An 86,246-nucleotide genomic window follows, 5' to 3' on the forward strand; every position below is an offset into this window, starting at 1 on the left:
AGGCGATCGAAGGTCTTCTGCGCCGCTTCCTGCATCAGCTTGTACGGGTTGCTCTGGTCGGCAGCGGTCGCTGCCGTCAGCGGAGCGATGGCCAGTACGGCAATCATTAACAGTCGTTTGAACATGCGTCACTTCTCCTCATGGATTCGTCGGGGTGGCGGACGGTGCAACTTCAGTATCGGCAGCGCCCGGCGCTGGCGCATCGCCTGAACTCTTATTGTCGCTACCTTTGCTGTTGTAAAGGAATTGTCCGATCAGGTCCTCAAGTACCATCGCGGACTTGGTGTCCTGAATGGTGCTGCCGTCTTTAAGCATAGAACTTCCCAGCTCGGGATCGTCAAACCCGACGTTGAGCGCCAGGTACTGCTCGCCCAGCAGGCCAGAGGTACGAATGGCCAGCGAGCTGGTATCGGGGATCTGGTTATAGCGCTCTTCGATGTCCAGCGATACGCGCGGCAGATAGGTTTTTGGATCAAGCTCGATATCGGCCACGCGCCCAACGACAACGCCGCCAATACGTACCGGTGAGTGAACCTTTACGCCGCCGATGTTATCGAAGGTGGCGGTCACGCGGTAGGTAGGCTCCGTGCGCATAGAGGCAACGTCCGCCGCCTTCAGGCAGATAAAGAGCGCCGCCAGCAGGGCAATCAGAAGAAAAATACCCACCCAAATTTCTGTTTTTTTCGTTTGCATCTACTCAGTTCCCAAACATCAGAGCGGTGAGCACAAAATCGAGGCCGAGAATGGTCAACGATGAGTGCACAACGGTACGTGTGGTGGCCCGGCTAATCCCTGCCGAAGTGGGGATCGCGTCATAACCATTAAACAGCGCGATCCAGGTAACGGTAATAGCGAACACGACGCTTTTGATCAGGCAGTTCACCAGATCGAGGCGCAGATCGACGGCGTTTTGCATTGCCGTCCAGAAGAAGCCGGCATCGATGCCTTTCCAGTTTACGCCCACCAGCGAGCCGCCCCAAATGCCGACCGCGACAAACATCGTCGTCAGCAGCGGCAGCGAGATCACTCCCGCCCAGAAGCGTGGCGAAATCACCCGTCGCAGCGGATCCACCGCCATCATCTCCATGCTGGAGATCTGTTCGGTGGCGCGCATCAGACCGATTTCAGCGGTCAACGCCGAGCCTGCCCGTCCTGCGAACAGCAGGGCAGCAACCACCGGTCCCAGCTCGCGCAGCAGCGACAGTGCCACCAGCATCCCAAGGCTGGTTTCGGCGCTGTAGGTGGTGAGCACCAGGTAACCCTGTAGCCCCAGCACCATGCCGATGAACACCCCGGAGACGAGGATGATGAGCATCGAGAGCACGCCCACGTTATAGAGCTGGCGAACCAGCAGCGGGGCGTGCTTGCGAAACTCGGGCTTGCCGATCAGCGCATTGAATAACATCAACCCGGCGCGCCCGAACGTCGCGATCGTTTTGATCCCGCGATGCCCAAGCGATGCCAGTGCATTTAACAGCATGAGTGGCTTAGCTCCCTGTTCCTAATAAATCGTGAAGATAGTCGCCCGCCGGATAGCGGAACGGCACTGGGCCATCCGCAATGCCGTCAAGGAACTGGCGGACCCGGGGATCGGCATTCTCTTGCAAGCCCTGGGCGCTGCCGTGGGCGACGATCTTTTTGTCGGCCACGATATAGGCGTAGTCGGCAATACTCAATACCTCGGGCACGTCGTGGGAGACAACAATGCAGGTCACCCCCAGCGCGCTGTTCAGTTCAGAGATGAGCTTGACCAGCACCCCCATGGTGATGGGATCCTGGCCAACAAAAGGCTCATCAAACATGATCAGATCCGGCTCAAGGGCAATCGCTCGCGCTAGCGCCGCACGACGGGCCATACCGCCGGATAGCTCAGACGGCATCAGCTTTGCCGCACCGCGCAGGCCGACGGCCTCCAGCTTCATCATTACCGTGCTCTTTAGCAGCGCGGGCGGCAGATGCGTGTGCTCGCGCAGCGGATAGGCCACGTTATCAAACACGGTCATGTCAGTGAACAGCGCCCCGGACTGGAACAGCATGCTCATACGCTTGCGCACGGTGTAGAGGCGGGAGCGCGACATCGCCGGCACGTTCTCGCCATCAAAGAGGATCTCACCGGTATCCGGTGGGATCTGCCCGCCGATCAGGCGCAGCAGCGTCGTTTTACCGATCCCTGACGGTCCCATGATCGCGGTGATCTTTCCCCGCGGCACCGTCAGCGTAATATTGTCGAAGATACACCGATTGCCACGGGAGAAGCTGACGCCACGGACATCGACTAAATTCGCCATCGTCTGGCTCATTTACTTTTCCTTCTGCCTTGTTAGGTGTAACCAGGGCGCGTCATTACGCCTGGTCACGATATTTTTACAGAATATTGTGTGCATAGGTTAGCTAAAGCTGGCATTTGTTTTACTTTTAAGCCGCTTAAAGTCAAAATCAGGACTCGCTGTGTCTAACCGATCCTCTTTTCGCCTGGCGATCGCTGACTGCGGACCGGCGATTATACCTGAAGAAAGGACTTTAGATGCTTTTAGCGATGGCGCTGTTAATTATTGGTTTACTTTTGGTGGTCTACAGTGCCGATCGTCTGGTGTTTGCCGCATCTATTCTCTGCCGTAGCATAGGGATCCCACCGCTGATCATTGGCATGACGGTGGTCACCATCGGCACCTCTCTGCCTGAAATCATTGTCTCGATGGCCGCCTCCCTGCACGGACAGATGGATCTCGCTATCGGCACGGCGCTGGGATCCAACATCGTCAATATACTGTTAATCCTCGGCTTAGCCGCCCTGTTCCATCCATTTACCGTGCATTCTGATATTCTGCGCCGCGAAATACCGCTAATGTTGATCGTTAGCGCCCTCGCTGGCGTGGTGCTGTACGATGGTCAGCTCACGCGGGCGGACGGTCTCTTTTTACTGCTGTTAGCCGTGCTCTGGCTGGTATTCATTGTTAAGATTGGCCGCCAGGGCAACGATAGTCTGACCCGGGAGCAGCTGGCGGAGCTGCCCCGTGAGGGTAGCCTGTCGGTAGCGTTTCTCTGGCTGGGGGTTGCGCTGATCGTGATGCCGATGGCGACCCGGATGGTCATTGATAACGCCACGGTGCTGGCGAACGTGCTGGGGATGAGCGAGCTGACCATTGGCCTGACGGTGATCGCCATTGGTACCAGCCTGCCGGAGTTGGCTACCGCTATCGCCGGAGCACGTAAAGGCGAAGATGATATCGCCATCGGGAATATTATTGGCTCCGGCATTATTAATATCGCTATTGTGCTGGGCCTGCCCGCGCTGATTGTACCCGGTCCCTTTAACCCGCTGGCCTTTACGCGTGATTACGGCGTGATGCTGGCGGTTAGCGTTATCTTTGCCCTACTGTGCTGGCGCCGGCAGCGCCAGACGGGCAGAGGCGCAGGCGCGCTGTTACTTGGCGGTTTTATCATATGGATGGCGATGCTCTACTGGCTGTCGCCGTATATTACTGGATAATCGGAAACCTATTATGTCGCACATAGATTTGCCGCCAGGCTTTGACTTTCAACAGGCGGGCAAGGATGTACTGGCTATTGAACGTGAAGGTCTGGCCGAGCTTGACCGCTATATCAACCAGGACTTTACCGAAGCCTGCGAGAGGATGTTCTACTGCGCTGGCAAAGTAGTGGTGATGGGCATGGGCAAATCTGGCCATATCGGGCGTAAGATGGCGGCGACCTTTGCCAGCACCGGCACGCCGGCATTTTTCGTTCACCCAGGCGAGGCCGCTCACGGCGATCTCGGCATGGTCGCGCCACAGGATATCGTTATTGCCCTGTCGAACTCCGGAGAATCTAACGAGATCCTCGCGCTTATTCCGGTGCTGAAACGTCTGCAGGTGCCGTTGATCTGCGTCACCAGCCGTCCGGAGAGCAGCATGGCGCGGGCGGCGGATATCCATCTGTGCGTCAAGGTGCCCCGGGAAGCCTGCCCGCTGGGGCTGGCTCCCACCTCCAGCACCACAGCGGCGCTGGTGATGGGCGACGCACTGGCGGTAGCGCTTCTGAAGGCGCGCGGCTTTACCGCAGAGGACTTTGCCCTCTCCCACCCCGGCGGCGCGCTCGGACGTAAGCTGCTGCTGCGGGTGAACGATATTATGCACACCGGGGATGAGATCCCTCATGTCAGTAAAGAGGCCTCCCTGCGCGACGCGCTGCTGGAGATCACCCGCAAGAATCTGGGCATGACGGTAGTGTGTGATGACCTGATGAAAATTGAGGGCATCTTTACCGATGGCGACCTGCGCCGCGTATTTGATATGGGTGCCGACGTCAGAAACTTAGGTATTGCCGACGTCATGACCCCCGGCGGCATTCGCGTCCGCGCAGGCACGCTGGCGGTTGACGTCCTGAACCTGATGCAGTCCCGCCACATTACGGCGGTAATGGTTGCCGATGGCGACCAGTTGCTGGGTGTGGTACATATGCACGATCTGCTGCGCGCAGGCGTGGTGTAAAAAGGATACGAGAATGAGTAATGCTGCTGCATCACTGGCGACCTGTTACGGGCCGGTGAGTACGCAAGTGATGGCTAAAGCGGAGAAGATCCGCCTGTTGATCCTGGACGTTGATGGCGTAATGTCTGACGGCCTGATTTTTATGGGTAATAATGGTGAAGAGCTGAAAGCGTTCAACGTGCGCGACGGCTACGGCATCCGCTGCGCGTTGACCTCGGGTATTGAGGTGGCGATCATTACCGGCCGCAAGGCTAAACTGCTGGAAGACCGCTGCGCTACGCTGGGAATTACGCATCTCTACCAGGGGCAATCAGACAAGCTGATTGCCTACCGGGAGCTGCTTACCACCCTCGCCGTCAGCGCCGATGAGGTCGCCTATGTGGGTGATGACCTGATCGACTGGCCGGTGATGGCGGAAGTGGGCTTAAGCGTGGCCGTTGCCGATGCGCACCCGCTGCTGCTGCCGCGGGCGGACTACGTGACAAGGATTCAGGGTGGACGCGGCGCGGTACGTGAAGTCTGCGATCTGCTGCTGCTGGCGCAGGGCAAACTGGAAGAGGCCAAAGGGCAATCGATATGAGTAAAACCAGACGTTGGGTTATCATTCTGCTGTCGCTGGCGGTGCTGGTATTGATTGGCGTCAACCTGACCGATCGGGACGATGACAGCCAGGTCGCGATCAACAATAGCGATCCAACCTACCGCAGCGAGCATACCGATACTGTGGTTTATAGCCCGGAAGGGGCGCTGAACTATCGCCTGATTGCGCAGCACGTTGAGTACTTCTCCGATCAGGCCGTCTCGTGGTTTACGCAGCCGGTATTAACCACTTTTGACGAAAATAAAGTGCCCACCTGGTCGATTAGGTCAGATAAAGCCAAACTGACTGATGACCGTATGCTGTATCTTTATGGACACGTTGAGGTCAATGCCCTGACAGCAGAGTCCCAACTGCGGAAAATTACGACGGATAACGCTCAGATTAACCTGATTACTCAGGATGTTACCTCGAACGATCTGGTCACGTTATACGGTACAACATTTAATTCCAGCGGCCTGAAAATGCGCGGCAACTTACGCAGCCAAAACGCCGAGCTGATTGAAAAGGTTAGAACCTCCTATGAAATTCAAAATAAACAAACTCAGCCTTAATCTTGCGCTTGCCAGCGTACTTCTGGCCGCCTCTGTCCCGGCGCTGGCCGTGACCGGCGATACCGATCAGCCGATCCATATTGAATCCGACCAGCAGTCGCTGGATATGCAGGGCAACGTGGTAACTTTCACCGGCAACGTGGTGGTCACCCAGGGCACGATCAAGATCAACGCCGATAAGGTGGTCGTTACCCGTCCGGGCGGCGAGCAGGGCAAAGAGATCATTGATGGCTACGGCAACCCGGCCACCTTCTACCAGATGCAGGATAACGGCAAGCCGGTGCAGGGTCACGCTGGCCAGCTCCATTACGAGCTGCAGAATGACTTCGTCGTGCTGACCGGCAACGCTTTCCTTGAGCAGCAGGACAGCAATATCACCGGCGACAAAATTACCTATCTGGTCAAAGAGCAAAAAATGCAGGCGTTTAGCGAAAAAGGCAAGCGCGTGACCACCGTCCTGGTTCCGTCTCAGCTGCAGGACAAAGGCAATAAACCGGCACCGAAGAAGAGTAACTAATTCGTTATGGCAACGTTAACTGCAAAAAATCTTGCTAAAGCCTATAAAGGCCGCCGCGTGGTCGAGGATGTCAGCCTGACCGTCAACTCCGGCGAAATTGTGGGCCTGCTTGGCCCTAACGGGGCGGGTAAAACCACCACGTTCTACATGGTTGTAGGCATTGTCTCCCGCGACGCGGGCAATATCATCATTGATGACGAAGATATCAGCCTGCTACCGCTGCATGCCCGCGCACGCCGCGGTATTGGCTACCTGCCGCAGGAGGCCTCTATTTTCCGTCGCCTGAGCGTCTACGATAACTTAATGGCGGTGCTGCAAATTCGTGACGATCTCTCCTCTCAGCAGCGTGAAGACCGCGCTAATGAGCTGATGGAGGAGTTTCACATTGAGCACCTGCGCGACAGCCTTGGCCAGGCCCTCTCCGGCGGTGAGCGCCGCCGCGTTGAGATTGCCCGCGCGCTGGCGGCAAACCCTAAGTTTATCCTGCTGGATGAACCCTTTGCTGGCGTTGACCCTATCTCCGTTATCGACATTAAGCGCATCATTGAGCACCTGCGCGACAGCGGGCTAGGCGTACTGATCACCGACCACAACGTACGTGAGACGCTGGCCGTGTGCGAACGCGCCTATATCGTCAGCCAGGGGCATTTGATTGCCCACGGTACGCCGCAGCAAATCCTTGAAGACGAACAGGTTAAACGCGTATATCTTGGGGAAGACTTCAGACTCTGATAGGGTTAGTAACTGTAATGTTTTAGCGGGAGAGAAGTGCTCTGAACATGAAGCAAGGTTTGCAACTGCGGCTAAGCCAACAGCTCGCCATGACGCCCCAACTGCAGCAGGCTATTCGTCTGCTGCAGCTCTCTACGCTGGAACTTCAGCAAGAACTTCAGCAGGCGTTGGATAGCAACCCGCTGCTGGAGCAGACCGATATTCACGACGAGATAGACGCGCAGCAGACCCAGGATACCGAAGCGTTAGACACCGCCGACGCCCTTGAGCAGAAAGATATGCCCGAGGAGCTGCCGCTGGATGCCAGCTGGGATGAGATCTACACCGCCGGTACGCCGTCGGGCAACGGCGTGGACTACCAGGACGATGAGCTTCCCGTCTATCAGGGCGAAACCACCCAGTCGCTGCAGGACTACCTGATGTGGCAGGTGGAGCTGACCCCCTTCTCCGATACCGATCGCGCTATTGCTACCTCCATTGTTGACGCTGTCGATGAGACGGGTTATCTGACCGTCTCTCTTGAGGATATCCTCGACAGCATGGGCGACAGCAACGTTGGGCTGGATGAGGTCGAGGCGGTGCTGAAACGCGTCCAGCGTTTCGATCCGGTGGGCGTGGCGGCACGGGATCTGCGTGACTGCCTGCTGATTCAGCTCTCCCAGTTCGCCAGCGATACGCCGTGGCGGGCCGAAGCGAAACTGATCATCAGCGATCACCTCGATCTGCTGGCGAATCATGATTTCCGAACCCTGATGCGCGTCACCCGCCTGAAGGAAGAGGTGCTGAAAGAGGCGGTAAATCTGATTCAGTCCCTGGATCCGCGCCCGGGCCAGTCGATCCAGACTGGCGAGCCGGAGTATGTCATTCCCGATGTGCTGGTGCGTAAGCATAACGGTCGCTGGATGGTCGAGCTGAACGCTGACAGCATTCCACGCCTGCAGATCAACCAGCACTACGCCGGCATGTGCAGCGGTGCGCGCAACGACGCCGACAGCCAGTATATTCGCAGCAATCTTCAGGAGGCCAAGTGGCTGATTAAAAGCCTGGAGAGCCGCAATGATACTCTGCTACGGGTTAGCCGCTGCATCGTTGAACAGCAGCAGGCCTTCTTCGACAAGGGCGAAGAGTTTATGAAACCGATGGTGCTGGCAGACATCGCCCAGGCCGTCGAGATGCACGAATCCACGATTTCACGTGTGACAACCCAGAAGTATCTGCACAGCCCGAGGGGCATTTTTGAGCTTAAATACTTTTTCTCCAGCCATGTGAACACCGAAGGCGGCGGCGAAGCCTCGTCAACGGCGATCCGGGCGCTGGTGAAGAAGCTGATAGCCGCAGAAAACCCTGCGAAACCACTGAGCGACAGTAAACTGACCACCCTGCTGTCCGATCAGGGTATCATGGTGGCTCGCCGCACCGTTGCGAAGTATCGAGAGTCTTTATCCATCCCGCCGTCTAACCAGCGCAAGCAGCTGGTCTGACCCAACCGATAAGGAAGACACTATGCAGCTCAACATTACAGGGCACAATGTCGAAATTACTGAAGCACTGCGCGATTTTGTCAGTACAAAATTTGCTAAGCTGGAGCAGTACTTCGAGCGGATCAATCAGGTCTACATTGTGTTAAAAGTGGAGAAAGTGACGCACGTCGCGGACGCCACACTGCACGTAAACGGTGGCGAACTCCACGCCAGTGCGGATGGGCAAGACATGTATGCGGCCATTGACGGTTTAATTGATAAACTGGCGCGGCAGTTAACCAAACATAAAGATAAACTGAAACAATACTAATTGTCCGGGCGTTCGACGGCATTTAGCAACCTGCTGTGGCAACGCAGCAGGTTGTCTGCGCGAACAACGCTTAGGTGAATTTATGATGAACAACGATTCCGCTCTACAACTGAGCAATGTCCTTAACCAGGAATGTACCCGCAGCGGCGTGCACTGCCAGAGCAAAAAGCGTGCGCTGGAGATTATTAGCGAGCTGGCGGCAAAGCAGCTCAGCCTGCCGCCGCAGGTAGTCTTTGAAGCCATCCTCACCCGTGAGAAAATGGGCAGCACCGGTATTGGCAACGGTATCGCGATCCCTCACGGCAAGGTAGAGGAAGACACCCTGCGCGCCGTTGGCGTCTTTGTGCAGCTGGAGACCCCTATCGCCTTTGATGCTATCGATAACCAGCCGGTGGATCTGCTCTTCGCCCTGCTGGTTCCTGCCGATCAGACAAAGACGCATCTGCACACGCTCTCCCTTGTCGCCCGTCGCCTGGCAGACAAAACCATCTGCCGACGCCTGCGCGCCGCGCAGAGCGATGAGGAGCTGTACCAGATCATCACGGATACCGAAGGCAGCCACGATGACGCGTAACCGGGAAAACGCTTTTACATTTGCTCTCCTGAGGAGAAACGGTACATGGTACTGATGATCGTCAGCGGTCGCTCTGGCTCAGGGAAATCAGTTGCCCTGCGAGCGCTGGAAGACATGGGCTTCTACTGTGTGGATAACCTGCCGGTGGTGCTGCTGCCAGAGCTGGCGAAATCGCTGGCCGACCGCCAGATCTCGGCGGCCGTCAGCATTGACGTGCGCAACATGCCGGAGTCACCGGAGATTTTTGAACAGGCGATGAACAACCTGCCGACGGCCTTTTCGCCGCAGCTGCTGTTCCTTGATGCCGATCGCAATACGCTGATCCGTCGCTACAGCGACACCCGACGCCTGCACCCTCTCTCCAGCAAGAATCTGTCGCTGGAGAGCGCCATTGATGAAGAGAGCGATCTGCTGGAGCCGCTGCGCTCGCGGGCGGATCTGATCGTTGATACCTCAGAGATGTCGGTGCACGAGCTGGCGGAGATGCTGCGTACCCGCCTGCTGGGCAAGCGCGAGCGCGAACTGACTATGGTCTTTGAGTCTTTCGGCTTTAAGCATGGCATCCCTATCGACGCCGACTACGTCTTTGACGTCCGCTTCCTGCCGAACCCGCACTGGGATCCCAAGCTGCGCCCGATGACCGGCCTCGACAAGCCGGTGGCAGCGTTTCTTGACCGTCACACCGAAGTGCACAACTTTATCTACCAGACCCGCAGCTATCTGGAGCTGTGGCTGCCGATGCTGGAGACCAACAACCGCAGCTACCTCACCGTTGCCATTGGCTGTACCGGGGGTAAGCACCGCTCGGTCTATATCGCCGAGCAGCTGGCGGACTACTTCCGCTCGCGGGGTAAAAACGTGCAGTCCCGCCACCGCACCCTGGAAAAACGTAAAACATGACCGTCAAGCAGACCGTTGAGATCACTAACACGCTGGGCATGCACGCCCGCCCGGCGATGAAGCTGTTCGAGCTGGTTCAGGGGTTTGATGCGGAAGTGCTGCTGCGCAATGATGAAGGCACCGAGGCGGAAGCCAGCAGCGTCATCGCGCTGCTGATGCTCGACTCCGCTAAAGGCCGCCAGATAGAGATCGAAGCCAGCGGCCCGCAGGAGCATGAGGCACTTGCCGCCGTCATTGCCCTGTTCAACGCCGGTTTTGATGAAGATTAATTGCCTGTCGCCCCGGTAAGCGCAGCGCCACCGGGGAATTGCACAATTTGTGCGCTTACCCCCTGCCAACCCTTCCTTAAGAATACCTTAAGCTAGCCGTTTATTTTCCATTTAAGTTGCCTGGCCATACTTGGATTGTTTCCAAAACAATTTCCAGAAAAGCAGGACAACGTATGATTCGCTTATCCCATCTCACCCCATTGGGCACCGGTCGGCACCGTCAATGCTATGCGCATCCGGACAATGCCCAACGCTGCATCAAGATTATCTATAACTACGAGAGCGGCGGCGATAAAGAGATCAAGCGCGAGCTGAGCTACTACGCCCATCTGTCACGTCGTTTAACGGACTGGAGCGGGCTGCCGCGCTACTACGGCACTGTCGAGACCGATCTGGGAACCGGATACGTCTACGATATCATTACTGATTTTGACGGATCTCCGTCAAAAACGCTGACGGAGTATGCCGCTCAGTGCCGTAAAGCGGGCGACAGCAAGGCGCTCTATCCCTTGCTCAGGATGCTGAAAAGCTATCTGCGTAAAAACCGCATCGTCACCATGAACCTGAAGCCGCAGAACGTGCTTTGTCGCCGCATCAGCCCGGATGAAGTGATCCCGGTGGTGTGCGATAACATTGGCGAAGGGACGCTGATCCCGCTGGCAACCTGGTCTGGCTGGGCCTGCGCCCGTAAGCAGGCCCGCCTGTGGCAGCGCTTTATCGCTCAGCCTGCGCTTGCCAGCGGGCTTAGTGCAGCGAATGCCTGGTCATAAACGCTTCTCCGCCCAGCTGGCGCATCTGGCGCATGATCCACGCCTGGCGACTGCGCACGTAGCCCGAGGGGGCGTTGGCCTTAAAGCGGATAGGATTGGGCAGCACGGCCGCCAGCAGCGCGGCCTCTGACATCGTCAGGCGGCTGGCGGGCTTATTAAAATAGCGCTGTGCCGCCGCCTCGACGCCAAATACCCCCTCGCCAAACTCAGCAACGTTGAGATAAACCGTCAGGATCCGCCGCTTGCTCCACACCGTCTCCATTCCCAGCGTCAGCCCGGCCTCTAGCCCCTTGCGCAGCCAGCTGCGCCCGTCCCAGAGAAAGAGGTTTTTCGCCGTCTGTTGGGAGAGCGTAGACGCGCCGCGGATCCGGCTACCGTTACGCTCGTTATGGGAAACTGCTTTCTGGATGGCATCCACATCAAAACCCCAGTGCTCGGGGAAGGTCTGATCCTCAGCAGCAATCACAGCCAGCCCCATCCACGGAGAGATATCGTCCATGCCCATCCAGTCGGAGTGAGCAACATAGCCGAAATCGCCGCCCAGCCAGGCCGATAGCTGGCGCTCCGCCATCACCGCCGAAAAGGGTACCGGCATAAAGCTGAACAGCAGAATGCCACCGCCCCAGAGCAGCGCCAGCCCCAGCAGGATACGCAGCAGCAGGCGCCTTATTTTCGTCTTCAGCGATTTACTGCGTAACGCCATTACGCCAGCACCAGCACGCGCGTGACCAGTTTCTCAATACCGCTGGCGGCCTCAGCGATATTCTGCGCCACCATGTAGGCCGGGGTCGTGACCACTTTGTTCTCTTCATCTACCACAATGTCGTCTACCGGGCAGGTCACATGCTCCGCGCCCATCTCCTCCAGCACGTCTGCGGTGTCGATGTCTGTACCAATGGTCAGGCGCAGCGGGAAATCAAAAATTTTCGGCAGCATCGCCGGGGCGATACAGATGAACCCCAGCGGTTTACCGGCTGCGTGCATCGCCTGCGCCAGCTGCTTCAGCCCGCTATCAACGCTGCACTCCACGCCCTGGCTGGCAAAATTGCTGAGGTTTTTGGCCGCGCCAAAGCCACCCGGGACAATGAGCGCATCCAGCGCGTCGGCAGAGGCCAGGCTGAGCGGCTGAATAGCGCCGCGAGCAATACGCGCCGCTTCTATGAGAACGTTGCGGCTCTCTGCCATCGCATCGCCGGTTAAATGGTTGATTACGTCAGCCTGGGGTTTATCCGGGGCAAAACAGACCGCCTCCGCGCCGCAACGGGCGATCGCTAATAGCGTGATGACGGCCTCGTGGATTTCAGTTCCGTCGTTAACGCCGCAGCCGCTCAGTACCACTCCCACTTTTTTCATTTTGATGATCCTTTGTTGTAAGGTGCTGACGATTATTAAAAATTTTTATAAGGGCGCTATGCCTCACACATTTCATCGATTCATATAACAAATAATTTAAGATTTGCTATCTTATCTGCGGGCTTACCACTATTTTCGCCTGTGCCCAGCAGATAACCAACACAAAAAATTTCGGCACAGCCACAGTTTCCCTGGTGTTGGCGCAGTATTCGCGCACCCCGGTCTATCCGGGGTCATTTTTTCCCTGCCCCTGCTACCCACGCTTTAAGCACCGCGATATCGTCCTGCCAGACCAGTCTCATCTCTTCAATCCATTCGCCCACGTTATCCCACCACGCCGGCAGATCTGAAGACTGAATTTGCTTGCCCAGCTGCTGCAGACGGCGCAGACCAATCGAGCCTGCTGCGCCTTTGATCTTATGCCCCTCCTCCGCGATACCCTTCTGGTCGCGGGCGGTGAGGTTTGATTCGAGAATAGCGATATAGCCCGGCATCATCTTCTCAAACATCGTAATGCCATCAACGATCACCTTCGGACCGATAATTTCCAGGTACTGCTCCAGCATCGGAATATCTAACAGCGTCTGCGCTTTATCGTTATCGACAGGTTCCACCGCACTCTCCTCTTCGTCGTCGCAGGTATCCCAAAACTTCTTGATCATCGCGGTCAGCGCTGGGACGGCCAGCGGCTTGCTCAGGACGTCGTCCATCCCCGCGTCAAGGTACTCTTTTTTATCTTTCAGCACGTTGGCGGTCAAGGCTACCAGCGGGGGCAGATCTTCCCGAGGGTAGTTCTGCGTCAGCTGGCGAGAGATATCTAACCCGGTCATGTCCGGGAGCTGAATATCCAGCAGCAGCAGGTCGTACTCGCCCGGCGTAAACATCGCCAGCGCCTCGGTTCCGGTCATGGCAACATCGACGCTGCAGCCCAGCTTCTCCAGCACCGATCGCGCCACAATCACATTCAGCTCGATATCCTCTACCAGCAGCACGTTGAGAGCCGGGAGCGGCATATCGTCATCTTCGAAGCCGTCCTCAACCTCTTCCGCCACGGCAGGCGCATGCACCGTCAGTACAAAGCGCGAACCCTTGCCCGGCTGGCTGCTCACCGTGATGTCGCCGCCCATGCTTTTCGCCAGCCGCCGCGAAACTGCGAGGCCAATCCCCGTCCCGGTAGCCGGTTTGCCGCCGTGCTTATCCTTGACCTGATAATACATGGCGAAAATTTTATCCTGCTCCGCCGGCGGGATGCCGATACCGGAGTCCTCAACCTCGAAGCGCAGCATTTCGTTATCGTCATAGCGAATGCGTACCGTGACCTGGCCCTGCTGGGTAAACTTCACCGCGTTGCTGATCAGATTCCACAGGATCTGCCGCAGCCGGGTGCCGTCGGTGATCACCTTGTGTGGCAGGGGCAGCGTCGGCTCGACGACAAAGCTCAGCCCCTTCTGCTGGGCCTGTAGCCCGGAGAGAGTTTCAAGATCGGCGCGGAAGCTGGTGAAGTCCACCGGCTGGTTGTCCAGCTGCACCTTGTGGCGCTCCATTTTGTCCATGTCGATAATGTCATTGAAGATATTGCCCAGCGTCACCGCAGAGACGTGGATAGTCTTCAGGTACTTCTCCTGCTCCTCGCTCAGCTCGGTATCAAGCAGAATGCGGCTCAGGCCAACGATGCCGTTAAGCGGCGTGCGCAGCTCATGGCTGATGGTGGAGATGAAGGTGGTTTTGTCACGGCTGGCCCGTTCCAGCGCATCCTGGTAACGCTTGCGCTCGGTAATATCGCGGCCAAAGCCCATTAGTCCGTGGCGTTTACCCACCCGGTCGTAGTAGGGAACCTTGCGGATCTCAAAGCAGGCTTTGCGCCCGTCAGGGTACTCCAGCCACTGCTCGTAGGTCAGGGAGACATTGTGCCGAAACACCTTCTCATCGGTTTCGTTGACCTTCTCCGCCGCCTCCGGCGAGTAGACGTCGTTCGGCTTCAGGTTAACCAGCTGTTTCTCACTTTTGCCGGTCAGCAGCTCCATGGCCCGGTTGCAGCCGGAGAACTCCCTATCTTCGTTGCGGTAGAAGACCAGATCCGGCGAGGCGTCGAGGAACGAGCGCAGGAAGGAGGACTGCTGCTCCAGCTGGATCTGTGTCTGCTCGCGCTCCTGCATCTCAATTTTAAGCTGCTCAAAGGTCGCCTGGCGCTCAGCCTCAGCGATGGCGCGATCGTTGATCACCTGATTGAGCGTGGAGATGTTCTCTTTCAGCTGAACGTTGAGCTTGAGATCGCGCTCGCGCATCTCCTCAAGCTTCTCCACCAGCTTTGACAGCCGCTGGCGGGACTCTTCCAGTTGCTCAACCACCACCGATAAAAAGTAGACCGCCCAGGGGGTAATCAGCAGCCCGAAGAAGATTGAACGGATCACGTCAATGCTCTCGACCCGGCCATGCAGCACCATGGTAACGGCCATCTGGACAACAATTGCCAAGACCACCAGCGCGAGGGCCAGCAGCATGGAGAAGCGCACCAGGCCAAGCTTCATCATCAGATTGACATAGTACTGCGCGAGTAAGCGGATTTGCTTCATTAACGAGTTCCTTCACCACAACGTCGCACAATAATACTCAATTCTGAGCAAAGCGTTGAAGGTTGTGCAAAAAATGTAGCCCGTACCGTCTGGCATTACGCTACTGTCCAGGGCCGTCCTAACGCGGAGCCTTGCGCTCCGTGGGCGTTGAGGTACTTATCCAGCTCCACCATGCCGGTCCAGCGGTTTTCGCACCACAGCGGCGCGAGCAGGGTCGGGCGGCGGGCGCTGGCGGAGATGCGGTGGTAGATCACCTCCGGCGGCGTATGGCGGATTATCTCCCCGGCGGTCAGGGTGTAGGCATCCAGCTCGATACCGGTCAGCCGCCCGGCCTGCCAGGCCTTTGCCATCGTGCTGCCGGTAACGATATGCAGCGGATGCAGCTTGATGCCGTCAACGCCGGTCTCTACCACCCGCTGTAGTGTCGCAAGGCACTCTGCCTCCCCCTCCCCCGGCAGGCCAACGATCAGGTGGCTGCACACCTTCAGCCCACGCTGGCGGGCCAGCCGGGTGGTACGCTGATAGCAGGCGAAGTCGTGACCGCGGTTAATACGGTGCAGCGTTTTATCGTGGGCCGTCTGCAGGCCCAGCTCCAGCCAAACCTCATACCCCTGCTGCTGGTATTCGCTAAGCAGATCCAGCACCGCCTCCGGAACGCAGTCCGGGCGCGTGCCCACGCACAGCCCAACAATATTGGCCTGGCTCACCGCCTGCTGGTACATGGCGCGCAGCACCTGCACCTCGGCCCAGGTACTGGTATAGGCCTGGAAATAGGCAAGATAGCGCCGGGCGCGGTTAACCCGTGTCGCCTGGTAAGCGAGCTGCGCGGTAATGGAGTGGTTCTGCTGGGTCTCGTCGGCAAAGGAGGCAACGTTGCAGAAGGTACAGCCGCCGCGGCCAATTGTGCCGTCGCGATTCGGGCAGCTAAAGCCGCCGTGCAGGGTAAGCTTATGAACTTTTTCACCATAGCGGCGGGCAAGATCGCCACCAAACATGTTGACTAATTTTTGTAACTGCATAATCTGAAAGGCCGCCCTGAAGAAAGGGCCAAGCCTGCCATTTTTAGCCTCCGACGGCGATGACCTGGATCAATCGTCATAGCGGCGCTATTTCCATTGCATAATCAAGCACAATTACCGCTATTTCATTCACCACTGGGTTGATTACTTTTCCTTATATTGCTGCCCTGTTTTTCTACTATTTTTGCTCATGCGTAAAACAGTGTCTTTATGCGGGTTACTCTTCGCAACCAGCGAAAAATAGCGCCTAAAGGTGAAAAAACAGATAATACCAATAACAATAGCGCTTTCTTATAGTGAGAGAGATCACACTCTGCCACCGCCTGCCGTCGCTGTCACACGCCTGTAAAATAGCTAATTACAGTTAAAAATCAGAAAGTTAACTCTGTGTTAGCACATTTTTGCATAAATAAGATTGTGATTTGACCTGTGTGTCGATTCCCGATAAGTTGGATATCCGCTGGAAGCTTTCTGGGTGAGCAGTCTGCTCACCATATTTATGCAGTAATTTAGATTCCCTCTGAAGCAAGTCCTCAACACTTGTTTGACCTACGCGAAAAGGATGATAGAGGGCGACATGCGAGGCCTGTAGGCTCCGTCGCCACGCCCTTTCTGCGCCTGCGCGCCACGGTCATGAGAGAGTCACGTAGAGCCTGGGGAGGTTCACTGATATGTTGTACGATAAATCTCTTGAGAGAGATAACTGTGGTTTCGGCCTGATCGCCCACATAGAAGGCGAACCTAGCCACAAGGTAGTGCGTACCGCTATTCACGCACTGGCCCGAATGCAGCACCGTGGTGCGATCCTTGCCGATGGTAAAACCGGCGACGGTTGCGGCCTGCTGCTACAAAAACCTGACCGTTTCTTCCGCCTGGTTGCCGAAGAGCGCGGCTGGCGCTTAGCCAAAAATTATGCCGTGGGCATGCTGTTCCTGAACCAGGACGCTGAAAAGGCCGCCGTTGCGCGCCGCATCGTCGAAGAAGAACTTCAGCAAGAGACCCTCTCTATCGTGGGCTGGCGCGATGTGCCGACCAACGAAGGGGTGCTCGGTGAAATCGCCCTCTCCTCGCTGCCACGTATTGAGCAAATTTTTGTTAACGCCCCTGCGGGCTGGCGTCCGCGTGATATGGAGCGCCGTCTGTTTATTGCGCGCCGCCGTATCGAAAAACGCCTCCAGGAGGACAAAGAGTTCTACGTCTGTAGCCTCTCCAACCTGGTGAACATCTATAAAGGTCTCTGTATGCCGGCGGATCTGCCGCGCTTCTACCTGGACCTCGCGGACCTGCGCCTGGAGTCGGCCATCTGCCTGTTCCACCAGCGCTTCTCCACCAACACCGTACCGCGCTGGCCGCTGGCCCAGCCGTTCCGCTACCTGGCCCACAACGGTGAGATCAACACCATCACCGGTAACCGCCAGTGGGCGCGCGCGCGTACCTATAAATTCAAGACGCCACTGATCCCGGATCTGCACGACGCCGCGCCGTTCGTCAACGAAACCGGCTCCGACTCCAGCTCGCTGGATAACATGCTCGAGCTGCTGCTGGCGGGCGGGATGGACATCGTCCGTGCCATGCGTCTGCTGGTGCCGCCAGCCTGGCAGAACAATCCGGATATGGATCCGGAGCTGCGCGCCTTCTTTGACTTTAACTCCATGCACATGGAGCCGTGGGACGGCCCGGCGGGCATCGTCATGTCCGACGGCCGCTTTGCCGCCTGTAACCTGGACCGTAACGGCCTGCGTCCGGCGCGCTACGTCATCACCAAAGATAAGCTGATCACCTGCGCCTCGGAAGTCGGGATCTGGGATTACCAGCCGGACGAAGTGGTGGAAAAAGGCCGCGTCGGACCAGGCGAGCTGATGGTTATCGACACCCGCGGCGGCCGTATTCTGCACTCCCGCGAAACCGATGACGATCTGAAGAGCCGCCACCCCTATAAAGAGTGGATGGAGAAGAACGTGCGCCGTCTGGTGCCGTTTGAAGATCTGCCGGATGACGCAGTGGGCAGCCGTGAGATGGGCGATGACCTGCTGGCCAGCTTCCAGAAGCAGTTTAACTACAGCGCCGAAGAGCTGGATTCAGTGATCCGCGTGCTGGGTGAAAACGGCCAGGAGGCGGTCGGCTCAATGGGTGACGATACCCCGTTCGCCGTGCTCTCCAGCCAGCCGCGTATTATTTATGACTACTTCCGCCAGCAGTTTGCGCAGGTGACTAACCCGCCAATCGATCCGCTGCGTGAAGCGCACGTCATGTCGCTGGCCACCAGCATCGGCCGGGAGATGAACGTCTTCTGTGAAGCCGAGGGCCAGGCCCACCGCCTGACCTTCAAATCACCGATCCTGCTCTACTCCGACTTTAAGCAGCTGACTACCCTGTCGGAGCACCACTACCGCGCCGACACGCTGGATATCACTTTTGACGTCAACGAAGCTTCGCTGGAAGACACGGTGAGCGCGCTGTGTGATAAAGCAGAGCAGATGGTGCGCGACGGCACGGTGCTGCTGGTGCTCTCTGACCGTAACATCGCCAAGGATCGCCTGCCGGTTCCGGCCCCGATGGCGGTGGGGGCTATCCAGACCCGCCTCGTGGAGAAGAGCCTGCGCTGCGACGCCAACATCATTGTTGAGACCGCCAGCGCCCGCGATCCGCACCACTTCGCCGTACTCCTGGGCTTCGGCGCGACGGCTGTCTATCCGTACCTCGCCTATGAGACGCTGGCGAAGCTGGTAGATACGCACGCCATCGATAAGAACTACCGTACCGTGATGCTGAACTACCGTAACGGCATCAATAAAGGCCTGTACAAGATCATGTCCAAAATGGGCATCTCTACCATCGCCTCCTACCGCTGCTCGAAGCTATTCGAAGCGGTTGGCCTGCATGATGAGGTTGCCGATCTCTGCTTCCAGGGCGTGATCAGCCGCATCGGCGGCGCGGGCTTTGCCGACTTCCAGCAGGATCTGTTGAACCTGTCGAAACGTGCCTGGCTGGCGCGTAAACCGCTGGAACAGGGCGGCCTGCTGAAGTACGTCCACGGCGGTGAATACCATGCCTACAACCCGGACGTGGTGCGCACCCTGCAGCAGGCGGTACAGAGCGGCGAGTACAGTGACTATCAGCAGTACGCTAAGCTGGTCAACGAGCGCCCGGCGGCAACGCTGCGCGATCTGCTGCACATCAACCCGCCTGCGGACGCGGTGAACGTTGATGACGTGGAGCCAGCCAGCGAGCTGTTTAAACGCTTCGATACCGCAGCGATGTCTATCGGCGCGCTAAGCCCGGAGGCCCACGAGGCGCTGGCCGAAGCGATGAACAGCATCGGCGGCAACTCTAACTCCGGCGAAGGCGGAGAAGATCCGGCTCGCTACGGCACTAACAAAGTATCGCGTATCAAACAGGTTGCCTCTGGCCGCTTCGGCGTGACCCCGGCCTACCTGGTGAACGCGGACGTTATCCAGATTAAAGTGGCCCAGGGCGCGAAGCCTGGGGAAGGCGGCCAGCTGCCGGGGGATAAAGTGACCCCGTACATCGCTAAGCTGCGCTACTCGGTGCCGGGCGTGACGCTGATCTCCCCGCCGCCGCACCACGATATCTACTCCATCGAGGATCTGGCCCAGCTCATCTTTGACCTGAAGCAGGTCAATCCGAAAGCGATGATCTCCGTGAAGCTGGTCTCCGAGCCGGGCGTAGGCACCATCGCCACCGGCGTGGCAAAAGCCTATGCGGATCTGATCACCATCGCTGGCTACGACGGCGGCACTGGTGCAAGCCCGCTCTCCTCAGTGAAATACGCGGGCTGCCCGTGGGAGCTGGGGCTGGTTGAAACCCAGCAGGCGCTGGTGGCTAACGGCCTGCGCCACAAAATTCGTCTGCAGGTCGACGGCGGCCTGAAAACCGGCGTGGACATCATCAAAGCGGCGATTCTCGGTGCAGAGAGCTTCGGCTTCGGCACCGGCCCGATGGTAGCGCTGGGCTGTAAATACCTGCGTATTTGCCACCTGAACAACTGCGCAACCGGCGTTGCAACCCAGGATGACAAGCTGCGTAAGAACCACTATCACGGCCTGCCGTTCAAAGTGACCAACTACTTTGAATTTATCGCCCGTGAGACCCGGGAGCTGATGGCGCAGCTGGGCGTGACCCGCCTGGTGGACCTGATTGGTCGTACCGATCTGCTTACCGCGCTGGAGGGCTTCACCGCCAAACAGCAGAAGCTGGATCTCTCTAAGCTGCTGGAGACCGCCGAGCCGCATCCGGGCAAAGCGCTCCACTGCACCGAGCACAACCCGCCGTTTGATAACGGGGTGCTCAATGCCCAGCTGCTGAACCAGGCGAAGCCGTTTGTTGACGAGCGCCAGAGCAAAACCTTCTGGTTTGATATTCGCAACACCGACCGTTCGGTGGGCGCATCGCTCTCCGGCTACATTGCCCAGACGCATGGCGATCAGGGCCTGGCGTCGGATCCGATTAAAGCCCACTTCAGCGGCACCGCAGGCCAGAGCTTCGGCGTGTGGAACGCCGGCGGCGTTGAGCTGTACCTGACCGGGGATGCCAACGACTACGTCGGTAAAGGCATGGCGGGCGGTCTGCTGGCGGTGCGTCCGCCGGTCGGCTCGGCTTTCCGTAGCCACGAGGCGAGCATTATTGGTAACACCTGCCTGTACGGCGCGACCGGTGGTCGTCTGTACGCCGCAGGCCGCGCGGGCGAACGTTTCGGGGTCCGTAACTCCGGGGCGATCACCGTGGTGGAAGGTATTGGTGACAACGGCTGTGAGTACATGACCGGCGGCATCGTCTGTATTCTTGGCAAGACGGGCGTCAACTTTGGCGCAGGCATGACCGGCGGCTTCGCCTACGTGCTGGATGAAGATGGCGAGTTCCGCAACCGCGTGAACCCGGAGCTGGTGGAAGTGCTGAGCGTCGACGACCTCGCAATTCATGAAGAGCACCTGCGCGGCCTGATCACCGAGCATGTACAGCATACCGGCTCCTCGCGTGGGGAAGAGATCCTGGCCCACTGGCCTGCCTTCGCCGCGAAGTTTGCGCTGGTTAAGCCGAAGTCCAGCGATGTTAAAGCCCTGTTGGGTCACCGTAGTCGCAGCGCCGCAGAGTTGCGCGTGCAGGCGCAGTAAGAGGTAGCAATGAGCCAAAACGTGTACCAGTTTATCGACTTACAGCGCGTGGATCCGCCTAAGAAAGCGCTGAAGATCCGTAAAATCGAATTTGTTGAGATCTATGAGCCGTTCTCAGAGGGCCAGGCCAAGGCGCAGGCGGACCGCTGCCTCTCCTGCGGCAACCCGTACTGTGAATGGAAGTGCCCGGTGCATAACTACATCCCGAACTGGCTGAAGCTGGCCAACGAGGGGCGTATTTTTGAAGCCGCCGAGCTGTCGCACCAGACCAACACCCTGCCGGAAGTGTGCGGCCGTGTCTGTCCGCAGGATCGCCTTTGTGAAGGCTCCTGCACCCTGAACGACGAGTTCGGCGCGGTGACCATCGGCAATATCGAGCGCTATATTAACGATAAAGCGTTTGAGATGGGCTGGCGTCCGGACCTGACCGGCGTGAAGCAGACCGACAAGCGCGTCGCTATTATTGGCGCTGGCCCGGCTGGCCTGGCGTGCGCCGACGTGCTGACCCGCAACGGCGTGAAGGCGGTAGTATTCGACCGCCATCCGGAGATCGGCGGCCTGCTGACCTTCGGTATTCCGGCCTTCAAGCTGGAGAAAGAGGTAATGACCCGCCGCCGGGAGATCTTCACCGGCATGGGCATTGAGTTCAAACTCAATACTGAAGTGGGTCGCGATGTACAGCTCGACGATCTGCTGAAGGATTACGATGCGGTATTCCTCGGCGTCGGTACCTATCAGTCCATGCGCGGCGGCCTGGAGAACGAAGATGCTTCCGGCGTATTTGACGCCCTGCCGTTCCTGATTGCTAACACCAAGCAGATCATGGGCTTCGGTGAAACCGCTGACGAACCCTACGTCAACATGGAAGGCAAGCGCGTGGTGGTGCTGGGCGGCGGTGATACCGCGATGGACTGCGTACGCACCTCCATCCGCCAGGGCGCAACGCATGTGACCTGTGCCTATCGCCGTGACGAAGAGAACATGCCAGGCTCCCGCCGCGAAGTGAAAAACGCGCGGGAAGAGGGCGTGGAGTTCCAGTTCAACGTCCAGCCGCTGGGTATTGAAGTGAACGCTAACGGCAAGGTGAGCGGCGTGAAGATGGCGCGTACCGAGATGGGCGCACCGGATGCACACGGCCGCCGTCGGGCTGAGATCGTCGCTGGCTCCGAACACGTGGTTCCGGCTGATGCGGTGGTGATGGCGTTTGGTTTCCGTCCGCACAGCATGTCCTGGCTGGCACAGCACAGCGTGGAGCTGGATTCCCAGGGCCGGATCATCGCCCCGGAAGGCAACGAAAATGCCTTCCAGACCAGCAACCCGAAAATCTTCGCCGGTGGTGACATCGTGCGTGGTTCGGACCTGGTAGTAACGGCGATTGCCGAAGGGCGTAAAGCCGCCGACGGCATTATGAATTACCTCGAAGTGTAATCATCCGCCCCTTTATCTTGCCGGATAAAGGGGCATTTTTTTATTCCTGCGGCGTCTTGTATATCTCCCCCGTCAGATAATCCGGCCAGTTCTTCTCAAAGTAGAGCGCGGTAAGATCTCCACATGCCCGAAGCGGCCTCGCCTCGACGCTAAACGCCCCGTTTTGCCAGCGGACGTGCAGCTGCTCTGCCTTATGCTCTGGCTTTTCCGAAAGGAAACGGAAACGCGTCAGCGCCCCCTCCCGGGTTTGCGGTATCGCATCGCCCTGCGGGGAGCAGATCATCCGCGCACCCCGGCTTCCCCCGCCCTCGGCCACGTAGGTTTGCAGCGCGGTGAGGATCGCTTCTGAAGCCAGCGCCATCTGCCGCCACTGGAAGCTAAACGCCGTCCGGTTTGGGTGATTGATAGCGATCCCCGAGCTGGCAATGCGCTGATTGAGCTGGCGCGCGGCCTCCCGGGCCTCGTTGACGCTCTCCGCCTCACAGATAAACCCGGCGCGATCGCTCATTCGCTGCTGGATCTCCGCCCGGACCTGCTCGATCTCCAGCGCCGCTGGATTGGCACTGTCCCGCTGGATTTGGGCAATCACCCTCTTCAGCTCCGCCTCACCCTGCGGCTCGCCTGCTGTGCGCGCCGCTGCCGCAATGTGCTTGGCGCAGCGCAGGCCGAATACCTGCCCCGCGTTCAGCGCCGCGCCACCGGGACGCGTTACCCCGTGAGTACCCGCCGCCTCGCCCACCGTGTAGCACCCCTCCAGCGAGGTGTGGCCCCAGATGTCCACGGCGATGCCGCCGTTCATATGCTGATGGTTGACGTTGAAGGCCAGCGGCTGCTGGGTCAGGTCGTGCCCGTGGTGCTTGTAAAGCTCGATGGCCAGCGGGTTCATATGCCGCAGACGATCGATGGGCTGCTCCAGGCAGGCATCGCTGTTGCGCAGGTACTGGTAAACATCCTCATCCAGGTTGCGCACCGAAAAAGGCTCGTCCCCCGGCACCGGCAGCGGGTTGCGGTTGAAGTCCATATAGATGGCGCGCCCAGCCTGCGATTCGTTATAGATCGCCAGGTCCACCAGGCTGGAACCAAAATCGAGCGTCCGGGTGGCATGGATCGGCCACTGGTAGCCCTTGCGGAAAATATTGGAGGCCAGCTCACGGGTGGTGCGGTAGTAGCGAGCCAGAAAGTTGTGCTCCTGTCCATCAGCGTCTACCGAGTAGATATAGGGCATGCTCTGCACGTAGGTGCCGGAGAGGTTCCATGGGAACTCATCCCGCCGCGTGCCAATGCCAAACTGGTGCTCGGTAAGGTTGACCGTATCGATACCCGCCTCCAGCGCCAGCCCCAGCGCGCCAAAGCAGCGCTTAGGGTAGACGCTGTCGCGAAACAGCTCTCCCGGCCCGCCGGAGGCCAGCACCACCGCCGGACTGCGCAGCAGGCAGAGTCCCCAAGGATTCTCCGCACTCTTCGCCCCTTTAACGACCGCAATCGCGCCGCTAATTCGCCGCCCGGCTCCCTCGCCAGAGGTCAGGAGGCGGATCACCGTCGCGTGATCGAGGAAGGGAACGCCCACCAGCGCCGCCTCCTCCGCCAGCACCTTAACCATCAGGCGGGAGGTGCGCGGCCCGCAGCTAGTCGCCCTGCCGACCTCATCATGATCGGTCTGATAGCGCAGCACCGCGCCATAACGATCCTCTGGCAGCGGCAGCCCCATGCTTTTCAGCCCGATAAAAGCCTCAACAGAGCCGACCGCCTCAACGTAGGCGGTGTCGCCATCCATCGCGCCCCCGGCCCCCAGCGCCCCGGCCAGGCGGGTGAAGTCATCTCCGCGAAAGCTGGTGGAGGCCGTGTGCAGAGTCTGCTTATCGGAGCCGGAGCAGGCGGAGGTTCCCCAGAACAGCGTCTGGGTCGCTACCAGCACGTTAAGCCGCCTGCGCTTTAGCTCGACGGCTGCACGTAACCCCGCCGCTCCGCTGCCCACCACCAGCGCCTCGCTGTCATAGACAGGGATGCGATACTCACCGAGGGTCAACATCTGCTGCGGCTGCGCCTCGGCAACGTGATGGGGCATGGCAACGTTGGTCAGGCTCTCCAGAATGGCCTGCGGGATCGCTGTTGTCATTGTTAACCTCTACTGTTTGCTCGTTGAAATATCTGACGCCAGCCCGGCAACCCGCCGGTGCGTCACGGGCTGGGTGCTTTTGCGCACGCCCAGCAGCAGGACGCTGCTGACCAGCATGATGCAGGCGGCAAAGAACCATACCGTGCTCATGGAGTAGCGATCGGCAAAGTATCCTGCCAGCACCGGCGAAATGCCCCCGGCGGTCATGCCGATGTTCATCACCAGGCCAATGGCCGCACCGCGCAGTTGAGGCGGCACCAGCTCGGAGGTAAAGGAGAGCACCATCGGCGTAATGGGGTAGCCCAGCAGGCCGAGGAACAGCACGAGGATCACCACGGCAAACACCGGCAGATCCATCACCATCGCCGCCATCAGCAGGCTGCTGAGCAGCGTGACGGCAATCAGCACTTTGCGTTTACGGGTAAAGTCCCCGCCGTCGCAGTAGCGGCCCAGCAGGAATCCGCCCAGCGCGCCGGTCAGCCCCAGCAGGCTGGCGATGGTGCCCGCCATACCGATGGAGAGCTGCTTCATGTTCATCAGGAAGGTCGGTGCCCACAGCAGGACAATCCACCAGCCGCTTAGCAGCAGGAAGTAGTAGAAAGCGATCAGCATTACCGCCCTGTTACGAAACAGCTGGCCAAGCGGCACCTTCTCTTTTGCCGTGGTAGCAGTCACGGCCTTTTTCGGTTCGGATTTAACCAGCACCGCGTAGGCCAGCGCCACCAGCACGCCCAGCCCGCCCGCAACATAGAAGACCACCCGCCAACCGTATAGCGGCCCCAGCATCGCCCCCAGCCAGGTGCCAAAGAAGCCGCCGATGGGATAGCCCATCCAGTAGAGCGACATCACGGTAGTGCGCTGCTTCTCGGTGGTGACGTTGGCCACCTCCAGCGAGGCCGCGGGCCAGAAGACCCCCTCGCCGATACCGGTCATGACCCGGTAGAAGATCAGCGAGGTCATGCTCCCGGCAATGCCAGTCAGCATGGTCGCCACGGAGAACATCATCAGCCCCAGGATGAGGACCGGTTTGCCGCTGAGCTTGTCGGCGATGATGCCGGAGAGAAAGAGAAAGCCAATGAAGCCGTAAAAGAACGAGCTGAGCAGAATGCCGGACTGGCCTTTTTCAAGGCCGAAGTCGTTGGCGATCAGCCCGATTGCTGATGAGACGGTCATGCGATCCACGGAGTACATCATGTAACCCAGGCCGCAAAGCACCGATACCAGCACCATCTTTTTTGTATCTGTCTGCATAATTCCCTCGACTAACCTGATAAGTGTGACGAGAAACCAGATACCGCTAAAATCTGACTAACAGTGACTTTGATGACGAGCCTTGCACGTCTCCAGAACCGTATCCGGATCGCGTTGCCACCAGTTGTGCTCGGAGAAGATCTCTACCTCATGCGCCCCCTCATAGCCCAAAGCCTCCACGGCCTGGCGCGCGGCGCGAATATCGATCACCCCGTCGCCCATCATGCCGCGATCGAGGAGCAGATCCCGGGTGGGCACCAGCCAGTCACAGATATGAAAGCCTAAAATGCGCTTACGGCCCGCGCGTTCAATCTCTGCATAAAACTTTGGATCCCACCAGGTGTGGTAGAGATCGACGGCGATCCCCAGGCCATCGTCCCCCAGCTCGTCACAGAGATCGTTCGCCTGCTCCAGGGTGTTGACGCAGGCGCGATCCGCAGCGTACATCGGATGCAGCGGCTCGATTGCCAGCGGCATCCCCGCCTTACGCGAGTACTCCAGCAGGCGACCAAGACCGTCGCGCACCTGGCTACGCGCGCCAGCGATATCTTTTGACTCTCCCGGCAGGCCACCAACCACCAGCACCAGACAGGCCGCGTTAAGCGCCAGCGCCTCATCTACCGCCCGACGGTTGTCGTCATCGGCAGCCCGCCGGGCCGCGTCGTCGATGCCGGGGAACATGCCGCCGCGGCAGTAGCCGCTGACCGCCAGCTCATTGCTGCGGATCAGCTGGGCGGTCTTCTGCAAGCCGAGGGCCTGCACCTGGTCACGCCAGGGGGAGATGCCGTGGATCTGGTGGCGGGCGCAGCCCTCAATGATCTGATCCAGAGTCCACTGTTTACGCACCGTGGCGGTGTTGATCGATAAACGTTGTGCATCAGGCTTTTGCATTATGGCTCCTTAGCGTAACAGGGACGGAACATCGAGCCAGCGGCGCTCTTTCCAGCTTTGCAGGGCCAACTCCACCAGCTGCACCCCCTTTGCCCCCTCCAGCAGGTTCCAGCGAAATTCACCCTCGCCGTGCACGTGGCGTAAGAACAGCTCCCACTGCACCTTAAAGGCGTTGTCATAAGTCGTGGTGTCCGGCACCGGCACCCAGTCGTTAAAGAAGTTATGGGTCTGACGCACGTCCGGGTTCCATACCGGCTTCGGCGTATTGACCCGGGACTGGGTAAGGCAGTCGGTGAGGCCTGCTACCGCCGATCCGTTGACGCCATCCACCTGGAAGGTCACCAGATCTTCGCGGCGCACGCGCACGCACCAGGAGCTGTTGATCTGCACGATGGTGCCGTTATGCAGTTCGAAGGTAGCGTAAGCAGCGTCGTCGGCGGTGGCCTGGTAGGCGTTGCCCTGCTCGTCGAAGCGCTCAGGAATATGGGTAGCACCCAGGCAGCTGAGGCTTTTGATCTCGCCGAACAGGTTGTCGATCACGTAGCGCCAGTGGCAGATCATGTCGAGAATGATGCCGCCGCCGTCCTCGGCGCGGTAGTTCCACGACGGACGCTGGGTCGGCTGCAGATCGCCTTCAAAGACCCAGTAGCCAAACTCGCCGCGCACCGAGAGCACCTTGCCGAAGAAGCCGGACTGGTTAAGCATCTGTAACTTTTGCAGCCCCGGCAGCCAGAGCTTATCCTGCACGACACCATGGCAGACGCCGTGCTGCTCGGCAAAGTAGTAAAGCTCCATCGCCTCGTCGAGGCTGACCGCCACCGGTTTTTCACTGTAGATGTGCTTGCCTGCGGCAATGGCCTTTTTCAGCAGCGCCGGGCGCGCCTGGGTGGTCGCCGCATCGAAAAAAATGGTGTCGTTGGGGTTGGCCAGCGCCGCATCGAGATCGGTTCCCCAGCGGCTGATGCCGTAGCTTTTTGCCAGCGCCGCGATCTTCTCTTCGTTACGGCCAATGAGGATCGGATCCGGCATCAAACGATCGCCGTTTGCCAGCTCAACGCCGCCCTGCTCGCGGATCGCCACGATCGAGCGGATCAGATGCTGATTCTTGCCCATCCGTCCAGTTACGCCATGCATGATGATGCCAACAGATTGAGTCGCCATGTCTTTTCCTTAGAGGTTAAAAGTGGGATTTATTCAGGCCGCCGTCGATATCAATAATCTGGCCGACGGTAAAGGGAAGCTGCCCGCAGGCCAGCGCGTTGACGGTGGTGGCGATATCTTTCGGCTGCCCCCAGCGCTTCATCGGCACCAGCCCATCGCCAATCAGCTGGTCATATTTCGGCTTCACAGTGCTGGTCATATCGGTTTCGATAATGCCGGGACGGATCTCGTAGACGCCGATCCCCTCCTCGGCCAGACGCAGCGCGAAGAGCTGCGTGACCATGCTGGCTGCCGCTTTCGAGACGCAGTATTCACCCCGGGAGATAGAGAGGCTGTGGGCGCTACAGGAGGTGATATTAATAATCGAGCGGTGGTGAGCATCCCGCTCTCCCTGCTGGAGCATGATCCGGGCGGCACGCTGGCAGAAGAAGAACATCGCGCGGGTGTTAATGTCCTGGCAGTAGTCATAGTTTTCCGCCGTAACCTCCAGCAGATCGCCACGCTGCTTTGCCGCCGTTCCCGCGTTGTTGACCACGCAGTCCAGTCGCCCCCACTTCGCCATCACCTGGTCGAGCATCTGCTGCTGAACCGCAAGATCGGCAACGTCCCCTGGCACCGCAAGTGCTTCAATGTCAAACTGTTGCAGTTCAGCCACCATGCTCTGCTGGCGTGCTCGGCCCTCTTCGCTATCGCGCCCGTTAATGGCAACGTTAAACCCCTGCTGCGCCAGCGCCAGCGCGCAGGCTTTGCCTATGCCGCGCGTGGATCCTGTAACGAGGGCGACCGGGCGTTGTGAATGGCTCATAGACGACTCCCAAAGGCTGAATAGTAGATTTCAACTAGATGGTTGATAACCGTTAAGCAGTATAGGAAGCGAGCAAAAAGAAAATAATGATCGACTTCTCAAAATCAACTAATTAGTTAATAATTAAGTAGCAGCCGGTAACGCGATGATTTTAATGGATAAATAATGAATGATATCAAGGGGAAGCGGAGACACGATCCGGAATTGACCCGTGGGCTGATCCTGGCGGCGGCGAAGAGAGAGTTTGCTGAGAAGGGTTTTGACGGGGCCAGAGTTGACCAGATTGCCGCCGTGGCGCAGGTGAATAAGCAGATGCTTTATTACTATTTCGACAATAAAGACACCCTGTTTACCCATGTGCTGCAGGCGGCGTACCAGGATATTCGCGCCAAAGAGGCGGCGCTGAAGTTGGATCATCTGAGCGGCCGGGAAGCTATCCTGGCGCTGGTAGATTTTACCTGGCACTACTACCTGGCGAACCCGGAATTTATTCGTCTGCTGAATAGCGAGAACCAGCTTAAAGGCCGTCACCTGAAGGAGCTGGACAGCATCGTGCCGATCAACCGCAGCTGGATAACCATCACCCAGCAGATCCTCGATCGCGGCGAGCAGGATGGCTCGATTCGCCCGGGCATCGATGCGATGCAGCTCAATATCAGCATCTCCGCGCTGGGCTTTTTCTATCTGATTAACCAGTCGACGCTATCGATCCTCTACCAACAGGATCTGAAGCAGCCCGCCGCCCTCGACGCCCGGCTGGCGGTGATGCGGGAGACCATCGCCTGCTGGCTAATGCCCGTCGCGTAAGGGGTTGCAACAGGCAAAAAAAACAGGCCCCGGGGGGCCTGTGAGATTACTTCACGACGCGTAGCGCCGGACGACCACCGCGCGGCGGCGGATCGTTATCTGGATCGTTGTCATCGTCAACGTGGTCAGGCTTGTCGCCATCGATCACCGACATCACGGTTTCGCTTTCAGGCGTTGCCGTTTCGTCATCGTCGTTGACGGTAACCGCCTCGCCATCGTAGGCCGCTTCCGGCTCAAACATGGTGCCTGCGCCGTTTTCACGGGCGTAGATCGCCAGTACGGCAGCCAACGGCACGTAAACCTGGCGCGGAACGCCGCCAAAGCGCGCGTTGAAACGCACCTCGTCGTTCGCCAGCTCAAGGTTGCCTACCGCGCGCGGGGCGATGTTGAGAACGATCTGCCCGTCACGGGCGTACTCCATCGGCACACGCACGCCAGGCAAGGTCACGTCTACCACCAGGTGCGGCGTGAGCTGGTTATCCAGCAGCCATTCATAGAATGCGCGCAGCAGATACGGACGGCGTGGAGAGAGCTGTGACAAATCCATGCGTATTAACCCCGGCCGAGGCGCATTTCGCGTTCGGCTTCTGTCAGAGAAGCGAGGAAGGAGTCGCGTTCGAAAACGCGGGTCATGTAGCCCTTAAGCTCTTTTGAACCGGTACCGCTCAGCTCAATGCCCAGCTGCGGTAAACGCCACAGCAGCGGTGCCAGGTAGCAGTCTACCAGGCTGAACTCATCGCTCAGGAAGTAAGGTTTCTGGGTAAAGACCGGGGCGATACCCAGCAGCTCTTCACGCAGCTGCTTACGGGCGGCGTCAGCCTGGGCACCGGAGCTGGTGACGATGACGTTCATCAGCGTGTACCAGTCTTTTTCGATACGGTGCATATAGAGGCGGCTCTCACCACGCGCAACCGGATAGACCGGCATCAGCGGCGGGTGTGGGAAGCGCTCGTCCAGGTACTCCATAATGATGCGAGACTCCCACAGGGTCAGCTCGCGATCCACCAGCGTCGGTACGCTTTGATTCGGGTTGAGGTCAATCAGATCCTGAGGCGGATTATCCTTTTCCACGTGTTCGATTTCGAAACTCACACCTTTTTCGGCCAGCACGATGCGGACTTGGTGGCTATAGATGTCAGTAGGACCAGAAAACAGCGTCATTACCGAACGTTTGTTGGCAGCGACAGCCATGAAAACCTCCAGGTATATTCAGAATATTACTGCTGCGAGCCACAGAGTGACCAGCCAGATGTAAGGTGACCCATCCACCCGAAGAGACACATTTGTGCAAAAAGCAGCAAAAAATGAGCAATCCCCGGCATTTGGGCAGAAAATTGGATGATAGTTTACCAGATTTTGCGGGCTTTGTGGTGAGGGGATTCCGGAAATGCTGTAAATCAGGAAAAAATCAACGGTTACTGTGGATATCTTATTTTTTGTCCATAAAAAAACCCGGCATAAACCGGGTTTTTGCGCCATTCGTTCTGCGTAAGCAGAGACAAATTAACGTTTGGAGAACTGAGGACGACGACGTGCTTTACGCAGACCGACTTTCTTACGTTCAACCTGACGAGCGTCACGAGTAACGAAGCCTGCTTTACGCAGTTCGCCACGCAGGGACTCGTCGTACTCCATCAGAGCGCGGGTGATACCGTGACGGATCGCACCAGCCTGACCAGAGATACCACCACCTTTAACAGTGATGTACAGATCCAGTTTCTCAACCATGTCCACCAGTTCCAGCGGCTGACGAACTACCATGCGGGCAGTTTCACGACCAAAGTACTGTTCCAGAGAACGTTGGTTGATAACGATTTTACCGCTGCCCGGTTTGATGAAAACGCGAGCTGCAGAACTTTTGCGGCGACCAGTGCCGTAGTATTGATTTTCAGCCATTGCCATAATCCCGATTAGATGTCCAGAACTTGCGGTTGCTGTGCCGCGTGGTTGTGCTCGTTACCCGCGTAAACTTTCAGTTTACGGTACATAGCACGACCCAGCGGGCCTTTTGGCAGCATGCCTTTAACCGCGATTTCAATCACACGCTCAGGACGGCGGGCAATCATCTCTTCAAAGGTCGCTTGTTTGATACCACCGATGTGGCCAGTGTGGTGATAGTACACTTTGTCAGTACGCTTGTTACCGGTTACGGCAACTTTGTCAGCGTTCAGAACGATGATGTAATCACCGGTATCTACGTGCGGAGTGTATTCCGCTTTGTGCTTACCGCGCAGGCGACGAGCCAGTTCGGTAGCCAGACGGCCCAGAGTTTTACCGGTCGCGTCAACAACATACCAGTCGCGTTTTACGGTTTCTGGTTTAGCTGTAAAAGTTTTCATTAAAAGCTTACCCAAGTAATAAGTTACACGTTGGTGAACACCCAAACGTTTAGTCAGTTGAGGCTCACACGACAAAGTCCGGCAAACCTACCCCTTCGAATAGCAAATGCCAGCACATAGAAAGTTTTGGGAAAAAAACCTTCTCGTAACGTGGGGTCGCAAGATTATAGAGAAGTCGGGGTCAAAGATCGACCCCTTTTTATACTTCTCGACGAGGTTTTCGCCTTTACCCGGCCAGGTGCTCGCGGGCTAAATAGTCTTCGCTCTGCATCTCCTGCAAACGCGACAGGCAGCGCTGGAACTCAAACTTCAGCCGCTCGCCCCGGTAGATCTGATGCAGCACCGCCTCGGCACTGACCACCAGCTTGACGTGGCGCTCGTAAAACTCATCCACCAGCGCGATAAAGCGCCGGGCCTCGCTCTCCATCAGCGGGGTCATCACCGGGACGTCAAACAGCAGCACGGTATGGAACATCTGCGACAGGGCGATGTAGTCATGCTGGCTGCGGGCGTCCACGCACAGGGTGGTGAAGGAGACCGCCAGCGTCTGGTTCTCTACCCCCAGCGTCGGCAGCGGACGGTGGTTTATCTCAAGCGTCGGGGGGTTCTCCCGCTTCGCTCCCGCCAGCGCCTGCCACAGCGTCTCCATCTGCTGCGCCGTCTCATCATTCAGCGGCGACAGCCAGAGGTGCGCCTGAGTCAACGTACGCAGACGGTAATCAATCCCGGCATCAACGTTCATGATGTCACAGTGCTGCTTGATCGCCTCGATAGCCGGCAGGAAACGCGCGCGCTGCAGGCCGTTGCGGTAGAGATTCTCCGGCGGAATATTCGACGTCGCCACCAGCGTAATGCCGCGGGCAAACAGCGCCTGCATCAGGCCACCCAGCAGCATGGCGTCGGTGATATCCGAGACAAAAAACTCATCGAAGCAGAGCACGTCGGTCTCGGCTTTAAAGCGGTCGGCCACAATTTCCAGCGGATCGCTCTGCCCCTGTAGCTGGGTCAGCTCCTCATGTACCCGCAGCATAAAGCGGTGAAAATGCAGCCGCTGTTTACGTGTGCCTGGCAGGCTATGGTAGAAGAGATCCATCAGCCAGGTTTTTCCCCGTCCGACCCCGCCCCACATGTACAGACCTCGCACCGGCGCAGCGGGGCGTGCCTCCCGCTTGCCCAGCAGCTTGCCAAACGCTGCCCGTAGACCGCCGCCGGGAGCGGGCGTCTCTGTACGATTTGTTAGCGCCTGATAGATGTTTTCCAGCCGGTTAACGGCTTCGCGCTGAACGTCGTCAGGCTGATGGCTGCCCTCTTTCAGGGCCAGTTGGTAACGCGATGTGGGGGTAAGGCTCTGCATGATGCTATTGTTATTCCTTGATAATTAATTTGCCGCAGGTCCTGGCTGGTGAAAAAAAGGCCGTTCTACACTACGCGATGCGGTGCCAGGATTCCACTTATACGGATTTAGCGGTTATAGTGGCATAATGAGGTACAGGCAAGGAGCCTCGCCGCCTACACCCTACGGACCTACAACACAACGGGAGATGTTCATGACCTGGGAATATGCGCTAATTGGATTAGTCGTCGGCATTATCATTGGTGCTGTGGGCATGCGCTTTGGAAACCGCAAGCTTCGCCAGCAGCAGGCCTTACAGTATGAGCTAGAGAAGAACAAAGCCGAGCTGGAAGAGTATCGCGAAGAGCTTACCGGCCACTTTGCCCGCAGCGCAGAGCTGCTGGATAACATGGCCCACGACTATCGCCAGCTTTATCAGCACATGGCACAAAGCTCCAGCCAGCTGCTGCCGGAGATGTCTGCAGAGGACAATCCGTTCCGCAACCGCCTTGCTGAATCCGAAGCTGGCAACGATCAGGCACCGGTTCAGATGCCGCGCGACTACTCAGATAGCGCGTCAGGCCTGCTGCGCGGTGCACCGAAGCGCGGCTGATCGCCACAGCCACTTTTTTTACGGGCGTACAGGCTACGCCCGCCTCTTCTTTTGCCATCCCAGCTATTATTTAATCATTCACCTCATTGTTACCCGGTTGAAAATTCAATAACATCGATCCGTTTTGGGGCATTTTTTTCCTTACACTTCAGGTCACGAGAGCTTGCATCCATGAAGAAAAGAAACCCGCTGTTGAGTGCATTAGCGTTAAGTGTCGGATTATCTCTCTCGGCACCCTTCCCGGCGACGGCCTCGCTGCCCGCCCAGATCCCTGGCCAGCCGGCGCTGCCCAGCCTTGCGCCGATGCTGGAGAAGGTGCTGCCTGCGGTGGTGAGCGTGCAGGTAGAGGGAACAGCGGTTGCCCCCGAACAGAAAATACCTGAAGAGCTGAAGAAATATTTCGGCGACGAACTACCGGATGGCCAGGCGCAGCCGTTTGAGGGCTTGGGTTCCGGGGTGATCATCGACGCGGCCAAAGGCTACGTGCTGACCAATAACCACGTCATTAACCAGGCGCAGAAGATCAACGTTCAGCTTAACGACGGGCGTGAGTTCGAAGCGAAGCTGATCGGCGGCGATGACCAGAGCGATATCGCCCTGTTGCAATTGCAGAACGCTACCGGGCTGACGCAGATCGCCGTTGCCGACTCCGATAAGCTGCGGGTGGGTGATTTCGCCGTCGCGGTGGGCAACCCGTTTGGCCTCGGCCAGACTGCTACCTCGGGGATCATCTCGGCGCTTGGCCGTAGCGGCCTGAACCTAGAGGGGCTGGAAAACTTTATCCAGACCGACGCCTCTATTAACCGCGGCAACTCCGGCGGGGCGCTGCTCAACCTTAACGGCGAGCTGATCGGTATCAACACGGCGATTCTTGCGCCAACCGGCGGCAGCATTGGCATCGGCTTTGCCATCCCCAGCAATATGGCGCAAACCCTGGCCCAACAGCTGATCCAGTCCGGCGAGATCCAGCGCGGCCTGCTGGGTATTAAAGGCATGGAGATGAGCGCCGATATCGCCAAGGCGTTTAACCTCAACGTCCAGCGCGGCGCTTTTGTTAGCGAAGTGCTGCCTGGCTCCGGGTCAGCCAAAGCCGGAATCAAATCCGGCGACGTGATCGTTAGCCTTAACGGTAAGCCGCTGAACAGCTTTGCCGAACTGCGCTCGCGCATCGCCACCACCGCACCGGGCACGAAGGTGAAGCTTGGCCTGCTGCGCGAGGGCAAAGGCCAGGAGGTCGAAGTCACGCTGGATAAGAGCACCGCTTCCTCCGCCAGCGCTGAGAGCCTCTCCCCGGCATTACAGGGCGCAAGCCTGGCCGACGGCCAGCTGAAGGACGGCACCAAAGGCATCAAGATTGAAGAGGTGGCAAAAGAGAGTCCTGCTGCCCAGGCGGGTTTGCACAAAGACGATGTGATTATCGGCGTTAACCGCGAACGCGTGCAGTCCATTGCCGAGATGCGCAAGGTGCTGGAGACCAAGCCAAATATCATTGCGCTGCACGTGGTGCGCGGCAACGATACTCTCTATTTATTACTGCGTTAATGGCTGGCTCCCGGACATCACCACCCCTGTGTGATGTCCGGATAAGTCGTGCTATGCTGCCCGCACCCTCTTTAACGACGTCCGCATCATGTTAGTGAAGCTATTACGATCTGTCGGTATTGGCCTAATTGTAGGTAGCCTGCTGCTGGCTGCCCTGCCCTCGCTACGTCAGCTGAGCGCCTCCTCTCCCCCCCAGTTTGACAGCACCGATGAAACGCCGGTGAGTTATAACCAGGCTGTGCGCCGCGCCGCGCCTGCGGTGGTCAACGTCTATAACCGCAGCGCGGCCAGCTCGACGAATAACCAGCTGGAGATCCGTACCCTTGGCTCCGGGGTGATTATGGATCAGCGCGGATACATTATTACTAACAAACACGTGATTAACGATGCGGATCAGATCATCGTCGCCCTGCAGGACGGCCGTGTGTTTGAAGCCCTGCTGGTCGGCTCTGATACGCTAACGGATCTGGCGGTGCTGAAGGTCAACGCCACCGGCGGCCTGCCGGTGATCCCCATTAACCGTCAACGCACGCCGCACATCGGCGACGTGGTGATGGCGATCGGTAACCCCTATAACCTCGGCCAGACCATTACCCAGGGGATCATCAGCGCCACCGGCCGCATCGGCCTCAACCCGTCCGGGCGGCAGAACTTTTTGCAGACCGACGCCTCTATTAACCACGGTAACTCCGGCGGGGCGCTGGTTAACTCCCTCGGCGAGCTGATGGGCATCAATACCCTCTCGTTTGATAAGAGCAACGATGGCGAAACGCCGGAGGGCATCGGCTTCGCCATTCCCTTCCAGCTAGCAACCAAGATCATGGATAAGCTGATCCGTGACGGGCGAGTCATCCGTGGCTATATCGGCATCGGTGGCAGAGAGATCGCACCTCTACATTCGCAAGGCGGTGGGATCGATCAGATCCAGGGGATCGTGGTTAATGAAGTCGCACCGGACGGCCCGGCGGCACGCGCAGGTATTCAGGTCAACGATGTGATCGTGTCCGTAAACGGCAAGCCGGCTATCTCAGCGCTGGAGACCATGGATCAGGTGGCGGAGATCCGCCCGGGTTCAGAGATCCCAGTAGAGGTGATGCGTGAGGATAAGAAGCTGCTGCTGCACGTGACGATTCAGGAGTACCCGGCCACCAACTAATTCAGCACTACCGGGCATTGCGATAATGCCCGGTAGTGCTGTGCTTACCGGGCCTACGGACTGAGTTACTTATTCACAAACTCTTCGCCGAGCTGGATATCTTTTTTCAGCGTCTCCAGCATCCCTTCCATTGCCTGCTGCTCGAAAGCGCTCAGGGTGCCGATAGGCTGGCGCTCGGCAACGCCGTTTTTACCCAGCAGCAGCGGCTGGGAGAAGAAGCGAGCGTGCTCGCCATCGCCCTCAACATAGGCGCACTCAACGATGCCCTGTTCACCCTGGAGGGCACGCACCAGCGAGAGGCCAAAGCGCGCCGCCGCCTGGCCCATGGACAGGGTTGCGGACCCGCCACCGGCTTTCGCCTCGACCACTTCTGTGCCTGCGTTCTGGATACGTTTGGTGAGATCGGCTACCTCCTGCTCGGAGAAGCTAACGCCAGGGATCTGCGACAGCAGCGGCAGAATGGTGACGCCAGAGTGGCCGCCGATAACCGGGACTTCAACCTCGGAAGGCTGTTTGCCTTTCAGCTCTGCCACAAAGGTGTTGGAGCGGATGATGTCCAGCGTGGTGACGCCGAACAGCTTATTCTTGTCGTAGACGCCCGCTTTTTTCAGCACTTCAGCGGCGATAGCGACGGTGGTATTGACCGGGTTAGTGATGATACCGATGCACGCCTGAGGACAGGTTTTCGCAACCTGATTCACCAGATTTTTAACAATGCCGGCGTTGACGTTAAAGAGATCGGAGCGATCCATGCCAGGCTTACGCGCCACGCCTGCGGAGATCAGCACCACGTCTGCACCTTCCAGCGCAGGGGTTGCATCTTCACCGGCGAAGCCTTTAATTTTTACCGCAGTAGGGATATGGCTAAGATCGACCGCCACGCCAGGGGTGACCGGCGCGATATCGTACAGAGAGAGTTCTGAGCCTGAAGGCAGTTGGGTCTTGAGAAGAAGGGCTAGCGCCTGGCCAATACCGCCTGCCGCGCCGAGGACTGCAACTTTCATCCTAAACTCCTTATTATGGTTAGCGAAATATACCGTTACTCCGTTGCTAAGGACATGACAACATGGGGTAAATGATACCGTTCTTCCCGCAGAAAAAACGCGCTTCAACACGCGTTTAGCATCATCTACTTTCTGTTGTACTCTACGGCAGCATGAAAATTTTCTTCATAACGCCAGTAATGCCCCCGCAGGCGGTACAATACACCCTGTAAAGCTAGCAAAACAACAGCACTTTAATAACATTTATTTTACTTTTAATCTTATTTGTGACTCGTGACACAGGCATGTTGCTCAATAATTTATTTTGATAAAATCCGCGGCTTTCATAACATTATTTCAGCCTTAATAATGGCAGACTATTTGCATAAAAATTCATCTATATGCATAATAATGTTGTTTCAATCGCCATTCTACGGGTGACTTATGCGAAGCTCGGCAAAACAAGAAGAATTAGTTAAGGCGTTTAAAGCGCTACTTAAAGAAGAGAAGTTCAGCTCCCAGGGCGAAATCGTTCTGGCCCTTCAGGAACAAGGGTTTGATAACATTAATCAATCCAAAGTCTCCCGGATGCTGACCAAGTTCGGTGCGGTACGTACGCGCAACGCTAAAATGGAGATGGTCTACTGCCTGCCTGCAGAGCTTGGCGTGCCGACTACCTCCAGCCCGCTGAAGAACCTGGTGCTGGACATCGACTATAACGATGCGGTGGTGGTTATCCATACCAGCCCGGGTGCAGCGCAGCTGATCGCGCGTCTGCTGGACTCGTTAGGGAAATCGGAAGGCATTCTCGGCACTATCGCCGGGGATGACACCATATTTACCACCCCTGCCAGCGGCTTTACCGTGAAGGATCTCTACGACGCCATTCTGGTCCTGTTCGAACAGGAGCTGTGATCTTCTCTCCCCTCGCGCCTTGCCGAGGGGACTCTTTCTTTGTCATACCCCTGTCATCCAGGTGATCTAACCTGACAGATCGCACAAAATGTTAAAAATTCATATCCATATGATTTTCTTAGATATACCTACCATTCCCCCCTCTTAAAACCCCTTTTTTATTCTCATGAGTTATAAGAAGTTAAATTTATGTGACGTAATAACCCATGAAACCATTAGCATGGTATTAATTTTTACGGTGATTAGTGTATACTTGATTTTGTGATGAGGGTCACGAAATAGGACCCCAGTAAATAAGAATTTGACGAGGTAGATATCATGAAAATCAAAACAACTGTAGCCGCTCTTAGCATCCTTTCCGCACTCTCTTTCGGCGCTTTCGCTGCCGACTCTATCAGCGCTGACCAGGCTCAAGGCCGTCAGGCAATCGGTACGGTCTCCGTTGGCGCAGTCAGCTCCTCACCGATGGACATGCGTGATGCACTGAATGAAAAAGCCCAGGCAGAAGGTGCATCCTCTTACCGTATTATCGAAGCACGTACCGGTGACCACTGGCACGCCACTGCCGAACTCTACAAATAAATCCCTCGTCGTATGACCTACGACTTGCCCCCGCCTGTCGGGGGCTTTTTTATGCCTGCTCATTACCTCAGGCGCGCACGTTAAAGCGCAGCATACCTCCCAGCTCCTCTTCGGCTTCGTCAAAGAGCAGGATCAACGCTCCAAAACGGCGACGCTGTTTTTCATGAAGGTGCACAAACTCGATTTCAAGCGGCATCGGCAATATGTCATCCTCACCGGTTACCACTTCCCACAGCGAGTCCAGATTATTCACCTTTGCTTTTTCAATATTAAACGCACGGCAAAATTCGCGATAAAAGGCGTTCTGGTCGTCAATTTCATCGAAATCAAACGTGTAGATATTCATTATTCGCCACCCTGCCTAAGAGGGCGGCTTTCGCCGCCCAGCGTTTATAATCCTCCGAGATGAAGAGTTTTAACCTCCAGATACTCCTCTAATCCCAGCACCGATCCTTCGCGGCCCAGGCCCGACTCTTTCACCCCGCCAAACGGTCCCAGCTCGGTAGATACCGCGCACTCGTTAACACCAATCATCCCGGCCTCCAGCGCCTGCGAGACGCGGAAGACGCGCTGTAGGTTTTGGGTATAGAAGTAGGCCGCGAGGCCAAACGGCGTATCGTTGGCGCGATGAATGACTTCATCCTCGGTAGTAAAGCGGAAGCAGGCGGCTACTGGCCCGAAAGTCTCCTCTGACGCTAGCTTCATGCTATCGCTACAGTTAGTCAGCACCGTTGGCTGCCAGAAGTTGCCCCCCAGCGCGTGGGCTTTACCGCCCGCCAGCGCCGTTGCGCCTTTGGCAATCGCGTCCTCGACGTGCTCGCGCACCTTATCCACCGCTGTCGGTTCGATAAGCGGCCCGACGACGACGCCATCCTCCATGCCGTTACCTACCTTCAGGGCATTAACCCGCTCGGCAAGCTTGTTCACGAATGCGTCATAGACGGCTTCATGAATATAGAAACGGTTAACGCTGACGCATACCTGCCCGGCGTTGCGGAATTTATTGGCAATCGCCCCCTCGACGGCAGCATCAATGTCCGCATCGTCAAAAACAATATAGGGCGCGTTGCCTCCCAGCTCCATCGACACCTTTTTCATGGTTTCAGCAGCATTGCGCACCAGCGTTTTACCTACCGCCGTCGAACCGGTGAAGGAGATTTTACGCACCTGCGGGCTGGCCATGATCGCATCGCTGATCTCAGCGGTGGTGCCCGCCACGGCGTTGAGTACCCCGTCCGGAACGCCCGCTTTTTTCGCCAGCTGTACCAGAGCAAAAGCGCTAAGCGGCGTATTGTTAGCGGGCTTGATGACGCCGGTACAGCCTGCGGCCAGCGCGGGTCCCAGCTTACGAGTGAGCATCGCCATCGGGAAGTTCCACGGCGTAATGGCCGCAACGACGCCAATCGGCTCGCGGGTCGCCAGAATGCGCGAGCCGGGTTTGATTTGTGGGATAATCTCACCGTTGGCGCGTTTCGCCTCTTCGGCGAACCACTGAATAAAGCTGGCGGCGTACTCGACCTCGCCCTCCGCCTCTTTCAGCGGTTTGCCCTGCTCGCTGGTCATCAGCTGTCCCAGCCAGGTTTTATTCTCAATGATTAGCGAGTACCAGCGGTAGAGAATAGTGGAGCGCTCTTTCGCGGTTTTTGCTCGCCAGGCCGGGAACGCACGCGCGGCAGCGGCAATCGCCTCCTCGGTCTCTTTTTTACCTGCTTTAGCGACCTTCGCGATCGTTTCGCCCGTTGCCGGGTTAGTTACGTCAAAGGTGTTATCCAGCGTTTTCCATACGCCGTCTACAAAATAGCCTGTCTGAAAAAGCGCATTGTCCTGAAGTGCCTGGGTTGCCATGCGTCCTCCCGATCCCCATGAATGAATGACTTTGCTAAGTATAGCTATAAAAAAACCGACGCTTCTGGCGTCGTTAGCTGGGGGAAAAGGGAAGTATATGGCTCCAGTGAATCTGTTCCGTTCACCTCATGCCGGGCACCACATATAACGGTCGTCACACGTGAACGGGGTAAGGGGGCCACCGCGGCCCCCTTATCGATCCCCGCGGCCCCGCAGGGAAACCGGTGCTGCGCACTGCGCTCACCTCCCGTCCGGCTGACCGACGGCCGGCTCGACTCGACGTCGTGTCTCGTTTCGCCTCTGGCCGCCCTCCCTGGCGTCCAGTCCTTGTCATCCGGTCTCCGGTTCGCCGGTTTCAGCGGGGACTCAACACCTCGCTGTGAGACCTTACTCCACAGCAACAAAGAAATTGCTGTAGGCTCGGTGTTAAAGCGAGGTGTTGGGTCCGGCTGAAAATCGCCGAGGCGTTCACTTCTGGCCGGGGCAGCCCGCATGGATGCGGGCTGAGGGCGTGCCTTACAGGGAAGTTACCTCACGCCCGACCCGGAAGCCGGAAGGGATAAGCCGAGCAATCCGCAAAGCGGCGATTTTCCTGGCCGGGAGCCCGGGTCGCCAGGGTGGTGGCGGCGAGCCACCCTGGCACGTTCACGTGTGCAGGGTTTTGATATGAGCAAAATGTATGAAGTGAACGGAAACTACAGCACATCCGCATATTCCTCCCATCCCTCCAATAAAAATGCCAGCTATCTTAACTGACTGACATTACAAATTAACGAGTAGTCAATGCAGACTGGTATTTGTGGAGCACATCCACCAGCCTTTTCACCGGATGGGTCACCTGCTCCGGCGCATCCCAGGCGCGGAGTTTCTCCTGGTACACCTCAAGCTCCTCCAGCAGCTGGCTGAAGTGGCGGCGGCGCGACTCATCGCTACGGGCAGAGATGACGCTATCGGCCGTGCGGCGTAGCTGACGGTGGAAGGCAGAGAGATCCGCATTCACCGGGATCGGCGCATCACGCAGGCGCTGGTGGGCAATAATCATAGTTAACGCCAGACGGAATTTGCCCACGTCCCCAGGAAACTTGTTCAGCAGTAAAAAGAGCTGCTGATAGAGCGCAGGCAGATGGTTCTCTCTGCGTCTCGCCGTGTTGGTGGTCAGCGCCGAGACCGCCGCTGAGACGAACTGGTTCAGCAGCACGCGGCCAGTACGTGCCCGGGAGTTATCCCGCACCAGCAGGATCACCAGCAGCGCCAGCACGCAGCCGACAATCTGCCCTAATGCGCTATCGAGGAAGCGGTTGAACTCGAAGGTCATTGGGTTATCCAGCACCAGGATGTTAATGGTGCTCGCCAACGCTCCCAGCGATCCCAGCCGCCGCTTCTGCACCTCGATACCGATAAAGAAGGCCAGCACCGCGAGGCTGATGCAGAGCAGCAGCATGCTTTGCTGGGTGGCAGGCATAACCACCAGAAAGTAGAAGGCTCCGATGGGCAGCGCCGCCAGCGTGCCGTAGACAAAGTCCATCGCTACCATCCGCGGATTCGGCAGGCGCATCGCCAGCGAGGTGACCACCGCAATCATGATCATCGCCCCGCTGCCCGAGGTCCAACCGGTCCAGAGCCAAAACAGGGTACCGACCATACAGGAGAGCGTGGTGCGCCAGAAGTTGACCATCGCATGGTGCCGCTCTGCCGATTCTGCTTTTACCACCGCCTCGGTGCGCAGCACCTCCTCTTCGGTGGCGCTGATGCGGGTATTGCCGATCACCCCACGCTTAAGCAGCAGAAAGCGCGTCGCCGCGCCCACCCAGCTATAGATAGCGATCGGCGTATCGCGCTCGCCGGTCCAGGCAATCACCCTCCGCATCCGCTTGAGCTGCTTATGAACGTCCTGCACCGTCTCTACCGGCGTGGCGAACAGCTCCCGGAACGTATCGGTCACCATCTCCGGACGCGACTGCTGCATCAGCCAGGTTTCACACGCCTGGGTAATCAAAGTCAGTGACAGGGTATTAATAACCTTCAGACGGCGGTTGGCCCGCGTCCAGCGCGACGACTCCATATTGAGGTTGGTGCGCATCCCCTCCAGAGCGGTGGTACGCCGCACCAGCGCCCCCCAGGCCTTATCCATCTCATCGCCGTCGCCATGCTGCACGCAGAGCTGCATCAGCTGGTACTGCGCCAGCAGCAGGCTGTCCAGCTCGCGGTCGATCTCCTGCTTCACCGAGCGCGGCGAGAAGAGCAGATCGGCCACGATAGCGCAGACGATACCGATGACGATTTCGCTGCAGCGCTCAACGGCGAACTGCGGGGTCAGCAGCGGTTCGGTCTGGACGGTAATGACGATAATCAGCGCGGTGTAGCCCGACAGCCCCCAGGCGTAGGAGTTTTCAACCCGCACCAGCGAGGAGACCCAGGTGCAGAAGCCCGCCCAGAGGCAGCAGACCATCAGCATTACCAACGGGGCGCGGATCATGCCGATGATCATTACCAGGGCGGCAAAGCAGCCGATAAAGGTCCCGGCGATACGCAGCATTCCCCGGTAGCGGATCGCTCCCGAATAGGGTTCGCCCCCGGCGGCAAAGGCCGGACCGGCGGCGACAATCGCCGCGGTCAGTACCGCCCAGCGCGGCGTTTCCAGATTAAAGTGGAAGCCCACAAACAGCGCCAGCACGATTGCGCAGGCCAGCTTGATGGCAAAGCGCACGTGCTGGTTGGCAATGGAGAAGATACCCATTGTGGTTAGCCCATCTCACGCAGACGGTGCGCCAGCTTACGGAAGAAGGAGTCCTGGCTGGCATCCCGATCGTTCTCCCCGGTGATCACCACCGTCGCGGTGGTGCCCGCTGGCCACAGGTTACCCGGCTGGCTATCGAGGCGGATACGCACCGGCACGCGCTGCGCCAGGCGAACCCACTCAAGGTTAGAGTCGATGGTTGCCATCCCTTTGGCGTCGCGGCTGCTGCTGGCGTTGGTCACCCCGGCGGCGATGCTGTCTACCGTGCCTTTCAATACCTGATTACTGCCCAGCGGCGTGATCTCGGTGCGATAGCCGGGGCGCACGCCCTCCAGCTTGGTCTCTTCCATATAGGCCAGTACGTAGAAGGAGTCATGTTTTACCAGCGCCACCGCCGTTGAACCACGGGTGATAAACTCCCCGGTATAGACGTTAAGGTTGGTTACCCAGCCGGCGGACGGGGCACGGATGACCGTGCGCTCCAGATCCAGCTTCGCCATATCGCGGGTGGCCTCAGCTTTTGCCAGCTGATGGAGTACGGTTTGCAGAACGTTATTCGCCTGGTCAATCTCTTCCCGGGACATCGCCTGGATGCCTAACTTGTTGCGCCGTCCGGCTTCCCGGCGTTTTTCCGTTGCCAGCGCCTGGTAGTAGGCGACATCCGCCTCGGCCTCTTCCAACGCTTTTTGATAGCGCGGCTGGTCGATGGTAAAGAGCACCTGGTCTTTCTTCACCAGCTGGTTATCATGGACCTTGACGTCGGTAATCAGCCCGGCGACGTCAGGGGCGATAGCCACCACGTCGGCGCTAAAGCGGGCATCACGCGTCCAGGGGGACTCAGTGTAGTAGACCCAGGCACGAAAAATAGCGATGAAAGCCAGCATCACCAGAATCACGGTAATGGCGGTACGGGAGATATTTTTTATAAACGTTTTCACATCAACCTCAGACGAACAGGCGCGACAATAAATAGAACAGGCAGCAGTAGAGCGCTGTATTGAACAGGGCTGGATGCCAGACAAAATCGTAGATCCCGGTAGGGATCAGCACGCGGCGCACCAGCCAGAAGAGGGCCAGCGATAACAGTAGCTCGAAGAATATCGGCGGGAACGACAGGCCGAAGACCACGATAACGGGAAACAGACTCATGTTGACCTTGATTAGAGAGCGTGCAGGCGATGGTTTATTATTCACGTCACCGCAGGAATAAGGGCCAGAGGGGCCGGGCGAGAGTGACGTGTCTATTACTCAGCTAACAGTATTTTAGCGTAACTGTTATGTTGTTATCTATATTGTGTTATCTAAATCACTTTTAAGCCAGAGTGAACAATGGAAAGATTAAAACGCATGTCGGTGTTTGCCAAAGTGGTTGAAATGGGTTCATTCACCGCCGCTGCCCGACAGCTACAGATGAGCGTCTCCTCCATCAGCCAGATCGTTGCCAGGCTGGAAGATGAGTTACAGGTTAAGCTGCTCAACCGCAGCACCCGCAGCCTGGCCCTGACGGAAGCGGGCAAGATCTACTATCAGGGCTGCCGCCGCATGCTGCACGAGGCGCAGGACGTGCATGAACAGCTCTACGCATTTAACAATACCCCTATCGGTACCCTGCGCATCGGCTGCTCATCCACCATGGCGCAGAACGTGCTCGCCAAAATGACCGCCAGGATGCTGCACGACTACCCCGGCCTGGCGGTGGATCTGGTTACCGGCATCCCGGCCCCGGATCTGATTGCCGACGGGCTGGACGTAGTGATCCGCGTGGGCGCGCTACAGGATTCGAGCCTCTTCTCCCGCCGCCTGGGGGCGATGCCGATGGTGGTGTGCGCGGCAAAAAGCTATCTGGCGCAGTACGGCGTGCCGGAAAAGCCAGCCGATCTCGTCAACCACTCATGGCTAGAGTATAGCGTGCGCCCCGACAATGAGTTTGAGCTGGTAGCACCAGAGGGATTATCGACAAAAATAGTTCCCCAAGGCCGCTTTGTTACCAACGATCCCATGACCCTCACCCGCTGGCTGACGGTCGGTGCGGGAGTCGCCTACGTACCGCTGATGTGGGTGATCGAAGAGATCAACCGCGGCAAGCTGGAGATCCTCTTTCCGCGCTACCAGTCGGATCCGCGCCCGGTCTATGCCCTCTATACCGAGAAGGATAAGCTGCCGCTGAAGGTGCAGGTCTGCATTGATGCGCTGACAGACTACTTTGTCGAGGTATCGCAGGTGTTTCAGGCGATGCGCGGGCGCGCAAAAGAGAAATGACGGGATTTCCTGCCGGGCATCGCCGGCAGGAAAACGTGGGCAGGCGTTAGGCCGTGCCGCCCACGGTTAAGTTGTCTACCTTCAGCGTTGGCTGACCCACGCCCACCGGCAGGCTCTGTCCCTCTTTGCCGCAGACGCCAACGCCGCTGTCGAGCTTGAGATCGTTGCCGACCATCGAGATCTGCTGCATGGCCTCAATGCCGGAGCCGATAAGGGTCGCGCCTTTTACCGGCGTCGTCACCTTGCCATTCTCAATCAGGTAGGCTTCCGAAGTGGAGAAGACAAACTTGCCGGAGGTGATGTCCACCTGGCCGCCGCCAAAGTTCGGGGCAAAGATCCCGTACTCTACCGACTCGATGATCTCCTGCGGGGTCGATTTTCCGGCCAGCATATAGGTATTGGTCATGCGCGGCATCGGCAGGTGCGCGTAGGATTCACGTCGGCCGTTGCCGGTCGGGGCTACGCCCATCAGGCGCGCGTTAAGCTTGTCCTGCATGTAGCCTTTCAGGATGCCGTTTTCGATCAGCACGTTGTACTGGCCCGGCGTGCCTTCATCGTCGATGGCGATGGAGCCTCGGCGGTTCATCATGGTGCCATCATCGACAACGGTGCAGAGTTCAGAGGCCACCAGCTCACCCATCTGACCGCTGAAGACCGAGGTACCGCGACGGTTAAAGTCCCCTTCCAGGCCGTGACCTACCGCCTCATGCAGCAGCACGCCCGGCCAGCCCGCGCCCAGCACCACCGGCAGCGTACCCGCCGGAGCCGCCACCGCAGAGAGGTTTACCAGCGCCATGCGCACTGCCTCTTTGGCCCAGGCGTCCGCACGCGCTTCGCCGTCGGCGTCGCTGAGGAACCACTCGTAGCCAAAACGCCCGCCGCCGCCGCTGGAGCCGCGCTCGCGTTTACCCTCATCTTCCACCTGCACGCTGACCGACAGGCGCACCAGCGGGCGAACGTCCGCCGCCAGGGTGCCGTCAGTGGCCGCGACGAGGATCAGCTCATAGACGCCGGTCAGGCTGGCAGTGACCTCCTGCACGCGCTTGTCGGCGGCACGGGCCACGTTGTTGACCCGACGCAGGATGTCCAGCTTCTCTTCCCGGCTCATGCTCTGGAGCGGATCGACGCTGGTGTAGAGCGCGCTGTGCTCTACCGCGCCGAGGGTCTGCACCCGGCCATCGCCAGCGTCGCGGACGATGGTTCGTGCAGCCTGGGCGCTCTGCTCCAGGGCCAGCAGGCTGATCTGATCGGCATAGGCAAAGCCGGTCTTCTCGCCGCTGACGGCGCGCACGCCCACACCCTGGTCGATATGGTAAGAGCCATCTTTAATGATGTTATCTTCTAAAACCCAGGATTCGTGATAGCTCGACTGGAAATAGAGATCGCCGTAGTCGAGACGGCGCTCGGCCAGCTGGCCGAGGATGGAAAACAGATCCTGATGGCTCAGGCCGTTTGCCGCGAGTAATTGTTCACTAACCAGGTTCAAACTCATCGTTTTGCTACTCTCAGGTTGCCGCGCTTGGCGGTTAAAAATTTGTATCTATTGAGAGTGAGGCAATTCGCTCAACTCGTCAAATCATTGCTATTTCTTCGCAGGCGGGGTGCGCGGCTGGCGCAGCACTTCGTTGATTTGCGGTTTATCCATCGGCCCGCTGATGTGGTAGCGCAGAATAGAGACCTTGCTCCACAGGGGGCCCAGTACCTTGCTGGCGGCAAACACCGCCGCGCCAACGATCGGATTAACGGCGAACGCGGCCGCAACGCCAACGGTAGCGGAGATCTCCGGCGCGACGACGGCCTCGACGTCCAACTCACGGCGCACCAGATTTACCGATCCCTTCATGGCGATATCCGCCTCGAGACCGTCTACCAGCGTATCATCGGTATGCAGAACGCCATCTTTGATCCACGCCATGCTGCGGATAGAGTCAAAGTAGAAGCCTTCGCTAAAGGTATCGCTAAAGTCAAAGCGCAGCTTACGCAGCAGGGCGTCAAAGCTCAGCAGGCGCAGCAGTTGACCGGCACGGCCGGTGCTTACGTCGGCGATCTGGCCCTTGCCGAGGCGGGTATGCAGCACGCCGTTTAGGGAGGCGACATCCGGCTGCCACGGGGTATCGCGCCAGTGCAGGTCGTAGTCAACATCTACCGGCGCGTCACGCATCGGCGTGCTGACGCCAAAGAACTCCGTGGCCGAATCGATCTTATCTGCCCGTAGTTTACCTTTAATTGAGGTGCGCTCCGCACCGCTGCGGTTAACCCACTCGCCGTCGGCGGTCAGGCGGGCAAAACCGCTGTCTACCAGGCCATTGGCCAGCGAGAGCGTATCACCCTTAATATTGAAATCACCCTCAATACGGCCATATTTTTGTCCCCACAGCCAGCACTCGGCGCAGCGTAGCTGCAGATCGGGCCAGCCGCTGAAATCGATCCGCGTCTTGCCGGTCAGTAATGCTTTCGGTGACAGCGGTTCGCTGGTTACTGGGGTCGGGTTGTAGTAGAGATAGCGAATGGCGGCGGTCCAGGGCCTGTTATCCGCCATCGTCAGCGCCGCCGCGATCTCACGTCCCTGCACGTCAACCTTGGTGCCGCCCGCCACGGGCTGCGTCTCCAGGCTGACGTTATTCCACTGCTGGCCGCCGAGGGTGAGCGCCGGGGTGCGCAGGGTAATCGCTTCCGGGAAGGCCGTGGCGCTGCTGACGTTGCTGGCTACGCCCTGCTGGAAGAGGCCCAGCCACTGCGCGCCGTCCAGCGGCGGTAGATTCAGCTCGATGCCCCTCTGCGCCGGCAGCGGCGGAACGGTTTGGCTCTCCGAAGCCCAGATGGCTCTGTCCAGCGTCAGCTTCTGATTAAGCAGCCAGCGGCTATTAAAGTGACTATCGCTGCCTGCGGACCCCGTCAGATCGAAACTGCGCAGATTGCCTGCCACGTTTAGCTTCACCGGCAGCGGCTGGCCCGCCGGTTTATTCAGCGGCGAGGGGAGTCGACTGGCGAGGTTCTTCAGGTCGCCTTTAATATCCACGTTATAACGCGCACCTGCGTTGTAGGGCAGCTCAATGCCGACCTTGCCATTCCACGCCACGCTGCCGCTGAGGGCGTCGTTGACCGGTTTCGGCAGCACTCCGGTGCGGGCGGGCTGCCAGTTAGCGTTCATGTCTATCGCCACTTCGTAGGCTTTTTTGCCTTCGGTGGTAGAGAAGTTGACGTTGAGCGGCTGATTAAACCAGCTGGCGGTCAGCGGCTCGCTCTGTAGGTTGCCGTTCACAAAGCTAAAGTTGCCGTTAAGCTTGTGCAGGGTACTGTTCAGCGGCTTGATGAACAGGCTGTTATCCCGCAGCTTCACCTCGCCTTTGGCGGTGGTCATCTCGCCGTCCAACGGGATATCGAGATGTAAGCGAGCGCTCACATCGCCACTAAGCTGAAGTTCGTCCAGGGTCGCACCAAGCGAGTCCTTCAGTGGCGTCTCGTTGAAGTACGGCCCCACTTCCTTACCCGGGCCGCTGATATCGGCATCAATCAGCAGCTTCTCTTCCCGGTAGTCCGGGATCGCCGCCGCCAGATTACGCCCTGTCACGCCGCCGAGGCTGACTTCATCGCTCTTCATAAACAGGCCGTCGTTGAGGAAGTCCAGCTCGATATCGAAACCTTTCAGCGCTGGCCAGCCGGGCTGGAAGGCGTACGTAGCATTATGCAGCGGCACCAGCACCTCAAACTGCCCTTCGTTGTGCTTATAGGGGAAGAGGTGCGGATTGCCACCGTAGACCAGCGTGGCGTTATCCACCTGGCCGCCCTGGATAGCGCCGCTCAGATAGTCCACCAGCGCTTTACCCATCAGGTTTTCCGGGAAGTAGCGCCACGCCTGGCCGGCATCGCTGGTGCTGATCCCGGCGAGGATCCCCAGCCACGGCTCGTCGTTGGTCGGCTTGAGATAGCGGAAGTCACCCCGGGCGCGCAGGCCGGTGGCCTCCACGTCAATCTGGCGGCCATCCAGCTGGAAGCCGTCACTGTTTTTCAGCCAGTTGAGGGTGGCAACGCCCTTTTTGATCTCCAGCGGGGCGCGGAAAACCGTCTTATAGGGCATGGTGGCCTGAGTGACCTCAGCAGTCAGCCGCCCGTTTTCTGCGCTGCCGCTCAGGGTTCCGGCCAGGTGCTGTACGCCCGGCAGCAGCTTCCACTGCTGCCAGGAGAGATCCTGCCAGCTGGCCTGAAATCGCGTTTTCTCCGTGGACTGGAGAGGAATATCCAGCGCCAGCTGCTCAATCTGTCCGGCAGGCTGCATAGCCCGCCAGATCTCACCCAGCGCGGGCGAAAGCTTTTCAGCAATTGGCAGCAGGCCGTCAAGCCCGCTCAGCTCAAGGTGATTGGCACGAACACGCAGCTCGTCGCTACGCGTGCTGTTTACGCCCCCCACCTGCTGCTCGGGGATCCATGCCAGGGTCAGCGCTCCCTTCGGCCAGGGTTTATCATCCAGGGTAATGCGGGTAGAGGGGATGGCAAACTGCCAGCCCCCCTCTGCGCGGGTGACGTGTGCCGTCAGGTTATCCACGCTCAGGCGATGCGGTTTTGCATCACCCTGCCAGCTGGCACCGCCCTTTTTCAACCATACGTCACCGCTGGCGAACTCGCCTTTGTTAAGGGTAACCCACCCCTCAAGGCTGAAGCGGGCGCTATCCAGGGCGATATTATCCTGCATCCATTTCCCCAGCCACGGCTTAACGTCAACATCATCCGCCTGGAGCCACAGGCGTCCGTTATTAAGCAGACCATTATCGTCCCGCAGATCCATTCGCACCTGCATCACGCCGTGCTGGCCGGTGAGGCTGGAGAGGCTCACCTGTCCTTCGGCCCGGTGGCGTGCGCTGTCGTTCAGCCAGGTAAGCTGGGGGATCGCCAGTTCGGCCCGCTGGCCAGAGGGGGTTAAGAAACTGATATCACTGTCGCGCAGATCGAAGTGGTCGAACTGGCGCAGGAAGAGATCGCTGAGGCGATTGCTTTCGAAGCCCTGTTCGTTGTCGCCCTGTTGCAGTGGAGTATTGGTGTAGATACGCAGCCGGTAGAAGGTGAGATCGCGAAACTGCCAGCGCAGGTGCAGCAGGCTTTGCCAGACGTCCAGCGCCAGGGTAACGCGCTTAACCGAGAACTCGCCGCCGTCGCTGAGTCCTGCGCTGATATCGCGCACCTCAACCTGCGGACCAAAGTTCTGCCAGCTGGCCTCAATATAGCTGGCGTTGACCGGCATGCCCGTCGCAGATTCAATCTTTGCCAGCAGCGCCGGACGCCAGCTATTAAGATGCGGCAGCACAAGACGCAGCCCGCTCACCAGCAGCGCGACGATGACAATCAACGTCGCGACAGTCAGCAGCAGTATCCCAGGCAGTCGCCTCACGCATCTCTCCTTGTCAGCCAAAAAACAGGCCTTGATCGTGTCGCAGCATGCTGCGTAATTACATCATCACCACGTCGAACTGCTCCTGGTTATAGAGCGGCTCAATTTGTACCTTTACCTGTTTGCCAACAAAGATCTCCACTTCTGCCAGCGCATGGGATTCGTCGCTTTTGAGCGCTTCGGCCACCGCAGGAGAAGCATAGACTAAGAATCGATCGGAATCGTAGGCGTGGTGCACACGGACGATTTCACGCATGATCTCATAGCAGACGGTCTCTACCGTTTTGACCGTCCCGCGTCCGTGGCAGGTCGGGCACTCATTGCAGAGAACGTGCTCAACGCTCTCCCGAGTGCGCTTGCGGGTCATCTCCACCAGGCCAAGCTGCGAGAAACCGTTAATACTGGTTTTAACCCGATCCTTGCTCAGCGCCTGCTCCAGAGAGTGCAGCACGCGACGGCGGTGATCCTCATTACTCATGTCGATAAAGTCGATAATGATAATGCCGCCAAGGTTGCGCAGGCGCAGCTGACGGGCGATCGCCTGGGTCGCTTCAATATTGGTGTTGAAGATGGTGTCGTCGAGGTTGCGATGGCCCACGAACGCGCCGGTATTGATATCGACGGTGGTCATCGCCTCGGTCTGATCGATAATCAGATAGCCGCCGGATTTCAGCTCTACCTTACGCTCCAGCGCGCGCTGGATCTCGTTCTCAACGTCAAAGAGATCGAAGATCGGCTGGCGTCCGCTGTAGTGCTCCAGCTTGCTGGTCATCTCCGGAATGTACTCGGCGGTAAACTCCAGCAGCGCTTCAAAGGTCAGGCGCGAGTCGACGCGGATGCGGTCAAGCTGGGCGTCAGCGAAGTCACGCAATACCCGCTGGGCCAGGGCCAGCTCGCCGTACATCTGGTAGCGAGTCTGGGGACGTTTTTTACGCTCCATTACCTTGGTCCAGACGCGCTTCAGGTAGGCTGCGTCCGAGGCAAGATCCTCATCGCAGACGCCTTCCGCCGCCGTACGAATAATAAACCCGCCCTGCTCGTCGCAGTACTCCGCAACGATCTTCTTCAGCCGTTCGCGCTCGCTTTCGCTCTCAATGCGCTGGGAGACGCCCACGTGGGATGCCCCCGGCATAAAGACCAGGTAGCGCGAGGGCAGCGTAATATCGGTGGTCAGGCGTGCGCCCTTGGTACCCAGCGGATCCTTGACGACCTGCACCATCAGATCCTGCCCCTGACGCACCAGCTCGGAGATGTCGCGGACGGTGAAGTTCTTCTGCTCCTCGCCCGCCACGCACTCGGTATGGGGCATGATATCGGAGGCGTGGAGAAAGGCAGCCTTATCGAGACCAATATCTACAAAAGCCGCCTGCATGCCCGGCAGGACCCGGCTCACGCGCCCTTTGTAGATATTGCCGACGATGCCGCGTCGCGCTTCGCGCTCAATGTGGATCTCCTGCAGGATGCCGCCATCAATATAGGCAACGCGCGTCTCCGATGGCGTTACGTTTACCAGCAATTCAGCCGTCATGTTTATCCCTACCCTCACGCAGTGCGTTAAAATCGCTTATCAGTTCGCCGGTCTCCACCAGCGGCAGGCCGACAACAGCATAGTAGCTGCCGTTGATGCGGCGGACAAAGCAGCCGCCCAATCCCTGGATACCATACGCACCGGCTTTATCCATCGGTTCACCGCTAGCGATATAGGCGGCTATTTCACTCTCGGCAAGCACCTTAAAAGTGACATCGGTAACGACGAGGCGCTCCAGTACCCGCTGGCTATCGGCCAGCGCGACGGCGGTCATGACCTGGTGGGTGTGCCCTGAAAGCTGGCGCAGCATGGCAGCAGCATGGTGGGTATCGCGGGGTTTTTCAAGCACTTCACCGTTTACGATGACAATCGTATCTGCCCCCAGCACCGGCAGATCCTGCGCGGCCAGCGCAACGCCGGCCTGGGCTTTCTCCCGTGCCAGGCGCACCACATACTGCTGGGCGCTCTCCTGGGCATGGCGCTGCTCCTCCACACCTGGAACAATGCGCTCAAAGGAGACGCCGAGCTGGGTCAGCAGCTCCTGGCGACGTGGCGAACCGGAAGCGAGATAGAGATCGATCATATGTACCTTTTATTGCACCGCAAACTGCTGGCGGATTTTACGCATCAGCAGGAAAAGCCAGGGCCAGAGCACGCCGTCTACTACACTGCTCCAGAATACTTCCGGGCGGAAAGAGACGTTGATAACTAAAAACTCGGCCCAGAAAACAATAATCTCCGCCGCCAGCGACAGCAGCATGACCACCAGCGCCTGCTGCCAGAGCGCCAGGTTACGGAAAAGCTGGTATTTCAGGGCCACAAGGTAAGCAATGATGCTCAACGCCAGGGCGCGGACGCCAAGCGTTGAGCCGCTGATGAGATCCAGTATGGCACCCATCATTAAACCTGTACCGACATTTACGCGGTGCGGCAGGGCGAGGATCCAGTAAAGCAGAATAAGCAGCACCCAGTTTGGCCGGAAAACGAGGATGTTATCCGGCCAGGGCATGATTTGCAGCAACAGCGCAATAAGGAACGAGAGCCAGATGACCCAGCGTCCCTGGCTACGATAGCTCGCCACTATTGCCCCCCGGATACAGGCTGCGCCGGCGTATCCAGACCGGTGCCAGGTTCAGGGACGGGCGCAGGCGGTCCCATTGAGTTCGGTGCAGGCAGCACCTGAGGCATCATCTGCATCAGCCGCTCGTTGGCCACGCGGTGTACCTCTTCCGGGGTCATCGGATTTGCACCGTTGCGATCGGCTCCCCACAGCAGCAGCAGATAGCGCAGACGCTGGAGACCCGCCGTTGGACGCGCCTGAATAACCGTATAGGCGCGCTGGGTGTCGAGCTTCACGGATGAGACAACGCCCACCGGATACCCTTCCGGGAAACGCCCGCCGAGGCCAGAGGTCACCAGCACGTCACCGACGCGAATATCGGTATTAGCAGGCAGATGTTCAAGCTGAAGATCGTCAGTACAGCCGTTACCGGCCGCAATTACGCGGATATCGTTACGCAGCACCTGAATCGGCAGCGCATGGGTCGCGTCGCAGATCAGCAGCACGCGGCTGGTGAGCTTGGCAACCGCCACCACCTGGCCAACAACGCCTTTATCGCTGATCACCGGCTGGCCTTCATAGACGCCGTTCACGCTGCCCTTGTCGATCACCACCTGGTCGCTGTAGGGATCGTTCACCGTTGAGATGACCTGGGTAACCATTTTTTGCTCATCCTGACGCAGGGGTGAGCCCAGCAGCTCGCGCAGGCGCGCGTTCTCCTGTTTGTACTGTCCCAGCATCAGCAGCTCGCTGTTTTTCAGCAGCAGCTCCTGGCGCAGCGCCCGGTTTTCCAGCTCGAGCTGATCGCGCGAGGCTAAAGTTTGCGACACGCTGTCGAGCAGTTCTCGGGGACCATTTGAGACAAAGTAGAAAGGACTGACGGCGGTATCCATGTACGTTCTGATCTGGCTGAACGTACCGAGGCGGCTGTCGGCGATAATGACACCAAGCGCAACCAGCACCGCCAGGATCAGGCGAATCTGTAGCGACGGGCCACGGCTAAAAATGGGCTTCATAGGCTATGCGTCTTCTCAGGCCGGATAGATCCGGGGCAACGGCTGCGTTACCCCCGATCCGATGCGGACTACTCTTCGCTGAACAAGTCGCCGCCGTGCATGTCGATCATTTCCAACGCCTTGCCGCCGCCACGGGCTACGCAGGTCAGTGGATCTTCTGCAACTACGACAGGAATGCCTGTCTCTTCCATCAGCAGACGGTCAAGGTTACGCAGCAGTGCGCCACCGCCGGTCAGGACCATACCGCGCTCGGAGATATCGGACGCCAGCTCCGGCGGGCACTGTTCCAGGGCCACCATCACCGCACTCACGATGCCGGTCAGCGGCTCCTGCAGTGCTTCGAGGATTTCATTGGAGTTCAGGGTAAAGCCACGCGGCACGCCCTCGGCCAGGTTACGGCCACGGACTTCGATCTCGCGCACTTCATCGCCCGGATAGGCAGAGCCGATTTCGTGCTTGATACGCTCAGCGGTGGCTTCACCGATCAGGGAGCCGTAGTTACGACGCACATAATTAATGATGGCTTCGTCGAAACGATCGCCACCGATGCGCACGGAGGAGGAGTAGACCACGCCGTTCAGGGAGATCACCGCCACTTCTGTCGTACCGCCACCGATATCCACCACCATGGAGCCGGTCGCTTCTGATACCGGCAGGCCAGCACCGATTGCGGCCGCCATCGGCTCTTCAATCAGGAAGACTTCGCGGGCGCCTGCGCCCTGGGCGGATTCACGGATGGCGCGGCGTTCAACCTGGGTTGCACCCACCGGCACGCAGACCAGTACGCGCGGGCTTGGACGCATGAAGCTGTTGCTGTGCACCTGCTTGATGAAGTGCTGCAGCATCTTTTCCGTGACGAAGAAGTCAGCGATCACGCCGTCTTTCATCGGGCGGATAGCCGCGATATTGCCAGGGGTACGGCCCAGCATCTGCTTAGCTTCATGGCCTACAGCAGCGACGCTTTTCGGAGAACCGGCACGATCCTGACGAATAGCCACCACGGAAGGCTCATTCAATACGATGCCTTGTCCTTTTACATAAATCAGGGTATTCGCAGTACCCAGGTCAATGGACAAGTCATTGGAAAACATGCCACGAAATTTTTTCAACATACTAAGGGATAATCCTGAAAGCTGGGGCGGAAAACAAAATCCGCTTACTTTACCAACCACACGCAGCAGCGACAAGGCGCAAAAATCATCTGCTACGGTGAAAATTAGTGCAGTTCGTTTCCTCTGTTACAAATTGGCCTGACTCCTTCAGGACTCCACGGTATAGCAGCGCTCCTCGCCTCATCATTTTGTAACGCATCTAAGGACGTTCACTGTCTTAAGCTGTTCGGGCTGGCAGGCAGACATGCACACCCCCAGGCGATACAGCGCGCGTTATTCTACGTGAAAACACATTAAACGGCAGGTCAAACCGAGTATCTTTGTGAATATTTTTTCACGTTTGCATCAAGCGGTTCCGATGCGGCAAAGAAATCCCCCTGCCCGCCCTCTACGCCACGCTCAATTAGCGTCTGCCATTCACCCCGGGAGCGAAGACCGGTCGCGAAGACGCGGGTCTGCGTGCCCTTGCAGGTCTCGACCAGGCTCTGCACCAGCAGCTGGTTCTCAGTGCGCTTCTCAATGTTGCGTACCAGGCTTGGATGCAGCTTTAACAGCTCGGCATCCAGCGCCTTGATCCAGCTGGTGCTGACCAGCGTCAGGCCCGCCTGGGTTACCGCTACCCGAGCACCTAACGCGTTGATCAATCGTACTACCGGCTGTAACCGGCTGATGTGTTGACAAACATCTGCCTCTGCAAGTTCAAAAATAATGCGTTTTCGCTGCGATTTTTCACACTGCATCAGCGTATCCCGCAGCCAGCGCTGAAACCGCGGGCGGATCAGCGACTCTACAGTGATCTGCAGGGCCAGCGTCTCTTCCGGCCAGAAACCTAAAAAAGCTACCAGCCGGGTAATGAGCTGTCGGTCATACTCTTCCGAGAGGCCAAACTGTAATACCATCGGCATATACTCGGCGGAGATCACCTCCTGCTCGCCGTCGAAGAGGCGGCACATTAGCTCCCGATGGTGGACGCTGCCGTCACGATTGATGGCGGGCTTATGGTACAGACGCGGCCCGCCCCGGCTGAGCATCTGCTCGATAAGGGTTCGCCAACGTACGTTGCCTCGCCCCTTCTCCGGCAGGCTGTCATCGTAGACCGCCCAGCTGTTCGCTCCCTGCAGCACGGCGGTGCGCGTCGCCGCCTCAGCGTGCTCCATCACCTGCTCCGTGCTTTGCCCGCTGCGCCAGGCGCAGATACCGATATGCATCATATCTTCCCGGTCGAGCATTTTTGACGGCGGCAGGACATCAACAGACTTTAACAGCTGGGCGGCGATACTTTCGGATTCCTTGAGGGTGCGGTGAGAGAGCAGCACCGCAAAGTCGCTACGGTGGTAGCGGGCCAGCAGCGCGCCTGGGTAGCGCATAATGAAGGTCGAGAGCAGATTGATCAGAATAAAGAAGTGCTCCTCGGTGGCCTTCGCTCCCCAGCTGTCCCGCAGCAGATCGAAGTCCGGCAGGCGGATCATCATCACCACCCCATGCGATCCAACCTTCTCCTGATCCTCCAGCAGCGTCGCCAGCTGATTATCAAAAAAGAGCCGGTTATTCAGCCCGGTCTTGGTGTCCTGAGCGGCATAGGAGCGGATTAGCGTATCCATGCGGCTACGCTGCTCGCCGGCGAACTGGATCTCGGTCAGCAGCAGATCCAGCGCGCTGCTGGCCCGGGCGGGCCACTCGTAGATGCTGCCCCGTACCCGCTGGCCGCGCTCACCGTTGAGGATCCGGGTGGCCCGCATCTCTAACAGCTCCTGCCCTGCCAGCTGACGGCGCTGCCAGCGTACCGCCAGAAAGATAACAATCACCATGAAACCGACGGCGAGAGTCAGCGGCGCGGTGGTAATCACCGAGTGAAAGTAGTTGGCCATCGGATCCTGATAGACCAGCTGGATGCTCGTTCCCGGGTTTTTAATTGAGGGGACAGTGCGCTCGCGGTGTAGCTCGCTGCTGCCTGCGGGGCGGTAGCTGCCGCTGCGCGTATGATCGAGCAGGACATGCTCTCCCTGCTTGACCACCACGCGCACGATATCAATGGGCACCATCAGCTCATCCAGCTGGACAGCGAGCGCCGAGGCTGGCTGTGCAACCAGCCGCGTGTCAATCACCGCCGCGACTGACTCCACGCGCTCGGCGACCTTCTGCTCAATCGCACGGTAGAAGCTGAACGAGCACCCCACCAGCGTCACAAAGATTGCCAGCCCGGTTAGCAGGGTGACAAAAGCGGAAAATTTCGTCGTTAAGCGCATCCGTGTGTTAACTCCGTGGGTTAAGAGCTGACGCCAGTACCGGGCAATCTGGCAATTTGTTGCGTTAAATCGGCATAGCGTTTTAATTAGCGAGTATAGTCTTCAGAAATTTTTTTCCAATCATCAAGCAACCGGAGAAGAGATATGCAGGCCTTGATTTTAGAACAGCAGGATGGAAAAACGCTCGCCGCGGTGCAGGATATTGCCGAAAGCCAGCTGCCGCAAGGCAATGTGACGGTCGATATTGCCTGGTCCAGCCTGAACTATAAGGATGCGCTGGCGATCACCGGCAAAGGGAAGATTATCCGTAACTTCCCGATGGTTCCAGGAATCGACTTCGCCGGGACGGTTCACGCCAGCGAGGATCCGCGCTTTCACGTTGGTCAGCAGGTGCTGCTCACCGGCTGGGGTGTGGGAGAGAACCACTGGGGCGGCCTGTCACAGCGGGCACGCGTCAACGGCGACTGGCTGGTGGCGCTGCCGCAGGGGCTGGATGGCCGTAAGGCGATGATCATCGGCACGGCGGGCTTTACCGCGATGCTCTGCGTGATGGCGCTGGAAGAGGCAGGGGTGCGCCCTTGCGACGGCGAGATAGTGGTGACCGGAGCGAGCGGCGGCGTGGGCAGCACGGCGGTGGCCCTGCTGCATAAGCTCGGCTATCAGGTGGCGGCGGTCTCTGGCCGGGAAAGCACCCATGACTATCTGAAGCGCCTCGGGGCCAGCCGTATTCTGGGCCGCGACGAGTTCGCTGAAACGCGCCCACTGGAGAAACAGCTCTGGGCCGGCGCGGTGGATACCGTAGGCGACAAGGTGCTGGCCAAGGTGCTGGCGCAGATGAACTACGGCGGCTGCGTGGCGGCCTGCGGCCTGGCGGGCGGCTTTGCGCTGCCGACGACGGTGATGCCATTTATTCTGCGCAACGTACGCCTGCAGGGCGTCGATTCCGTCATGACGCCTGCCGCAAAACGTGCCGAAGCCTGGTCTCGCCTGGTGCAGGATCTGCCCGAGTCGTTCTATGAGCAGAGCGCAACGGAGATCACCCTTGAGCAAGCCCCCGAGTTTGCCAGCGCGATTATCAACAACCAGTCCCAGGGCCGCACGCTGGTGAAAATTGCTTAGTCAGCAAATTTTTATCAGAGGCTCGCGCTAATGCCACTCCTCCGTCATGATTAGAGCATTAATAGCTTAGTAGTAGATGCGGGCGGAGGATGTAATGAAGAAGAGAAGGTTAACGGAAGCGGACGTCACGGCGGAGTCCGTTTTTATGCTACAGCGTCGGCAGGTGTTAAAAGCGCTGGGCATCAGCGCGACGGCGCTAACAATCTCATCTGCCGCCCATGCCGACCTGCTCGACTGGTTTAAAGGCAACGATCGCCCGAAAGCTCCGGCGGGTAAGCCGCTTGATTTCAGCAAGCCTGCCGAGTGGCAAAGCACCCTGCCCCTCACTCCTGAGGATAAGGTCACCGGCTACAACAACTTCTATGAGTTTGGCCTCGACAAGGCCGATCCCGCCGCCAACGCGGGCAGCATGAAGACCGATCCCTGGACGCTAAAGATCGACGGCGAGGTGGCCAAGCCGCTGACCCTCGATCATGACGATCTGACCCGGCGCTTTCCGCTGGAGGAGCGTATCTACCGGATGCGCTGCGTCGAAGCCTGGTCGATGGTGGTCCCGTGGATCGGCTTTCCGCTGCACAAGCTTCTTGAGCTGGTGCAGCCCACCAGCAACGCCAAATACGTGGCGTTTAAAACGCTCTACTCCCCAGAGCAGATGCCGGGACAGAAGGATCGCTTTATTGGCGGCGGGCTTGAGTATCCCTACGTAGAAGGCCTGCGCCTCGACGAGGCCATGCACCCGCTGACTATGCTGACGACCGGCGTCTACGGTAAAGCGCTGCCGCCGCAAAACGGCGCGCCGGTGCGCCTGACCGTGCCGTGGAAGTACGGCTTCAAGGGCATTAAGTCGATCGTTAGCATCACGCTAACCCGTGAGCGGCCGCCGACGACCTGGAACCTCTCGGCCCCCAACGAATATGGCTTTTTCGCTAACGTGAACCCACACGTCGATCACCCGCGCTGGTCGCAGGCCACGGAGCGGTTTATCGGCTCGGGCGGCATTCTTGACGTCAAGCGTCAGCAGACGCTGCTGTTTAACGGCTACGCCGATGAGGTAGCCTCCCTCTATCGCGGTATCGATCTACGGGAGAACTTCTAGGTGCGGCTCACGGCAAAACAGATCGTCTGGCTCAAGGTTGTCCTGCACCTGGCGGGGCTGCTTCCTTTACTATGGCTCTTTTGGGCGGCAAGCCAGGGATATTTCAGCGCCGATCCAGCGAAAGATATTCAGCACTTTACCGGCAGAATGGCGCTAAAGTTCCTTCTTGGCTCGCTGTTGGTCACGCCGCTGGCGCGCTATGGTAAACAGCCGCTACTGATCCGCACCCGGCGGCTGTTAGGTCTCTGGTGCTTTGCCTGGGCTTCGCTGCATCTGGTGAGCTATTCCCTGCTGGAGCTGGGGATCGCTAACCTCGCTCTGCTAGGCCAGGAGCTGGTGACCCGTCCCTACCTGACGCTGGGGATCGTCAGCTGGCTGGTGCTGTTGGCGCTGGCGCTGACCTCAACCCAGGCGGCCCAGCGTAAGCTGGGGCGAAACTGGCAGCGTCTGCACAACTTCGTCTATCTGGTGGCGATCCTCGCACCTATTCACTATCTCTGGTCGGTTAAGGTGCTCTCCCCCCAGCCCCTTATCTATGCTGCCCTTGCCTGCATCCTGCTCGCCTGGCGCTATAAGAAGTTTCGCCAGTGGTGGCGATAGCGCGGCGATCGTACGGTAATGTGTGCGGTTTGCCACAATTCTGATAGTCTTTACGCCCGTTTTCCGGCGGGCGTAAGATAATCTTCCCTGATAAGACCAGTATTTAGCTGCCAAATGCTACGAAATCGTTATAATGTGCGACTTTGGTTTTCACGACAGGGCATTTCGTGCGCTGAAAACGTGACAACCATGCAACGAAGGTATATTTTGTTTTTTACCGGAGATTTGCAGGAGATAGCAGCACAATGGCGGACAAGTTGCACATTTTGCTCTTAAACGGTCCCAACCTGAATATGTTGGGTACGCGTGAGCCAGACAAGTACGGCACGCTGACGTTAACAGAAATTGTTAACCGATTAACCGCGGAAGCGGAGGCGTTGAACGTCAGGCTGGAGCAGTTACAGTCGAACGCAGAGTACGTACTGCTCGACCGCATTCATCAGGCTAAAGACAACGTTGACTATATCCTGATTAATCCGGCCGCGTTTACGCACACCAGCGTAGCCCTGCGTGATGCGCTGCTCGCCGTGGATATCCCGTTTATCGAGATCCACCTGAGCAACGTCCACGCACGCGAACCGTTCCGCCATCACTCTTATCTCTCCGATATCGCTGCTGGCGTCATCTGTGGATTCGGCGCTGACGGCTATTCATACGCATTACAGACGGCGGTCAAACGCCTGTCACAAACACACTAAACAAGAGTACGGAACCCACTCATGGATATTCGTAAGATTAAAAAACTGATCGAGCTGGTTGAAGAATCAGGCATCTCCGAACTGGAAATTTCTGAAGGCGAAGAGTCTGTTCGCATCAGTCGCTCTGCACCTAACGCAGGCTATCCAGTGATGCAGCAGGCCTATGCCGCACCGATGATGCAGCAGCCTGCCCTCTCTACTGCCGTTGCACCGGCACCGGCTGCAGCAGCCGAAGCGCCGGCAGCAGCAGCGCAAATCAGTGGCCACATCGTACGTTCCCCAATGGTCGGGACTTTCTACCGCACCCCTAGCCCGGACGCGAAAGCCTTTATCGAAATCGGCCAGAAAGTAAACGCGGGTGACACCCTGTGCATCGTTGAAGCGATGAAAATGATGAACCAGATCGAAGCCGACAAGTCCGGCGTGGTGAAAGCCATTCTGGTGGAAAGTGGTCAACCGGTTGAATTTGACGAGCCACTGGTCGTTATCGAGTAACGAGGCGCACATGCTGGAAAAAATTGTCATCGCTAACCGTGGCGAGATTGCTCTGCGTATTCTGCGTGCCTGTAAAGAACTGGGCATCAAGACCGTCGCCGTGCACTCCACTGCGGATCGCGATCTGAAACACGTACTTCTGGCGGATGAGACGGTCTGTATTGGTCCGGCTCCGTCCGTAAAAAGCTATCTGAACATCCCGGCTATCATCAGCGCCGCTGAAATCACCGGCGCGATGGCAATCCATCCGGGTTACGGCTTCCTCTCTGAGAACGCCAACTTTGCCGAGCAGGTTGAGCGCTCCGGCTTTATCTTCATCGGCCCGAAAGCCGACACTATTCGCCTGATGGGTGACAAAGTGTCTGCAATCACCGCAATGAAGAAAGCCGGTGTCCCGACGGTGCCAGGCTCTGACGGCCCGCTGGGCGACGACATGGATGCTAACCGCGCCCATGCCAAGCGCATCGGCTACCCGGTGATCATCAAAGCCTCCGGCGGCGGCGGTGGTCGCGGCATGCGCGTCGTGCGCAGTGACGCCGAGCTGGCGCAGTCTATCTCCATGACCAAAGCGGAAGCGAAAGCGGCTTTCAACAACGACATGGTCTATATGGAGAAGTACCTGGAGAACCCACGCCACATCGAAATTCAGGTGCTGGCTGACGGTCAGGGCAACGCCATCTATCTGGCAGAGCGCGACTGCTCTATGCAGCGCCGCCACCAGAAAGTGGTCGAGGAAGCACCGGCACCGGGCATTACTCCGGAGCTGCGCAGCTTCATCGGCGACCGCTGCGCGAAAGCGTGCGTGGATATCGGCTACCGCGGAGCGGGTACCTTTGAGTTCCTGTTCGAAAACGGCGAGTTCTACTTCATTGAGATGAACACCCGTATCCAGGTTGAGCATCCGGTTACCGAGATGATCACCGGCGTGGATCTGATCAAAGAGCAGCTGCGTATCGCTGCCGGTCAGCCGCTCTCTATCAAACAGGAAGACGTGGTGGTGAAGGGCCATGCGGTCGAGTGCCGTATCAACGCCGAAGACCCGAACACCTTCCTGCCAAGCCCGGGTAAAATCACCCGCTTCCACGCACCGGGCGGCTTTGGTGTGCGCTGGGAGTCCCATATCTACGCCGGTTATACCGTACCGCCGTACTATGACTCCATGATCGGCAAGCTGATCTGCTTCGGTGAGAATCGTGACGTGGCGATTGCCCGCATGAAGAACGCCCTGCAGGAGCTGATCATCGACGGCATTAAAACCAACGTCGATCTGCAGACCCGTATTATGAACGATGAAAACTTCCAGCACGGTGGCACCAACATCCACTATCTGGAGAAGAAGCTCGGTCTTAACGAAAAATAAGCCTGTTATACGCCTGCTCTGCAGGCGTATTTTTTATCATCCCTACTCCATTTCAGATCCCACGCATAAATTTACGTCTTTTAGCGTTAATTCTTTTTATTTATTGCTCAACGTGATCTTTCTCATAATAAAAAGCCTATTTCTTTACACCCTCTCTAATTCATCTATTATGGCGGTCAGAAAAATAAGACTCCTGCTCGTTAATGATATAGCAAGAATATTATATTTTTAAAATTGCAAAAGGAAAGCTTATGTCTAGATTAAACAGGCAGCTGCCGCTACACCTATTATTAGCGTTGCTTTTACCTATGTCAGCCGTTACCGCTCATGCTAAAAACGCCTCCGTACAAACTACACCTTCACCGGCAGAGATGTCTGGTGATAAAACCAATGCTTTTGCAGCAAATGATTTATGGCGCCAATATGAAAATACGCCAGGTTTTCAGGAAGCACTGGACGAGCTTGGTATAAGCTATAAGAATTTAATTAACCCACAATATGCCTCCGCTTATAATGCCAGCGACGTTAATAATCCTCTATTCTGGCTTAGCCGAACGCTGCGTATTTATGGACAGTCAGAACAGGGCCGCTATGAGATCCCTGTAAGTGAATTGCATGAAGTTGGCCGAAACCGGACGACCAGCCATGCGCGCAATAACTATTTTCTGACGCATGTATGGGGTAAAAAGGGAGAGAGCATTACGCTTCGTCCAGGCTCTATTCCGGAAAACGTTCTATGTTCGGCAGCCGTTGATCCAAACTATGACGATCTCGGAGCACCAACAAATATCGTTAATCTGCAAGGAGAGAAAAATAATACCTATACGTTTTCTCAGGACGCGCTATTGACCCTTGGTTGCATGGACCAGACCAAAACTATGGCAAACGTCGATAAATCTATCGCTATAGAGGTTGTAAAGGGTGGTACATGGCATCCACTCTTTATCTTCGGCTTAAATAGCCGGCAAGAGTGGCGCGACCAGGCAATAACCCCAACGCCATCTGGCTATAATTTCTTGTTTGATGGCAGAGCGCGTCTGGTAGCACCTGCCGCGAAAGCGAAGGCCTCTGTAAATAGTAATATTCTCCAGACTCTGCGCGATTCTCTTCTTCGCACCATTACATATGACAAACTCAACGGGCTGGATGGCTCTACATGGCTACACCAGCCAAGCCGAGGGTTGCTATTTGCCACCTATAATAGCTGCTGCTGGGCCACCGGTGGTCAAGGCCTGACGGGTATTGGATTCAGCAATACTATTCCGCAAAAATCTGAATGGGGCGAGTGGCACGAATATGGACACCATTATCAGCTTGGTTGGTCATGGAGCGGCTTAACTGAAATCACCGTTAATCTCTATTCTCTGGCGGCCTGCTATACCACCCTGGGTGATACAGATGTCAAAAATTGTCATACAAGCAGCGGCCTGACAGGTTTTACTTGGGATCAGCAGGCAATTGGAACATTACTGACCTCAGGGAAAACGTGGAATTTTGATACAGAAGATGTATTCCGTCGCGCATCGCTTTTCGGAGAGATAATGACCAGCTGGCCTCAGCTTTTCCCGCAGTTGGGTAAAGCATACCGCGAAGTTAACCAGGCCGATCCAGCCTCGGTCGATAGCAGCCAGGAGAAGATAGATTGGTTTGTGACAAATACCAGCCGAATCGCCGGTCATAACCTGCTCAAGTATTACCAGCAGTGGGGGGTGAAGTATAGCCAGAACGCCGTCGATGCCGTAACCGCCCTCAATTTGCCGCAGCCCAATAAAGTCAGCAAAACGTATACCGCAAGCCTGAAGAGTAGCCAGCCTGCCACGCTGACCATCAAACCCACAGAGAATAATTATAATGTTGCTTTTGTAACGAACGCGCCCAAAGCCGGACCTACAACTTTAATCTGGGCAGAAAAGGGGGAGTCGTCCCTGTATGCTCAGGTAGTGGACGATCGTAACCGGGCTTTTATCGTCAAGCTGCGTGCTACAACCAGCCATGGCGGCTGTAGCCGTTACACCATGAATAGTGCAGCAAGCTGTGTTTCGGGTGATGATACCTACCTGAACGTCTCCTGGCATCCTGAGGATAACCCACTGTTGCCACAGGGTAGCTATAAGGGCGTTTCCCATCTTATTGCCCAGGACTGGCATAACACAGAGTGGACAGCAAACGTCAACATCGATCTTTTAATTACGAAATAGAGTACGTCTCGCTGCGCCAATGGGGCGCAGCGAAAAAAGTTTGGTATCCCACCTGTAATGCGTACAATTCGCCCCTGATATTCATCCTAACATCAGGAGAGTGAATGGACGCTCGTTTCGTTCAGGCGCACAGAGAGGCTCGCTGGGCGCTCTGGCTAACTCTTTTCTACCTTGCCGCATGGTTAGTGGCTGCTTACTTACCTGGTTCGGACAGCGGATTTACCGGCCTGCCGCACTGGTTTGAGATGGCCTGCCTGCTGATCCCTCTGCTATTTATTCTATTGTGTTGGGCAATGGTGAAGTTTATTTATCGCGACATCCCGCTGGAGGATGATGATGCAGCTTGAAGTGATCCTGCCTCTGGTTGCCTACCTGCTGATGGTATTTGGCCTGTCGGTCTATGCCATGCGCCAGCGCAGCACGGGAACGTTTCTGAACGAATACTTCCTCGGCAGCCGATCGATGGGCGGCCTGGTGCTGGCGATGACGCTGACCGCCACCTATATCAGCGCCAGCTCGTTTATTGGCGGCCCAGGGGCAGCCTATAAATATGGCCTCGGCTGGGTGCTGCTGGCGATGATCCAGCTGCCAGCGGTCTGGCTGTCACTCGGTATTCTGGGCAAAAAATTTGCCATCCTGGCCCGGCGCTATAACGCGGTCACCCTGAACGATATGTTGTTTGCCCGTTACCGGAGCCGCCTGCTGGTATGGCTCGCGAGCCTCAGCCTGCTGGTGGCGTTTATCGGCGCAATGACGGTGCAGTTTATCGGCGGCGCAAGACTGCTGGAGACGGCGGCCGGTATTCCCTACGAGACCGGGCTGCTGATTTTTGGTATCAGCATCGCGCTCTATACGGCCTTTGGCGGCTTTCGCGCCAGCGTGCTCAACGACACCCTGCAGGGTATGGTGATGCTTATCGGCACCATCGTGCTGCTGATTGGCGTAGTGCATGCGGCAGGCGGCCTGGGTAACGCCGTGGAGACCCTGCGACATATCGATCCGCAGCTGGTTACGCCCCAGGGCGCTGACGATATTCTCTCCCCAACCTTTATGACCTCGTTCTGGGTGCTGGTCTGCTTTGGAGTGATTGGCCTGCCGCACACGGCGGTGCGCTGTATCTCCTATAAGGACAGCAAGGCGGTGCACAGGGGCATTATCATCGGTACTATTGTGGTGGCAATCCTCATGCTCGGGATGCACCTCGCGGGCGCGCTGGGTCGGGCAGTGATCCCCGATCTGACGGTGCCGGATCTGGTGATCCCGACCCTGATGGTCAAAGTGCTGCCGCCCTTTGCCGCCGGGATCTTCCTTGCCGCGCCGATGGCGGCGATCATGTCAACGATCAACGCGCAGCTGCTGCAAAGTTCCGCTACGATCATCAAAGATCTCTACCTGAACCTGCGTCCGGATCAGATCCACAACGAGCGTCGTCTGAAGCAGATGTCATCAGCAATTGCGCTGATTCTGGGAGCGCTGCTGCTGCTGGCGGCCTGGCGTCCGCCGGAGATGATCATCTGGCTGAACCTGCTGGCCTTTGGCGGGCTGGAGGCGGTCTTCCTGTGGCCGCTGGTGCTGGGGCTGTACTGGGAGCGGGCCAACGCTGCCGGAGCGCTGAGCGCAATGATTGTGGGCGGCGTACTGTACGCCCTATTAGCGACCTTTAATATTCAGTACCTCGGGTTCCACCCGATTGTACCGTCGCTGCTGTTAAGTTTGCTGGCGTTCGTGATAGGGAACCGCTTCGGTCACCCCGTCCCGGAAGCCAACGCTATTTCAATTGATAAATAAAGAGTTTTGCCATGCCGTGGATCCAACTAAAACTGAATACGACCGGTGCCAATGCGGAAGAGCTGAGCGATGCCCTGCTGGAAGCAGGCGCGGTCTCCATCACCTTCCAGGATACGCACGATACGCCGGTGTTTGAGCCGCTGCCGGGTGAGACCCGCCTGTGGGGCGATACCGACGTTATCGGCCTGTTTGACGCCGAAACAGATATGAACGAGGTAGTGGCTATCCTTGAAGCGCATCCGCTGCTGGGGGCTGGCTTTGTGCATAAAATCGAGCAGCTGGAAGATAAGGACTGGGAGCGCGAGTGGATGGAGAACTTCCACCCGATGCGCTTTGGCGAGCGCCTGTGGATCTGCCCGAGCTGGCGCGAGGTGCCGGACGCTAACGCGGTTAACGTGATGCTCGACCCTGGGCTGGCATTTGGTACCGGCACGCACCCTACGACCTCGCTTTGCCTGCAATGGCTTGATGGCCTTGACCTGACAGGCAAGACGGTGATCGATTTTGGCTGTGGCTCCGGTATTCTGGCAATTGCCGCCCTGAAGCTGGGCGCAGCAAAGGCAATTGGTATTGATATCGATCCGCAGGCGATTCAGGCCAGCCGCGACAATGCCGAACGCAACGGTGTCTCCGATCGTCTGGAGCTGTATCTGCCCCAGGACCAGCCCGCAGAGATGCAGGCCGACGTGGTGGTGGCCAACATTCTGGCGGGTCCGCTGCGCGAGCTGGCGCCGCTAATTAGCGTTCTGCCGGTGAGCGGTGGTCTGTTAGGACTATCCGGTATTCTGGCCAGCCAGGCCGAGAGCGTGTGCGAAGCCTACGCCGACCGCTTTACTCTCGATCCGGTGGTGGAGAAAGAGGAGTGGTGCCGCATTACCGGGCAAAAACGGTAATCTCTCCAGCGTGGCCTACGGGCCACGTTTTTGTTGGGAAATTCGGCAAAGCGATGACGAGAAATGAGAGCACGATCGCATTCGAAAGTGCTTTTTTGCTTATAAAAACAGCGAATTATCCCGTCAGGGCCGTCACGGATGCAATAAAAACGGATAACTTTCAGGAAAATATTAGCGGTTAAAAAAAGTGCGTTTTACGTTAAAATCATGATTCTTAATGATATTTATTTCTTGCTCTCATGCTTGCATACAATTCCTTGATCTGCAACAGAGGATTGTTCAAAGTTTGGCCTTTCATCTCATGCAAAAAATGCGTAATATACGCCGCCTTGCAGTCACAGTATGGTCATTTCTTAACTCATGCGAATCGGACATCACCAGCTCAGAAATCGCCTGATCGCAGCACCGATGGCAGGCATCACCGACAGGCCATTCAGGACGCTGTGCTACGAGATGGGAGCGGGGTTAACCGTATCCGAGATGATGTCCTCTAACCCGGAAGTGTGGGCGAGCGACAAATCACGTTTACGAATGGTGCACGTTGATGAGCCAGGGATCCGCACGGTGCAGATTGCCGGTAGCGTCCCTGAAGAGATGGCGGAAGCCGCACGTATCAACGTGGAAAGCGGTGCCCAGATTATTGATATCAATATGGGTTGCCCGGCGAAAAAGGTGAATCGCAAGCTGGCAGGTTCAGCTCTGCTACAGCACCCCGATTTGGTGAAGTCGATCCTGACGGCGGTGGTGGAAGCAGTGGAGGTTCCCGTCACGCTGAAGATTCGCACCGGCTGGTCGCCGGAGCACCGTAACTGTGTAGAAATTGCCCAACTGGCTGAAGACTGTGGTATCCAGGCTCTGACCATTCATGGACGCACTCGCGCCTGTTTGTTCAACGGAGACGCGGAATACGACAGCATTCGGGCAGTTAAGCAGAAGGTTTCCATTCCGGTTATCGCGAATGGCGACATTACTGACCCGCTTAAAGCCAGAGCCGTGCTCGACTATACAGGGGCTGATGCCTTGATGATCGGTCGCGCGGCTCAGGGAAGACCCTGGATCTTTCGGGAAATCCAGCACTATCTGGACTCTGGGGAGCTGCTGCCCCCCCTGCCTCTGGCAGAGGTTAAGCGCTTACTTTGCGCACACGTTCGGGAACTGCACGACTTTTACGGTCAGGCAAAAGGGTACCGAATTGCGCGTAAACACGTCTCCTGGTATCTCCAGGAGCACGCTCCAGATGACCAGTTTCGGCGCACATTCAACGCCATTGAGGATGCCAGCGAACAGCTGGAGGCGTTGGAGGCATACTTCGAAAATTTTGCGTATTAGAAATAAAGAGCTGACAGAACTATGTTCGAACAACGCGTAAATTCTGACGTACTGACCGTTTCTACCGTTAACTCTCAGGACCAGGTAACTCAAAAACCCCTGCGTGATTCCGTGAAACAGGCACTGAAGAACTATTTTGCTCAACTGAACGGTCAGGATGTGAATGACCTGTATGAGCTGGTACTGGCTGAAGTTGAACAGCCCCTGTTGGACATGGTGATGCAATACACCCGCGGTAACCAGACCCGCGCTGCCCTGATGATGGGCATCAACCGTGGTACCCTGCGTAAGAAACTGAAAAAATACGGCATGAACTGATCCTAATCAGTTAAGTGTTTGTTTAAAAAGGCGCTAACCGGCATGGGGAAGCGCCTTTTTTGTTACTGGCCTGCCCATTTTGTTTAATCGTGCAAATTTACGTCTATTCCTCCTCAAAAACAGGGGCTTAAATCCCTTCCACCGCCCTGCATTGGGTGCTAATGTCACTGCCCTTTATGCCCGCGCGCATAAAATTGTAGCGATCAATAACCTTAATTGTGAATGAGTTGGTGGCATCATGCAGGTTGGCCAATACGACCAGATCCTCGTTGTAATTTCTTTTATCGTTGCCATCATGGCAGCCTATACCGCCCTGAATATGGCGGGCCGGGTATCGACTAATCCTGGCAGAGCCGGCTGGTTTTGGCTGATGGGCGGCGGCCTTGCGCTGGGTATCGGCATCTGGGCCATGCATTTTATTGGGATGCTGGCGATGGAGCTGACCATGAGCATGAGCTACGATCCGCTGCTCACCGGCCTGTCGATGTTGATTGCGGTAGGCTCTTCCCTGTTTGCCCTGTGGCTGGTCAGCACGCCTCAGCTGCGCCTGCAGCGTCTGCTGCCAGGCTCGCTGGTGATGGGCTGCGGCATTGCTGGAATGCACTACACCGGCATGGCGGCGCTAGAGGTATCACCGCCAATTCAGTGGGATATGCGCTGGGTTGCGCTCTCGCTGATCATCGCCCTTGGGGCGTCGCTGGCCGCGCTGTGGCTCACCTTCCGCCTGCGTCACGAGGCGGCGCTGGTGGCGCAAATGCGTGCCGGAGCAGCCATCCTGATGGGTATCGCCATTGCCGGTATGCACTATACCGGCATGATGGCAGCTCAGTTTCCGATGCAGCATACGGTTATGCATCATGGCGTAGACGGTAATTGGCTGGCGCTGCTGGTTAGCGTCGTCGCTCTCTCTATCCTCGGTATTACCCTGCTGGTCTCAATGCTGGACGCCCGGCTACAAGCGCGCACATCGCTGCTGGCCTCGTCGCTGGCGGAAGCTAACCGCGAGCTGGCCCAGCTGGCGCTGCACGATCCCCTCACCCGCCTGCCTAACCGTGTGTTGCTGGAGGATCGTCTCGATCAAGCAATAAATAAAGCCCGCCGTGAAGGCTCCTTTTTTGCCCTGATGTTTATGGATCTCGACGGGTTTAAAGCCGTCAACGATGCCTACGGCCATGACGTTGGCGATCGCCTGCTCGTCGCCGTGACCGAACGTCTGCTCCAGCCGCTGAAGGGCCAGTATACGCTAGCACGCATTGGCGGCGACGAGTTTGTTTTGCTTGCCGAGGTTAGCGCCCCGGATGAAGCAGCCACGCTGGCGGATGCGCTGGTGCGTACCATCGACCAGCTGTTTACCCTCGAACGCTATGATCTGGTCGTGACCTTAAGCGTGGGTATTGCCCTCTACCCTCACGATGGCAAGAACGAACGCGAGCTAATGTTTAACGCCGATGCGGCGATGTACCATACCAAGCATATGGGGCGTAACGGCTATCACTTCTTCCAGCCTTCAATGAATACGCTGGCACAGACCCAGCTTCTGCTGATGAGCGACCTGTGGCTAGCGCTGGAGCGCAATGAGCTACGCCTTTTTTACCAGCCCAAGTTTCAGGCTCCCGCTGGACCAATAGTCGGCTTTGAAGCGCTGCTGCGCTGGCAGCATGGGATCCAGGGCATGCTGACGCCGGATCGGTTTCTGCCGCTGGCAGAAAAAACCGGCCTAATTATTCCCATTGGCAACTGGGTGATTGATGAGGCCTGTCGCCAGCTGAGCGAGTGGCGTCAGCAGGGACATAAGCACTGGACGGTGGCCGTTAACCTCTCAACCCTGCAGTTTGAGCAGCCGGGACTGGTGGAACATGTGATGGGTTGCCTGACGCGGCATCATGTTCCGCCTCAAAGTCTGATCCTTGAAGTGACCGAAACCACGGCCATGACCAATCCGGATGAGAGCGTGCGCGTACTGACGGAGCTGACCGACGCCGGCGTTAAGGCTTCGATTGACGATTTCGGTACCGGCTACTCCAGCCTGCTCTACCTGAAACGCCTGCCAGCCTGTGAGCTGAAGATTGATCGGGCGTTTGTTAAGGAGCTGAGCCGTGACGGTGACGACGCCACTATCGTCTCCGCCATCGTGGCGCTGGCCAAGACGTTGAACCTTAGGGTCGTGGCGGAAGGCGTGGAGACGCAGGCCCAGCAGGAGTTCCTGACCGAGCTGGGCTGCAATACGCTGCAGGGCTACCTGCTGGGCAAACCTATTTCGGCCCAGGAAGCAACCCAGCTGGGAGCCGAGACGAAGTCAGCGTAACGCCGGGTGGCGCTACGCTTACCCGGCCTACAGCTCTTCCGAGACTATTGCGCGAGATACCTTGGCTTTTTTGGTAAAGAACTGCCGTACCACTACAAAGAATACGGGAACAAAGAAGATCGCCAGCAGCGTCGCGGAGAGCATCCCCCCCAGCACCCCGGTTCCCACCGCGTTTTGCGCGCCGCTGCCCGCACCAGAGCTGATCACCAACGGCATGACGCCGAGGATAAAGGCCAGCGAGGTCATCAGTATCGGGCGCAGCCGCATGCGCACCGCCTCAAGCGTTGCCTCTATTAACCCTTTCTCCTCTTTATCCATCAGATCTTTGGCGAACTCGACAATTAGAATGGCGTTCTTGGCCGAAAGCCCAATGGTGGTGAGCAGGCCAACCTGGAAGTAGACGTCGTTATTCATCCCCCGCGTTAAGGCTGCCAGCAGTGCACCAATAACGCCCAGCGGCACCACCAGCATGACCGAGAAAGGAATCGACCAGCTCTCATACAGCGCAGCCAGGCAGAGGAAGACTACGATCAGCGAAATAGCATACAGCGCCGGGGCCTGATTGCCTGAGAGACGCTCCTGGTAAGACATCCCGGTCCAGTCATAGCCGATACCGGAAGGCAGCCCGGAGGCCAGCTTCTCCATGAGCTGCATTGCATCGCCGGTACTCTTGCCCGGCGCGGCCTCGCCTAAAATCTCCATAGAGGGAAGACCGTTATAGCGTTCCAGACGCGGTGAGCCATAGACCCAGTGTGAAGTGGTAAAGGCTGAGAACGGCGTCATTTCACCGTTGCTGCTGCGAACGTAGAGACTATTCACGTCCGTAGGCAGCATGCGGTATTGCGCGTCTGCCTGTACGTAGACCTTTTTCACCCGCCCGTGATCGATAAAGTCGTTTACGTAGGTGCCGCCTAATGCGGTAGAAATGGTCTGGTTGATATCCGAGAGATCGATCCCCAACGCCTGCGCCTTTTCGATATCCACTTCCAGCTTAAACTGTGGAGTATCTTCAAGGCCGTTTGGCCGTACGCGTACCACCTGGTCCGAATGCTTCTGCACCTCAGCCAGCAGCATATTGCGCGCGCTGGTCAGGGCTTCGTGCCCAAGGTTGGCCTGGTCAATTAGCTCAAAGTCAAAGCCCGTCGCCGTGCCCAGCTCGATAATCGCCGGCAGGTTAAACGGAAACACCAGACCGTCGCTGATTTTACTGAAGGCTTTGGTGGCTCGCTCAACGATGCCGCCGACGCCGTTCTCTTTACCCGGACGCTCTTCCCACGGCTTAAGGCTGATAAAGGCCATGCCGGAGTTCTGTCCCTGACCGCTAAAGCTGTAGCCGTTGACGGTCAGGACAGAGTCAACGTTGGCCTTCTCACTGTTAAGATAGTAGTCGGTGACCTTATCCAACACCTTCTGCGTCCGCGCCTGGGTCGCCCCGGCGGGCAGCTGTACCATGGTCATAAAGACCCCCTGATCTTCATCAGGCAGAAACGAGGTCGGCAGGCGCAAAAACAGCACCGCCATTCCGAGTACAATCAGTACGTAGACCAGAAGATAGCGCCCGGTACCGTTGATAATACCGGCAACGCTGTCAGTGTAATGGTGCGTACTGCGTTCAAACAGGCGGTTAAACCAGCCAAAGAAGCCTTTTTTCTCACCATGCGTATCGGGATCGAACGGCTTTAACAGCGTGGCGCAGAGGGCCGGGGTAAGGATAAGCGCTACCAGCACCGAGAGCGCCATCGCCGAGACGATGGTAATAGAGAACTGGCGATAGATGGCCCCGGTCGAACCGCCAAAGAAGGCCATTGGGATAAAGACCGCAGAAAGCACCATCGCAATCCCTACCAGCGCCCCTTGGATCTGCGACATCGACTTCTCCGTCGCCTCCTTCGGCGGCAGATGATCCTCTGCCATCACACGCTCGACGTTCTCTACCACCACGATAGCATCGTCCACCAGCAGGCCTATTGCCAGCACCATACCGAACATGGTCAACGTGTTGATGGAGTAGCCAAACGCCGAAAGGATCGCAAAGGTGCCAAGCAGCACAACCGGCACGGCGATCGTTGGGATCAGCGTCGCCCGGAGATTTTGCAGGAACAGGTACATGACCAGGAAAACCAGAATAATGGCTTCAAACAGCGTTTTTACCACCTCATGGATAGAGATCTTCACAAAGGGGGTAGTGTCGTAGGGATAGACCACCTTCATGCCCTGGGGAAAGAACGGCTCCAGCTCGCTGAGTTTGGCTTTGATAGCGCTGGCGGTATCCAGCGCATTGGCCCCGGTTGCCAGCTTGATACCAATCGCTGCGGCATCCTGGCCGTTAATTTTGGTTACCGTGTTGTAGTTCTCCCCGCCCAGCTCAATGCGGGCAACGTCTTTCAGCCGCACCTGCGAGCCGTCAGCGTTGACCTTCAGCGTGATGTTGCCAAACTCCACCGGATCCTTCAGCCGCGTCTGGGCAATGATTGAAGCATTGAGCTGCTGGTTGGGTATCGACGGCGTACCGCCAAGCTGACCAGCGGCAATCTGGTCGTTCTGCACTTTGATCTGGTTAACTACATCGACCGTCGTCAGATTGTATTTGTTAAGCAGATCGGCATTTAGCCAGATACGCATTGCATACTGAGCGCCGAACAGCTGCACGTCACCGACGCCGTTAGTGCGGCTAATCGGATCTTTAATATTAGACGCGACGTAGTCAGAGATATCATCCTGGTTCAGGCCCTTGTTCTCAGAGGTGAAGCCGACCACCATCAGGAAGCTGCTGCTGGACTTCTCAACGCTGATCCCCTGCTGCTGAACCTCCTGCGGCAGCAGCGGCATCGCCAGCTGCAGCTTGTTCTGTACCTGGACCTGAGCAATGTCTGGATCCGTTCCGGATTTAAAGGTAAGCGTAACCGTCACGCTTCCTGCCGAGTCGCTGGTAGAGGACATATACATCAGGTTATCGATACCGTTCATATTCTGTTCAATAACCTGTGTGACCGTATCCTGCACCGTCTGGGCGTCAGCCCCAGGATAGGTAGCGCTAATGGCGATCGCCGGCGGCGCAATGGTCGGGTATTGCGCGACGGGCAGCTGTAAGATTGCCAGCGCCCCGGCAATCATCAAAATAATTGCCAGCACCCAGGCAAAAATCGGACGATCGATAAAAAACTTAGCCATCTTTTGCTCTCGTTGGGTTTATACGATTAACGCGCGGCGGAGGTTTGGCCTGCTGCGCTCGGGGCGATCGTCACCGTTGCTCCAGGACGAACCCGCTGCAATCCGCTGACGATGACGTTTTCACCCTCTTTCAGGCCGCCCGTAATAAGCCACTTGTCACCGATAGCCTGCGATGCGGTGACGTTGCGTGATTCAACCTGGTTTTTATCGTTGACCAGCAGCACGGTGGCATCACCGCGCGCGTTACGGGTGACACCCTGCTGCGGTACAAGAATAGCGGCGGGCTGCACGCCCTCGTCGATGCGCGCCCGGACAAACATACCCGGCAGCAGGCTGTGATCCGGGTTCGGGAAAACGGCCCGGATGGTGATGGAGCCGGTGCTCTCATCAACGGTGACGTCTGAGAACTCCAGCGTGCCCTTCAGCGGATAGCGCTGGCCATTTTCGGTTAACAGCTCCACGTCCGTTTTATCGCTATTTTTTTGCAGATTGCCCTGCTCAACGGCCTGCTTCAGGCGCATAAAGTCGTTGCTCGACTGGGTAACGTCCACATAGACGGGATCCAGCTGCTGCACGGTTGCCATCGCGGTGCTCTGGCCATTGGTCACCAGTGCCCCCTCGGTCACCGCTGATTTGCCGATCCGGCCATTGATCGGCGAGCGGACCTGGGTATAGGCGAGGTTTATTCTTGCCGTTTCAACGGCCGCCTTTGCGGCCTGCACCGCAGCATCCGCCTGCTGGGCATCGGCAATGGCCGTGTCATACTCTTGCTGGCTGATGTACTGCGTGCCAACAAGCGGCTGGTAGCGCTTAACGGTCAGATGGGCAATCTTAGCCGCCGCCTGCGCCTTCGCCAGATCGCCCTGGGCGCTGGCATAGTCCGCCTGATAGGTTGCAGGATCGATCTGATAGAGCGACTGGCCTGCGGTAATATCCGCCCCCTCGATTAAATTACGCCGTAAAATAATGCCGCTTACCTGAGGGCGCACTTCGGCAATGCGAAACGCTTCGGTTCTGCCAGGTAATTCTGTGGTGACCGCCAGCGGTGCGGCTTTTACCTGATAAACGCTGACCTCCGGCGCAACGGCTTTTTTTGCGCTGTCGCCGCTATCATTACAGCCACTGAGTAAGCCTGCCGAAATTAAAATTAATGACGACAGACGGAAACATTCACCAAATTTATTCATTGCAGTTCCTCAAAAACACAACGCACGGCATTAACCGCAAAAATCCACGATAAAAAATAATTCACATCAATAAATGAAATTATTTGATTAGCCCGATGAATAATTAATGGCTCACCGGAAAGAGAACTCGTTATTGCCGCTGGGCAATAGCATGGGTCGATTTTGTTAAGCGCCGACAGACCACGACATAAAATACCGGGACAAAGAATATCGCCAGCAGCGTCGCCGCAATCATTCCCCCCATCACCCCAGTACCGACCGCATTTTGCGCGCCGCTACCTGCGCCGGTACTTAATACCAGCGGCATTACGCCTAAAATAAAGGCCAGGGAGGTCATCAGGATAGGGCGCAAGCGCATTCTGACCGCTTCGAGGGTGGCCTCGATAAGGCTTTTGTGCTCTTTATCCATCAGGTCTTTGGCAAATTCGACAATCAGAATGGCATTCTTAGCCGACAGACCAATGGTGGTGAGCAGGCCGACCTGAAAATAGACATCGTTGCTCAAACCACGCAGGCTGGCGGCCAGCAGCGCCCCTACGACGCCCAGCGGCACCACCAGCATGACCGAAAAGGGAATTGACCAGCTCTCATACAGGGCAGCGAGACAGAGGAACACCACCACCAGCGAAATAGCGTATAGCGCCGGGGCCTGGTTACCGGAAAGCCGCTCCTGATATGACATCCCGGTCCAGTCAAAACCGACGCCTGCCGGGAGCTGCGACGCCAGCGTCTCCATAAGCCTCATCGCTTCGCCGCTGCTTTTGCCTGGTGCGGCCTCGCCGAGGATCTCCATGGAAGGCAGGCCATTATAGCGCTCTAAACGGGGCGATCCCTGGATCCAACGGGCACTGGAGAAGCTTGAAAACGGCACCATGCCGCCGGTCTGGTTACGAACATACCAGCTGTTAATGTCATCCGGCATCATGCGGTAAGGTGCATCGGCCTGGGCATAGACCTTTTTCACACGCCCGTTATCGATAAAGTCGTTAACGTAGGTGCTGCCCAGCGCGGTGGCGATCGTGCTGTTGATATCGCTGAGTGAAACGCCTAATGCCTGGGCCTTCTCCTGATCGACGTTGAGCTTGAACTGGGGCATATCCTCCAGCCCGTTGGGCCGCGTTCTGACCAGCATGTCCGGGTGCTGCGCTGCCTGCATGAGCAGCTGGTTTCGCGCGGCGGTCAGCGCCGTATGGCCCAGCCCCGCCTGATCGATCAGCTCAAAGTCGAACCCCGTCGCGGTTCCCAGCTCGGTAATAGCCGGCAGGTTGAAGGCAAAAACCATCCCATCTTTGATGCGGCTGAAGGCTTTGGTAGCCCGACCGACAATGGCGCCAACGCGATCCTCTTTGGCCTCACGCTGCGCCCACGGCATCAGGCGGACAAAGGCCAGGCCGTTGTTCTGCCCTTTCCCATTCAGGCCAAAACCGGTGACGGTAAAGACAGAGTCAACGTTGTTTTTCTCTTTCGTCAGGTAGTAGTTCGTTACCTCCCGCATGATCTGTTCCGTTCGCGCCTGCGTCGCTCCGGCGGGCAGCGTGACCATCGTCAGAAATACGCCCTGATCCTCTTCGGGTAAAAACGAGGTAGGCAGCCGCAGGAACAGCACCGCCATCCCGATAACAATGACAACATAAACAACGATATACCGTCCCGTACAGTGGAGCAGCTTCTGCACGCTACCGGTATAGTGCTGGGTACTCTTCTCAAACAGGCGATTGAAACGGCTAAACAGGCGATGGGTCTTATCGTGCTGTACCGGTTTAAGCAGCGTTGCGCACAGGGCGGGCGTCAGGATCAGAGCGACCAGCACCGAGAGCGCCATCGCCGAGACGATGGTGATTGAAAACTGTCGGTAGATTACACCCGTCGAGCCGCCAAAAAAGGCCATTGGGATAAAGACAGCAGAGAGCACCATCGCAATCCCAACCAGCGCACCCTGGATCTGGCTCATCGACTTCTGGGTGGCCTCCTTTGGCGGCAGCCCTTCGTCAGTCATGACCCGCTCAACGTTTTCGACCACCACAATGGCGTCATCCACCAGCAGGCCGATGGCCAGCACCATGCCAAACATGGTGAGCGTATTGATGGAGTAACCAAACGCCGCCAGCACGGCAAAGGTGCCCAGCAACACCACCGGTACAGCGATCGTAGGAATGAGCGTAGCGCGGAGGTTTTGCAGGAACAGATACATTACCAGGAAGACCAGCACGATCGCTTCAAACAGCGTTTTGAACACCTCGCGGATAGAGATGTTAATAAACGGCGTCGTATCGTAGCTGTAGACCAGCTTCAGGCCGTGCGGAAAATAGGATTGCAGATGCGCCATCTGCTGCTTTACCGCATCGGCGGTAGAGAGCGCATTGGCACCCGTCGCCAGCTTAATACCTAGCCCCGCCGAAGGTTTCCCATTATAGCGCGCCACCACGTTGTAGTTCTCACCACCGCGTTCAATGCGGGCAACGTCACGCAGCAGCACGCGTGAGCCATCCGCCTGTACCTTAAGCGTAATGTTGCCAAACTCTTGCGGCGTCCGCAGACGGGTCTGGGCGATGATCGAGGCGTTAAGCTGCTGCGTCGCCGGTGACGGCGTTCCCCCCAGCTGTCCAGCAGCAATCTGGCTGTTCTGCGCTTTGATTTCGTTAACCACGTCGAGGGTGGTCAGCTGATACTGGTTAAGCTTGCTGGGATCAAGCCAGATGCGCATCGCATACTGCGCACCAAACAGCTGAACGTCACCGACCCCTTCCGTGCGGCTCACCGGATCTTTGATATTAGATGAGATATAGTCGGCAATGTCGTCCTGCGACATGCTGCCATCATCAGAGATAAAGCCCATCACCAGCAGGAAGTTGCTGCTCGATTTTTTAACGTTGATACCCTGCTGCTGTACCTCCTGCGGCAGGAGCGGCATGGCGAGCTGCAGCTTGTTCTGCACCTGGACCTGGGCGATATCAGGATCGGTCCCGGAATTAAAGGTCAAGGTTACCGTCACGCCGCCCGAAGAGTCGCTGGTAGAGGACATGTACATCAGGTTATCGAGACCGTTCATATTCTGTTCAATCACCTGGGTTACCGTGTCCTGCACCGTCTGGGCATCCGCGCCGGGATAGGTAGCGTTAATGGCAATGGCGGGCGGCGCAATCGTGGGGTACTGCGCAACGGGCAGCTTAATGACGGCCAGCGCGCCTGCCAGCATCAAAATAATCGCCAGTACCCAGGCGAAAATCGGGCGCTCGATAAAGAACTTTGCCATATAAACGTATTACCTTTTGTTTTTCATCACCGGGATTTATTACCGGAAGGCGCTAGCATTTATTACCCAAATAAATACTTTATTTAATAACATTCATGGTATGAATATTTATTAACGCATAGCGAAAATAGTGGCGCTATGTTGAATGAACAACAAAAAAATGCAAGGATAGATAGCGAGATCCCGGGTATATTTTATTCAGCAAATGTAAATCACGCTTCGAGTATGACGGTGGCAGCGATGGCAAAAAAGACAAAAGAAGAGGCGGCCAAAACACGGCAGCGATTAATAGACACCGCTATTTTAACATTTTCGCAGCAGGGCTTTTCCAATACTACGCTGGATGACATTGCCTGCGCAGCGCACATGACGCGTGGTGCTATTTACTGGCACTTTACAAATAAGACAGAACTATTTAACGCCATCTGGCAAGAGCAGCGACCGTTAAAAGAGAGAATAGATCGCAAAGCACGATTACATTTTATTAACGATCCGCAGGGTCTATTCCGCCATAGCTTAATTGAATCTCTCCGCTTAATTGCAAAAAGTCCTTTCGAGCAAGCACTCGTAGAAATTCTTTACCATAAGTGCGAATTTACACAAGATATGATGCCAGAAGAGGAAATACGGGAGCGGCTATTTTTTAATCCTGCAAACGTTACCGAACTGTTAGAAAGGTGCCAGCAACAGGACCCCGGCTTTTTAAGCGGCAGCGTAGAGACGGCATTGATTATTATTCAGGGGTATCTAAGCGGAATTGTTAAAAACTGGCTGATGTTGGATAAGTGCTTCGATCTTGCCGCGCTGGCACCGCAGCTGGTTGAAGGGTTGCTGGTGATGCTGCGCATGACGCCAGAAGAGGGTCGCCCCAGGCTGAGCGCATGACGCTAGCGCTCTTTGGCTCCATCTTTTCTCCTTAATCCGCTGGCTTAAGCTATTTCTCTCCATGTTTTTTACATTGGACACGCTTTGTAAGAATAGAGGCATAAATTCCCGCCGTGACCAGTGGTACAATACCGCCATTCACATAAATGAGGTGAATGTGACCATGAAAAAATTAATTGCCGTTGCACTGTTATCTACCGTTCTTGCAGGCTGTGCCCATGACTCCCCTTGCGTACCGACCTATGACGATCAGGGCCGACTGGTGCATACCAATACCTGCATGAAAGGAACGACTCAGGATAACTGGGAAACCGCAGGGGCTGTTGCCGGCGGTGCTGCCGCCATTGCTGGCCTGACGCTGGGTATTGTGGCCTTAACCAAATAATCTGACTCAAGGCGTGGTTCCCCCCACGCCTTCTTTTTTGCTCCGCTCCGGTGCACTCCCGATCTCCTGTTAAATTTGCGACGCTTTCTGGTTCAAAAACCACGTCGTTCTCTCCTGCTTTTTCCATCCTGCTGTTTTTAATCCTTCCGTAGCGAAACTATTTTGCTCCGTTTTGTGGCGCAGGTTCGAGTTTCGCACCATTACGGAGCGCTGAATGCTTTTTTTCCTGTCTACACTCTGCATATTGCGGGGAGAACTCCCCTTTTCCGCCTTCCGCAAACCTGGCACTACCTTTGCTTTAAAGAGTATGGCCAACGCCACAGACAGGTTCCAGGCGTCTTCCGAACGCCTTTTTATAACAATAATTTCGCCACACAGGATGCATTATGAAAAAGATGACGATCGCCAGCCTGGCTGCCGCCGGTGCGCTGTTTGCTGTTGTAAACCAGGCGCATGCTGGCGCAACGCTGGATGCCGTAAAGAGTAAAGGCTTTGTACAATGCGGTATCAGCGACGGGCTGCCGGGTTTCTCCTATGCGGATGCTAACGGCAAGTTCACCGGTATTGATGTGGACGTTTGCCGTGGCGTCGCCGCTGCCGTTTTTGGCGATGACACCAAAGTTAAGTACACGCCGCTGACGGCAAAGGAGCGTTTTACCGCCCTGCAATCAGGGGAAGTTGATATGCTGTCACGTAACACTACCTGGACCTCCTCCCGCGATGCCGGTATGGGTATGGCGTTTACCGGCGTCACGTACTATGACGGTATCGGCTTCCTGACTCACAATAAAGCGGGTCTGAAGAGCGCTAAAGAGCTGGATGGTGCAACGGTCTGCATCCAGGCCGGTACCGATACCGAGCTAAACGTGGCGGACTACTTCAAATCCAACAATATGAAATATACCCCGGTCACCTTTGACCGCTCCGACGAGTCTGCCAAGGCGCTGGAGTCCGGCCGCTGCGACACCCTGGCTTCTGACCAGTCACAGCTTTATGCCCTGCGCATCAAGCTAAGCACGCCGGGCGAGTGGATCGTTCTGCCGGAAGTCATCTCCAAAGAGCCGCTTGGCCCAGTGGTTCGTCGCGGTGACGAAGAGTGGTTCTCCATTGTTCGTTGGACCCTCTTTGCAATGCTGAACGCAGAGGAGATGGGCATCACCTCTAAAAACGTTGACGAAAAGGCAGCCAGCCCGGCGACCCCGGATATGGCGCACCTGTTAGGCAAAGAGGGTGACTACGGCAAGGATCTGAAGCTCGATAACAAGTGGGCTTACAACGTGATCAAGAAAGTCGGTAACTACGCAGAGATCTTTGAGCGTAACGTTGGATCGGAAAGTCCGCTGAAGATCAAACGCGGCCAGAACAACCTCTGGAACAACGGCGGCATCCAGTACGCGCCGCCGGTGCGCTAAGCTGCCAGCACGCTAAGGTAGCGTGCTGTAACGGGCACTGCTCAGGCAGTGCCCAGCCCAGAGTCAAGGTTACCGAGGTTTTCTATGTCCCAACGCCGCCCAACCGTTAAAGGATCGTTCTCCCTTTCTAACCCCGCGGTTCGTGCCTGGCTGTTTCAAATTATCGCTATCGTGGCCGTCATCAGCGTCGCGATCTATTTGATACACAACACCGTTACTAATCTGAGCAACCGGGGCATTACCTCCGGCTTTGCCTTTCTCGATCGCGGAGCCGGATTTGGTATCGTGCAGCATCTGATCGATTACGAGCAGGGTGATACCTATGGCCGCGTGTTCCTTGTCGGCTTGCTCAATACGCTGCTGGTCTCCGCGCTATGTATCGTTTTTGCCTCTTTTCTGGGTTTCTTTCTCGGCCTTGCACGCCTGTCGGAAAACTGGCTGCTGCGCAAGCTATCAACGATCTATATCGAAACCTTCCGTAATATCCCGCCGCTGCTGCAGATCTTCTTCTGGTACTTCGCCGTACTACGTAACCTTCCTGGACCCCGTCAGGCGGTGAACGCGTTCGATCTGGCTTTTCTCAGCAACCGCGGACTCTACATCCCTGCCCCCGCGCTGGGCGAAGGCATCGTCGGTTTCATAGCCGCGGTGTTTATTGCAATCGCCGTTACCGTCGGACTGTACCGCTTCAACAGAAAGCACCAGATAAAAACCGGCCAGCTGCGTCGGACCTGGCCGACCGCGCTTGGGTTGATTATCCTGCTGCCCCTGCTTTCCCACTGGCTATTCGGCGCGGCGCTGCACTGGGACGTCCCTGAGCTGCGCGGGTTTAACTTCCGGGGGGGCATGGCGCTAATTCCAGAGCTGGCGGCGCTGACACTGGCCCTGTCGGTCTATACCTCCGCGTTTATTGCCGAGATCATCCGTTCGGGTATCCAGTCTGTGCCCTTTGGGCAACACGAGGCCGCGCGCTCGCTAGGTTTACCTAATCCGGTAACCCTGCGCCAGGTCATTATTCCGCAGGCGATGCGCGTGATTATTCCTCCGCTGACCAGCCAGTATCTCAACATTGTGAAAAACTCGTCGCTGGCGGCCGCGATCGGCTATCCCGATATGGTGTCGCTGTTTGCCGGAACCGTACTGAACCAGACCGGACAGGCGATCGAGACAATTGCTATCACAATGTCGGTCTACCTGATCATCAGCCTGACGATCTCCCTGTTGATGAATATCTATAACCGCCGTATCGCCCTGGTCGAGCGCTAAGGATCTACGATGACAAAAGCACTCCTGTCTCACCCCGTGCGTCCGGCAAGTTCCAGCGCTGGACGCTATCTCCAGTGGGCGCGTAAAAACTTATTCTCCAGCTGGTCTAATAGCCTGCTGACCGTGGTTGCACTGTGGCTGATGTGGGAGCTTATTCCTCCCCTGCTAAACTGGGCGCTGTTTCAGGCAAACTGGTTTGGCTCAACCCGCGCGGATTGTACTAAAGAGGGGGCCTGCTGGGTCTTTATTCATGAACGTTTCGGCCAGTTTATGTATGGCCTCTACCCTCATGACGAGCGCTGGCGCATCAATACCGCGCTGGTGATAGGCCTGCTCTCGATTATCCCCATGTTCTGGAATAGGCTGCCCAAACGCGGACGCTATATTGCCTGCTGGGCCGTGATCTATCCGCTGGTCGTATGGGGTCTGATGTACGGAGGCTTTCTCGGGCTGGAGCGAGTAGAGACGCGCCAGTGGGGCGGCCTGACGCTGACCCTGATCATCGCCTCTGTAGGGATTGCCGGCGCGCTGCCGCTGGGGATCCTCCTGGCCCTGGGCCGACGTTCAACCATGCCGGTGGTGCGCATTCTGTCGGTGATTTTTATTGAGTTCTGGCGAGGCGTGCCGCTCATCACCGTGCTATTTATGTCCTCGGTGATGCTGCCGCTGTTTATGTCGGAAGGGACCAGTATCGATAAGCTGGTGCGGGCGCTGGTCGGGGTAATTCTGTTCCAGTCAGCCTATGTGGCAGAAGTCGTACGAGGCGGATTGCAGGCGCTGCCTAAGGGCCAGTATGAAGCTGCCGAGTCGCTGGCGCTGGGTTACTGGAAAACCCAGGGGCTGGTGATCCTGCCTCAGGCGCTGAAGATGGTGATCCCTGGGCTGGTCAATACCATTATTGCCCTCTTCAAGGACACGAGCCTGGTGATCATCATCGGCTTGTTCGATCTCTTTAGCAGCGTGCAGCAGGCAACGGTCGATCCCGAGTGGCTAGGGATGTCGACGGAAGGTTACGTTTTTGCTGCGCTGGTCTACTGGATTTTCTGTTTTAGCATGTCGCGCTATAGCCAGCATCTGGAGAAGCGCTTTAACACCGGGCGTACACCGCACTGAGGATCACCATGAGTAATATGACTATGCCATCTGCCGACGCGATGATTACGCTTGAGAACGTAAATAAGTGGTACGGGCAGTTCCATGTGCTGAAAGACATTAACCTGAACGTAAAACAGGGAGAGCGCATTGTACTTTGTGGCCCCTCCGGGTCAGGTAAATCGACGACGATTCGCTGCATTAACCATCTGGAAGAGCATCAGCAGGGTCGTATCGTTGTCGATGGCATCGAGCTGAATGAAGATATCCGTAATATTGAGAAGGTGCGTCAGGAGGTAGGGATGGTATTTCAGCACTTCAACCTGTTCCCACATCTGACGGTTTTACAGAACTGCACTCTGGCCCCTATCTGGGTGCGTAAGATGCCAAAGAAAGAGGCTGAAGCGCTGGCGATGCACTACCTTGAGCGCGTCCGTATTGCCGAGCATGCGCATAAGTTTCCCGGCCAGATCTCCGGTGGTCAGCAGCAGCGCGTGGCCATTGCCCGTTCGCTCTGCATGAAACCTAAAATTATGCTGTTTGATGAGCCTACCTCTGCGCTGGATCCAGAGATGGTAAAAGAGGTGCTGGATACCATGATTGGCCTGGCAGAGTCGGGGATGACCATGCTGTGTGTGACGCACGAGATGGGCTTTGCCCGTACGGTTGCCGACCGCGTGATCTTTATGGATCGCGGAGAGATTGTTGAGCAGGCCCCACCGGAAGAGTTCTTTGCCCATCCAAAATCAGAACGTACACGCGCGTTTCTCTCACAGGTTATCCATTAGGATCGTATTACGCATGGCAGTTACGGCGGGCGTCCTGCCCGCCGCCCTCCGGGCCGTTGCTGCGCAACGTTCAAATCCGCTCCCGGCGGATTTGTCCCTCCTCAGGAGAGCGCTCACCGACAGACAACAGGCAAAAGAAAAAGCCCTGCACTTTCGTGCAGGGCTTTTTCTTCTGTTTGATGCCTGGCAGTTCCCTACTCTCGCATGGGGAGACCCCACACTACCATC

At 57.2% G+C, this 86,246-nt stretch carries 76 protein-coding genes (1 of these 76 cut by a window edge); 41 read left to right on the forward strand and 35 right to left on the reverse strand.

Annotation, left to right across the window (positions count from 1 at the left end):
- The 4 genes in view from mlaC to mlaF are tightly spaced (at most 13 nt apart) and all read right to left on the reverse strand, a layout consistent with a single transcriptional unit that may run on beyond the window.
- Positions 1–125, reverse strand: partial view of a phospholipid-binding protein MlaC gene (mlaC, locus tag RTN40_RS13020; RefSeq protein WP_312228818.1) — the 5' end (the start) only. It extends 511 nt beyond the left edge of the window; 125 of the gene's 636 nt are visible here — the first part of the coding sequence; it begins with the start codon at positions 123–125; the stop codon falls past the left edge of the window.
- 13 nt (positions 126–138) lie between these two features.
- Positions 139–693, reverse strand: a complete 555-nt coding sequence (mlaD, locus tag RTN40_RS13025) for an outer membrane lipid asymmetry maintenance protein MlaD (protein ID WP_312228819.1) — start codon at positions 691–693, stop codon at positions 139–141.
- 4 nt (positions 694–697) lie between these two features.
- Positions 698–1,480 carry a lipid asymmetry maintenance ABC transporter permease subunit MlaE gene (gene mlaE, locus RTN40_RS13030; protein WP_312211974.1) on the reverse strand — a complete coding sequence of 261 codons (783 nt, stop codon included), beginning with the start codon at positions 1,478–1,480 and terminating at the stop codon, positions 698–700.
- Positions 1,481–1,487: 7 nt separating this feature from the next.
- The gene (mlaF, locus tag RTN40_RS13035) at positions 1,488–2,300 is read right to left on the reverse strand and encodes a phospholipid ABC transporter ATP-binding protein MlaF (protein WP_312228820.1); all 813 of its coding nucleotides are present in this window, start codon (positions 2,298–2,300) and stop codon (positions 1,488–1,490) included.
- Between the two features lie 224 nt (positions 2,301–2,524).
- Here mlaF and RTN40_RS13040 point away from each other — a divergent pair, with 224 nt between their 5' ends.
- The 12 genes from RTN40_RS13040 (at position 2,525) to yrbL (ending at position 11,195) form a co-directional block, all read left to right on the forward strand.
- Positions 2,525–3,490 carry a calcium/sodium antiporter gene (locus tag RTN40_RS13040; RefSeq protein ID WP_312228821.1) on the forward strand — a complete coding sequence of 322 codons (966 nt, stop codon included), beginning with the start codon at positions 2,525–2,527 and terminating at the stop codon, positions 3,488–3,490.
- Between the two features lie 13 nt (positions 3,491–3,503).
- Positions 3,504–4,490 carry an arabinose-5-phosphate isomerase KdsD gene (kdsD, locus tag RTN40_RS13045; protein ID WP_312228822.1) on the forward strand — a complete coding sequence of 329 codons (987 nt, stop codon included), beginning with the start codon at positions 3,504–3,506 and terminating at the stop codon, positions 4,488–4,490.
- A 13-nt stretch (positions 4,491–4,503) separates the two neighbouring features.
- A complete protein-coding gene (kdsC, locus tag RTN40_RS13050; protein WP_312228823.1) occupies positions 4,504–5,070 on the forward strand; it encodes a 3-deoxy-manno-octulosonate-8-phosphatase KdsC in 567 nt (188 codons plus the stop codon).
- Positions 5,067–5,642 (forward strand): LPS export ABC transporter periplasmic protein LptC, encoded by a 576-nt coding sequence (gene lptC / locus RTN40_RS13055; protein WP_312228824.1) that lies wholly within the window; start codon positions 5,067–5,069, stop codon positions 5,640–5,642. The genes kdsC and lptC overlap by 4 nt, the downstream gene beginning before the upstream one ends.
- Entirely contained in the window at positions 5,611–6,159 is a 549-nt protein-coding gene (gene lptA / locus RTN40_RS13060; protein ID WP_312228825.1) for a lipopolysaccharide ABC transporter substrate-binding protein LptA, read from the forward strand. The genes lptC and lptA overlap by 32 nt, the downstream gene beginning before the upstream one ends.
- Before the next feature lie 6 nt (positions 6,160–6,165).
- Entirely contained in the window at positions 6,166–6,891 is a 726-nt protein-coding gene (gene lptB, locus RTN40_RS13065) for an LPS export ABC transporter ATP-binding protein (RefSeq protein WP_312228826.1), read from the forward strand.
- A 47-nt stretch (positions 6,892–6,938) separates the two neighbouring features.
- On the forward strand, positions 6,939–8,372 hold the full coding sequence (gene rpoN / locus RTN40_RS13070) for an RNA polymerase factor sigma-54 (protein ID WP_312228827.1): 1,434 nt from the start codon (positions 6,939–6,941) through the stop codon (positions 8,370–8,372).
- Between the two features lie 22 nt (positions 8,373–8,394).
- Positions 8,395–8,682, forward strand: coding sequence for a ribosome hibernation promoting factor (gene hpf / locus RTN40_RS13075; RefSeq protein WP_312228828.1), 288 nt, complete (start codon positions 8,395–8,397; stop codon positions 8,680–8,682).
- 82 nt (positions 8,683–8,764) lie between these two features.
- Positions 8,765–9,256 carry a PTS IIA-like nitrogen regulatory protein PtsN gene (gene ptsN / locus RTN40_RS13080; protein WP_312228829.1) on the forward strand — a complete coding sequence of 164 codons (492 nt, stop codon included), beginning with the start codon at positions 8,765–8,767 and terminating at the stop codon, positions 9,254–9,256.
- 45 nt (positions 9,257–9,301) lie between these two features.
- The gene (gene rapZ, locus RTN40_RS13085; protein ID WP_312228830.1) at positions 9,302–10,156 is read left to right on the forward strand and encodes an RNase adapter RapZ; all 855 of its coding nucleotides are present in this window, start codon (positions 9,302–9,304) and stop codon (positions 10,154–10,156) included.
- A complete protein-coding gene (gene npr / locus RTN40_RS13090; protein WP_312228831.1) occupies positions 10,153–10,425 on the forward strand; it encodes a PTS phosphocarrier protein NPr in 273 nt (90 codons plus the stop codon). The genes rapZ and npr overlap by 4 nt, the downstream gene beginning before the upstream one ends.
- 173 nt (positions 10,426–10,598) lie before the next feature.
- Entirely contained in the window at positions 10,599–11,195 is a 597-nt protein-coding gene (gene yrbL, locus RTN40_RS13095; RefSeq protein ID WP_312228832.1) for a PhoP regulatory network protein YrbL, read from the forward strand.
- On the opposite strand, the gene mtgA is transcribed toward yrbL, so the two are convergent.
- The 4 genes from mtgA to RTN40_RS13115 all read right to left on the reverse strand — a co-directional run bounded on the left by mtgA (position 11,170) and on the right by RTN40_RS13115 (position 16,140).
- A complete protein-coding gene (gene mtgA, locus RTN40_RS13100) occupies positions 11,170–11,898 on the reverse strand; it encodes a monofunctional biosynthetic peptidoglycan transglycosylase (RefSeq protein ID WP_312228833.1) in 729 nt (242 codons plus the stop codon). The two genes, yrbL and mtgA, sit on opposite strands and share 26 nt — an antisense overlap.
- Positions 11,898–12,548 (reverse strand): isoprenoid biosynthesis glyoxalase ElbB, encoded by a 651-nt coding sequence (elbB, locus tag RTN40_RS13105; RefSeq protein WP_312228834.1) that lies wholly within the window; start codon positions 12,546–12,548, stop codon positions 11,898–11,900. The genes mtgA and elbB overlap by 1 nt, the downstream gene beginning before the upstream one ends.
- 233 nt (positions 12,549–12,781) lie before the next feature.
- Positions 12,782–15,121: an aerobic respiration two-component sensor histidine kinase ArcB gene (gene arcB / locus RTN40_RS13110; RefSeq protein WP_312228835.1), complete on the reverse strand. Its 2,340-nt coding sequence runs from the start codon at positions 15,119–15,121 to the stop codon at positions 12,782–12,784.
- Positions 15,122–15,216: 95 nt separating this feature from the next.
- A complete protein-coding gene (locus tag RTN40_RS13115) occupies positions 15,217–16,140 on the reverse strand; it encodes a TIGR01212 family radical SAM protein (protein ID WP_312228836.1) in 924 nt (307 codons plus the stop codon).
- A gap of 671 nt (positions 16,141–16,811) precedes the next feature.
- On the opposite strand from RTN40_RS13115, the gene gltB reads away from it, so the two are divergent.
- Together gltB and gltD are read left to right on the forward strand one after the other, a co-directional pair.
- Positions 16,812–21,272 (forward strand): glutamate synthase large subunit, encoded by a 4,461-nt coding sequence (gltB, locus tag RTN40_RS13120; protein ID WP_312228837.1) that lies wholly within the window; start codon positions 16,812–16,814, stop codon positions 21,270–21,272.
- Positions 21,273–21,281: 9 nt separating this feature from the next.
- Positions 21,282–22,700, forward strand: a complete 1,419-nt coding sequence (gene gltD / locus RTN40_RS13125; protein WP_312228838.1) for a glutamate synthase subunit GltD — start codon at positions 21,282–21,284, stop codon at positions 22,698–22,700.
- Between the two features lie 40 nt (positions 22,701–22,740).
- On the opposite strand, the gene RTN40_RS13130 is transcribed toward gltD, so the two are convergent.
- From RTN40_RS13130 to RTN40_RS13150, 5 genes are read right to left on the reverse strand one after another with little or no spacing between them, the layout of a single operon-like run.
- Complete coding sequence (locus RTN40_RS13130) at positions 22,741–24,816, reverse strand: FAD-binding protein (RefSeq protein ID WP_312228839.1); 2,076 nt, start codon at positions 24,814–24,816, stop codon at positions 22,741–22,743.
- A 9-nt stretch (positions 24,817–24,825) separates the two neighbouring features.
- Positions 24,826–26,067, reverse strand: coding sequence for an MFS transporter (locus RTN40_RS13135; protein WP_312228840.1), 1,242 nt, complete (start codon positions 26,065–26,067; stop codon positions 24,826–24,828).
- Positions 26,068–26,124: 57 nt separating this feature from the next.
- Positions 26,125–26,958, reverse strand: coding sequence for a sugar phosphate isomerase/epimerase family protein (locus RTN40_RS13140; RefSeq protein ID WP_312228841.1), 834 nt, complete (start codon positions 26,956–26,958; stop codon positions 26,125–26,127).
- Between the two features lie 9 nt (positions 26,959–26,967).
- Positions 26,968–28,119 (reverse strand): Gfo/Idh/MocA family oxidoreductase, encoded by a 1,152-nt coding sequence (locus RTN40_RS13145; RefSeq protein ID WP_312228842.1) that lies wholly within the window; start codon positions 28,117–28,119, stop codon positions 26,968–26,970.
- A gap of 16 nt (positions 28,120–28,135) precedes the next feature.
- Positions 28,136–28,924, reverse strand: a complete 789-nt coding sequence (locus tag RTN40_RS13150) for a 3-ketoacyl-ACP reductase (protein ID WP_312228843.1) — start codon at positions 28,922–28,924, stop codon at positions 28,136–28,138.
- Positions 28,925–29,089: 165 nt separating this feature from the next.
- Here RTN40_RS13150 and RTN40_RS13155 point away from each other — a divergent pair, with 165 nt between their 5' ends.
- A complete protein-coding gene (locus RTN40_RS13155; protein ID WP_312228844.1) occupies positions 29,090–29,731 on the forward strand; it encodes a TetR/AcrR family transcriptional regulator in 642 nt (213 codons plus the stop codon).
- A gap of 46 nt (positions 29,732–29,777) precedes the next feature.
- On the opposite strand, the gene sspB is transcribed toward RTN40_RS13155, so the two are convergent.
- The 5 genes from sspB to zapE all read right to left on the reverse strand — a co-directional run bounded on the left by sspB (position 29,778) and on the right by zapE (position 33,424).
- Positions 29,778–30,278, reverse strand: coding sequence for a ClpXP protease specificity-enhancing factor (sspB, locus tag RTN40_RS13160; protein ID WP_312228845.1), 501 nt, complete (start codon positions 30,276–30,278; stop codon positions 29,778–29,780).
- A 5-nt stretch (positions 30,279–30,283) separates the two neighbouring features.
- Positions 30,284–30,922, reverse strand: a complete 639-nt coding sequence (gene sspA, locus RTN40_RS13165; protein ID WP_312211950.1) for a stringent starvation protein SspA — start codon at positions 30,920–30,922, stop codon at positions 30,284–30,286.
- Positions 30,923–31,234: 312 nt separating this feature from the next.
- Positions 31,235–31,627 (reverse strand): 30S ribosomal protein S9, encoded by a 393-nt coding sequence (gene rpsI, locus RTN40_RS13170; RefSeq protein ID WP_003025138.1) that lies wholly within the window; start codon positions 31,625–31,627, stop codon positions 31,235–31,237.
- Positions 31,628–31,641: 14 nt separating this feature from the next.
- Complete coding sequence (rplM, locus tag RTN40_RS13175) at positions 31,642–32,070, reverse strand: 50S ribosomal protein L13 (protein ID WP_024551131.1); 429 nt, start codon at positions 32,068–32,070, stop codon at positions 31,642–31,644.
- A gap of 226 nt (positions 32,071–32,296) precedes the next feature.
- The gene (gene zapE, locus RTN40_RS13180) at positions 32,297–33,424 is read right to left on the reverse strand and encodes a cell division protein ZapE (protein ID WP_312228846.1); all 1,128 of its coding nucleotides are present in this window, start codon (positions 33,422–33,424) and stop codon (positions 32,297–32,299) included.
- Positions 33,425–33,617: 193 nt separating this feature from the next.
- Here zapE and zapG point away from each other — a divergent pair, with 193 nt between their 5' ends.
- The 3 genes from zapG to degS all read left to right on the forward strand — a co-directional run bounded on the left by zapG (position 33,618) and on the right by degS (position 36,714).
- Positions 33,618–34,016, forward strand: a complete 399-nt coding sequence (zapG, locus tag RTN40_RS13185) for a Z-ring associated protein ZapG (RefSeq protein ID WP_312228847.1) — start codon at positions 33,618–33,620, stop codon at positions 34,014–34,016.
- Between the two features lie 171 nt (positions 34,017–34,187).
- Entirely contained in the window at positions 34,188–35,558 is a 1,371-nt protein-coding gene (degQ, locus tag RTN40_RS13190; RefSeq protein ID WP_312228848.1) for a serine endoprotease DegQ, read from the forward strand.
- Between the two features lie 88 nt (positions 35,559–35,646).
- The gene (degS, locus tag RTN40_RS13195) at positions 35,647–36,714 is read left to right on the forward strand and encodes an outer membrane-stress sensor serine endopeptidase DegS (protein ID WP_312228849.1); all 1,068 of its coding nucleotides are present in this window, start codon (positions 35,647–35,649) and stop codon (positions 36,712–36,714) included.
- A 65-nt stretch (positions 36,715–36,779) separates the two neighbouring features.
- Here degS and mdh read toward each other — a convergent pair whose 3' ends face one another.
- Entirely contained in the window at positions 36,780–37,718 is a 939-nt protein-coding gene (mdh, locus tag RTN40_RS13200; protein WP_312228850.1) for a malate dehydrogenase, read from the reverse strand.
- 423 nt (positions 37,719–38,141) lie between these two features.
- On the opposite strand from mdh, the gene argR reads away from it, so the two are divergent.
- Together argR and yhcN are read left to right on the forward strand one after the other, a co-directional pair.
- A complete protein-coding gene (argR, locus tag RTN40_RS13205) occupies positions 38,142–38,612 on the forward strand; it encodes a transcriptional regulator ArgR (protein WP_103821383.1) in 471 nt (156 codons plus the stop codon).
- A 318-nt stretch (positions 38,613–38,930) separates the two neighbouring features.
- Positions 38,931–39,194: a peroxide/acid stress response protein YhcN gene (gene yhcN / locus RTN40_RS13210; RefSeq protein WP_312228851.1), complete on the forward strand. Its 264-nt coding sequence runs from the start codon at positions 38,931–38,933 to the stop codon at positions 39,192–39,194.
- Between the two features lie 67 nt (positions 39,195–39,261).
- On the opposite strand, the gene RTN40_RS13215 is transcribed toward yhcN, so the two are convergent.
- From RTN40_RS13215 to aaeX, 5 genes are all read right to left on the reverse strand, one after another.
- Positions 39,262–39,540, reverse strand: a complete 279-nt coding sequence (locus tag RTN40_RS13215) for a barstar family protein (protein ID WP_312228852.1) — start codon at positions 39,538–39,540, stop codon at positions 39,262–39,264.
- Positions 39,541–39,584: 44 nt separating this feature from the next.
- Complete coding sequence (locus RTN40_RS13220; RefSeq protein WP_312228853.1) at positions 39,585–41,039, reverse strand: NAD-dependent succinate-semialdehyde dehydrogenase; 1,455 nt, start codon at positions 41,037–41,039, stop codon at positions 39,585–39,587.
- Positions 41,040–41,808: 769 nt separating this feature from the next.
- On the reverse strand, positions 41,809–43,776 hold the full coding sequence (gene aaeB, locus RTN40_RS13225) for a p-hydroxybenzoic acid efflux pump subunit AaeB (protein WP_312228854.1): 1,968 nt from the start codon (positions 43,774–43,776) through the stop codon (positions 41,809–41,811).
- A gap of 5 nt (positions 43,777–43,781) precedes the next feature.
- Positions 43,782–44,714, reverse strand: coding sequence for a p-hydroxybenzoic acid efflux pump subunit AaeA (gene aaeA / locus RTN40_RS13230; RefSeq protein ID WP_312228855.1), 933 nt, complete (start codon positions 44,712–44,714; stop codon positions 43,782–43,784).
- Positions 44,715–44,721: 7 nt separating this feature from the next.
- A complete protein-coding gene (gene aaeX / locus RTN40_RS13235) occupies positions 44,722–44,925 on the reverse strand; it encodes a p-hydroxybenzoic acid efflux pump operon protein AaeX (RefSeq protein ID WP_042390018.1) in 204 nt (67 codons plus the stop codon).
- A gap of 180 nt (positions 44,926–45,105) precedes the next feature.
- Between aaeX and aaeR the strand changes: the two genes are divergently transcribed.
- Entirely contained in the window at positions 45,106–46,035 is a 930-nt protein-coding gene (gene aaeR, locus RTN40_RS13240; protein WP_312228856.1) for an HTH-type transcriptional activator AaeR, read from the forward strand.
- Between the two features lie 46 nt (positions 46,036–46,081).
- Here aaeR and tldD read toward each other — a convergent pair whose 3' ends face one another.
- The 8 genes from tldD to csrD all read right to left on the reverse strand — a co-directional run bounded on the left by tldD (position 46,082) and on the right by csrD (position 58,380).
- Complete coding sequence (gene tldD, locus RTN40_RS13245; RefSeq protein WP_103821389.1) at positions 46,082–47,527, reverse strand: metalloprotease TldD; 1,446 nt, start codon at positions 47,525–47,527, stop codon at positions 46,082–46,084.
- A gap of 90 nt (positions 47,528–47,617) precedes the next feature.
- A complete protein-coding gene (gene yhdP / locus RTN40_RS13250) occupies positions 47,618–51,418 on the reverse strand; it encodes an AsmA2 domain-containing protein YhdP (protein WP_312228857.1) in 3,801 nt (1,266 codons plus the stop codon).
- 58 nt (positions 51,419–51,476) lie between these two features.
- Complete coding sequence (rng, locus tag RTN40_RS13255; protein WP_312214393.1) at positions 51,477–52,946, reverse strand: ribonuclease G; 1,470 nt, start codon at positions 52,944–52,946, stop codon at positions 51,477–51,479.
- Positions 52,936–53,529, reverse strand: coding sequence for a nucleoside triphosphate pyrophosphatase (locus RTN40_RS13260; protein ID WP_312228858.1), 594 nt, complete (start codon positions 53,527–53,529; stop codon positions 52,936–52,938). Before RTN40_RS13260 ends, rng begins: the two co-directional genes overlap by 11 nt.
- Before the next feature lie 9 nt (positions 53,530–53,538).
- On the reverse strand, positions 53,539–54,027 hold the full coding sequence (mreD, locus tag RTN40_RS13265; RefSeq protein ID WP_312228859.1) for a rod shape-determining protein MreD: 489 nt from the start codon (positions 54,025–54,027) through the stop codon (positions 53,539–53,541).
- Complete coding sequence (gene mreC / locus RTN40_RS13270; RefSeq protein WP_312228860.1) at positions 54,027–55,022, reverse strand: rod shape-determining protein MreC; 996 nt, start codon at positions 55,020–55,022, stop codon at positions 54,027–54,029. The genes mreD and mreC overlap by 1 nt, the downstream gene beginning before the upstream one ends.
- A gap of 68 nt (positions 55,023–55,090) precedes the next feature.
- A complete protein-coding gene (gene mreB / locus RTN40_RS13275) occupies positions 55,091–56,134 on the reverse strand; it encodes a rod shape-determining protein MreB (RefSeq protein ID WP_006818047.1) in 1,044 nt (347 codons plus the stop codon).
- 305 nt (positions 56,135–56,439) lie between these two features.
- Positions 56,440–58,380 (reverse strand): RNase E specificity factor CsrD, encoded by a 1,941-nt coding sequence (gene csrD / locus RTN40_RS13280; RefSeq protein WP_312228861.1) that lies wholly within the window; start codon positions 58,378–58,380, stop codon positions 56,440–56,442.
- A 144-nt stretch (positions 58,381–58,524) separates the two neighbouring features.
- On the opposite strand from csrD, the gene RTN40_RS13285 reads away from it, so the two are divergent.
- The 13 genes from RTN40_RS13285 (at position 58,525) to RTN40_RS13345 (ending at position 72,579) form a co-directional block, all read left to right on the forward strand.
- Complete coding sequence (locus tag RTN40_RS13285) at positions 58,525–59,499, forward strand: MDR family oxidoreductase (protein ID WP_312228862.1); 975 nt, start codon at positions 58,525–58,527, stop codon at positions 59,497–59,499.
- Between the two features lie 94 nt (positions 59,500–59,593).
- The gene (gene msrP, locus RTN40_RS13290; protein WP_312228863.1) at positions 59,594–60,595 is read left to right on the forward strand and encodes a protein-methionine-sulfoxide reductase catalytic subunit MsrP; all 1,002 of its coding nucleotides are present in this window, start codon (positions 59,594–59,596) and stop codon (positions 60,593–60,595) included.
- Positions 60,596–61,195, forward strand: a complete 600-nt coding sequence (gene msrQ, locus RTN40_RS13295; protein WP_312228864.1) for a protein-methionine-sulfoxide reductase heme-binding subunit MsrQ — start codon at positions 60,596–60,598, stop codon at positions 61,193–61,195.
- A gap of 245 nt (positions 61,196–61,440) precedes the next feature.
- Positions 61,441–61,893, forward strand: a complete 453-nt coding sequence (gene aroQ / locus RTN40_RS13300; protein ID WP_312228865.1) for a type II 3-dehydroquinate dehydratase — start codon at positions 61,441–61,443, stop codon at positions 61,891–61,893.
- 21 nt (positions 61,894–61,914) lie between these two features.
- Positions 61,915–62,388 carry an acetyl-CoA carboxylase biotin carboxyl carrier protein gene (gene accB / locus RTN40_RS13305; protein ID WP_312228866.1) on the forward strand — a complete coding sequence of 158 codons (474 nt, stop codon included), beginning with the start codon at positions 61,915–61,917 and terminating at the stop codon, positions 62,386–62,388.
- A 10-nt stretch (positions 62,389–62,398) separates the two neighbouring features.
- On the forward strand, positions 62,399–63,748 hold the full coding sequence (gene accC / locus RTN40_RS13310; RefSeq protein ID WP_312228867.1) for an acetyl-CoA carboxylase biotin carboxylase subunit: 1,350 nt from the start codon (positions 62,399–62,401) through the stop codon (positions 63,746–63,748).
- Positions 63,749–63,999: 251 nt separating this feature from the next.
- Positions 64,000–65,946 carry a M60 family metallopeptidase gene (locus RTN40_RS13315; protein WP_312228868.1) on the forward strand — a complete coding sequence of 649 codons (1,947 nt, stop codon included), beginning with the start codon at positions 64,000–64,002 and terminating at the stop codon, positions 65,944–65,946.
- Positions 65,947–66,050: 104 nt separating this feature from the next.
- The gene (locus RTN40_RS13320) at positions 66,051–66,293 is read left to right on the forward strand and encodes a YhdT family protein (protein WP_312228869.1); all 243 of its coding nucleotides are present in this window, start codon (positions 66,051–66,053) and stop codon (positions 66,291–66,293) included.
- Positions 66,283–67,734, forward strand: a complete 1,452-nt coding sequence (gene panF / locus RTN40_RS13325; RefSeq protein ID WP_312228887.1) for a sodium/pantothenate symporter — start codon at positions 66,283–66,285, stop codon at positions 67,732–67,734. The genes RTN40_RS13320 and panF overlap by 11 nt, the downstream gene beginning before the upstream one ends.
- Positions 67,735–67,745: 11 nt before the next feature.
- The gene (gene prmA / locus RTN40_RS13330) at positions 67,746–68,627 is read left to right on the forward strand and encodes a 50S ribosomal protein L11 methyltransferase (protein ID WP_312228870.1); all 882 of its coding nucleotides are present in this window, start codon (positions 67,746–67,748) and stop codon (positions 68,625–68,627) included.
- Between the two features lie 360 nt (positions 68,628–68,987).
- Positions 68,988–69,956, forward strand: a complete 969-nt coding sequence (gene dusB / locus RTN40_RS13335; protein ID WP_312228871.1) for a tRNA dihydrouridine synthase DusB — start codon at positions 68,988–68,990, stop codon at positions 69,954–69,956.
- A gap of 21 nt (positions 69,957–69,977) precedes the next feature.
- The gene (fis, locus tag RTN40_RS13340; protein WP_000462905.1) at positions 69,978–70,274 is read left to right on the forward strand and encodes a DNA-binding transcriptional regulator Fis; all 297 of its coding nucleotides are present in this window, start codon (positions 69,978–69,980) and stop codon (positions 70,272–70,274) included.
- Between the two features lie 238 nt (positions 70,275–70,512).
- The gene (locus RTN40_RS13345) at positions 70,513–72,579 is read left to right on the forward strand and encodes a bifunctional diguanylate cyclase/phosphodiesterase (RefSeq protein ID WP_312228872.1); all 2,067 of its coding nucleotides are present in this window, start codon (positions 70,513–70,515) and stop codon (positions 72,577–72,579) included.
- 27 nt (positions 72,580–72,606) lie between these two features.
- On the opposite strand, the gene RTN40_RS13350 is transcribed toward RTN40_RS13345, so the two are convergent.
- The 3 genes from RTN40_RS13350 to RTN40_RS13360 all read right to left on the reverse strand — a co-directional run bounded on the left by RTN40_RS13350 (position 72,607) and on the right by RTN40_RS13360 (position 80,190).
- Positions 72,607–75,750 carry an efflux RND transporter permease subunit gene (locus RTN40_RS13350; RefSeq protein ID WP_312228873.1) on the reverse strand — a complete coding sequence of 1,048 codons (3,144 nt, stop codon included), beginning with the start codon at positions 75,748–75,750 and terminating at the stop codon, positions 72,607–72,609.
- Between the two features lie 26 nt (positions 75,751–75,776).
- The gene (locus RTN40_RS13355; RefSeq protein ID WP_312228874.1) at positions 75,777–76,937 is read right to left on the reverse strand and encodes an efflux RND transporter periplasmic adaptor subunit; all 1,161 of its coding nucleotides are present in this window, start codon (positions 76,935–76,937) and stop codon (positions 75,777–75,779) included.
- Positions 76,938–77,067: 130 nt separating this feature from the next.
- Positions 77,068–80,190: an efflux RND transporter permease subunit gene (locus RTN40_RS13360; RefSeq protein WP_312228875.1), complete on the reverse strand. Its 3,123-nt coding sequence runs from the start codon at positions 80,188–80,190 to the stop codon at positions 77,068–77,070.
- Positions 80,191–80,328: 138 nt separating this feature from the next.
- Between RTN40_RS13360 and RTN40_RS13365 the strand changes: the two genes are divergently transcribed.
- The 7 genes from RTN40_RS13365 to RTN40_RS13395 all read left to right on the forward strand — a co-directional run.
- A complete protein-coding gene (locus tag RTN40_RS13365; RefSeq protein WP_312228876.1) occupies positions 80,329–81,075 on the forward strand; it encodes a TetR family transcriptional regulator in 747 nt (248 codons plus the stop codon).
- 163 nt (positions 81,076–81,238) lie between these two features.
- A complete protein-coding gene (locus RTN40_RS13370; RefSeq protein ID WP_042389968.1) occupies positions 81,239–81,460 on the forward strand; it encodes a membrane protein in 222 nt (73 codons plus the stop codon).
- Positions 81,461–81,846: 386 nt separating this feature from the next.
- The gene (locus RTN40_RS13375) at positions 81,847–82,872 is read left to right on the forward strand and encodes an amino acid ABC transporter substrate-binding protein (protein WP_312228877.1); all 1,026 of its coding nucleotides are present in this window, start codon (positions 81,847–81,849) and stop codon (positions 82,870–82,872) included.
- A gap of 84 nt (positions 82,873–82,956) precedes the next feature.
- The gene (locus RTN40_RS13380; protein WP_312228878.1) at positions 82,957–84,138 is read left to right on the forward strand and encodes an amino acid ABC transporter permease; all 1,182 of its coding nucleotides are present in this window, start codon (positions 82,957–82,959) and stop codon (positions 84,136–84,138) included.
- Positions 84,139–84,147: 9 nt separating this feature from the next.
- The gene (locus tag RTN40_RS13385) at positions 84,148–85,251 is read left to right on the forward strand and encodes an amino acid ABC transporter permease (RefSeq protein ID WP_312228879.1); all 1,104 of its coding nucleotides are present in this window, start codon (positions 84,148–84,150) and stop codon (positions 85,249–85,251) included.
- Between the two features lie 8 nt (positions 85,252–85,259).
- Complete coding sequence (locus RTN40_RS13390) at positions 85,260–86,018, forward strand: amino acid ABC transporter ATP-binding protein (RefSeq protein ID WP_312228880.1); 759 nt, start codon at positions 85,260–85,262, stop codon at positions 86,016–86,018.
- A 13-nt stretch (positions 86,019–86,031) separates the two neighbouring features.
- On the forward strand, positions 86,032–86,246 hold a 215-nt coding region (locus RTN40_RS13395; RefSeq protein ID WP_312228881.1), incomplete at its 3' end, for a hypothetical protein.

This window comes from Pseudescherichia sp. (assembly GCF_031987975.1).
Taxonomy (GTDB): domain Bacteria; phylum Pseudomonadota; class Gammaproteobacteria; order Enterobacterales; family Enterobacteriaceae; genus Pseudescherichia.

Excerpts from the sequence above, each read along its gene's own strand:
- mlaD (WP_312228819.1), bottom strand. The coding sequence starts at position 693 with ATGCAAACGAAAAAAACAGAAATTTGGGTGGGTATTTTTCTTCTGATT.
- mlaE (WP_312211974.1), bottom strand. The coding sequence starts at position 1,480 with ATGCTGTTAAATGCACTGGCATCGCTTGGGCATCGCGGGATCAAAACG.
- mlaF (WP_312228820.1), bottom strand. The coding sequence starts at position 2,300 with ATGAGCCAGACGATGGCGAATTTAGTCGATGTCCGTGGCGTCAGCTTC.
- RTN40_RS13040 (WP_312228821.1), top strand. The coding sequence starts at position 2,525 with ATGCTTTTAGCGATGGCGCTGTTAATTATTGGTTTACTTTTGGTGGTC.
- kdsD (WP_312228822.1), top strand. The coding sequence starts at position 3,504 with ATGTCGCACATAGATTTGCCGCCAGGCTTTGACTTTCAACAGGCGGGC.
- kdsC (WP_312228823.1), top strand. The coding sequence starts at position 4,504 with ATGAGTAATGCTGCTGCATCACTGGCGACCTGTTACGGGCCGGTGAGT.
- lptC (WP_312228824.1), top strand. The coding sequence starts at position 5,067 with ATGAGTAAAACCAGACGTTGGGTTATCATTCTGCTGTCGCTGGCGGTG.
- lptA (WP_312228825.1), top strand. The coding sequence starts at position 5,611 with ATGAAATTCAAAATAAACAAACTCAGCCTTAATCTTGCGCTTGCCAGC.
- lptB (WP_312228826.1), top strand. The coding sequence starts at position 6,166 with ATGGCAACGTTAACTGCAAAAAATCTTGCTAAAGCCTATAAAGGCCGC.
- rpoN (WP_312228827.1), top strand. The coding sequence starts at position 6,939 with ATGAAGCAAGGTTTGCAACTGCGGCTAAGCCAACAGCTCGCCATGACG.
- hpf (WP_312228828.1), top strand. The coding sequence starts at position 8,395 with ATGCAGCTCAACATTACAGGGCACAATGTCGAAATTACTGAAGCACTG.
- ptsN (WP_312228829.1), top strand. The coding sequence starts at position 8,765 with ATGATGAACAACGATTCCGCTCTACAACTGAGCAATGTCCTTAACCAG.
- rapZ (WP_312228830.1), top strand. The coding sequence starts at position 9,302 with ATGGTACTGATGATCGTCAGCGGTCGCTCTGGCTCAGGGAAATCAGTT.
- npr (WP_312228831.1), top strand. The coding sequence starts at position 10,153 with ATGACCGTCAAGCAGACCGTTGAGATCACTAACACGCTGGGCATGCAC.
- yrbL (WP_312228832.1), top strand. The coding sequence starts at position 10,599 with ATGATTCGCTTATCCCATCTCACCCCATTGGGCACCGGTCGGCACCGT.
- mtgA (WP_312228833.1), bottom strand. The coding sequence starts at position 11,898 with ATGGCGTTACGCAGTAAATCGCTGAAGACGAAAATAAGGCGCCTGCTG.
- elbB (WP_312228834.1), bottom strand. The coding sequence starts at position 12,548 with ATGAAAAAAGTGGGAGTGGTACTGAGCGGCTGCGGCGTTAACGACGGA.
- arcB (WP_312228835.1), bottom strand. The coding sequence starts at position 15,121 with ATGAAGCAAATCCGCTTACTCGCGCAGTACTATGTCAATCTGATGATG.
- RTN40_RS13115 (WP_312228836.1), bottom strand. The coding sequence starts at position 16,140 with ATGCAGTTACAAAAATTAGTCAACATGTTTGGTGGCGATCTTGCCCGC.
- gltB (WP_312228837.1), top strand. The coding sequence starts at position 16,812 with ATGTTGTACGATAAATCTCTTGAGAGAGATAACTGTGGTTTCGGCCTG.
- gltD (WP_312228838.1), top strand. The coding sequence starts at position 21,282 with ATGAGCCAAAACGTGTACCAGTTTATCGACTTACAGCGCGTGGATCCG.
- RTN40_RS13130 (WP_312228839.1), bottom strand. The coding sequence starts at position 24,816 with ATGACAACAGCGATCCCGCAGGCCATTCTGGAGAGCCTGACCAACGTT.
- RTN40_RS13135 (WP_312228840.1), bottom strand. The coding sequence starts at position 26,067 with ATGCAGACAGATACAAAAAAGATGGTGCTGGTATCGGTGCTTTGCGGC.
- RTN40_RS13140 (WP_312228841.1), bottom strand. The coding sequence starts at position 26,958 with ATGCAAAAGCCTGATGCACAACGTTTATCGATCAACACCGCCACGGTG.
- RTN40_RS13145 (WP_312228842.1), bottom strand. The coding sequence starts at position 28,119 with ATGGCGACTCAATCTGTTGGCATCATCATGCATGGCGTAACTGGACGG.
- RTN40_RS13150 (WP_312228843.1), bottom strand. The coding sequence starts at position 28,924 with ATGAGCCATTCACAACGCCCGGTCGCCCTCGTTACAGGATCCACGCGC.
- RTN40_RS13155 (WP_312228844.1), top strand. The coding sequence starts at position 29,090 with ATGAATGATATCAAGGGGAAGCGGAGACACGATCCGGAATTGACCCGT.
- sspB (WP_312228845.1), bottom strand. The coding sequence starts at position 30,278 with ATGGATTTGTCACAGCTCTCTCCACGCCGTCCGTATCTGCTGCGCGCA.
- sspA (WP_312211950.1), bottom strand. The coding sequence starts at position 30,922 with ATGGCTGTCGCTGCCAACAAACGTTCGGTAATGACGCTGTTTTCTGGT.
- rpsI (WP_003025138.1), bottom strand. The coding sequence starts at position 31,627 with ATGGCTGAAAATCAATACTACGGCACTGGTCGCCGCAAAAGTTCTGCA.
- rplM (WP_024551131.1), bottom strand. The coding sequence starts at position 32,070 with ATGAAAACTTTTACAGCTAAACCAGAAACCGTAAAACGCGACTGGTAT.
- zapE (WP_312228846.1), bottom strand. The coding sequence starts at position 33,424 with ATGCAGAGCCTTACCCCCACATCGCGTTACCAACTGGCCCTGAAAGAG.
- zapG (WP_312228847.1), top strand. The coding sequence starts at position 33,618 with ATGACCTGGGAATATGCGCTAATTGGATTAGTCGTCGGCATTATCATT.
- degQ (WP_312228848.1), top strand. The coding sequence starts at position 34,188 with ATGAAGAAAAGAAACCCGCTGTTGAGTGCATTAGCGTTAAGTGTCGGA.
- degS (WP_312228849.1), top strand. The coding sequence starts at position 35,647 with ATGTTAGTGAAGCTATTACGATCTGTCGGTATTGGCCTAATTGTAGGT.
- mdh (WP_312228850.1), bottom strand. The coding sequence starts at position 37,718 with ATGAAAGTTGCAGTCCTCGGCGCGGCAGGCGGTATTGGCCAGGCGCTA.
- argR (WP_103821383.1), top strand. The coding sequence starts at position 38,142 with ATGCGAAGCTCGGCAAAACAAGAAGAATTAGTTAAGGCGTTTAAAGCG.
- yhcN (WP_312228851.1), top strand. The coding sequence starts at position 38,931 with ATGAAAATCAAAACAACTGTAGCCGCTCTTAGCATCCTTTCCGCACTC.
- RTN40_RS13215 (WP_312228852.1), bottom strand. The coding sequence starts at position 39,540 with ATGAATATCTACACGTTTGATTTCGATGAAATTGACGACCAGAACGCC.
- RTN40_RS13220 (WP_312228853.1), bottom strand. The coding sequence starts at position 41,039 with ATGGCAACCCAGGCACTTCAGGACAATGCGCTTTTTCAGACAGGCTAT.
- aaeB (WP_312228854.1), bottom strand. The coding sequence starts at position 43,776 with ATGGGTATCTTCTCCATTGCCAACCAGCACGTGCGCTTTGCCATCAAG.
- aaeX (WP_042390018.1), bottom strand. The coding sequence starts at position 44,925 with ATGAGTCTGTTTCCCGTTATCGTGGTCTTCGGCCTGTCGTTCCCGCCG.
- aaeR (WP_312228856.1), top strand. The coding sequence starts at position 45,106 with ATGGAAAGATTAAAACGCATGTCGGTGTTTGCCAAAGTGGTTGAAATG.
- tldD (WP_103821389.1), bottom strand. The coding sequence starts at position 47,527 with ATGAGTTTGAACCTGGTTAGTGAACAATTACTCGCGGCAAACGGCCTG.
- rng (WP_312214393.1), bottom strand. The coding sequence starts at position 52,946 with ATGACGGCTGAATTGCTGGTAAACGTAACGCCATCGGAGACGCGCGTT.
- RTN40_RS13260 (WP_312228858.1), bottom strand. The coding sequence starts at position 53,529 with ATGATCGATCTCTATCTCGCTTCCGGTTCGCCACGTCGCCAGGAGCTG.
- mreC (WP_312228860.1), bottom strand. The coding sequence starts at position 55,022 with ATGAAGCCCATTTTTAGCCGTGGCCCGTCGCTACAGATTCGCCTGATC.
- mreB (WP_006818047.1), bottom strand. The coding sequence starts at position 56,134 with ATGTTGAAAAAATTTCGTGGCATGTTTTCCAATGACTTGTCCATTGAC.
- csrD (WP_312228861.1), bottom strand. The coding sequence starts at position 58,380 with ATGCGCTTAACGACGAAATTTTCCGCTTTTGTCACCCTGCTAACCGGG.
- RTN40_RS13285 (WP_312228862.1), top strand. The coding sequence starts at position 58,525 with ATGCAGGCCTTGATTTTAGAACAGCAGGATGGAAAAACGCTCGCCGCG.
- msrP (WP_312228863.1), top strand. The coding sequence starts at position 59,594 with ATGAAGAAGAGAAGGTTAACGGAAGCGGACGTCACGGCGGAGTCCGTT.
- aroQ (WP_312228865.1), top strand. The coding sequence starts at position 61,441 with ATGGCGGACAAGTTGCACATTTTGCTCTTAAACGGTCCCAACCTGAAT.
- accB (WP_312228866.1), top strand. The coding sequence starts at position 61,915 with ATGGATATTCGTAAGATTAAAAAACTGATCGAGCTGGTTGAAGAATCA.
- accC (WP_312228867.1), top strand. The coding sequence starts at position 62,399 with ATGCTGGAAAAAATTGTCATCGCTAACCGTGGCGAGATTGCTCTGCGT.
- RTN40_RS13315 (WP_312228868.1), top strand. The coding sequence starts at position 64,000 with ATGTCTAGATTAAACAGGCAGCTGCCGCTACACCTATTATTAGCGTTG.
- RTN40_RS13320 (WP_312228869.1), top strand. The coding sequence starts at position 66,051 with ATGGACGCTCGTTTCGTTCAGGCGCACAGAGAGGCTCGCTGGGCGCTC.
- panF (WP_312228887.1), top strand. The coding sequence starts at position 66,283 with ATGCAGCTTGAAGTGATCCTGCCTCTGGTTGCCTACCTGCTGATGGTA.
- prmA (WP_312228870.1), top strand. The coding sequence starts at position 67,746 with ATGCCGTGGATCCAACTAAAACTGAATACGACCGGTGCCAATGCGGAA.
- dusB (WP_312228871.1), top strand. The coding sequence starts at position 68,988 with ATGCGAATCGGACATCACCAGCTCAGAAATCGCCTGATCGCAGCACCG.
- fis (WP_000462905.1), top strand. The coding sequence starts at position 69,978 with ATGTTCGAACAACGCGTAAATTCTGACGTACTGACCGTTTCTACCGTT.
- RTN40_RS13345 (WP_312228872.1), top strand. The coding sequence starts at position 70,513 with ATGCAGGTTGGCCAATACGACCAGATCCTCGTTGTAATTTCTTTTATC.
- RTN40_RS13350 (WP_312228873.1), bottom strand. The coding sequence starts at position 75,750 with ATGGCTAAGTTTTTTATCGATCGTCCGATTTTTGCCTGGGTGCTGGCA.
- RTN40_RS13355 (WP_312228874.1), bottom strand. The coding sequence starts at position 76,937 with ATGAATAAATTTGGTGAATGTTTCCGTCTGTCGTCATTAATTTTAATT.
- RTN40_RS13360 (WP_312228875.1), bottom strand. The coding sequence starts at position 80,190 with ATGGCAAAGTTCTTTATCGAGCGCCCGATTTTCGCCTGGGTACTGGCG.
- RTN40_RS13365 (WP_312228876.1), top strand. The coding sequence starts at position 80,329 with ATGTTGAATGAACAACAAAAAAATGCAAGGATAGATAGCGAGATCCCG.
- RTN40_RS13370 (WP_042389968.1), top strand. The coding sequence starts at position 81,239 with ATGAAAAAATTAATTGCCGTTGCACTGTTATCTACCGTTCTTGCAGGC.
- RTN40_RS13375 (WP_312228877.1), top strand. The coding sequence starts at position 81,847 with ATGAAAAAGATGACGATCGCCAGCCTGGCTGCCGCCGGTGCGCTGTTT.
- RTN40_RS13380 (WP_312228878.1), top strand. The coding sequence starts at position 82,957 with ATGTCCCAACGCCGCCCAACCGTTAAAGGATCGTTCTCCCTTTCTAAC.
- RTN40_RS13385 (WP_312228879.1), top strand. The coding sequence starts at position 84,148 with ATGACAAAAGCACTCCTGTCTCACCCCGTGCGTCCGGCAAGTTCCAGC.
- RTN40_RS13390 (WP_312228880.1), top strand. The coding sequence starts at position 85,260 with ATGAGTAATATGACTATGCCATCTGCCGACGCGATGATTACGCTTGAG.